General features: G+C 70.8%; 103 protein-coding genes, 1 tRNA gene and 3 pseudogenes. 68 read left to right on the forward strand and 39 right to left on the reverse strand.

What is annotated here, in order from left to right; translation table 11 throughout:
• Window positions 1-90: 90 nt before the first annotated feature.
• The 6 genes and pseudogenes from ACZ7P3_RS38605 to ACZ7P3_RS38630 form a co-directional block, all read left to right on the forward strand.
• Window positions 91-384, forward strand: a pseudogene (locus ACZ7P3_RS38605) (integrase core domain-containing protein); the annotation flags it as partial.
• 34 nt (window positions 385-418) lie between these two features.
• Window positions 419-568, forward strand: a pseudogene (locus ACZ7P3_RS38610) (DNA methylase); the annotation flags it as partial.
• On the forward strand, window positions 565-1,956 hold the full coding sequence (gene repSA / locus ACZ7P3_RS38615) for a replication initiator protein RepSA (protein WP_472089021.1): 1,392 nt from the start codon (window positions 565-567) through the stop codon (window positions 1,954-1,956). The pseudogene ACZ7P3_RS38610 and the gene repSA, both read left to right, overlap by 4 nt.
• An 11-nt stretch (window positions 1,957-1,967) precedes the next feature.
• Window positions 1,968-2,141, forward strand: coding sequence for a helix-turn-helix transcriptional regulator (locus tag ACZ7P3_RS38620; protein WP_472089174.1), 174 nt, complete (start codon window positions 1,968-1,970; stop codon window positions 2,139-2,141).
• A complete protein-coding gene (locus ACZ7P3_RS38625; RefSeq protein WP_472089023.1) occupies window positions 2,138-3,511 on the forward strand; it encodes a tyrosine-type recombinase/integrase in 1,374 nt (457 codons plus the stop codon). The genes ACZ7P3_RS38620 and ACZ7P3_RS38625 overlap by 4 nt, the downstream gene beginning before the upstream one ends.
• Before the next feature lie 197 nt (window positions 3,512-3,708).
• The gene (locus ACZ7P3_RS38630; RefSeq protein WP_472089025.1) at window positions 3,709-4,092 is read left to right on the forward strand and encodes a DUF6083 domain-containing protein; all 384 of its coding nucleotides are present in this window, start codon (window positions 3,709-3,711) and stop codon (window positions 4,090-4,092) included.
• Window positions 4,093-4,121: 29 nt separating this feature from the next.
• Here the strand turns inward: ACZ7P3_RS38630 and ACZ7P3_RS38635 are convergent, their stop codons facing one another.
• Window positions 4,122-4,577, reverse strand: a complete 456-nt coding sequence (locus ACZ7P3_RS38635; RefSeq protein WP_472089027.1) for a GNAT family N-acetyltransferase — start codon at window positions 4,575-4,577, stop codon at window positions 4,122-4,124.
• Window positions 4,578-4,932: 355 nt separating this feature from the next.
• Window positions 4,933-5,004, reverse strand: a tRNA-Arg gene (locus ACZ7P3_RS38640).
• 190 nt (window positions 5,005-5,194) lie between these two features.
• Here ACZ7P3_RS38640 and ACZ7P3_RS38645 point away from each other — a divergent pair.
• The 5 genes and pseudogenes from ACZ7P3_RS38645 to thrC form a co-directional block, all read left to right on the forward strand.
• Window positions 5,195-5,671, forward strand: a pseudogene (locus ACZ7P3_RS38645) (response regulator); the annotation flags it as partial.
• Window positions 5,672-6,410: 739 nt separating this feature from the next.
• Window positions 6,411-7,394, forward strand: coding sequence for an ArgS-related anticodon-binding protein NrtL (gene nrtL / locus ACZ7P3_RS38650; RefSeq protein WP_472089028.1), 984 nt, complete (start codon window positions 6,411-6,413; stop codon window positions 7,392-7,394).
• A gap of 63 nt (window positions 7,395-7,457) precedes the next feature.
• Window positions 7,458-8,849: a diaminopimelate decarboxylase gene (gene lysA, locus ACZ7P3_RS38655; protein WP_472089030.1), complete on the forward strand. Its 1,392-nt coding sequence runs from the start codon at window positions 7,458-7,460 to the stop codon at window positions 8,847-8,849.
• Window positions 8,850-8,995: 146 nt separating this feature from the next.
• A complete protein-coding gene (locus ACZ7P3_RS38660) occupies window positions 8,996-10,288 on the forward strand; it encodes a homoserine dehydrogenase (protein ID WP_472089031.1) in 1,293 nt (430 codons plus the stop codon).
• A gap of 6 nt (window positions 10,289-10,294) precedes the next feature.
• Window positions 10,295-11,353 carry a threonine synthase gene (gene thrC, locus ACZ7P3_RS38665; protein WP_472089033.1) on the forward strand — a complete coding sequence of 353 codons (1,059 nt, stop codon included), beginning with the start codon at window positions 10,295-10,297 and terminating at the stop codon, window positions 11,351-11,353.
• A 103-nt stretch (window positions 11,354-11,456) separates the two neighbouring features.
• Here the strand turns inward: thrC and ACZ7P3_RS38670 are convergent, their stop codons facing one another.
• Window positions 11,457-11,579 carry a hypothetical protein gene (locus ACZ7P3_RS38670; RefSeq protein WP_472089035.1) on the reverse strand — a complete coding sequence of 41 codons (123 nt, stop codon included), beginning with the start codon at window positions 11,577-11,579 and terminating at the stop codon, window positions 11,457-11,459.
• Window positions 11,580-11,821: 242 nt separating this feature from the next.
• On the opposite strand from ACZ7P3_RS38670, the gene thrB reads away from it, so the two are divergent.
• The 21 genes from thrB to ACZ7P3_RS38775 all read left to right on the forward strand — a co-directional run bounded on the left by thrB (window position 11,822) and on the right by ACZ7P3_RS38775 (window position 32,807).
• On the forward strand, window positions 11,822-12,739 hold the full coding sequence (thrB, locus tag ACZ7P3_RS38675) for a homoserine kinase (RefSeq protein ID WP_472089036.1): 918 nt from the start codon (window positions 11,822-11,824) through the stop codon (window positions 12,737-12,739).
• 406 nt (window positions 12,740-13,145) lie between these two features.
• A complete protein-coding gene (rho, locus tag ACZ7P3_RS38680) occupies window positions 13,146-15,191 on the forward strand; it encodes a transcription termination factor Rho (RefSeq protein ID WP_472089037.1) in 2,046 nt (681 codons plus the stop codon).
• A gap of 133 nt (window positions 15,192-15,324) precedes the next feature.
• The gene (locus ACZ7P3_RS38685) at window positions 15,325-15,519 is read left to right on the forward strand and encodes a hypothetical protein (RefSeq protein WP_472089038.1); all 195 of its coding nucleotides are present in this window, start codon (window positions 15,325-15,327) and stop codon (window positions 15,517-15,519) included.
• Between the two features lie 529 nt (window positions 15,520-16,048).
• Window positions 16,049-17,182 carry an LCP family protein gene (locus tag ACZ7P3_RS38690; protein ID WP_472089039.1) on the forward strand — a complete coding sequence of 378 codons (1,134 nt, stop codon included), beginning with the start codon at window positions 16,049-16,051 and terminating at the stop codon, window positions 17,180-17,182.
• Window positions 17,183-17,540: 358 nt separating this feature from the next.
• A complete protein-coding gene (rpmE, locus tag ACZ7P3_RS38695) occupies window positions 17,541-17,765 on the forward strand; it encodes a 50S ribosomal protein L31 (RefSeq protein ID WP_030944953.1) in 225 nt (74 codons plus the stop codon).
• A gap of 106 nt (window positions 17,766-17,871) precedes the next feature.
• On the forward strand, window positions 17,872-18,948 hold the full coding sequence (gene prfA / locus ACZ7P3_RS38700) for a peptide chain release factor 1 (protein ID WP_472089041.1): 1,077 nt from the start codon (window positions 17,872-17,874) through the stop codon (window positions 18,946-18,948).
• A gap of 32 nt (window positions 18,949-18,980) precedes the next feature.
• Complete coding sequence (gene prmC, locus ACZ7P3_RS38705; RefSeq protein WP_359071807.1) at window positions 18,981-19,826, forward strand: peptide chain release factor N(5)-glutamine methyltransferase; 846 nt, start codon at window positions 18,981-18,983, stop codon at window positions 19,824-19,826.
• Window positions 19,827-19,876: 50 nt separating this feature from the next.
• On the forward strand, window positions 19,877-20,524 hold the full coding sequence (locus ACZ7P3_RS38710) for an L-threonylcarbamoyladenylate synthase (protein ID WP_361113599.1): 648 nt from the start codon (window positions 19,877-19,879) through the stop codon (window positions 20,522-20,524).
• Window positions 20,521-21,198 (forward strand): arsenate reductase/protein-tyrosine-phosphatase family protein, encoded by a 678-nt coding sequence (locus ACZ7P3_RS38715; RefSeq protein ID WP_472089043.1) that lies wholly within the window; start codon window positions 20,521-20,523, stop codon window positions 21,196-21,198. Before ACZ7P3_RS38710 ends, ACZ7P3_RS38715 begins: the two co-directional genes overlap by 4 nt.
• Window positions 21,199-21,389: 191 nt before the next feature.
• Window positions 21,390-22,628, forward strand: coding sequence for a serine hydroxymethyltransferase (locus tag ACZ7P3_RS38720; RefSeq protein ID WP_472089044.1), 1,239 nt, complete (start codon window positions 21,390-21,392; stop codon window positions 22,626-22,628).
• 151 nt (window positions 22,629-22,779) lie between these two features.
• A complete protein-coding gene (locus ACZ7P3_RS38725; RefSeq protein WP_472089045.1) occupies window positions 22,780-24,108 on the forward strand; it encodes an MraY family glycosyltransferase in 1,329 nt (442 codons plus the stop codon).
• Between the two features lie 289 nt (window positions 24,109-24,397).
• Entirely contained in the window at window positions 24,398-24,844 is a 447-nt protein-coding gene (locus tag ACZ7P3_RS38730; RefSeq protein ID WP_472089047.1) for a hypothetical protein, read from the forward strand.
• 225 nt (window positions 24,845-25,069) lie between these two features.
• Window positions 25,070-25,900, forward strand: a complete 831-nt coding sequence (gene atpB, locus ACZ7P3_RS38735) for a F0F1 ATP synthase subunit A (RefSeq protein WP_472089048.1) — start codon at window positions 25,070-25,072, stop codon at window positions 25,898-25,900.
• Between the two features lie 76 nt (window positions 25,901-25,976).
• The gene (gene atpE, locus ACZ7P3_RS38740) at window positions 25,977-26,210 is read left to right on the forward strand and encodes an ATP synthase F0 subunit C (protein WP_472089050.1); all 234 of its coding nucleotides are present in this window, start codon (window positions 25,977-25,979) and stop codon (window positions 26,208-26,210) included.
• 42 nt (window positions 26,211-26,252) lie between these two features.
• Window positions 26,253-26,798 (forward strand): F0F1 ATP synthase subunit B, encoded by a 546-nt coding sequence (locus ACZ7P3_RS38745; RefSeq protein WP_472089051.1) that lies wholly within the window; start codon window positions 26,253-26,255, stop codon window positions 26,796-26,798.
• Window positions 26,795-27,610, forward strand: a complete 816-nt coding sequence (locus ACZ7P3_RS38750) for a F0F1 ATP synthase subunit delta (protein ID WP_472089052.1) — start codon at window positions 26,795-26,797, stop codon at window positions 27,608-27,610. The genes ACZ7P3_RS38745 and ACZ7P3_RS38750 overlap by 4 nt, the downstream gene beginning before the upstream one ends.
• Before the next feature lie 141 nt (window positions 27,611-27,751).
• Window positions 27,752-29,344 carry a F0F1 ATP synthase subunit alpha gene (atpA, locus tag ACZ7P3_RS38755; protein ID WP_472089054.1) on the forward strand — a complete coding sequence of 531 codons (1,593 nt, stop codon included), beginning with the start codon at window positions 27,752-27,754 and terminating at the stop codon, window positions 29,342-29,344.
• Between the two features lie 21 nt (window positions 29,345-29,365).
• On the forward strand, window positions 29,366-30,283 hold the full coding sequence (locus ACZ7P3_RS38760; protein WP_472089055.1) for a F0F1 ATP synthase subunit gamma: 918 nt from the start codon (window positions 29,366-29,368) through the stop codon (window positions 30,281-30,283).
• Entirely contained in the window at window positions 30,283-31,719 is a 1,437-nt protein-coding gene (gene atpD / locus ACZ7P3_RS38765; RefSeq protein WP_472089056.1) for a F0F1 ATP synthase subunit beta, read from the forward strand. Before ACZ7P3_RS38760 ends, atpD begins: the two co-directional genes overlap by 1 nt.
• A gap of 110 nt (window positions 31,720-31,829) precedes the next feature.
• Window positions 31,830-32,207 (forward strand): F0F1 ATP synthase subunit epsilon, encoded by a 378-nt coding sequence (locus tag ACZ7P3_RS38770; protein ID WP_472089057.1) that lies wholly within the window; start codon window positions 31,830-31,832, stop codon window positions 32,205-32,207.
• Between the two features lie 153 nt (window positions 32,208-32,360).
• Entirely contained in the window at window positions 32,361-32,807 is a 447-nt protein-coding gene (locus ACZ7P3_RS38775) for a DUF2550 domain-containing protein (RefSeq protein ID WP_472089059.1), read from the forward strand.
• Between the two features lie 88 nt (window positions 32,808-32,895).
• Here ACZ7P3_RS38775 and ACZ7P3_RS38780 read toward each other — a convergent pair whose 3' ends face one another.
• The 3 genes from ACZ7P3_RS38780 to ACZ7P3_RS38790 form a co-directional block, all read right to left on the reverse strand.
• Window positions 32,896-34,728 (reverse strand): glycosyl hydrolase family 18 protein, encoded by a 1,833-nt coding sequence (locus ACZ7P3_RS38780; protein ID WP_472089060.1) that lies wholly within the window; start codon window positions 34,726-34,728, stop codon window positions 32,896-32,898.
• A gap of 149 nt (window positions 34,729-34,877) precedes the next feature.
• The gene (locus tag ACZ7P3_RS38785) at window positions 34,878-35,528 is read right to left on the reverse strand and encodes a response regulator (RefSeq protein WP_472089062.1); all 651 of its coding nucleotides are present in this window, start codon (window positions 35,526-35,528) and stop codon (window positions 34,878-34,880) included.
• The gene (locus ACZ7P3_RS38790; protein WP_472089064.1) at window positions 35,525-36,697 is read right to left on the reverse strand and encodes a sensor histidine kinase; all 1,173 of its coding nucleotides are present in this window, start codon (window positions 36,695-36,697) and stop codon (window positions 35,525-35,527) included. The genes ACZ7P3_RS38785 and ACZ7P3_RS38790 overlap by 4 nt, the downstream gene beginning before the upstream one ends.
• Window positions 36,698-36,848: 151 nt before the next feature.
• Here ACZ7P3_RS38790 and ACZ7P3_RS38795 point away from each other — a divergent pair, with 151 nt between their 5' ends.
• Both ACZ7P3_RS38795 and ACZ7P3_RS38800 read left to right on the forward strand, forming a co-directional pair.
• A complete protein-coding gene (locus tag ACZ7P3_RS38795) occupies window positions 36,849-37,445 on the forward strand; it encodes a hypothetical protein (protein ID WP_472089066.1) in 597 nt (198 codons plus the stop codon).
• Window positions 37,442-37,945: a DinB family protein gene (locus ACZ7P3_RS38800; protein WP_472089068.1), complete on the forward strand. Its 504-nt coding sequence runs from the start codon at window positions 37,442-37,444 to the stop codon at window positions 37,943-37,945. The genes ACZ7P3_RS38795 and ACZ7P3_RS38800 overlap by 4 nt, the downstream gene beginning before the upstream one ends.
• Before the next feature lie 130 nt (window positions 37,946-38,075).
• On the opposite strand, the gene ACZ7P3_RS38805 is transcribed toward ACZ7P3_RS38800, so the two are convergent.
• Genes ACZ7P3_RS38805 through ACZ7P3_RS38815 form a run of 3 tightly spaced genes read right to left on the reverse strand, consistent with a single transcriptional unit; the run spans window position 38,076 to window position 40,207 of the window.
• Window positions 38,076-38,648, reverse strand: a complete 573-nt coding sequence (locus ACZ7P3_RS38805) for a cob(I)yrinic acid a,c-diamide adenosyltransferase (protein ID WP_472089070.1) — start codon at window positions 38,646-38,648, stop codon at window positions 38,076-38,078.
• Between the two features lie 13 nt (window positions 38,649-38,661).
• Window positions 38,662-39,411, reverse strand: coding sequence for an ABC transporter permease (locus ACZ7P3_RS38810; RefSeq protein ID WP_472089071.1), 750 nt, complete (start codon window positions 39,409-39,411; stop codon window positions 38,662-38,664).
• Window positions 39,412-39,421: 10 nt separating this feature from the next.
• Window positions 39,422-40,207 (reverse strand): ABC transporter ATP-binding protein, encoded by a 786-nt coding sequence (locus tag ACZ7P3_RS38815; RefSeq protein ID WP_472089073.1) that lies wholly within the window; start codon window positions 40,205-40,207, stop codon window positions 39,422-39,424.
• A gap of 79 nt (window positions 40,208-40,286) precedes the next feature.
• On the opposite strand from ACZ7P3_RS38815, the gene ACZ7P3_RS38820 reads away from it, so the two are divergent.
• From ACZ7P3_RS38820 to ACZ7P3_RS38835, 4 genes are all read left to right on the forward strand, one after another.
• Complete coding sequence (locus ACZ7P3_RS38820; protein WP_472089075.1) at window positions 40,287-40,928, forward strand: TetR/AcrR family transcriptional regulator; 642 nt, start codon at window positions 40,287-40,289, stop codon at window positions 40,926-40,928.
• Window positions 40,929-41,050: 122 nt separating this feature from the next.
• Entirely contained in the window at window positions 41,051-41,899 is an 849-nt protein-coding gene (locus ACZ7P3_RS38825; RefSeq protein WP_472089077.1) for a 3-hydroxyacyl-CoA dehydrogenase family protein, read from the forward strand.
• A 154-nt stretch (window positions 41,900-42,053) separates the two neighbouring features.
• Window positions 42,054-42,377 (forward strand): STAS domain-containing protein, encoded by a 324-nt coding sequence (locus ACZ7P3_RS38830; RefSeq protein ID WP_472089078.1) that lies wholly within the window; start codon window positions 42,054-42,056, stop codon window positions 42,375-42,377.
• A gap of 269 nt (window positions 42,378-42,646) precedes the next feature.
• The gene (locus tag ACZ7P3_RS38835; RefSeq protein ID WP_472089080.1) at window positions 42,647-45,118 is read left to right on the forward strand and encodes an ATP-binding protein; all 2,472 of its coding nucleotides are present in this window, start codon (window positions 42,647-42,649) and stop codon (window positions 45,116-45,118) included.
• A gap of 70 nt (window positions 45,119-45,188) precedes the next feature.
• Here the strand turns inward: ACZ7P3_RS38835 and nucS are convergent, their stop codons facing one another.
• Entirely contained in the window at window positions 45,189-45,860 is a 672-nt protein-coding gene (gene nucS / locus ACZ7P3_RS38840; protein ID WP_472089081.1) for an endonuclease NucS, read from the reverse strand.
• Window positions 45,861-46,159: 299 nt separating this feature from the next.
• Here nucS and ACZ7P3_RS38845 point away from each other — a divergent pair, with 299 nt between their 5' ends.
• Window positions 46,160-46,552 carry an SCO5389 family protein gene (locus ACZ7P3_RS38845; protein WP_472089083.1) on the forward strand — a complete coding sequence of 131 codons (393 nt, stop codon included), beginning with the start codon at window positions 46,160-46,162 and terminating at the stop codon, window positions 46,550-46,552.
• Between the two features lie 117 nt (window positions 46,553-46,669).
• Here the strand turns inward: ACZ7P3_RS38845 and ACZ7P3_RS38850 are convergent, their stop codons facing one another.
• Window positions 46,670-47,698, reverse strand: coding sequence for an LLM class flavin-dependent oxidoreductase (locus tag ACZ7P3_RS38850; protein WP_472089085.1), 1,029 nt, complete (start codon window positions 47,696-47,698; stop codon window positions 46,670-46,672).
• 222 nt (window positions 47,699-47,920) lie between these two features.
• Here ACZ7P3_RS38850 and ACZ7P3_RS38855 point away from each other — a divergent pair, with 222 nt between their 5' ends.
• A complete protein-coding gene (locus ACZ7P3_RS38855) occupies window positions 47,921-48,253 on the forward strand; it encodes an ATP/GTP-binding protein (RefSeq protein ID WP_472089086.1) in 333 nt (110 codons plus the stop codon).
• 1 nt (window position 48,254) lies between these two features.
• Here the strand turns inward: ACZ7P3_RS38855 and ACZ7P3_RS38860 are convergent, their stop codons facing one another.
• The 4 genes from ACZ7P3_RS38860 to ACZ7P3_RS38875 all read right to left on the reverse strand — a co-directional run bounded on the left by ACZ7P3_RS38860 (window position 48,255) and on the right by ACZ7P3_RS38875 (window position 52,287).
• Window positions 48,255-49,130: an ABC transporter permease gene (locus tag ACZ7P3_RS38860; protein WP_472089087.1), complete on the reverse strand. Its 876-nt coding sequence runs from the start codon at window positions 49,128-49,130 to the stop codon at window positions 48,255-48,257.
• A complete protein-coding gene (locus tag ACZ7P3_RS38865) occupies window positions 49,127-50,425 on the reverse strand; it encodes an ABC transporter ATP-binding protein (RefSeq protein ID WP_472089089.1) in 1,299 nt (432 codons plus the stop codon). The genes ACZ7P3_RS38860 and ACZ7P3_RS38865 overlap by 4 nt, the downstream gene beginning before the upstream one ends.
• 131 nt (window positions 50,426-50,556) lie before the next feature.
• Window positions 50,557-51,330, reverse strand: coding sequence for an ABC transporter permease (locus ACZ7P3_RS38870; protein WP_472089090.1), 774 nt, complete (start codon window positions 51,328-51,330; stop codon window positions 50,557-50,559).
• Between the two features lie 3 nt (window positions 51,331-51,333).
• Window positions 51,334-52,287, reverse strand: coding sequence for an ABC transporter ATP-binding protein (locus ACZ7P3_RS38875; RefSeq protein ID WP_472089091.1), 954 nt, complete (start codon window positions 52,285-52,287; stop codon window positions 51,334-51,336).
• A gap of 469 nt (window positions 52,288-52,756) precedes the next feature.
• Here ACZ7P3_RS38875 and ACZ7P3_RS38880 point away from each other — a divergent pair, with 469 nt between their 5' ends.
• Window positions 52,757-53,410 (forward strand): hypothetical protein, encoded by a 654-nt coding sequence (locus ACZ7P3_RS38880; protein WP_472089092.1) that lies wholly within the window; start codon window positions 52,757-52,759, stop codon window positions 53,408-53,410.
• A 67-nt stretch (window positions 53,411-53,477) separates the two neighbouring features.
• Here ACZ7P3_RS38880 and ACZ7P3_RS38885 read toward each other — a convergent pair whose 3' ends face one another.
• The 3 genes from ACZ7P3_RS38885 to mce form a co-directional block, all read right to left on the reverse strand.
• A complete protein-coding gene (locus ACZ7P3_RS38885; protein ID WP_472089094.1) occupies window positions 53,478-54,413 on the reverse strand; it encodes a cellulose-binding protein in 936 nt (311 codons plus the stop codon).
• A gap of 184 nt (window positions 54,414-54,597) precedes the next feature.
• The gene (gene scy, locus ACZ7P3_RS38890) at window positions 54,598-58,446 is read right to left on the reverse strand and encodes a polarized growth protein Scy (protein WP_472089095.1); all 3,849 of its coding nucleotides are present in this window, start codon (window positions 58,444-58,446) and stop codon (window positions 54,598-54,600) included.
• 210 nt (window positions 58,447-58,656) lie between these two features.
• Entirely contained in the window at window positions 58,657-59,097 is a 441-nt protein-coding gene (gene mce / locus ACZ7P3_RS38895; protein ID WP_472089096.1) for a methylmalonyl-CoA epimerase, read from the reverse strand.
• Window positions 59,098-59,245: 148 nt separating this feature from the next.
• Here mce and ACZ7P3_RS38900 point away from each other — a divergent pair, with 148 nt between their 5' ends.
• From ACZ7P3_RS38900 to ACZ7P3_RS38910, 3 genes are all read left to right on the forward strand, one after another.
• Complete coding sequence (locus ACZ7P3_RS38900; protein ID WP_472089098.1) at window positions 59,246-60,454, forward strand: acetyl-CoA C-acetyltransferase; 1,209 nt, start codon at window positions 59,246-59,248, stop codon at window positions 60,452-60,454.
• A 102-nt stretch (window positions 60,455-60,556) separates the two neighbouring features.
• A complete protein-coding gene (meaB, locus tag ACZ7P3_RS38905) occupies window positions 60,557-61,513 on the forward strand; it encodes a methylmalonyl Co-A mutase-associated GTPase MeaB (RefSeq protein ID WP_472089099.1) in 957 nt (318 codons plus the stop codon).
• Window positions 61,514-61,695: 182 nt separating this feature from the next.
• On the forward strand, window positions 61,696-62,961 hold the full coding sequence (locus ACZ7P3_RS38910; protein ID WP_472089101.1) for an MFS transporter: 1,266 nt from the start codon (window positions 61,696-61,698) through the stop codon (window positions 62,959-62,961).
• Here the strand turns inward: ACZ7P3_RS38910 and ACZ7P3_RS38915 are convergent.
• The 4 genes from ACZ7P3_RS38915 to ACZ7P3_RS38930 all read right to left on the reverse strand — a co-directional run bounded on the left by ACZ7P3_RS38915 (window position 62,931) and on the right by ACZ7P3_RS38930 (window position 65,587).
• Window positions 62,931-63,407, reverse strand: a complete 477-nt coding sequence (locus tag ACZ7P3_RS38915; RefSeq protein ID WP_472089102.1) for a MarR family winged helix-turn-helix transcriptional regulator — start codon at window positions 63,405-63,407, stop codon at window positions 62,931-62,933. The genes ACZ7P3_RS38910 and ACZ7P3_RS38915 overlap by 31 nt on opposite strands.
• A gap of 92 nt (window positions 63,408-63,499) precedes the next feature.
• On the reverse strand, window positions 63,500-64,306 hold the full coding sequence (locus tag ACZ7P3_RS38920; protein WP_472089104.1) for an AIM24 family protein: 807 nt from the start codon (window positions 64,304-64,306) through the stop codon (window positions 63,500-63,502).
• A complete protein-coding gene (locus tag ACZ7P3_RS38925; protein ID WP_472089106.1) occupies window positions 64,303-64,953 on the reverse strand; it encodes an AIM24 family protein in 651 nt (216 codons plus the stop codon). Before ACZ7P3_RS38925 ends, ACZ7P3_RS38920 begins: the two co-directional genes overlap by 4 nt.
• Window position 64,954: 1 nt before the next feature.
• Window positions 64,955-65,587: an AIM24 family protein gene (locus ACZ7P3_RS38930; protein WP_472089176.1), complete on the reverse strand. Its 633-nt coding sequence runs from the start codon at window positions 65,585-65,587 to the stop codon at window positions 64,955-64,957.
• 194 nt (window positions 65,588-65,781) lie between these two features.
• On the opposite strand from ACZ7P3_RS38930, the gene ACZ7P3_RS38935 reads away from it, so the two are divergent.
• The 4 genes from ACZ7P3_RS38935 to ACZ7P3_RS38950 all read left to right on the forward strand — a co-directional run bounded on the left by ACZ7P3_RS38935 (window position 65,782) and on the right by ACZ7P3_RS38950 (window position 68,058).
• A complete protein-coding gene (locus tag ACZ7P3_RS38935; protein WP_472089107.1) occupies window positions 65,782-66,132 on the forward strand; it encodes a DUF3817 domain-containing protein in 351 nt (116 codons plus the stop codon).
• Window positions 66,129-66,422, forward strand: a complete 294-nt coding sequence (locus ACZ7P3_RS38940; RefSeq protein WP_472089108.1) for an MTH1187 family thiamine-binding protein — start codon at window positions 66,129-66,131, stop codon at window positions 66,420-66,422. Before ACZ7P3_RS38935 ends, ACZ7P3_RS38940 begins: the two co-directional genes overlap by 4 nt.
• 177 nt (window positions 66,423-66,599) lie before the next feature.
• Window positions 66,600-67,352, forward strand: coding sequence for an SRPBCC family protein (locus ACZ7P3_RS38945; protein ID WP_472089110.1), 753 nt, complete (start codon window positions 66,600-66,602; stop codon window positions 67,350-67,352).
• A 28-nt stretch (window positions 67,353-67,380) separates the two neighbouring features.
• Window positions 67,381-68,058 (forward strand): TetR/AcrR family transcriptional regulator, encoded by a 678-nt coding sequence (locus ACZ7P3_RS38950; RefSeq protein WP_472089112.1) that lies wholly within the window; start codon window positions 67,381-67,383, stop codon window positions 68,056-68,058.
• Window positions 68,059-68,131: 73 nt separating this feature from the next.
• Here the strand turns inward: ACZ7P3_RS38950 and ACZ7P3_RS38955 are convergent, their stop codons facing one another.
• Window positions 68,132-69,112 (reverse strand): ArsR/SmtB family transcription factor, encoded by a 981-nt coding sequence (locus ACZ7P3_RS38955; protein WP_472089113.1) that lies wholly within the window; start codon window positions 69,110-69,112, stop codon window positions 68,132-68,134.
• Window positions 69,113-69,223: 111 nt separating this feature from the next.
• Here ACZ7P3_RS38955 and ACZ7P3_RS38960 point away from each other — a divergent pair, with 111 nt between their 5' ends.
• The 4 genes from ACZ7P3_RS38960 (at window position 69,224) to ACZ7P3_RS38975 (ending at window position 73,220) form a co-directional block, all read left to right on the forward strand.
• Entirely contained in the window at window positions 69,224-70,465 is a 1,242-nt protein-coding gene (locus ACZ7P3_RS38960) for an MFS transporter (RefSeq protein ID WP_472089115.1), read from the forward strand.
• A gap of 11 nt (window positions 70,466-70,476) precedes the next feature.
• Window positions 70,477-70,986 carry a MarR family winged helix-turn-helix transcriptional regulator gene (locus ACZ7P3_RS38965; RefSeq protein WP_472089117.1) on the forward strand — a complete coding sequence of 170 codons (510 nt, stop codon included), beginning with the start codon at window positions 70,477-70,479 and terminating at the stop codon, window positions 70,984-70,986.
• Between the two features lie 43 nt (window positions 70,987-71,029).
• Entirely contained in the window at window positions 71,030-71,368 is a 339-nt protein-coding gene (locus ACZ7P3_RS38970) for a DUF3817 domain-containing protein (RefSeq protein WP_472089119.1), read from the forward strand.
• 151 nt (window positions 71,369-71,519) lie between these two features.
• Window positions 71,520-73,220, forward strand: a complete 1,701-nt coding sequence (locus ACZ7P3_RS38975) for an acyl-CoA mutase large subunit family protein (RefSeq protein WP_472089121.1) — start codon at window positions 71,520-71,522, stop codon at window positions 73,218-73,220.
• Between the two features lie 92 nt (window positions 73,221-73,312).
• On the opposite strand, the gene ACZ7P3_RS38980 is transcribed toward ACZ7P3_RS38975, so the two are convergent.
• The gene (locus ACZ7P3_RS38980; protein WP_472089123.1) at window positions 73,313-73,936 is read right to left on the reverse strand and encodes a TetR/AcrR family transcriptional regulator; all 624 of its coding nucleotides are present in this window, start codon (window positions 73,934-73,936) and stop codon (window positions 73,313-73,315) included.
• A gap of 210 nt (window positions 73,937-74,146) precedes the next feature.
• On the opposite strand from ACZ7P3_RS38980, the gene ACZ7P3_RS38985 reads away from it, so the two are divergent.
• The 4 genes from ACZ7P3_RS38985 to ACZ7P3_RS39000 all read left to right on the forward strand — a co-directional run bounded on the left by ACZ7P3_RS38985 (window position 74,147) and on the right by ACZ7P3_RS39000 (window position 78,441).
• Window positions 74,147-75,124: a tetratricopeptide repeat protein gene (locus tag ACZ7P3_RS38985; RefSeq protein WP_472089124.1), complete on the forward strand. Its 978-nt coding sequence runs from the start codon at window positions 74,147-74,149 to the stop codon at window positions 75,122-75,124.
• A 621-nt stretch (window positions 75,125-75,745) separates the two neighbouring features.
• Complete coding sequence (locus ACZ7P3_RS38990) at window positions 75,746-76,393, forward strand: DUF6230 family protein (RefSeq protein ID WP_472089126.1); 648 nt, start codon at window positions 75,746-75,748, stop codon at window positions 76,391-76,393.
• A gap of 118 nt (window positions 76,394-76,511) precedes the next feature.
• Window positions 76,512-77,066: a DUF6114 domain-containing protein gene (locus ACZ7P3_RS38995; RefSeq protein ID WP_472089128.1), complete on the forward strand. Its 555-nt coding sequence runs from the start codon at window positions 76,512-76,514 to the stop codon at window positions 77,064-77,066.
• Window positions 77,056-78,441 (forward strand): hypothetical protein, encoded by a 1,386-nt coding sequence (locus tag ACZ7P3_RS39000; protein ID WP_472089130.1) that lies wholly within the window; start codon window positions 77,056-77,058, stop codon window positions 78,439-78,441. The genes ACZ7P3_RS38995 and ACZ7P3_RS39000 overlap by 11 nt, the downstream gene beginning before the upstream one ends.
• 97 nt (window positions 78,442-78,538) lie before the next feature.
• On the opposite strand, the gene pyk is transcribed toward ACZ7P3_RS39000, so the two are convergent.
• From pyk to pta, 3 genes are all read right to left on the reverse strand, one after another.
• Window positions 78,539-79,966 carry a pyruvate kinase gene (pyk, locus tag ACZ7P3_RS39005; protein ID WP_472089132.1) on the reverse strand — a complete coding sequence of 476 codons (1,428 nt, stop codon included), beginning with the start codon at window positions 79,964-79,966 and terminating at the stop codon, window positions 78,539-78,541.
• Between the two features lie 129 nt (window positions 79,967-80,095).
• Window positions 80,096-81,301 (reverse strand): acetate kinase, encoded by a 1,206-nt coding sequence (locus tag ACZ7P3_RS39010; protein WP_472089133.1) that lies wholly within the window; start codon window positions 81,299-81,301, stop codon window positions 80,096-80,098.
• Complete coding sequence (pta, locus tag ACZ7P3_RS39015) at window positions 81,298-83,388, reverse strand: phosphate acetyltransferase (RefSeq protein WP_472089135.1); 2,091 nt, start codon at window positions 83,386-83,388, stop codon at window positions 81,298-81,300. The genes ACZ7P3_RS39010 and pta overlap by 4 nt, the downstream gene beginning before the upstream one ends.
• Before the next feature lie 197 nt (window positions 83,389-83,585).
• On the opposite strand from pta, the gene ACZ7P3_RS39020 reads away from it, so the two are divergent.
• The gene (locus ACZ7P3_RS39020; RefSeq protein WP_472089136.1) at window positions 83,586-84,611 is read left to right on the forward strand and encodes an ATP-dependent 6-phosphofructokinase; all 1,026 of its coding nucleotides are present in this window, start codon (window positions 83,586-83,588) and stop codon (window positions 84,609-84,611) included.
• Here the strand turns inward: ACZ7P3_RS39020 and ACZ7P3_RS39025 are convergent.
• From ACZ7P3_RS39025 to ACZ7P3_RS39050, 6 genes are all read right to left on the reverse strand, one after another.
• The gene (locus tag ACZ7P3_RS39025) at window positions 84,608-85,324 is read right to left on the reverse strand and encodes a helix-turn-helix domain-containing protein (protein WP_472089137.1); all 717 of its coding nucleotides are present in this window, start codon (window positions 85,322-85,324) and stop codon (window positions 84,608-84,610) included. The two genes, ACZ7P3_RS39020 and ACZ7P3_RS39025, sit on opposite strands and share 4 nt — an antisense overlap.
• A gap of 128 nt (window positions 85,325-85,452) precedes the next feature.
• Window positions 85,453-86,280 carry a carbohydrate ABC transporter permease gene (locus ACZ7P3_RS39030; protein WP_472089138.1) on the reverse strand — a complete coding sequence of 276 codons (828 nt, stop codon included), beginning with the start codon at window positions 86,278-86,280 and terminating at the stop codon, window positions 85,453-85,455.
• Window positions 86,281-86,288: 8 nt separating this feature from the next.
• Window positions 86,289-87,152: a carbohydrate ABC transporter permease gene (locus ACZ7P3_RS39035; RefSeq protein WP_472089139.1), complete on the reverse strand. Its 864-nt coding sequence runs from the start codon at window positions 87,150-87,152 to the stop codon at window positions 86,289-86,291.
• Window positions 87,149-88,522, reverse strand: a complete 1,374-nt coding sequence (locus tag ACZ7P3_RS39040; protein WP_472089141.1) for an extracellular solute-binding protein — start codon at window positions 88,520-88,522, stop codon at window positions 87,149-87,151. The genes ACZ7P3_RS39035 and ACZ7P3_RS39040 overlap by 4 nt, the downstream gene beginning before the upstream one ends.
• A gap of 201 nt (window positions 88,523-88,723) precedes the next feature.
• The gene (locus tag ACZ7P3_RS39045; protein WP_472089143.1) at window positions 88,724-89,410 is read right to left on the reverse strand and encodes a response regulator; all 687 of its coding nucleotides are present in this window, start codon (window positions 89,408-89,410) and stop codon (window positions 88,724-88,726) included.
• A complete protein-coding gene (locus tag ACZ7P3_RS39050) occupies window positions 89,407-91,053 on the reverse strand; it encodes an ATP-binding protein (protein ID WP_472089145.1) in 1,647 nt (548 codons plus the stop codon). The genes ACZ7P3_RS39045 and ACZ7P3_RS39050 overlap by 4 nt, the downstream gene beginning before the upstream one ends.
• Before the next feature lie 121 nt (window positions 91,054-91,174).
• Here ACZ7P3_RS39050 and ACZ7P3_RS39055 point away from each other — a divergent pair, with 121 nt between their 5' ends.
• Window positions 91,175-92,572, forward strand: coding sequence for a cation:dicarboxylate symporter family transporter (locus ACZ7P3_RS39055; RefSeq protein ID WP_472089178.1), 1,398 nt, complete (start codon window positions 91,175-91,177; stop codon window positions 92,570-92,572).
• A 403-nt stretch (window positions 92,573-92,975) separates the two neighbouring features.
• On the opposite strand, the gene ACZ7P3_RS39060 is transcribed toward ACZ7P3_RS39055, so the two are convergent.
• Complete coding sequence (locus ACZ7P3_RS39060) at window positions 92,976-93,605, reverse strand: TetR/AcrR family transcriptional regulator (protein WP_472089147.1); 630 nt, start codon at window positions 93,603-93,605, stop codon at window positions 92,976-92,978.
• Window positions 93,606-93,734: 129 nt separating this feature from the next.
• Between ACZ7P3_RS39060 and ACZ7P3_RS39065 the strand changes: the two genes are divergently transcribed.
• The 6 genes from ACZ7P3_RS39065 (at window position 93,735) to ACZ7P3_RS39090 (ending at window position 101,989) form a co-directional block, all read left to right on the forward strand.
• Entirely contained in the window at window positions 93,735-95,408 is a 1,674-nt protein-coding gene (locus ACZ7P3_RS39065; protein ID WP_472089148.1) for an MFS transporter, read from the forward strand.
• Window positions 95,409-95,508: 100 nt separating this feature from the next.
• A complete protein-coding gene (locus tag ACZ7P3_RS39070) occupies window positions 95,509-96,273 on the forward strand; it encodes a DUF2127 domain-containing protein (protein WP_472089150.1) in 765 nt (254 codons plus the stop codon).
• A gap of 105 nt (window positions 96,274-96,378) precedes the next feature.
• A complete protein-coding gene (locus ACZ7P3_RS39075; RefSeq protein ID WP_472089151.1) occupies window positions 96,379-97,968 on the forward strand; it encodes an AAA family ATPase in 1,590 nt (529 codons plus the stop codon).
• 207 nt (window positions 97,969-98,175) lie between these two features.
• The gene (locus tag ACZ7P3_RS39080) at window positions 98,176-98,460 is read left to right on the forward strand and encodes a hypothetical protein (RefSeq protein WP_472089153.1); all 285 of its coding nucleotides are present in this window, start codon (window positions 98,176-98,178) and stop codon (window positions 98,458-98,460) included.
• A 402-nt stretch (window positions 98,461-98,862) separates the two neighbouring features.
• A complete protein-coding gene (locus tag ACZ7P3_RS39085) occupies window positions 98,863-99,501 on the forward strand; it encodes an effector-associated constant component EACC1 (RefSeq protein WP_472089155.1) in 639 nt (212 codons plus the stop codon).
• Window positions 99,488-101,989: a caspase, EACC1-associated type gene (locus ACZ7P3_RS39090; protein ID WP_472089157.1), complete on the forward strand. Its 2,502-nt coding sequence runs from the start codon at window positions 99,488-99,490 to the stop codon at window positions 101,987-101,989. The genes ACZ7P3_RS39085 and ACZ7P3_RS39090 overlap by 14 nt, the downstream gene beginning before the upstream one ends.
• Before the next feature lie 27 nt (window positions 101,990-102,016).
• Here the strand turns inward: ACZ7P3_RS39090 and ACZ7P3_RS39095 are convergent, their stop codons facing one another.
• On the reverse strand, window positions 102,017-102,910 hold the full coding sequence (locus ACZ7P3_RS39095; RefSeq protein ID WP_472089159.1) for an aldo/keto reductase: 894 nt from the start codon (window positions 102,908-102,910) through the stop codon (window positions 102,017-102,019).
• Between the two features lies 1 nt (window position 102,911).
• Complete coding sequence (locus tag ACZ7P3_RS39100) at window positions 102,912-103,937, reverse strand: NAD-dependent epimerase/dehydratase family protein (RefSeq protein ID WP_472089161.1); 1,026 nt, start codon at window positions 103,935-103,937, stop codon at window positions 102,912-102,914.
• A 45-nt stretch (window positions 103,938-103,982) separates the two neighbouring features.
• Here ACZ7P3_RS39100 and ACZ7P3_RS39105 point away from each other — a divergent pair, with 45 nt between their 5' ends.
• The 4 genes from ACZ7P3_RS39105 (at window position 103,983) to ACZ7P3_RS39120 (ending at window position 107,735) form a co-directional block, all read left to right on the forward strand.
• Window positions 103,983-104,504, forward strand: a complete 522-nt coding sequence (locus tag ACZ7P3_RS39105; RefSeq protein WP_472089163.1) for an Lrp/AsnC family transcriptional regulator — start codon at window positions 103,983-103,985, stop codon at window positions 104,502-104,504.
• A gap of 29 nt (window positions 104,505-104,533) precedes the next feature.
• A complete protein-coding gene (locus ACZ7P3_RS39110; protein WP_472089165.1) occupies window positions 104,534-104,962 on the forward strand; it encodes a MerR family transcriptional regulator in 429 nt (142 codons plus the stop codon).
• Window positions 104,959-105,291 (forward strand): thioredoxin, encoded by a 333-nt coding sequence (trxA, locus tag ACZ7P3_RS39115; RefSeq protein WP_472089167.1) that lies wholly within the window; start codon window positions 104,959-104,961, stop codon window positions 105,289-105,291. The genes ACZ7P3_RS39110 and trxA overlap by 4 nt, the downstream gene beginning before the upstream one ends.
• 203 nt (window positions 105,292-105,494) lie before the next feature.
• Window positions 105,495-107,735, forward strand: a complete 2,241-nt coding sequence (locus tag ACZ7P3_RS39120) for a HelD family protein (RefSeq protein WP_472089180.1) — start codon at window positions 105,495-105,497, stop codon at window positions 107,733-107,735.
• Here the strand turns inward: ACZ7P3_RS39120 and glgB are convergent.
• The 3 genes from glgB to ACZ7P3_RS39135 all read right to left on the reverse strand — a co-directional run.
• Window positions 107,710-110,082: a 1,4-alpha-glucan branching enzyme gene (gene glgB, locus ACZ7P3_RS39125; RefSeq protein ID WP_472089168.1), complete on the reverse strand. Its 2,373-nt coding sequence runs from the start codon at window positions 110,080-110,082 to the stop codon at window positions 107,710-107,712. The two genes, ACZ7P3_RS39120 and glgB, sit on opposite strands and share 26 nt — an antisense overlap.
• Window positions 110,079-111,482: a maltokinase N-terminal cap-like domain-containing protein gene (locus ACZ7P3_RS39130; RefSeq protein WP_472089170.1), complete on the reverse strand. Its 1,404-nt coding sequence runs from the start codon at window positions 111,480-111,482 to the stop codon at window positions 110,079-110,081. The genes glgB and ACZ7P3_RS39130 overlap by 4 nt, the downstream gene beginning before the upstream one ends.
• A gap of 87 nt (window positions 111,483-111,569) precedes the next feature.
• On the reverse strand, window positions 111,570-111,796 hold a 227-nt coding region (locus ACZ7P3_RS39135), incomplete at its 5' end, for an alpha-glucosidase C-terminal domain-containing protein (RefSeq protein WP_472089172.1).

Genomic DNA, 111,796 nt, shown 5'->3' on the forward strand with positions numbered 1-111,796 from the left:
AGACACTTGGTTGGAGGACCCCGGCCGAGGCATTCAACGAGCAGCTACTCTTGCTCCAACAAGCCAGTGTTGCAACGACCGGTTGAGTCCAGCCAATTTCGGTCCCGGAAGTTCGTTCGGGCGCTCGACCGCCACCGGATGGCCGGATCGATAGGGAGAGTCGGGGCGGCCGGCGACAACGCGGCCATGGAGTCCTTCTTCAGCCTGCTGCAGAAGAACGTCCTCGACCGCCGGAAGTGGGCCACCCGCGAGGAACTGCGGATCGCCATCGTGACCTGGATCGAGCGGACCTACCACCGACGCCGTCGGCAAGCGGCACTCGGCCGGCTGACCCCCGTCGAATACGAGACCGTCATGACCACACCGGCCCTCCAAGCCGCGTGACTGAACCTGTCACCCGAACCTGCACCAGACCCGCGGCGGCAAGGCCACCATCGCCGAGATGCAAGCCGCCATGGGCATCACCTGGACCCACGTCCACGAGGAGCTGACCGAGGCGATCCCGCCCGCCTACACCCGCTGGATCGGCACTGCCTTCCTGACTGCCCGTCAGGAGGTGCTCGCATGACCGACACCGCCACCCTGACCGCTCTCGATCCGACCACCCTCGGCGACCTGCTGCGGGTGGCCTCCGCCCCCGACTTCGACCGCTGGCAACATCAGATCCACCGCACCGGCGGCTGCGCCGACCCCATCCACCTGCGTGGCTGGACGACCCGCATCGACAAGACCACCGGCGAGACCCTCCACCGCTACACCAGTCATGGGGAACCGGGCGGCCGGCTGCGCATCGCCTGCGGCAACCGCCGCGCCTCCCGCTGCCCCTCCTGCGCCTACACCTACGCCGGCGACACCTACCACCTCATCCGCGCCGGGCTCGCCGGGGACGACCGCCGGGACATCCCCGTCGCCGTCCGGGATCACCCCCGCGTCTTTGCCACCCTCACCGCACCCTCGTTCGGCCCGGTCCACAACCGCCCCGACCACGGACACTGTGGCTGCGGCCGTCGCCACCGCGAGGACGATCCCGTCCTTGGCACCGCCCTTGATCCGGACGCTTACGACTACGCCGGTGCGGTGCTATTCAACAACCACGCCGGCGACTTATGGCAGCGCTTCACCAACCGGCTCCGCCGCGAGATCGCCAAGCGCGCCAGCCTCACCCAGCGCGAGCTCTCCGAAGCCTGCCGGGTCTCCTACGGCAAGGTCGCCGAGTTCCAGAAACGTGGCGCCATCCACTTCCACGCCGTGATCCGCCTCGACGGACCCGATGGAGCCGACTCGGCACCGCCCTCCTGGGCGAGCGTCGACCTGCTCACTGATGCCATCCGGGCCGCCGTCCGGCACTCGTACACCAGCCTCCGTGTTCCCGCGATCGGCGACCAACCCGCCCGCACGCTCCGCTGGGGCCGAGAACTCGACATCCGCCCCGTGAAGGCCTTCGGCGACGGCTCCGACCTCACCGAACAGGCCGTCGCCTCCTACGTCGCCAAGTACGCCACCAAAGCCGCCGAGAACACCGGCACCCTCGACCGCCGGATCGGTGAACTCGCCGAACTCGACCGCCACGGCGTTCCCGACCACGCTCGCCGCCTGATCACCGCGTGCTGGGACCTCGACGCGCTGTACCCGGGCCGACGGCTTTGGGCCTGGGCGCACATGCTCGGCTTCCGCGGCCACTTCTCGTCGAAGTCCCGCCGCTATTCCACCACTCTCGGTGCCCTCCGGCAGGTACGCGCCGACTACCGGGCTGCCCAGGAGCGCGAAGCCCTCGGCCTGGACGATCGCGAGCCGGACACCGTCCTCGTCCTGGCCGACTGGCAGTACGCCGGCCACGGCCATACCCCCGGCGAATCGGCCCTCGCCGCGACCATCGCCCGCGACCTCCAGCTCAACCGCGAAACCGCCCGCGAAGCCCTACAAGACCAACTCGTCCAGGAAGGAGCGCTGACGTGAAAGACGAGTTGATGACCGTGCTGGAGGTCTGTACCGAACTCAAGGGCATCTCACGTCGGACCTTCTACCGCTGGCAGGAGCTTGGTCAGGCGCCGCAGGCCTTCAAGTTGCCCAACGGCGAATGGCGCGTGTGGCGCAGTGACTTCAACGCATGGCTGAACGCCCGAGAGAGGGCCACGGCATGAGGTCTCTCGACGTGAAGGTCTGGGGCGTTCGAAAGAGGAACACCAAGAAGTCGTCCTATGACGTCAGATGGACCGTTGCCGGCAACGTGTTCTCCGATCAGTTTCGCACCAAGGGGCTTGCGGACCACTACCGCGCCAAGCTTCTCCGCGCTGCCCGGGACGGCGAAGAGTTCGACACGGTCACCGGGCTGCCCGACTCGATGATCGAAAAGGCCCCTTCGGCCACCTGGTACGCCTTCGCTCTGAAGTACCTCGCCATGAAGTGGCCGCACGCGGCGCCGAACACGCGCAACGGGATCAATGAGTCGCTGACCGCCGTAACCATGGCCCTTCTCGACGATCGTCCGGGGCGGCCGTCCGATGATCTGCTCAGGAAGGCACTGCGCAACTGGGCCTTTGTCCTGCCGGGTCCCGATGATCGCGAATTGCCGACCGAGATCGCGAACACACTGCATTGGGTCGTAAAGGCTTCGCGCCCTCTGTCCGACCTTGGCGACGCTGCTATCGGTCGGGCGGTCCTGGATTCGCTCAAGCTGAAGCTCGACGGGACGGCGGCGGCTGCGGAGACGGTTCGGCGTAAGCGTCGGACGCTCGTCAACGCGCTGCACTACGCGGTGGATCTTGGGGAGTTCAAGGAGAACCCGATCACCGCCATTCGCTGGAAGAAGCCGAAGGTGGCCGGCGAAGTGGATCCCCGCGTAGTCGCCAATCCGGAGCAGGCTCGGTCCCTGTTGACCGCGGTCTCGTACATCGGTGGATACGGCCGGGCGCGTGGTCGTCGACTCGTCGGCTTGTTCGCCTGCATGTACTACGGCGCCTTACGCCCTGCTGAGGCAGTCGGCCTCACCAAAGCAGACCTGAAGCTGCCGGAGACCGGCTGGGGGACGGCCCTGCTGAACCGCACGCGCCCCAGTGTCGGAAAGCAGTGGACGGACTCCGGCGAGACCCACGACGACCGCGGCCTGAAGAACCGGCCGGCCGAAGAGGTGCGGCTCGTGCCCATCCCGCCTCAGCTCGTCGCCATCCTTCGGCAGCACCTCGACACGTTCGGCAGTGCGGAGGACGGGCGACTGTTCACGAACGAACGTGGGGGAGTGGTCGGCTCTTCGACTTACTACCGCGTGTGGCAGGAGGCTCGGGCGCTGGCGCTCCCGCCGGCCGCGGTCGCCTCTCCGCTCGCCGCCCGGCCGTACGACCTCCGACACTCGGCCCTGTCGACCTGGCTTAACTCCGGGGTGGACCCGACCGAGGTTGCCGAACGCGCGGGCAACAGTGTTGAGGTCCTGTTGGGCCGCTATGCCAAATGCATCGATGGACGCCAGGAGATTGCCAACCGCAAGATCGAAGAGTTGTTGCGCGAATACGAGTGATCTCGCACGTGGGCCGTTAGCCCCCAGCCCGCTTCTTGGGCCGGGGGTTTCGTCGTGTCTCGGCCGTGTGCCTTCGGCCGTTGGTTGCTAGTTGCACCTGCCGGGTCGCGTCCCATTTCACGGATGGACGACTGTCGCAGGCGTCCCGTCCAGTTCGTGGTCTACGCATACGCCGTCGGGCTGCCGACCCTCACGATATGGGGGTTTTGGAAGAGGGACCGCGCAGGCTGGGAGGTAGGCAGTCGCGCTGCCTGTACTGCGGCCTGCCGGCGGATCGCATGGCGACGCTGGAGCAGGACTGGGTGTTGCTTGAGCCGGATATGACTCCGCTGGCCCATACGGTTCCGGCGGAGCATCGGTGGATCGAGCTCTCCGACGGTCGGGTAACCGTCTACGGGGTGTGTCCGCCGGATCCGTTTCAACGGTGCCGTATCGAGCACCGGCTGGCCTGCTCGGCGCAACCGCAGCAGGATCTCTGGCCGTGGTTGACGACGGTGCGAGCGGAGAACGGGCGGCGAGTGGAGCGGCAGGCTGACCCGGAGCCGCCAGAGCCCCCGGAGGAATGGCCGGATGCGGGGTAATGGTCGGTTACGGCAGACATGGAGCGAGCTCACCGAGCGGGGAAGGTCAGCCGCAGAACGATCTCGCCGTCGTCGATCTCCCCGGTGGGCTCGAACCCGAACTTCTGGTAGAAGGGCCACGGTTCGCCGTCGCCGGGATCGTAGCTGGTCAGCAGCTCGGTGGCGCCGTCCGCGCGAACCAGGGCGGCGATCTGGGTGAGTGTCTCTCGGCCGATCCCTCGCCTCTGGTGCCGCTTGTCGACGAGGAGGCGCCAGATGAAGTGTCGCCCTTTGTAAGGACCAGCCGGCGGCTTCCACGACAGCATCACGAAGCCGACTGGCTCGTCGCCGATGTACACGGCGCGGTACCAGGGATTGGCCCCCGGCTTCTTTGCCGCCTGCTTGAGCGACTTGGACACGGAGGCGACGAACTGCTTCTGGTTACGTCGGACGCGGAGAGCACGGACGGCATCCCGATTGTCGTCGGTGATCTCCCGCAGGTGCACGCCTGGGGACCTCATGCCACACCCCTTCCTGCACCCGGCTGCTGTGCCAACCGGACCGACGTGAAGAGCCGCCGTCGTGCGTCAGTCCGTTGCGTGCACGCACTATCAAGGACGTCAGGTTGAACGTCTTCGCAGCGTATTCGACACAGTGGATCTGGAGCGGGACTGGCACGCCGGGCTGTGTCCGTTCCGAGGCAGCTGATTTGACCTGGGCAGACGCTCCAAGATCCTGTCCACGAATAGTCCACAGACCGTGTCCTAGGGCCACTCAGGCCTGCATACGCCTGCACATACGCGAAGACCCCGTCCTCAGCGTTCTCGCTGGTGGCGGGGTCTTTGGGCACCTCATGTTGGGTGCCCCCGGCAGGATTCGAACCTGCGCACACGGCTCCGGAGGCCGTTGCTCTATCCCCTGAGCTACGGGGGCGTGTCGGGCGCTTGACTTCTTGTTTGCGGCGACGGGTAGAACCCTAGCAGGTCTTCCGGGGTGATCAGGAACGGGTTTCCCGGGGCATGGGGAGGGCGGGTCCTGCGGCGGGGAGAGGACGGGTCCCCCGGTGGGGGTGGAAGTGGGGAAAACCCGGACGCGGTGGCCGGGGCGGACCTACTCTCGACTTGTGCCAGGCGCATCGGGCCGGGTGCTTGTTGTGGACGACAACAAGGTCATCCGGCAGCTGATCAGGGTCAACCTCGAGCTGGAGGGTCTTGAGGTCGTGACCGCGGCCGATGGTGCCGAGTGTCTGGATGTGGTGCATCAGGTGCGGCCAGATGTCGTGACGCTCGACGTCGTCATGCCCCGCTTGGACGGGCTCCGCACCGCCGCCCGGCTGCGCGCCGATCCCCGCACTCACGACCTTCCCCTCGCCATCATCAGTGCCTGCACCCAGTACGAGGTGGAGACCGGCCTCGACGTCGGCGTCGACGCCTTCCTCGCCAAGCCTTTCGAACCCGCGGAACTCGTCCGGCTCGTCAAGCACCTGATCGAGCGCAGGCCGGAGGGAAGCAGGGGTGGGGAGGGAAAAGGGGACGGTGGTGAGGGGGACGGCGAAGGTGATGAGGAGGACGGCGATGGTGGTGAAGGCGGAGCCGGAGGCGTAGGCGTAGACGGGCGCGGAGGGGGTGGAGTGATCGACAGGGGCCCCGGGGCTGTGTCCGAGGTGGTCGGCCGGATTCCTCGACGGAGATCTGAGGCGGTCGACCGGATTCCCGGTGTGGTGGCCGAGGCCACCGAGGTGCCAGAGGTAACGGACGTAGCAGAGGTGGCCGCGAGGGCCGAAGCGGCCGAAGCGGCCGAAGTGGCAGAGATGACCGACGGCGTCTCCTTCGGCGGGTAGCCGAACCGGGTCGGTCGGCGCCATCAGCCGTCCCGCCCTCCACCTCCATTCCCCCGTTCAGCCGTCCAACTCCTTGTCCCCATAACCCTGTATCGCCGCATCCTCCGTACCGCCGCCCCCTCCGCACCGTCGTTCCCCCCCGTATCGCATCCCCCCGTACCGTCGTTCCCGGGCTGAGCCGCCCCCCGTCCGGGCCCCGCCCCTTCCCACCCGGCCCCGGCCCTCCTCACCCGGCCCCGGCCCTCCTCACCCGGCCCCGGCCCCTCCCGCCCGGCCCCAGCCCTCCTCACTCAGCCCCGCCCCTCCCACTGGCGGCCTCCCCCTCACTCCGCACCTCCGCCCCCCTTCCCTCTCCCACCCCCACCCCCGGTCTTCCCCCGGCAACTCCCGACCTCTCACCTCACCCGTACCTCCGCCCCCGCCTCTCGCACCTCTCCCACCCCGCCCCCAACACAAACCGCCTCGCATACCCACCCCCCTCCTCCCCTACGCTTGTCCCGTGACCCCCGTTGAGCTCTCGTGTGCCGTGCTGTGTGCGGTGCGGTGTGCTGTTGAGCAGGGGGAGCTGAGTGTGACCGTGCCGGAGCGGGTTGTGGTGAGTGAGCCGGGGGCCGGGGGGTGCGGGGACTACGCCACCAATGTCGCCCTGCAGCTCGCCGGGTCCGCCGGGCGGCCGCCCCGGCAGGTGGCGGAGATCCTGCGGCCGCATCTCGTCCGTGCCGAGGGGATCCGGGACGTCGTCGTCACCGGGCCCGGGTTCCTCAACATCAGCCTCGAGGAGCAGGGCGACCTCGTGGCCGGCCTGGTGCGGGACATCCGCGAGCGCGGTGCCGCGTACGGATGCGGTGACGCCCTCGCCGGGCAGGTCGTCGTGTTGCGCGTGCCCTACGAGGCACGCGCCGAGGTCGTCGCCGATGCCGTGGCGCGGATCGTCGCGACTCAGGGCGGGCGGGCCGAGGTCGAGCACGGTGAGCCCGTCAATCTGCGGCCCGTTCCGGCGCCGGAGGATCCCGCGCCGCTCGGGGCCGACGCCGCCCAGTGGGCCCTGCTGCACCCCGCGGCGCACGACAGGCCCCGGATCACCGCCGACCACCTCGTCCAGAGGGAGAGCAACCCGCTGTTCCGAGTGCGGTACGCGCATGCGCGGGTCCGGGCCCTGAGCCGTAACGCCGGGCGCCTCGGATTCGGTGCCGAGCCCGGACCCGTCGCCGTACCGGAAGGGGCGCGTGAGCTGCTCAACGCCCTCGCCGCCCACCCCCGTATCCTCTCCGCGGCCGCCACCCATCGCGCCCCGGACCGGCTTGCCCGGCATCTCGTCACCGTCGCCGATGCCGTCCTGCCGCTGCTGGCCTCCGTGCTTCCGCGCGGCGAGGAGAAACCCTCGGCCGCCCACCGTGCCCGGCTGGCACTCGCCGAAGCCGCCGGGACGGTGCTGGCCGGTGGCCTGTCCCTGCTCGGCATCGACGCACCCGAACATCTCTGAGGGCCGGAGAAGAGACGAAGACATGAGCCCCCGGAGAGAGACAGAGAGTCTGAGAGCAACGTCATGAGCCGTTCCGCGCATCCCGCCGGGCCCCGTCACGCCGATGTCCTTCCCGAGGGGCACTACTCCGCCCCGCCCGCCGACCTCAACACCCTCGACCCGAAGGTGTGGGCCCAGACCGTCGGCCGGGGCGACGACGGTGTCCTGACCGTCGGCGGGATTCCCGCGACCCGGCTCGCCGAGGAGTTCGGCACCCCGGCCTACATCGTCGACGAGGCCGACTTCCGCGCCCGGGCCCGCGCCTGGCGCACCGCCTTCGGGGCCGACGCCGATGTGTTCTACGCCGGCAAGGCCTTCCTGTCCCGCGCCGTCGTGCGGTGGCTGCACGAGGAGGGCCTCAACCTGGACGTGTGCTCGGGCGGGGAGCTGGCCACGGCCCTGTCCGCCGGCATGCCCGCCGAGCGCATCGCCTTCCACGGCAACAACAAGTCCGTCGGGGAGATCACCCGTGCCGTCGAGGCCGGTGTGGGGCGGATCGTCCTCGACTCCTTCCAGGAGATCGTGCGGGTCGCGCACATCGCGCAGTCCCTCGGCAAGCGGCAGAAGGTCCAGATCCGGATCACCGTCGGGGTCGAGGCGCACACGCACGAGTTCATTGCCACCGCCCATGAGGACCAGAAGTTCGGGATCCCGCTGGCCGGGGGACAGGCCGCCGAGGCCGTGCGGCGGGCCCTGCAGCTGGACGGGCTGGAGCTGATCGGGATCCACTCCCACATCGGGTCGCAGATCTTCGACATGTCGGGCTTCGAGGTCGCCGCCCACCGGGTCGTCGGGCTGCTCAAGGACATCAGGGACGAGCACGGGGTCGAGCTGCCCGAGATCGACCTCGGGGGCGGCCTCGGCATCGCCTACACCAGTGACGACGACCCCCGCGAGCCGCACGAGATCGCCAAGGCGCTCGGTGAGATCGTCAGCCGCGAGTGCGACGCCGCCAGGCTGCGGACGCCGCGGATCTCCGTCGAGCCGGGGCGCGCCATCGTCGGCCCCACCGCCTTCACGCTCTACGAGGTCGGCACCGTCAAGCCGCTCGACGGGCTGCGGACCTACGTCTCCGTCGACGGGGGCATGTCCGACAACATCCGGACGGCGCTCTACGACGCCGAGTACAGCGTCGCCCTCGTCTCCCGCGCCTCCGACGCCGAGCCCATGCTCGCCCGTGTCGTCGGCAAGCACTGCGAGAGCGGGGACATCGTGGTGAAGGACGCGTTCCTGCCGGCCGACCTGGCACCCGGTGACCTCATCGCCGTACCGGCCACCGGCGCCTACTGCCGGTCCATGGCCAGCAACTACAACCATGTGCTGCGCCCGCCCGTCGTCGCCGTGCGGGACGGCGAGGCGCGGGTCGTCGTCCGGCGCGAGACGGAGGAGGATCTCCTGCGTCTGGACGTCGGCTGACGCCGTAAACCGCGGGGCGGAAGATCTCCGGTCTTCCGGCCCCGTACAAATGAAATAGATGTCTCACGATCCGGACGAAGGGTAGAAACTCCCGTCCGGTGAGTGAGACTGGTCCAACCGTAGACGGTAAGAGGAAACGAGGTCGGATGATGCGTACGCGTCCGCTGAAGGTGGCGCTGCTGGGCTGTGGAGTGGTCGGCTCAGAGGTGGCGCGCATCATGACGACGCACGCCGACGACCTCGCCGCCAGGATCGGGGCCCCCGTGGAGCTCGCGGGCGTCGCGGTCCGGCGGCCCTCCAAGGTCCGGGACGGCATCGACCCCTCCCTGGTCACCACCGATGCCACCGCCCTCGTCAAGAGCGGAGACATCGACGTGGTGGTCGAGGTCATCGGGGGCATCGAGCCCGCCCGGACCCTCATCACCACCGCCTTCGAGCACGGCGCCTCCGTGGTCTCCGCCAACAAGGCGCTGCTCGCCCAGGACGGTGCCGCCCTGCACGCCGCCGCCGAGGAGCACGGCAAGGACCTCTACTACGAGGCCGCCGTCGCCGGCGCCATCCCGCTGATCCGGCCGCTGCGCGAGTCCCTCGCCGGCGACAAGGTCAACCGCGTCCTGGGCATCGTGAACGGCACCACCAACTTCATCCTCGACAAGATGGACAGCACGGGGGCGGGCTACCAGGAGGCCCTCGACGAGGCCACCGCCCTCGGGTACGCGGAGGCCGACCCGACCGCCGACGTCGAGGCCTTCGACGCGGCCGCCAAGGCCGCCATCCTCGCCGGCATCGCCTTCCACACGCGGGTGCGCCTGGACGACGTCTACCGCGAGGGCATGACCGAGGTCACCGCCGCCGACTTCCGCTCGGCCAAGGAGATGGGCTGCACCATCAAGCTGCTCGCCATCTGCGAGCGCTCCAAGGACGGCGCCTCGGTCACCGCGCGGGTGCATCCCGCCATGATTCCGCTGACCCACCCGCTCGCCTCCGTGCGCGGCGCGTACAACGCCGTCTTCGTGGAGTCGGACGCGGCCGGGCAGCTGATGTTCTACGGCCCCGGCGCCGGCGGTGCGCCCACGGCCTCCGCGGTCCTCGGCGACCTGGTCGCCGTCTGCCGCAACCGGCTCAACGGCGCAACGGGGCCCGGTGAGTCGGCGTACGCAGCCCTGCCCGTCTCGCCGATGGGCGAGGTCGTCACGCGCTACCACATCAGCCTTGACGTCGCGGACAAACCGGGTGTGCTCGCCCAGGTCGCGACCGTCTTCGCCGAGCACGGAGTGTCGATCGACACGGTTCGGCAGCAGGGCAAGGACGGCGAGGCCTCCCTCGTCGTCGTCACCCACCGGGCCTCCGACGCCTCCCTGTCCGGGACCGTCGAGGCGCTGCGCAAGCTCGACACCGTGCGGGGTGTCGCCAGCATCATGCGGGTTGAAGGAGAGTAACCAGCAATGACCCACCAGTGGCGCGGAATCATCGAGGAGTACCGGGACCGGCTGCCGGTTTCCGACACCACGCCGGTCGTGACGCTCCGTGAGGGTGGCACGCCCCTCGTGCCTGCACAGGTGCTCTCCGAGCGCACCGGCTGCGAGGTCCACCTCAAGGTCGAGGGCGCGAACCCGACCGGGTCCTTCAAGGACCGCGGCATGACCATGGCCATCACCAAGGCCAAGGAGGAGGGGGCGAAGGCCGTCATCTGCGCCTCCACCGGCAACACCTCCGCCTCGGCCGCCGCGTACGCGGTGCGTGCGGGCATGGTGTCGGCCGTCCTCGTCCCGCAGGGCAAGATCGCGCTCGGCAAGATGGGCCAGGCGCTCGTGCACGGCGCGAAGATCCTCCAGGTCGACGGCAACTTCGACGACTGCCTCACGCTCGCCCGCGCGCTGAGCGAGAACTACCCGGTGGCGCTGGTCAATTCGGTCAACCCGGTGCGTATCGAGGGCCAGAAGACGGCCGCCTTCGAGATCGTGGACATGCTCGGCGACGCCCCGGACATCCACGTCCTTCCGGTCGGCAACGCGGGCAACATCACGGCCTACTGGAAGGGGTACCGGGAGTACGCCGCCGACGGCATCGCCACCCGGACCCCCCGGATGTGGGGGTTCCAGGCCTCCGGCAGCGCCCCGATCGTGCGCGGCGAGGTGGTCAAGGACCCCTCGACCATCGCCACCGCGATCCGCATCGGCAACCCGGCCTCCTGGCAGTACGCGCTGGCGGCGCGGGACGAGTCCGGCGGCGCCATCGACGAGGTGACGGACCGTGAAATCCTGCGCGCCTACCGGCTGTTGGCCGCACAGGAGGGCGTCTTCGTGGAGCCCGCCTCCGCCGCCTCCGTGGCCGGTCTGCTGAAGGCGGCCGAGCAGGGCAAGGTCGACCCGGGGCAGCGCATCGTGTGCACCGTCACCGGCAACGGCCTGAAGGACCCCGACTGGGCCGTCGCCGGCGCCCCGCAGCCGGTCACCGTCCCGGTCGACGCGGCCACCGCGGCCGAGCGCCTCGGTCTGGCCTGAACCCCGGGGTTCAGGCCTGAGCCCCGAGGTTCCGGCTTGAGCCCTGAGCAGGCCGCTTGAGCCCTGAGCGGCCGGCCTGATCCTTCGGGTTCGGGCCGGACCCTCAAGGGCCCAGGCCGAGCCCGGCCCGGCCGAGCCCGGCCCGGCCGAGCCCGGCCCGGCCGAGCCCGGCCCGGCCGAGCCCGGCCCGGCCGAGCCCGGCCCGGCCCGGCCTGAGCAGAGGCAAACCCCGACGGGATGCACAGGGGGCATACGACACGCATCGTGCGCCTCCTGTGCGCCCTATGTCGCCACAGAACCTTCCTTCGATACGCTGTACTGAACCCGCCCACCGCATATGCCTCCGCGTGTGGCACGGCGCCGCGTCGTCTCCGCGGCCCGACGGGTCTTCGTACATCATCGAATGTCCATCGGATGTCCATCGAGTGTCATTCGACAGTCACGCAGCTCAAGGAGAGTCAACGAGCGATGGCCGGTCCAGCGTTCCGCGCCGCCGCCGTCCGGGTGCGCGTTCCCGCCACCAGCGCCAACCTCGGTCCGGGCTTCGACGCCCTGGGCCTCGCGCTGGGGCTCTACGACGACGTGGTCGTCCGGGTGGCCGACTCCGGGCTGCACATCGACATCGCGGGTGAGGGCGGCGAGACCCTGCCCCGGGACGAGAGTCATCTGCTCGTCCGGTCCCTGCGCACCGCCTTCGACCTGCTGGGCGGGCAGCCCCGCGGCCTGGAGATCGTCTGCGCCAACCGCATTCCGCACGGCCGCGGCCTGGGCTCCTCCTCGGCCGCGATCTGCGCCGGCATCGTCGCCGCCCGCGCGGTGACCATAGGCGGGGAGGCCAGGCTGGACGACGCCGCACTCCTTGAACTGGCCACCGAGATCGAGGGTCACCCGGACAATGTGGCGGCCTGTCTGCTGGGCGGCTTCACTCTCTCCTGGATGGAGGCCGGCGCCGCCCGGGCGATCAGGATGGAGCCGAACGATTCCATCGTTCCGGTGGTTTTCGTGCCCGGAAAGCCGGTCCTGACCGAGACCGCGCGCGGACTGCTCCCGCGCACCGTGCCGCACGTCGACGCGGCCGTCAACGCGGGCCGTGCAGCGCTGCTCGTCGAGGCCCTCACCCGGCGCCCCGAGCTGCTGCTGCCCGCCACCGAGGACCGTCTCCACCAGGAGTACCGCGCCCCGGCCATGCCGGAGAGCGCCGCACTGGTGGAGCGGCTGCGGGCCGACGGGATCCCGGCCGTCATCTCGGGCGCCGGGCCCACCGTCATGGCCCTGTCCGACGCCGGCACCGCCGACAAGGTGGAGGCCCTGGCCGGCGCCGACTGGGCCGCCAACCGGCTGAGTCTCGATGAGCAGGGAGCGAGTGTGCTGCCGCTTGCGAGCTGAGACACGGTTGCCGGATTTGGAGAGGGGGAATGTTTGTTGGATCCGGTAGTGTTAACCTCAAGTCTGCACCCGACCTCACCATGGCGAGGTGCTTCGTGTCCCCGTCCGGGACAGACCTTCTTCCGGGAGCCTCCCGAACCACTCCGTGTTCCATGTGCCGTACCTGGGCAGTACGTCGTATGCGGGCACTGAGCGGAACCACGGGCACGCTCCGGAATCGGTGCTACCACGCCACGTGACACCAGGTGCCACGGCGGCTCGCGGAAGCGCCATCACCAGAAATCTGTTCCGCCGCCTTTGGCGGACCACCGCCCCGGCACGGTTCACAGAGACAGGACCGTATCCGGACAGCACAACCGGTCGCCGAGCCAGACAGGCCGACGTCCGCTCCAGGGAAGGACCCTTCGTGAGCGACACCACCGATCTGATGGGCGCACGTGTCGAGGAGACCGCTGCAGCGCCCGCCACGGACGCCTCCGCGCCTGCCACCGGTGCCGGCTCCCGGCGGCGCCGCGGTACCGGCCTCGAGGGCATGGTGCTGGCCGAGCTGCAGCAGGTTGCCTCGGGCCTCGGCATCAGGGGTACCGCGCGGATGCGCAAGAGCCAGCTGATCGAGGTCATCAAGGAGGCCCAGGCCGGTGGGGGCGCCGCCCCCAAGGCAGAGGCCGCCACCGAGACCAAGCCCAAGCGCCGGGCCACCTCGAAGGCCCGTACGGGCGAGGCCGCCGCCGAGAAGACGGCGGAGAAGGCCGCGGAAGCCCCCGCCGAGAAGGCCGTGGCCCAGCAGCAGATCGAGATCCCCGGCCAGCCGGGTGGCGGCACCGTCCGCGCGAGCGAGGCCGAGCGTGCGGGAGACGACGCGCCGACCGAGCGCCGTCGCCGCCGCGCCACCGCCGAGGCGGGCGCCCCGGCCGCGAGCAGCGCCGAGACCGTCGCCGCCGAAGCCAAGAGCGAGTCCAAGGCCGAGACGTCCGCCCAGCAGCAGGGCGAGGCCCGCGGCGACGCCGGTGACGGCGAGGGCCGTGGCCGCCGCGACCGCCGTGAGCGTGGCCGCGACCGCGACCGTGACCGCCGGGGCAAGGGCGACGAGCAGCAGGGCGGCCAGGGCGGCCAGGGCGGCCAGGGCGGCCAGGGCGGCCAGCGCCAGCAGGGCCAGCAGCAGGGCGGCGGCCGTCAGGACCGTCAGGACCGCCAGCAGCAGCAGGACGACGACGACTTCGAGGGTGGCCGCCGTGGCCGTCGCGGCCGGTACCGCGACCGCCGTGGCCGTCGTGGCCGCGACGAGATCGCCGAGCCGCAGCTGGCCGAGGACGATGTCCTGATCCCCGTCGCGGGCATCCTGGACATCCTGGACAACTACGCCTTCATCCGGACCTCCGGCTACCTGCCGGGTCCGAACGACGTGTACGTCTCCCTCGCCCAGGTCCGCAAGAACGGTCTGCGCAAGGGCGACCACGTCACCGGTGCGGTCCGCCAGCCCAAGGAGGGCGAGCGCCGCGAGAAGTTCAACGCGCTGGTCCGCCTGGACTCCGTCAACGGCATGGCGCCCGAACACGGCCGCGGCCGACCGGAGTTCAACAAGCTGACCCCGCTCTACCCGCAGGACCGGCTCCGCCTGGAGACCGACCCGGGCGTGCTGACCACCCGCATCATCGACCTGGTGTCGCCGATCGGTAAGGGGCAGCGTGGTCTGATCGTGGCCCCGCCGAAGACCGGCAAGACCATGATCATGCAGGCGATCGCCAACGCGATCACCCACAACAACCCCGAGTGCCACCTGATGGTCGTCCTGGTCGACGAGCGTCCGGAAGAGGTCACCGACATGCAGCGGTCGGTCAAGGGCGAGGTCATCTCCTCGACCTTCGACCGTCCGGCCGAGGACCACACCACGGTCGCCGAGCTCGCCATCGAGCGCGCCAAGCGTCTGGTGGAGCTGGGCCACGACGTCGTCGTGCTGCTCGACTCGATCACGCGTCTGGGCCGTGCGTACAACCTGGCCGCGCCGGCCTCCGGCCGCATCCTGTCCGGTGGTGTCGACTCGACCGCCCTGTACCCGCCGAAGCGCTTCTTCGGTGCGGCCCGCAACATCGAGGACGGCGGCTCGCTGACCATCCTCGCCACCGCCCTGGTGGACACCGGGTCCCGCATGGACGAGGTGATCTTCGAGGAGTTCAAGGGCACCGGCAACATGGAGCTCAAGCTCGACCGGAAGCTCGCCGACAAGCGCATCTTCCCGGCGGTGGACGTGGACGCGTCCGGTACCCGTAAGGAAGAGATCCTGCTCGGCAGCGAGGAGCTGGCCGTCGTCTGGAAGCTGCGCCGGGTGCTGCACGCGCTCGACCAGCAGCAGGCGATCGAGCTGCTGCTCGACAAGATGAAGCAGACGAAGTCGAACGGCGAGTTCCTGATGCAGATTCAGAAGACGACGCCTGCTCCGGGCAACGGCGACTAGTAGTCCGAAACGGCCGGTCGGCCGACCGCCGACCGTCGACCGCGGCCTCGTCGTGGTCGCTCCGCCCCCGCGGCGGAGCCGCACATCGAATACAGTCCCGCGCCTCCGGGAGTTTGGGCCGCCCCCCGTCCATATGCGACGGGGGGCGGCCCTTTGTGCTGAGGGGCGGGAAATCGGCAACATCTGCGGCTGCGGCAACATCTGCGGCAAGGGCAAGGGCAAGGGCAAGGGCAAGGGCAAGGGCAAGGGCAAGGGCAAGGGCGAGGGCAAGGGCGAGGGCGAGGCCGGCCTCATCGCGCTCAACAGTGCCCGTACCAACGGCTCTTGACTCGCATGGCGGCACCTTCGGCTCGCGCGTCGCCCCGGTCGACACCGGGCGGAACCAGTACGACAACGAGCGCGACAATGATCACGACAGCCCGGACAGCAAGCCGTACGAGGAACCCGTACGAGGAACCCGTACGAGGAACCCCTACGACATGGTGCGCGGCCCGCAGTCCCGCAGTGGCCCGCAGTGGCCCGCAGTGGCCCGCAGGCCCTCGGCGTGTGCGTGTACGTGTGTGTGCGCTGGACGGCGCGCGAGCCGCCCGGCCGGCGAGATCTATGCCACATGTGTCTCGTTCGGTACCGGCTTCCAGCGGTACGACCTGTTCGGCTGAAATCGCAGGTGAGCGGCAGGATCGTCCCGGTTGGGCGGCTACGCACGGTGCTCATCGCCGCACACGGTGGCAACTCTGCGTTGTGCAACCCTGTGCCGAGTTTCTCCGTCTGACCCGACAGAGCGACGATGGTGCGGTGACAACTCCGCCCGACCCTGAAAGCAGGGGGTAAACGACCGGACGAGTTTGAGGAGTGACGTGTCCGCCCAGAGCACGCCGGAGCCCGGCATACCGGAGCCGACCACCATCGGCACCAGCAGCCGTGGCAAGGGCCGCCGCCGCAAGCCCCGCAGCAAGCGCCGACAGGCCCTGCTCGTCACGGCCTGGACGGCCGCGGGAGTGGTCGTCCTGGGGGGTACGGGCGTCGGATACGTCTACTTCAAGCTCAACGGCAACATCAAGAGCGTCGACATCAACCAGGCGCTCGGTGCCGACCGCCCGTCGAAGGTCGACAACGGCTCGCAGAACATCCTCGTCCTCGGCTCGGACTCGCGCTCCGGCAGCAACAAGAAGCTCGGCGGCGGCACCGACGACGGCAGTGCCCGCTCCGACACGGCGATGATCGTCCACGTCTACAAGGGCCACAAGAAGGCCAGCGTGGTCTCCGTCCCGCGGGACACCCTCATCGACCGCCCCGCCTGCACCGACACCAAGGGCAGCACATACCCGGCGGCGTCGGGCGTGATGTTCAACTCGGCCTACTCCACCGGCGGCGCCGCCTGTGCCGTGAAGACGGTCGAGTCCCTCACCGGCATCCGCATGGACCACTATCTGGAGGTCGACTTCGCCGGCTTCCAGAGGCTCATCGACGACCTCGGCGGGGTCGAGGTCACCACGACCAAGGCCATCGCCGACCCGCAGAGTCACCTCGACCTCAAGGCCGGCACCCACACCCTGGACGGGCAGCAGTCGCTCGGCCTGGTCCGCACCCGGCACGGCGTCGGCGACGGCTCCGACCTGGGCCGCATCCAGCTCCAGCAGGCCTTCATCAAGGCGCTGATCAACCAGGTCAAGGACGTCGGCGTGCTCAGCAACCCCAAGAAGCTGTACGACCTCGCCGACACCGCCACCAAGACCGTCACCACCGACTCCGACCTCGGCTCGGTCAACGCCCTCGCCGACTTCGCGAACGGCCTGAAGGGCATCAGCTCGTCCCACATGAAGATGGTGACGATGCCGGTGCAGTACGACCCCGCCAACCCCAACCGGGTCCTGCTGGAGAAGTCCAAGGCCCGGCTGATCTGGAACGCCCTGAAGAACGACCGCCCGATCCCGGCGTCGGCGACCAGGGGAACGGCCACCGGCGAAGCCAAGGGCGTGGTGACCGGCTGAGGGGAGCGGGGAAACGTGCGACCGGCCGCCGGAGAGGCGCCGGGAAACACATGACCGCCCGCCGCAGAGGCGCCGGGAAACACATGACCGCCCACCGCTGAGTGCGGGCAGCCACACGACCGGCCGCCGCAGAGGCGCGGGCAGCCGCCTGACCGGCCGTGAAGGGCCCGCGGCCGCCCACGGCGGCCTCGTGGCTCCGCCTTCGGCACACCGTTCCGACCGCCCGCAGGAATAGAACAGCCGCACCCCCGGTTTTGGGGGATGGCGCCAGTCCTGGCAGACTGGTACGTCGGCTCCGGTTCACGCTTCCGCATCCCGCGGCGGCGACCCGGCGCCCTCCCGAAATCTAGGAGACACCTTGAAGCGCGACATCCACCCCGAGTACGTCGAGACGCAGGTCAGCTGCACCTGTGGCGCGTCGTTCACCACCCGTAGCACCATCGCGTCCGGCACCATCCGGGCCGAGGTCTGCTCCGAGTGCCACCCGTTCTACACGGGCAAGCAGAAGATCCTCGACACCGGTGGCCGTGTGGCCCGCTTCGAGGCCCGCTTCGGCAAGGCTGCCGCCGGCTCCAAGAAGTAGCGAGCCCGATTTCGCCGGTCCACGGTCACGCCCTCACGGGGGTGTGCCCGGGACCGGCGTTTTTGGTCGCCCGCCAGCCGTTCACCCGCAGTACAGGAGCCGAAAGATGTTCGAGGCCGTCGAGGAACTCGTCGTAGAGCACTCCGACCTGGAGAAGAAGCTCGCCGATCCGTCGGTCCACGCCGACCAGGCGAACGCGCGCAAGCTGAACAAGCGCTACGCCGAGCTGACCCCGATCGTCGCCACGTACCGCTCCTGGAAGCAGTCCGGCGACGACATCGAGACCGCGCGCGAGTTCGCCGCCGACGACCCCGACTTCGCCGCCGAGGTCAAGGAATTCGAGAAGCAGCGCGAGGAGCTGACCGAGAAGCTGCGCCTCCTGCTGGTCCCGCGCGACCCGAGTGACGACAAGGACGTCATTCTGGAGATCAAGGCGGGCGCCGGCGGTGACGAGTCGGCGCTGTTCGCCGGTGACCTGCTGCGGATGTACCTGCGCTATGCGGAGCGGGTCGGCTGGAAGACCGAGATCATCGACGCCACCGAGTCGGAGCTGGGCGGCTACAAGGACGTCCAGGTCGCGGTGAAGACCAAGGGCGGCCAGGGTGCCACGGAGCCCGGCCAGGGTGTGTGGGCGCGGCTGAAGTACGAGGGCGGTGTGCACCGAGTCCAGCGGGTGCCGGCCACCGAGTCCCAGGGCCGTATCCACACCTCCGCCGCCGGTGTCCTCGTGACCCCCGAGGCCGAGGAGGTCGACGTCGAGATCAACCCGAACGACCTGCGCATCGACGTGTACCGGTCCTCCGGCCCCGGCGGCCAGTCGGTCAACACCACCGACTCCGCGGTGCGCATCACGCACCTTCCGACCGGAGTCGTCGCCTCCTGCCAGAACGAGAAGAGCCAGCTGCAGAACAAGGAGCAGGCTCTGCGTATCCTGCGCTCCAGGCTGCTCGCGGCGGCACAGGAGGAGGCCGAGCGGGAGGCCGCCGACGCCCGCCGCAGCCAGGTCCGCACCGTCGACCGCTCCGAGAAGATCCGCACCTACAACTTCCCGGAGAATCGCATCTCGGACCACCGCGTCGGCTTCAAGGCGTACAACCTGGACCAGGTCCTGGACGGCGACCTCGACGCGATGATCCAGGCCTGCGTCGACGCAGACTCTGCGGCGAAGCTGGCGGCCGCGTAAAAGGCACGTACGAGTTACCACGGAGGACTTGCGTGAACCTGCTGCTCGCGGAGGTGGCCCAGGCCACCCAGCGGCTGGCCGACGCCGGCGTGCCCTCGCCGCGCAACGACGCGGAGGAGCTCGCCGCGTTCGTGCACGGCGTGAAGCGGGGCGCGCTGCACTCCGTGAAGGACTCCGACTTCGACGCCCGCTACTGGGAGGTCATCGCCCGGCGCGAGCAGCGCGAGCCGCTGCAGCACATCACCGGGCGGGCCTACTTCCGGTATCTGGAGCTGCAGGTCGGGCCGGGCGTCTTCGTGCCCCGGCCCGAGACCGAGTCCGTGGTCGGCTGGGCCATAGACGCGGTGCGCGCCATGGACGTCGTCGAGCCGTGCATCGTCGATCTGTGCACCGGCTCCGGCGCCATCGCGCTGGCCCTCGCCCAGGAGGTCCCGCGCTCCCGGGTGCACGCCGTGGAGCTGTCCGAGGACGCCCTGGTGTGGACCCGTAAGAACGTGGCGGGGTCCAGGGTCGACCTGCGCCAGGGCGACGCCCTGACCGCCTTCCCCGACCTGGACGGCCAGGTCGACCTGGTCATCTCCAACCCGCCGTACATCCCGCTCACCGAGTGGGAGTACGTCGCCCCGGAGGCCCGTGACTATGACCCGGAGCTGGCGTTGTTCTCCGGCGAGGACGGCCTCGACCTGATCCGGGGCATCGAGCGCACCGCGCACCGCCTGCTGCGCCCCGGCGGCGTCGTGGTCATCGAGCACGCCGACACCCAGGGCGGCCAGGTGCCGTGGATCTTCACCGAGGAGCGGGGCTGGGCCGACGCGGCCGACCACCCCGACCTCAACAACCGCCCCCGGTTCGCGACCGCCCGCAAGGCGCTGCCGTGAGCACCCCGACGACCCACACCCCGCAGTACGTGTACGAGGAGGCCAGCTAGATGGCACGGCGATACGACACCAACGACGCGACCGACCGCGCGACGGGTCTGCGCGAGGCCGCGTCCGCCGTCCGCCGGGGCGAGCTGGTGGTGCTGCCGACCGACACGGTGTACGGCATCGGCGCCGACGCGTTCTCCTCGGAGGCCGTCGCCGATCTGCTCGCCGCCAAGGGCCGGGGCCGCAACATGCCCACTCCTGTCCTCATCGGCTCGCCGAACACGCTGCACGGCCTCGTCACGGACTTCTCCGAGCTGGCCTGGGAACTGGTCGACGCGTTCTGGCCGGGCGCCCTCACGCTGGTCGCCAGGCACCAGCCGTCCCTGCAGTGGGACCTGGGTGACACCCGTGGCACGGTTGCCGTGCGCATGCCATTGCACCCGGTCGCCATCGAGCTGCTCACCGAGGTCGGCCCCATGGCCGTGTCGTCGGCGAACCTCACCGGCCACCCGGCACCGGAGGACTGCGACGCCGCCCAGCAGATGCTCGGCGACTCCGTCTCCGTCTACCTCGACGGCGGCCCGACCCCCGGCATCGTGCCGTCGTCCATCGTGGACGTCTCCGGTCCGGTGCCGGTGCTGCTGCGCGAGGGCGCCATCTCCCCGGACGAGCTGCGGAAGGTCGTACCCGACCTCGAGGTGGCGAATTGACGGCCCCTGAGGCGGGGCGTGGAATAGGCATCGGGGAACGGGCGGCGGAGCAGACGACGACGTTCGGGTTTCCGCGCGACACGTTCCGCATCCTGCACGTCAGCACCGGCAACGTGTGCCGCTCACCCATCACCGAGCGGCTGACCCGGCATTTCGTGATGGAGCGGCTCGGTGCGCTCGGCGGCGGGCTGATCGTGGAGAGCGCGGGCACCTGGGGCCACGAGGGCGCGCCCATGGAGGCCAACGCGGAGACCGTGCTGGCCGAGTTCGGCGCGGACGCCTCCGGCTTCGTCGGCAGGGAACTGCTCGACGAGCACGTGATCATGGCCGACCTGGTGCTGACGGCCACGCGCGACCACCGGGCCCAGGTGATCTCGATGGGGCACTCGGCGGGGCTGCGGACGTTCACGCTGAAGGAGTTCACCCGTCTGGTCCGTGCGATAGATCCGGCCACCCTGCCGCCGCTGGAGGACGGTGTGGTCACGCGAGCGCGCGCGCTCGTCCGTGCGGCCGCGGCGCTGCGCGGATGGCTGCTGGCGCCCACCGCCGAGGCCGACGAGGTGTACGACCCCTACGGGGCACCGCTGCCGTTCTTCCGGTCGGTCGGCGACGAGATACACGAGGCGCTGGACCCGGTGGTCACGGCGCTCACCGGCGTACCCGCACGGGCCTGACCACCGCGCACCCCACCCGCCCCGGGCCTACATTGGACCTACGTCACCGCGGCGAGTGAGCCGACGGGGCGCGCCGGTGCCGTGCGGGCGAACGCGCGGAGGTCCGGAGGGCCGGACACGATCGCCCGCCCGGACCGGCCGAGGCGCCCCGGAGGGGATCCGCCGTCACACACGACCGCCCGGAGCCCGTCATGTCGGTCACACCCGTCCTAGAGACCGATGTCCTGCGGCGGCAGGACCCGGAGCTGGCCGAGATCCTGCAGGGGGAACTGGCGCGGCAGTCGACGACGCTGCAGCTGATCGCGGCCGAGAACTTCACCTCGCCGGCCGTCCTCGCCGTCCTCGGTTCGGCGCTCGCCAACAAGTACGCCGAGGGCTACCCCGGCGCCCGGCACCACGGCGGCTGTGAGCTGGTCGACGTCGCCGAACGGCTCGCGATCGAGCGGGCCAGGGCGCTCTTCGGAGCGGAACACGCCAACGTCCAGGCCCACTCGGGCTCGTCGGCCGTGCTGGCCGCCTACGCCGCGCTGCTGCGCCCCGGTGACACCGTCCTCGCCCTCGGGCTGCCGCACGGCGGTCACCTCACCCATGGCTCGCCCGCGAACTTCTCCGGCCGCTGGTTCGACTTCGTCGGGTACGGGGTCGACGCCGAGACCGGGCTCGTCGACCACGACCAGGTGCGCCACCTGGCCCGCAACCACCGGCCCAAGGCGATCGTGTGCGGTTCCATCGCCTACCCCCGCCATTTCGACTACGCCTTCTTCCGCGAGGTCGCCGACGAGGTCGGGGCCTATCTGATCGCCGACGCCGCGCATCCGATCGGCCTGGTGGCCGGGGGAGCGGCGCCCAGCCCGGTGCCGTACGCGGACGTGGTGTGCGCCACCACCCACAAGGTGCTGCGCGGTCCGCGCGGAGGGATGATCCTGTGCGGGAGCGAGCTGGCCGAGCGCGTGGACCGGGCGGTCTTCCCGTTCACCCAGGGCGGCGCCCAGATGCACACCATCGCCGCCAAGGCGGTCGCGTTCGGCGAGGCGGCAACGCCGGCGTTCGGCGCGTACGCCCATCAGGTGGTCGCCAATGCCCGGGTCCTCGCGGGTCATCTGGGAGCCGAGGGGCTCGCGGTCACCACCGGCGGCACGGACACCCACCTGATCACCGCGGACCCGGCCCCGCTCGGTGTGGACGGCCGCAGCGCGCGCGGCCGGCTCGCCGCCGCCGGGATCGTCCTGGACTGCTGTGTGCTGCCGCACGGCGACGGCCGCGGGCTGCGCCTGGGCACGGCAGCGGTGACCACCCAGGGCATGCGGGAGCCGGAGATGGTCAGGATCGCGGCCCTGCTGGCCTCCGTCCTGCGGGGCGCGACGGAACCGGCCGGGGCCAGGGAAGAGGTGCGCGAGCTGACCGGTAGATTTCCGCCGTATCCCGGCTGAGCGGGGGTAGGCGCACGTCCGTGGATCCGGGATCCGGCACCCGTGCACAGCCACCCGTGCAACCATCGTCGCTACCCGGAAGTCCTCACCCATATGCGTCCCTCGCTAGGGTGTGGGGCTGTGATGGCCAGCGAGACCTGTGGGGAAGCCCGTGCGTGAATACCTGCTGACGCTCTGCATCACGGCCGCGGTGACGTATCTGCTGACAGGGCCGGTACGTAAGTTCGCGATCGTGGCCGGAGCCATGCCGGAGATCCGGGCACGTGATGTGCACCGGGAACCCACTCCGCGCCTCGGCGGGATCGCGATGTTCTTCGGCCTGTGCGCCGGCCTGCTGGTCGCTGATCACCTCAACAACCTCAACGAGGTGTTCGCCAAGTCCAACGAGCCGCGGGCGCTGCTCTCCGGGGCCGCCCTGATCTGGCTGATCGGTGTCCTGGACGACAAGTTCGAGATCGACGCGCTGATCAAGCTGGGCGGTCAGATGATCGCCGCGGGCGTCATGGTCATGCAGGGTCTGACGATCCTGTGGCTGCCCATCCCGGGCGTCGGCAACGTGGCGCTGACCCAGTGGCAGGGCACGCTGCTGACGGTGGCGCTCGTCGTCATCACGATCAACGCGGTGAACTTCGTGGACGGCCTGGACGGTCTCGCGGCGGGCATGGTGTGCATCGCGGCGGGCGCGTTCTTCCTGTACGCGTACCGGATCTGGTACTCGTACGGCATCGAGGCCGCCGCCCCGGCCACGCTGTTCGCGGCGATCCTGATGGGCATGTGCCTGGGCTTCCTGCCGCACAACATGCACCCCGCGCGGATCTTCATGGGCGACTCGGGCTCGATGCTGATCGGCCTCGTCCTGGCGGCCGGCGCGATCTCGATCACGGGTCAGCTGGACCCGGACGCGCTGGCCCTGTTCACGGGCTCGGAGAAGGCGGCGGTGCACCAGACGGTGCCCGTGTACATCCCGCTGCTGCTGCCGCTGACGATCATCGCGGTGCCGGCCGCCGACCTGGTGCTGGCCATCGTGCGCCGCACCTGGCGCGGGCAGTCGCCGTTCGCCGCGGACCGCGGCCACCTGCACCACCGGCTCCTGGAGATCGGCCACTCGCACAGCCGGGCCGTGCTGATCATGTACTTCTGGTCGGCGCTGATCGGCTTCGGTGCCCTGGCGTACTCGGTGAACTCGGCGTCGATGTGGATCGGGCTCGGCGTGGTCTTCCTCAGCGCGATCGGCCTGGTCCTGCTGCTGCTCCCGCGCTTCACGCCCCGTGTGCCGGCCTGGGCGCAGCGGTTCGTGCCGCCGCGCTACCGCAGGCGCCGCCCGGCCGCCGACGAACTGCCGGCCGGGGCCGCCGCCGGGAGCGCTGCCTGCGCGCCCGGGACGGACGCGGAGCGGCCCCCGGTCACGGCCGGTATGACGGGCGTCAACGGGGCGACGGCCCTTGGCCCCCGTTCGCGTATCGGCAAGGCCACAAGGTAAGAATCTGACTAGAGCATTGCCAACTCGTGGGGGAGCAAAGTCCCCTAATACCAGACAAGTGGGCTCGGTTTTTGCACAGACGGGCACTGTCACTCTCATGTGTGACAGCAAGCACACTTAGCAGGTAAAGACCTCATCAAATAGTTTGTGATACGGTTCACGAGAACCCCGGATAGAGCCGACGGACCGTAGTGCGACGGTCCATTGGCGTGAGGTCTCGATCACTCAGCCCGGGACTACGCTCGTCCATGACGACACCCTGCCCCCCTGCGAAAGCGGAGTTGCCGCCATGCCGTCCAATGACGTCCGGATCCTGGCCCAGGCCGCCGTACCCACGGCTGTCGTCGGCGCGCTTGCCGCCGTCGTCAGCGGCGTGGTCGCGGGCGGCAAGGGGGCGATCGGGGCGCTCGTCGCGACGCTGATCGTGATCCTGTTCATGGGGCTGGGCCTCTACGTTCTGCAGCGCACCGCCAAATCGCTTCCGCACTTGTTCCAAGCCATGGGGCTGATGCTCTACACGGCGCAGATCCTGCTGCTGTTCGTGTTCGTGGCCGTGTTCAAGCACACCACGCTGTTCAACCCCAAGGCCTTCGCGCTCACGCTCGTCGCCGGCACCCTCGCCTGGATCGCCGCGCAGACGCGGGCGCACATGAAGTCCAAGATCCTCTACGTCGAACCCGATTCGACCGACTCCTCGCACGACGACAGGTCCCACAAGTCGGGGCACTCGTCGTGAGAGGTAGGGCCGGGATAAAGACACATGAGAGATCCTGCTATCGTCCGGTGCCAACTGCGGCATCGCGGGCGCGGGCATCCGAGCTGACGCCTGCTCAATCGCGAGGCGAGATGCCCCCCAGCCGCCCCACCATCCGTAACACCAGTCCCGTGCCGAACTGCGGCCTCACGCCGCGCCGACACCACGAGGTTGCCGTACCTATGCGCCACGCTGAAGGAGCCCGCGGTGAGTGCTGACCCGACGCAGACGCTCGCTTTCGACTCGAGCTGCCACCTGTTCGACGGGTGTGGCTTCGACAACGTCGCTCCGGGCCTGCACTCGTTCCTCTTCGAGCCGCTCTGGGGTAACGCAGACGGCAACGGCCTCTACTTCAACAAGCCGATGCTGCTGGCCCTGCTGGGCTCCATCATCGTGGTGGGCTTCTTCTGGGCCGCGTTCGCCAAGCCCAAGGTCGTCCCGGGCAAGCTCCAGATGATCGCCGAGGCGGGTTACGACTTCGTCCGTACCGGCATCGTCTACCAGACGCTCGGCAAGCGCGAGGGCGAGAAGTACGTCCCGCTGGCCGTGTCGCTGTTCTTCTTCATCTGGATGATGAACCTCTGGTCGATCATTCCGCTCGCCCAGTTCCCGGTGACGTCGATCATCGCGTACCCGATCGTGCTCGCCGTGATCGTCTACATCACCTGGGTCGCGCTGACGTTCAAGCGCCAGGGCTTCGTCGGCTTCTTCAAGAACGTCACCGGCTACGACAAGTCGCTGGGAGCGGTTCTGCCGCTGTCGATGACCATCGAGTTCTTCTCGAACCTGCTGGTCCGCCCGTTCACGCACGCGGTGCGACTCTTCGCGAACATGTTCGCCGGTCACACCCTGCTGGTGCTGTTCACGGTGGCCAGCTGGTACATGCTCAACGGCATCGGCATCGCGTACTCGGCCGTCTCGTTCGTCATGGTCATCGTCATGACGGCCTTCGAGCTCTTCATCCAGGCTGTTCAGGCGTACGTGTTCGTCCTCCTGACCTGCACCTTCATCCAGGGCGCGCTCGCCGAGCACCACTGAGCCCCGCTCCTCACCTCACCTACGGACCACCGGTGGCCAACCCCCACCGGTCACTGAAAGAGAAGGAAGAACCGGCATGTCCGCTCTCCAGTCCCTTGCCGCCGGCGTCGAAGGCAACATCGGCTCCATCGGGTACGGCCTCGCTGCGATCGGCCCGGGCGTCGGCGTCGGCATCATCTTCGGTAACGGCACCCAGGCCCTGGCCCGCCAGCCCGAGGCGGCCGGTCTGATCCGTGCCAACCAGATCCTCGGCTTCGCGTTCTGTGAGGCGCTGGCCCTGATCGGCCTCGTCATGCCGTTCGTCTACTAAGACGAACGTCAGCGACAGCCCCATTCGACGAAAGGCACTGAGATGACCCACGCATGGGTTCAGTTTGCGGCGGAGAAGGAGAACCCTCTCATTCCGCCGTGGCCGGAGCTCGTCATCGGCCTGATCGCCTTCGTCATCGTCTTCGGCTTCCTCGCGAAGAAGCTTCTTCCGACCATCAACAAGGTCCTGGAAGAGCGTCGCGAGGCCATCGAGGGCGGTATCGAGAAGGCCGAGGCCGCGCAGACCGAGGCCCAGAGCGTCCTTGAGCAGTACAAGGCCCAGCTCGCCGAAGCCCGGCACGAGGCCGCGCGCCTGCGCCAGGAGGCGCAGGAGCAGGGTGCCGAGCTCATCGCCGAGATGCGGGCCGAGGGCCAGCGTCAGCGCGAGGAGATCGTCACCGCCGGTCACACCCAGATCGTGGCCGACCGCAACGCCGCCGCTCAGGCACTGCGCCAGGACGTCGGCAGGCTCGCCACCGAACTGGCCGGCAAGCTCGTCGGCGAGTCCCTCGAGGACCACGCCCGCCAGAGCCGTGTGATCGACCGCTTCCTCGACGAGCTCGAGGAGAAGGCCGAGGCCACGCGATGAACGGAGCGAGCCGCGAGGCCCTGGCAGCCGCACGTGAGCGTCTCGACGCGCTGACGGACTCCACGTCCGTGGACGCCGCGCAGCTCGCGGACGAGCTGGCGGCCGTCACCGCGCTGCTCGACCGCGAGGCCGGCCTGCGCCGGGTTCTCACCGACCCGGCGCAGCCCGGAGAGGCCAAGGCGGAACTGGTCCAGCGCCTGATCGGTGGCCAGGTCAGCGGTACCGCCGCCGACCTGGTGTCCGGGATGGCCCGCGCCCGCTGGTCGCAGTCCCGCGACCTGGTCGACGCGCTGGAGGAGCTGGCGGACGTCGCCGACCTCACCGCCGCGGAGAAGACGGGCACGCTGGACGACGTGGAGGACGAGCTGTTCCGGTTCGGCCGGATCGTCTCCTCCAGCACCGAGCTGCGCGCCGCGCTCACCGACCGCGCCGCCGGCGCCCCGGCCAAGACCGAGCTGCTGCACCGGCTGCTCGGCGGGCGGGCCAAGCCGGCCACCGAGCGTCTGGTGACGCGCCTCGTCACCGCGCCGCGGGGACGTAGCCTGGAAGCGGGACTGGAGTCCCTGTCCAAGCTCGCCGCCGAGCGCCGTGACCGGGTCGTCGCCATCGTGACCTCGGCGGTGCCGCTGAGCGACACGCAGAAGCAGCGCCTCGGCGCGGCTCTCGCGACGCTCTACGGCCGCCGGATGCACCTCAACCTGGACGTGGACCCCGAGGTCCTCGGCGGGATCCGGGTGCAGGTCGGCGACGAAGTCATCAACGGTTCCCTCGCGGACCGGCTGGACGAGGCCGCTCGCCGCATGGCGAGCTGAGCAACGCTCGGTAATCGAAAAAAGCATTACGTACTTACGACGGCCCTGGTTGGGCCGTGCAGAGGATTCACCTCCTAATGGGGGGAGTCCCCATCCCCCCAAGTGAAACTTCGGGCCCAACAAGGAGAGCAGGGAACCCAGATGGCGGAGCTCACGATCCGGCCGGAGGAGATCCGGGACGCGCTGGAGAACTTCGTCCAGTCGTACAAGCCGGACGCGGCCTCGCGCGAGGAGGTCGGTACGGTCACCCTTGCCGGCGACGGCATCGCGAAGGTCGAGGGCCTGCCCTCGGCCATGGCCAACGAACTGCTGAAGTTCGAGGACGGCACCCTCGGCCTCGCGCTCAACCTGGAAGAGCGCGAGATCGGCGCCATCGTCCTCGGTGAGTTCAGCGGCATCGAGGAGGGTCAGCCGGTGCAGCGCACCGGTGAGGTGCTCTCCGTCGCGGTCGGCGAGGGCTACCTCGGCCGCGTCGTCGACCCGCTCGGCAACCCGATCGACGGCCTCGGCGAGATCGAGACGTCCGGCCGTCGTGCGCTGGAGCTGCAGGCCCCCACGGTCATGCAGCGCAAGTCGGTGCACGAGCCGATGGAGACGGGCTACAAGGCCGTCGACGCGATGACCCCGATCGGCCGCGGTCAGCGTCAGCTGATCATCGGTGACCGTCAGACCGGCAAGACCGCCCTGGCCGTCGACACGATCATCAACCAGCGTGACAACTGGCGCACCGGCGACCCGAAGAAGCAGGTCCGCTGCATCTACGTCGCCATCGGCCAGAAGGGCTCCACCATCGCCGGCGTGCGCCGCTCGCTGGAGGAGAACGGTGCCCTGGAGTACACGACCATCGTCGCCGCCCCGGCGTCCGACCCGGCCGGCTTCAAGTACCTGGCGCCGTACACCGGTTCGGCCATCGGCCAGCAGTGGATGTACGAGGGCAAGCACGTCCTGATCATCTTCGACGACCTGTCGAAGCAGGCCGACGCCTACCGCGCCGTGTCCCTGCTGCTGCGCCGCCCGCCGGGCCGTGAGGCCTACCCGGGTGACGTCTTCTACCTGCACTCCCGTCTGCTGGAGCGCTGCGCCAAGCTCTCCGACGACATGGGCGCCGGCTCGATGACCGGTCTGCCGATCGTCGAGACCAAGGCCAACGACGTCTCGGCGTTCATCCCGACCAACGTCATCTCCATCACCGACGGCCAGTGCTTCCTGGAGTCGGACCTGTTCAACGCCGGTCAGCGCCCCGCGCTGAACGTCGGTATCTCCGTCTCCCGAGTCGGTGGTTCCGCGCAGCACAAGGCGATGCGCCAGGTCTCCGGCCGCCTCCGTGTGGACCTCGCCCAGTTCCGTGAGCTGGAGGCGTTCGCCGCCTTCGGTTCCGACCTGGACGCGGCCTCCAAGGCGCAGCTGGAGCGCGGTTCGCGCATGGTCGAGCTGCTGAAGCAGAACCAGTACCAGCCGATGGCCACCGAGGACCAGGTCGTCTCCGTCTGGGCCGGCACCAACGGCCGCATGGACGACGTCCCGGTCGTCGACATCCGTCGCTTCGAGAAGGAACTGATCGACTTCCTGCACCGGAAGCACCAGGGCCTGATGACCTCCATCAAGGAGGGCGCCAAGATGTCGAACGACACCATCCAGGCGATCGACGATGCGGTGGCCGAGTTCAAGAAGCAGTTCGAGACCTCGGACGGCAAGCTGCTCGGCGAGGACACTCCTGCCGCTGCCGCCAAGTGACGTAAGGAAGGGACCTGACTCATGGGAGCTCAGCTCCGGGTCTACAAGCGTCGCATCCGATCCGTCAGCGCGACCAAGAAGATCACCAAGGCGATGGAGATGATCGCCGCCTCGCGCGTCGTCAAGGCGCAGCGCAAGGTGGCGGCCTCCACGCCGTACGCGACCGAGCTCACGCGCGCGGTCACGGCGGTCGGTACGGGTTCGAACACCAAGCACCCGCTCACCACGGAGGCGCAGAACCCGACCCGTGCCGCGGTCCTGCTCCTCACGAGCGACCGCGGTCTGGCCGGCGCCTTCAACTCCAACGCCATCAAGGCGGCGGAGCAGCTGACCGCGCGTCTGGAGGGCGAGGGCAAGCAGGTCGACACGTTCATCGTCGGCCGGCGTGGTGTCGCCCACTACAACTTCCGTGAGCGCAAGATCGCGGACTCGTGGACCGGCTTCACCGACGAGCCGTCGTACGCGGACGCCAAGAAGGTCGCGGCGCCCCTGATCGAGGCCATCGAGAAGGACACGGCCGACGGCGGTGTGGACGAACTCCACATCGTCTTCACCGAGTTCGTCTCGATGATGACGCAGACGGCGCTCGACGCCCGGCTGCTGCCGCTGCGCCTCGAAGAGGTCGCCAAGGAGGCCGCCCCCCAGGGGGAGATCCTCCCGCTGTACGACTTCGAGCCGTCGGCGGAGGACGTCCTCGACGCCCTGCTGCCGCGCTACGTGGAAAGCCGTATCTACAACGCGCTGCTCCAGTCGGCCGCTTCGAAGCACGCCGCCACGCGGCGCGCGATGAAGTCGGCCACCGACAACGCGGGCGAGCTGATCAACACGCTCTCCCGTCTTGCCAATGCGGCCCGCCAGGCCGAAATCACCCAGGAAATCAGCGAGATCGTCGGTGGCGCGAGCGCCCTGGCCGACGCGACCGCGGGGAGTGACCGATAATGACCACCACTGTTGAGACCGCGACGGCTACGGGCCGCGTCGCCCGGGTCATCGGCCCGGTCGTCGACGTGGAGTTCCCCGTCGACGCGATGCCGGACATCTACAACGCCCTTCACGTCGAGGTGGCCGACCCGGCCAACGCCGGCGAGAAGAAGACGCTGACCCTGGAGGTCGCCCAGCACCTGGGTGACGGCCTGGTCCGCACCATCTCCATGCAGCCCACCGACGGTCTGGTCCGCCAGGCCGCGGTCACCGACACCGGCGACTCCATCACGGTGCCCGTCGGCGACTTCACCAAGGGCAAGGTGTTCAACACCCTCGGTGAGGTGCTGAACGTCGACGAGCAGTACGACGGCGAGCGCTGGGGCATCCACCGCAAGGCCCCGAACTTCGACGAGCTCGAGTCGAAGACCGAGATGTTCGAGACCGGCGTCAAGGTCATCGACCTGCTGACCCCGTACGTCAAGGGCGGCAAGATCGGTCTGTTCGGCGGTGCCGGCGTCGGCAAGACGGTGCTCATCCAGGAGATGATCTACCGTGTCGCCAACAACCACGACGGTGTCTCCGTGTTCGCCGGTGTCGGCGAGCGCACTCGTGAGGGCAACGACCTCATCGAGGAAATGAGCGACTCGGGCGTCATCGACAAGACCGCGCTGGTCTTCGGTCAGATGGACGAGCCCCCGGGCACCCGTCTGCGCGTCGCGCTGGCCGGCCTCACCATGGCCGAGTACTTCCGTGACGTCCAGAAGCAGGACGTGCTGTTCTTCATCGACAACATCTTCCGCTTCACGCAGGCCGGTTCCGAGGTCTCCACGCTGCTCGGCCGCATGCCGTCCGCGGTGGGCTACCAGCCGAACCTGGCCGACGAGATGGGTCTCCTCCAGGAGCGCATCACCTCGACCCGTGGTCACTCGATCACCTCGATGCAGGCGATCTACGTCCCCGCGGACGACCTGACCGACCCGGCCCCGGCCACCACGTTCGCCCACCTCGACGCGACGACGGTTCTCTCCCGTCCGATCTCCGAGAAGGGCATCTACCCGGCCGTGGACCCGCTGGACTCCACGTCCCGGATCCTCGACCCGCGCTACATCGCCGCGGATCACTACAACGCGGCCATGCGCGTGAAGAACATCCTGCAGAAGTACAAGGACCTGCAGGACATCATCGCGATCCTCGGTATCGACGAGCTGGGCGAGGAGGACAAGCTCGTCGTCCACCGTGCCCGTCGCGTGGAGCGCTTCCTGTCCCAGAACACCCACGTCGCCAAGCAGTTCACCGGCGTGGACGGTTCGGACGTGCCGCTCGACGAGTCGATCGCCGCGTTCAACTCGATCTGCGACGGTGAGTACGACCACTTCCCCGAGCAGGCGTTCTTCATGTGCGGTGGCATCGAGGACCTCAAGGCCAACGCCAAGGAGCTGGGCGTCTCCTGAGCCCCGTGCTCGTGCGAGGGGGCGGGCGCGTCCCGTCCCCTCGCTCACGCCCTCTAGAATTGACCCCAACACCCGGCACTACCGCCGGGTGGTGACCCGAGGAGCCACTCTTGGCTGCTGAGCTGCACGTCGAGCTGGTCGCTGCCGACCGCCAGGTCTGGTCCGGCGAGGCCACCCTGGTCGTCGCGCGCACCACGTCCGGCGACATCGGCGTCATGCCCGGTCACCAGCCGCTGCTCGGTGTGCTGGAGTCGGGCCCGGTGACCATCCGTACGAGTGAAGGTGGAACGGTCGTCGCTGCGGTGCACGGCGGTTTCATCTCGTTCGCGGACAACAAGCTGTCCCTGCTGGCCGAGGTCGCCGAGCTGTCGGACGAGATCGATGTCCAGCGCGAGGAGCGTGAGCTCGAGCGCGCGAAGGCGGACGACGACGCGGAGGCCGAGCGCCGCGCGGATGTCCGTCTGCGGGCGGCGACCGCGGCGCGTTGATCCACCGCGCCGTGTGATGACGTCACTCAGCCGCGGCCGGCCCGGAGCAATCCGGTGCCGGTCGCGGCTGAGCCAGATGTGGACGTCTTTTCCGTTTCATTACCCAGTTTCGGATTCAATTCCATTGCCTAGGAGACGAGGAGGTCGGTGCCGATGGTCCTCGCTCTGACTGTGTGCGGGATCGTGGTCGCGCTCGTGGTGGTGGGACTGTTCCTGTTCGGCCTGCGCCGCAGACTCATCCAGCGTTCGGGCGGCACTTTCGACTGTTCCCTGCGCTGGGACGTGGCCGAGAAACCGGACGCCAACGGCAAGGGCTGGAGCTACGGCGTCGCCCGCTACAACGGCGACCGCATCGAGTGGTACCGGGTCTTCTCCTACGCCCCCCGCCCGCGCCGGGTCCTGGAGCGCTCGCAGATCGAGGTGGCCGGCCGCCGGCTGCCCGAGGGCGAGGAGGAACTGGCGCTGCTCTCCGACGCGGTGGTCCTCGCCTGCATCCACCGGGGCACGCGCCTCGAACTCGCGATGAGCGAGGACGCGCTGACCGGTTTCCTCGCGTGGCTGGAGGCTGCGCCACCCGGACAGCGAGTGAACGTGGCGTAGCCACATCCACTCGCTGCGTGGGGGTCCCCCGGGCGGAACCCGGGGGAGCGTCAACGTCGCCTAGGGGGCCGTCACTCTGCGAACGGCCTTACGACAGTCCGCTGTTGATGGCGCTCACCAGCTCGCCGTTTCCGGTGTCTCCGCTGAACTCCCAGAAGAACGCTCCGCCGAGCCCCTGGGTCCTGGCCCACGCCATCTTTCCGGCGATGGTGGCGGGGGTGTCGTACGACCACCAGTTGCTGCCGCAGTGGGCGTACGCCGTGCCCGCGACGGTGCCGGTGGCCGGGCAGGACGTCTTGAGCACCTTGTAGTCCTCGATGCCCTGCTCATAGGTGCCGGCCGCGGGGCCGGTGGCCGTGCCGCCCGGGGCGTCCTGGGTGACGCCGGTCCAGCCGCGGCCGTAGAAGCCGATGCCGATGAGCAGCTTGCTCGCGGGGACGCCGATCGCCTTGTACTTGGCCATCGCGTCGGCCGTGTCCCAGCCGGCCTTCGGGATGCCGGAGTACGAGGTGAGCGGGGAGTGCGGGGCGGTGGGGCCCTGCGCGTCCCAGGCACCGAAGAAGTCGTACGACATCACGTTGTACCAGTCGACGGACTGGGCGGCACCCGCGTAGTCGGCGGCCTCGATCTTGCCGCCGGCGGAGCCGTCGGCCGTCACGGCCGCGGTGACCAGGGCGGAGGAGCCGAACTTCGCCCGCAGTGCGGCCATCACGTTCTTGAAGGCCGCCGCCCCGCTGGTGTCGCAGGACAGACCGCAGGCGTTCGGGTACTCCCAGTCGATGTCGATGCCGTCGAAGACATCGGCCCAGCGCGGGTCCTTGACCAGGTTGTAGCAGGACTGGGCGAAGGCCGTCGGGTTGGCCGCCGCCTGCCCGAAGCCGCCGGACCAGGTCCAGCCGCCGAAGGACCACAGCACCTTGATGTTCGGGTACTTGGCCTTCAGCTCGCGCAGCTGGTTGAAGTTGCCGCGCAGCGGCTGGTCCCAGGTGTCGGCCACGCCGCTCACCGACTGGTCGGCGGTGAACGCCTTGTCGTAGTCGGCGTAGGAGTCGCCGATCGCGCACTGGCCGTTGGTCACGTTGCCGAAGGCGTAGTTGATGTGCGTGATCTTCGCGGCGGAGCCGGACGTCACCAGGTTCTTGACGTTGTAGTTGCGGCCGTAGATGCCCCACTCGGTGAAGTAGCCGAGCTTGACCTTGCCGCCGGTGGGCGGGGGAGTGGTGCCGCCGCCGGTGGTGTGCACGGCGACCGCGCCGCTGACCGGTCCGGTCTGGTCTGCGGTGTCCCGGGCCTGCACGGTGTAGGAGTAGTCGGTGCCGGCGCTGAGTCCGGTGTCCGTGTACGACGTCGCCGTCACAGTGGAGACGACCTTGCCGTCGCGCAGCACGTCGTAGTTCTTGACGCCCTTGTCGTCGGTGGCCGCGCTCCAGCTGAGCTTCACCGAGGTGTCGGTGACGGAGGAGGCGGCCGGGGTCCCGGGGGCGGAGGGAGCCGCGTCGCCGGGAACCGTGGTGCCGTCACAGCTGTCGCCGTTGAGCTTGCAGTTGGACGGGGAGCCGGAACCGGCGCCGTTGAAGCCGAAGGTGACGGAGGCACCGGGGGCCAGGGTGCCGTTGTAGGACTTGTTCTTGGCCGTCCAGTGGGTGCCGGAGCTGGTGACGTCGGCGTCCCAGGCGGAGGTGACGGACGTGCCGGAGGGGTAGTCCCACTCCACGGTCCAGGAGCTGATGGAGGTGGTACCGGTGTTCTTGACGGTCCACTGGGCGCCGAAGCCGGTGCCCCAGTCCTGGGTCTTGGCGTAGGTGGCGGTGGCCGACGAGGAGTCCGCCGCGGCCTGCGCGGGACTCGTGAGGCCGGCCAGGCCGGCCAGCGGGAGCAACAGGGTCGCGAACCCTGCCGCGGCTCTGTGTCTGAAGCGCATGCTGCGCCTCCCTCTTTTATGGGGTTGTCCCTTTGGGGGTGTCCGGGGCATGACTGAGCCTTCACGCCCACGGTGCCGCGAGAATAGAAAGGTCTGGACCACAGGTCAATAGGTCTGGACCACTCTGGGACCGCGTTCCCGGTGCCTCCTCAGATCCCCAACTCCTGTGCCAGCACGGCCGCTTGGACCCTGCTGCGTAGCTCCAGCTTGTTCAGGAGGCGGCTGACGTGCGTCTTCACGGTCCCCTCCGCCATCTCCAGCCGTCCGGCGATCTCGGCGTTGGAGAGCCCCTCGCCGATGCAGGACAGCACCTCGCGCTCGCGCCGGGTCAGCGGCTCCAGTACGGCCGGATCGGTGCCCGGCCGGCGCGCCGGACCGGCCGCGAACTCCGCGATCAGCCGCCGGGTGACGGCCGGCGCGACGATCCCCTCTCCGCGCGCCACCGTCCGCACCGCCTCCAGCAGGTCCCTCGCGTCCGTGTTCTTCAGCAGGAACCCGGACGCCCCCGCCCGCAGCGCCCCGAACACGTACTCGTCCAGATCGAAGGTGGTCAGCACGAGAACGTCCGCAAGGTGTTCCGCGACGATCTGCCGGGTCGCCGACACCCCGTCCAGGCGCGGCATCTGCACATCCATCAGCACGAGATCCGGCCGCAGCTCCCGGGCCAGCTCCACCGCCCGCTCGCCGTCCGCCGCCTCCCCGGCCACCTCGATGTCGGGCGCGCTGTTCAGGATCAGGACCAGGCCTGCGCGGACGGCGGACTGGTCCTCGGCGACGAGGACCCGTACGGCGGGGCTCATTCGGGGTCTCCTTCGGTGAGCGGAAGCATGGCGTGCACGGCCCAGCGGCCGTCGTCGGGTCCGGCCGTGAAGCTGCCGCCGAGCAGCGCGGTCCGCTCCCGCATCCCGGCCAGCCCGTGGCCGGAACCCGGCGCGCGCGGGCGGTCTCCGGGCCGGTAGGGGCTGGTCACCCGGACGTGCAGACTGTCGCTGCGCCGCTGGAGGGAGACATGGACGTGTCCCTCGGCCGCGTGCTTGAGGGCGTTGGTCAGCGACTCCTGCACGATCCGGTAGGCGGCCAGTTCGATCGGGGTGGGCACGTGGCCGTGGCCGGCGTCGAGACGGATGTCGAGGCCGTTGGTGCGAAAGCCCCCGATCAGGGCGTCCAGGCCGTCGAGGGTGGGGGCGGCGGCCGGTTCGCGGTCGCCGGCGCTGTCCCGCAGGATGCCGATCAGGCGGCGCATCTCGGACAGCCCCTCGACGCTGTTCTCGCGAATGACGGAAAGGGCGTCCCGAGAGGTCTGCGGATCGCCGATGGACAGCGCGGCGGTGGAGTGAATGGCGATCGCCGACAGATGATTGGCGACCAGATCGTGCAACTCCCTTGCCATCCGCGCCCGTTCGGCGGTGACCGCTTGTGCGCGGTCCATCTCGGCCAGCAGCGCGGTCTGTTCGGCGCGCAGCCGGGCCGCCTCGGCCTCGTCGCGGTGGTTGCGCACCACCCAGCCGGTCGCCGCCGGTGCGAGGGCGACCACACCGACGCCCACGCCGATCAGCAGGCCCTGCGGATCGCGCCAGAGCGCGGCGGGCACGACCCCGCCGAGGACCGTCAGCAGCGCGGTGAGCACGGGGATACGGCGGGCGGAGGCGGGGCTGCCGTACAGGACCGCGGCGTACATCAGGTCGGTGTACAGCACGACGGTGACGACGTTTCCCAGGGTCACCGTGTCCAGGACCAGCGCGGCCGTGCCGATCAGCAGTCCGGCCCGGGGCCGGATGCGGCGCAGTGGCTCGCACGCGGCGGTCACGGCCAGCGGCAGCAGCGGAGCCCAGGGCGCCTGCCACAGGGCGAGGCTGTCCGAGGCCACGCGCGGGTGGATCCCGAGCGCCCACAGCACCACCCCGCCGACCAGCCCGCCCAGGGCGATGCGCAGGTCGTCACGGTGGGGGCGGGGGAGTGCGCGGGCCATGACCCCATCCAACACGCCCGCCACAGCGCCCGCCTGCTTCCTGGGAAGGGTCCCCGACTGCACCTTTCGCTTACGGCGAGTTCGCCCGCGATGACGACGAAACCGGGCGGACCGGCGGCCAGCCTGGAGGGGTGACGGGAAGGAGTGAGCCGTGATCGTCGGATTGATCATCGCCTGTGAGGTGGCGTTCTGGGTGCTGCTGGCCGCCGGGCTGGCCTTCCGGTACGCGTTCCGGATGCCCCGCCTGGGACTGGCCCTGCTGCTGTGCGAGCCGCTGCTGGAGGTCGTGCTGTTCGCCGTGACCGCGGTCGACCTCAAGAACGGCGCGGATCCCGACGGGCGGCACGGCCTGGCCGCGGTCTACATCGGCTTCACCGTCGGTCTCGGTCACTCCACGATCAAGTGGGTCGACGCCCGGGTCGCCCACCGCTTCGCCGGCGGGCCGCCGCCGGTCGGGCCCCCGAAGTACGGCACGGCGCGCGCCGTCCACGAGTGGAGGACCGCGGGCCGCTGGGTCCTGGCCGCGGTCGTCGCCATGGCCCTGTTGCAGGGCGCGATCTGGTACGTCGGGGGCGACGCCGGCACCGGCCCGCTGCGGGCGTGGCAGCAGGGAATGGTGTGGGTGATCGGCATCAACGTGGTCATCGCCGCCAGTTACACGCTGTTCCCGAAGCGGGAGCCCCGGGGCGGGGCCGGTGGAAAACCGCTCGCCAGGGCCACGCGCACCGGGCGATCATTCCGGCGATGACACGCACCGATACGCCTCCCGCCCGGGACGAGCGCACCCAGCTGACCACCTTCCTCGACTACGTCCGCGCCACCGCGCGGGCCAAGTGCGAGGAGCTCCGCGACGAGGACGCCCGCAAGGCCCTCCTGCCCGGCTCGCCGCTGATGACCCTGAGCGGGCTGATCAGCCATCTGCGGTGGGTCGAGTACTACTGGTTCCGGGTCGTCTTCCTCGGCGAGGAGGACGAGGGCCCCTGGACCGAGGAGGACCCCGACCGCGAGATGCGCATCGCCGTCGACATCCCGCTGTCCCGGCTGCTCGACGAGTACGCCGAGCACTCCGCCCGCCACAACGAGCTGGTCGCCGCGCACGGCCTGGACACCAAGGCGCAGCGCAAGCGCGACGACGGCAGCGCGGTCGACCTGCGCTGGATCCTGCTGCACCTCATCGAGGAGACGGCCCGGCACAACGGCCACCTCGACATCCTGCGCGAGATGACCGACGGCCGCACCGGCGCCTAGCCGGAACCGGAGGGCGGGGGCTCGGCGCTCCCCGCCCTCCGCACCGGCGCTTTGCCGGAACCGGAGGACGGGGGCCCGGCGCTCCCCGCCCTCCGCACCGGCGCTTTGCCGGAACCGGAAGACGGGGGGCTCAGCGTTCCCCGCCCGGCACCCACAGCACGTCGCCCGTGCTCCCGTTCGCCGTCCTGGCCAGGATGAACAGCAGGTCGGAGAGGCGGTTCAGGTAGGTCGCGGTGAGCGGGTTCATGTGCTCGCCGTGCACCTCCAGGGCCGCCCAGGTGGAGCGCTCGGCCCGGCGGACCACCGTGCAGGCCTGGTGGAGCAGGGCCGCGCCGGGCGTGCCGCCGGGCAGGATGAAGGAGCGCAGCTTCTCCAGCCGCTCGTTGAAGCGGTCGCAGTCCGCCTCCAGCTTGTCGACGTAGAACTGCTCCACCCTGAGCGGCGGGAACTGCGGGTCCTGCACCACCGGCGTCGACAGGTCCGCGCCCACGTCGAACAGGTCGTTCTGGACGCGGGTGAGGACCGTGACGACCTCGTCGTCCAGTCCGCCCAGCGCGATGGCGGTGCCGATCACCGCATTGGCCTCGTTGGTGTCCGCGTACGCGGAGATCCTGAGGTCGGTCTTGGCGACCCGGCTCATGTCGCCGAGGGCGGTGGTGCCCTGGTCGCCGGTCCTGGTGTAGATGCGCGTCAGATTGACCATACGGCCAGCGTAGTTACGCCCCGGCCGTCCGGAACACGCGTGTGCCCACCGTCACGGCCAGGGCGGCGAAGCCCACGGCCACGAGCGAGCCGTACAGCATGTGCGCGCCGGCGTACCGGCCCACGTACGCGTCCCGCATCGCGTCCACCAGATAGCGGAACGGGACGAAGTGCGAGAGGACGTCCAGCCAGGCGGGCGCGAGGCTCATCGGGAGCATCAGGCCGGACAGCAGCATCGACGGCATCGACACCGCGTTGATCAGCGGTCCGAACTCCTGCGGGGTGCGGACCTTCATCGCCGTCGCGTACGACAGCGAGGCGAGCGAGAGGGTGAGCAGGGCGACGAACACGAACCCGATGAGGATGCCCGGCAGGGGCGCGCGCAGTCCCATCGCCACCGCCGCGAGCACCAGCAGCACCGCCTGGAACACGAAGACCGTGGCGTCCCGCAGCACCCGGCCGAGGAGGAGGGCGAGGCGGCTGACGGGGGTGACGCGCATCCGCTCCACCACCCCCTGGGCGTTCTCCATGATGACCGTGAAGCCCGCGAACACCGCTCCGAACAGGCCGAGTTGGAGCAACAGCCCGGGAACCAGGACCTGCCAGGAACTGCCCTGCGCACCCAGCGGCAGATGGGTCAGGAGCGGTCCGAACAAGAGGAGGTACAGAAGCGGCATCAGCACGCCGAAGAGCAGCGCGAAGCGGGAGCGCAGCGACTGGCGGAGGTAGCGGCCGTAGATGAGCGCGATGTCGTGAAGGAGCATGGGGCGGGTCCTATACGGCGACGGGGGCGGCGTCGGCCGGGGCGGGGCCGCGGCCGGTGATGGCGAGGAAGGTGTCCTGGAGGGTGGCGTCGATCGAGCCGCCGTGTTCCAGCTTGAGCGCGCCCGGGGTGCCGTCGGCCACGACCACGCCGTGGTCGACGATCACCAGCCGGTCGGCGAGGGCGTCGGCCTCGTCCAGGTAGTGGGTGGTCAGGAAGACGGTCGTGCCGTACTCGTCGCGCAGCCGGCGGACTAGATCCCACAGGTCGGCGCGGCTGCCCGGGTCCAGGCCGGTCGTCGGTTCGTCCAGGAACAGCACCTTCGGGCGGTGGGTGAGCGCCATCGCGATGTCCAGACGGCGGCGCTGGCCGCCGGAGAGGGCGGCCGTCTTCCGGTCGAGCAGTGCGGTCAGGCCCAGGTCCCGGGCCAGTTCCTCGGCCCGCCGGAATGCCGCGGACTTCGGCAGGCGGTACATCCGGCCCTGGGTGACCAGTTCCTCCCGGACGGTGATCTGCGGGTCCACCCCGCCGGACTGGGCCACGTAGCCCGAGGCCCGGCGCACGCCTGCCGGGTCGGTCGCCAGGTCGTGCCCGGCGACGGTGGCCGCGCCGCCGGTGGGCCTCAGCAGCGTGGTGAGCATGCGCAGGGTGGTCGTCTTGCCGGCGCCGTTGGGGCCGAGGAAGCCGAGGATCTCGCCCTCGCGGACGGTGAGGTCGATGCACCGTACGGCCTCCACGGGGCCTGATTTCGTCTGGAAGGTGCGGGCCAGTCCGGCCGCGCTGATGACTGCTGCCATGCCCACAGAAAAACAGAGATGCTGAAATTTTGCAACGACCCCAAGTTTTCAGCGGGCCCAGCAAAGTTAGGATGCGGGCATGGCTGAGGGGCTCAGGGAGCGGAAGAAGCGGCAGACCAGGCAGTACATCTCGGACGTCGCCACCGGGTTGTTCATCGAACGCGGATTCGATGCCGTGACCGTCGCGGAGATCGCCGAGGCCGCGAACGTCTCCGTCAACACCGTCTACAACTACTTCCCCGCCAAGGAGGACCTCTTCTTCGACCGCTCCGCGGGCATGGTCGACCGGCTCGCCCGCTGGGTGCGGGGCCGTCGCGACGGTGAGTCCGCGATCGGGGCGGTCCTGCGCGAGCTGCGCGAGGAGCTGGAGTCGGTCTCCCCGCGGGTCGGCCTGATCGCCGGATATGCGAGCTTCATGCGGGTTGTCGAGGAGGCCCCCGCGCTGCGCTCCCGGCTGTGGGCGATCGCACAGGAGGTGCAGGCCAACCTGGAGCTGACCCTGCGCGAGCAGACCGGCGCGGCGGACGACGACGATCTGCCACATCTGATGGCTGGTCAGATCGGCTGGGTGCACAGTACGGTCATGGCGGTCATCTCACGCGAGATGGTCAAGGGGCGCGAACCGCGCGAAGTGTCACGAGAGGTGCTCGTCCTCCTCGATGACATCGAGGACCTGTTGAGCGAAAAGGTCCTCAACTACGCCGTCCGTGGCGCCCCCTGACCCCTGCCGGTGTGATGTCCGTCAATTGAGACGTGACGCGCGTTACTTACCGGTCACACAGCGGCTCCGGAGCGCTATGGTCCGCCGAAGAGGCAGACGTCAACAGCGTTCAGGGAGTCGGAGTGGCAGGGAAGCTCGCCGTCATCGGGGCCGGTCTCATGGGATCCGGTATCGCCCAGGTCGCCGCACAGGCCGGCTGGGACGTCGTTCTGCGTGACGTCACCGACGAGGCACTCAAGCGGGGCACCGACGGCATCAAGGCTTCGTACGACAAGTTCGTGAGCAAGGGCAAGCTGGAGGCGCACGACGCCGAGGCCGCCCTCGGCCGTATCACCGCGACCACCGACCTGGACGCCGCCGCCGACGCCGACATCGTCGTCGAGGCCGTCTTCGAGAAGCTTGAGGTCAAGCACGAGATCTTCCGCACGCTCGACAAGATCGTGCGCGAGGACGCCGTGCTCGCCTCCAACACCTCCGCCATTCCGATCACCAAGATCGCGGCGGCCACCGAGCACCCCGAGCGGGTCGTGGGCGTGCACTTCTTCTCGCCGGTGCCGATGATGCAGCTCGTCGAGCTCGTCCGCGGCTACAAGACCAGCGACGAAGCCCTCGCCACCGCACGGCAGTTCGCCGAGTCCGTCGGCAAGACCTGCATCGTCGTCAACCGCGACGTGGCCGGCTTCGTCACGACCCGTCTCATCTCGGCCCTGGTGGTCGAGGCGACCAAGCTGTACGAGTCCGGTGTCGCCACGGCCGAGGACATCGACCTCGCCTGCAAGCTGGGCTTCGGCCACGCCATGGGCCCGCTGGCCACCGCGGACCTGACCGGCGTGGACATCCTGCTGCACGCCACCAGCAACATCTACACCGAGTCGCAGGACGAGAAGTTCGCCCCGCCGGAGCTGATGCGCCGGATGGTGGACGCCGGTGACATCGGACGCAAGAGCGGGCAGGGCTTCTACAAGCACTGATCCGTCGACAACCGCAAACGCCCCCGGAGTATCACTCCCGGGGGTGAATTCGGTATCGGTTCGCTTACAAACAGCAACCGTACTGCCACCCAGGCAGTCAGACGTTGCACAGCACCGTCATGGAGAACGCCACCGCACTCAACGGGGAGCGCATATGCACATCAGGGGCGACCACGCCGAGCTGGTCGTCGGGGGCCGCCTCGACGTCCGCAGCGCGGCGGACGCCCGTACGGCCCTGCACTCGGCGGTCGACCACGGAGTCGGCGACCTGGTGCTCGACCTGTCCGAACTGGACTCCTGGGACGCCACCGGACTCGGGGTGATCATGGGAGCCCACCGGCGGGCCGGCCGCTGCGGTCGCCGCCTGGTGCTGCGCGACGTCCCGCCGCAGATGCAGCGCCTCCTGGTGGCCACCCGGCTGCACCGCATCCTCGCCATCGAAGGCGGCATCGGGGCGGAGTCGGTGCCCCGCGTGTGACGGGGCGACCGGGGTGTGCAGCGGGCGACGGACGAGACCCGGACGCAGCCGCCGAACCGCACGTCGGGGGCAATCCTCACCGGACTGTGACGTCTCGGACCGCGCGGCACCCCGCCCTGTCGTAGATACTGTGCGAAGGTTTAGGGTTCGGTCGCCCGCTGCCACATCACCCTCGAGCGGGCCCGGACCAGAAGCGACAGCGCGGTGTGCAGCAGGCCGGGAGGGGCCGGTATCTAAGGGCACACGACGCTTTTGGGGGGCTTGAACCTATGGACCCGATCACTCCGGGACCCGAGGACCACGGCCAGGCTCCGAGCCGACGCCCGCCCCGGGAATCCCTCACCTCCGACTTCGGCCAGAGCACACCCGGGCCCGCCCGTACGGCGCGCCTCGTCTCCGGCGACTTCCTGCTGACCGTCAACCCCGTCGACGGCAGCGAGATAGAGCCCTGCCCGCCCTTCGAACGGCCGGGCCGCCCCCGCAAGCGCACCGCCGCCGAGCGCGCCGAGACCGAGCGCGCCGCCCGGCCGCCCGTACCGCCCGGCCCGGCGCAGCCCGCGCTCTCCCTCCTGGAACGCCAGGACGAGCGCGAACGCCTGGTCCGGCTGCTCGCCCGCGGCCGCTCCGTGCGGCTCACCGGCCCCGGCGGCTCCGGCCGCACCGCGCTCCTCGACCTCGTCGCCGAGGACTGCTTCGACCTCGCCCCCGACGGCGTGGTCCGGCTCACCGGCTTCCGCCGCACGGCCGCCGACCTCCTCCACGACCTCTTCCACGCCGTTTACGACGCCCCCCGGTACCGGCCGGACCGGGACCAGCTGCTCGAACTGGTCGGCGAGATCGGTGCCGTCGTGGTCGTGGACGACCTGGAGATCGGCGGCGCCGCCCTGGACGAGCTGCTCGCCGCCACCCCCGAGTGCGCCTTCCTGCTCGGCGCCACCCCGGACGTCCCCGCGCCCTCCGCCGACTGCGACGCCGAGGAGGTCTTCCTCACCGGCCTGGACCGCGCGTCCGGCGTGGAGATCCTGGAGCGGACCATCGGCCGTGTCCTCACCGAGGACGAGGCCAACTGGGCGGGCGACCTGTGGTTCGAGTCCGAGGGGCTGCCCCTGCGGTTCGTGCAGGCCGGCGCCCTGCTCCGGCAACGCGACGAGGTGCGGGCCAGCACCGGGGCGGTGGACGAGTACGGCGTCTTCGAGGACGTGCGCCCGCCCGTCGGGGAACCCTTGGACGCGGCCGCGGCCGCGGCGGAAAGCGTCCCGCTGCCCTCCCTCGGCGAGGCGGCCGCGCCCGCCCCGCTGCTGGCGTCCCGGCTCAGCGCCTGCGCCCGCGCGACCCTCCGCTTCGCGGTCGCCCTCGGCGGCGAGGTGCCGCACCAGGCGCATCTGCCCGCGCTGGTCGGCGACACCCACGCGGATGCCGCGCTCGGTGAACTCGCCGGCTGCGGACTGGTCTCCCCGGTCGGCTCCCGCTACCGCCTCGCGGCCGGAGTGCACGCCCAGCTGGAGGCCGCCGGCTACGGCTCCGACGCCGTCGCCCAGGCGCTCGCCGCGGCCGAGCACTACGCCTGGTGGGCCGGCCACCCCTCGGTCTCCCCCGAGCGGGTGTGCGCCGAGGCCGACGCGGTCCTCGCCGCGCTCGCGGTGGCGGTGACGGCCACGGCGCCCTCCGCCGAGGGCGAGGAGAGCTGTGCCGTACGGCTCGCGCGCACGGCCGCGCCCGCCCTCGCCGCAGCCCAGCACTGGAGTGGCTGGGAACGGGCGCTGCGCTCCGGCGCGGAGGCCTCCCGGCTGTCCGGAGAGGTCTCCGAACAAGCCTACTTCCACCATGAGTTGGGCATCCTCGCGCTGTGCGGCGGACAGCTCGACCGGGCCCGCGCCGAGCTGGAGGCGTCCGGCGGGCTGCGCGGGGCGCTCGCCGACAAGCGGGGCGCCGTCGCCGGGCGCCGTGCGCTGGCGCTGGTCGCCGACCTCGCGGGCGATGCGGCCGCACCGATGGTGGGCGAGGAGGTGCCGGACGCCCGCCACGAGGAGTCGGCACTGCCTCCCGGCGGCGTGCCCGTGCCCTATCCGCCGCTGTACGGCCCCGCCGACGACACCCTGGTCACCCATCGGCCCCCGGCCGCCAAGCCCCTGGGCGGCATCCGCCGGATGGCCCGCCGCAACATGGTCGCGGCCGGCTCCGGGGCCCTGCTGGCCGCGGTCCTCGGCACGGTCGTCACGCTCGGCATGACCTCCGACCAGAACGCGGGCAAGAACCCGGCCGGCACGGTCGACGTGCCGGCCGCGAGCCCGGGCGCGGACGACGGCATCCTGGGCGCTGACCCCAATCAGGACGACGGCGCGGGCACCGGCACCCGCCCGAGCACCGGCACGGCCACCGCCACACCCACGAACCCCGGCCCCGACGGCACCTACGGCACGTCGGACGATCCGACGCCGCCCGCCGGCACGCCGTCGTCCCGTCCGAGTGACACGAAGGGTTCGGGCAGCGGGAGCACGAGTCCCACGCCGTCGAGGTCGCAGACGACGAAGCCGGGCGGATCCCCGTCCCCGAGCAAGTCGACCCCGTCGGGCAGCCCGTCCCCGACCAAGTCGAGCCCGTCGGGCACCCCGAGCACCACGCCGACGCCCTCGGACACCACCCCGTCGACCACCGACACGGCCGGCGGCCCGGCGTCGAGCGGTTCGTCGAGCGCCTCGGGGAGCGCTTCGGGGAGCGGCAGCCCGGGGTCGGTGATCTGAGGCCGTCCGCGTACGGCAGGAGGGCGGGTCCGCTTCCGGACCCGCCCTCACGCTCGTGCCGGCACACTGCTCAGAACAGCCGAAGTTTGTCGTCCTCGATGCCGCGAAGGGCGTCGTAGTCCAGGATCTGGCAGTTGATGCCGCGGTCCGTGGCGAGGACCCGGGCCTGGGGCTTGATCTCCTGGGCGGCGAAGATGCCGCGGACCGGGGCGAGGTGCGGGTCGCGGTTGAGCAGTTCGAGATAGCGGGTCAGCTGCTCCACACCGTCGATCTCGCCGCGCCGCTTGATCTCGATGGCGACGGTCCCGCCCTCCGCGTCCCGGCAGAGGATGTCCACCGGGCCGATCGCCGTCATGTACTCGCGGCGGATCAGGGTGTAGCCGTCGCCGAGTGTCTCGATCCGGTCGGCGAGCAGTTCCTGGAGGTGTGCTTCCACGCCGTCCTTGATCAGACCGGGATCCACGCCGAGTTCGTGCGAGGAGTCATGGAGGATCTCCTCCATCGTGATGATCAGTTTCTCGCCCGCCTTGTTGACGACGGTCCACACGCCCTCGTCGTCGCCCGTGCCCTCCTTCAACGTGCAGGGCGGCGACATCCAGTTGAGGGGCTTGTAGGCCCGGTCGTCCGCGTGGATGGAGACGCTGCCGTCCGCCTTGACCAGGATCAGTCGGGGCGCCGAGGGCAGGTGGGCGGTGAGCCGGCCGGCGTAGTCGACCGAGCAGCGGGCAATGACGAGACGCATGGTCGGCAACGCTACTCGACACCCACGGGTGGACGCGATTCGCCCTCGTCCCGTCCGTCCCCGCCGGCCTCGGGCGTCCGTGGAGCCATCCCATTTATCCCTGGAAACTCTTGTTCATCCCTGGCCGATTGTGCGCCTAAAGGGACCGTTCCATATACGCATTCTGCTGGTGCGGTCACCGACGGTTGCCTACCGTAGGGAACGGGAGGTCGTGATGTGTGTACAGAGCGTGTTCGGTATCGCGAACTCCGCCATCTGTCCGGCAACCCCTGTTCATCGGGGGTGCGAGAGGAGAACCCATGTCGCTCGACGTCTCACCGGCCCTACTCGAACAGGCCGAGCGAGGCGAGGTCGACGAAGCAGCATTCGTCGACTGCGTCCGGACCTCCCTGCCCTATGCGTGGGAGATGATCAGCTCTCTGGTGGCCCAGCTGAAGGTGGACGGCGGACCCTTCGCCGACAACCAGACGCCCCCGCCGGACGAGCAGGCACGCGGTCAGCTGCTGCGAGCGCTCGCGAGTGACGCCATCCGCGGCGCGCTGCAGCGGCACTTCGGTGTGCGGCTGGCCTTCCAGAACTGCCACCGGGTGGCGGTGTTCCCCCAGGACGCCTCGGTGGACGAGACGCTGGCCCGCTTCACCTCGGCGCGCAACCAGTTGCTGAACCAGTCGCCGGAGCTTCGGGACTGCTGACGCGCGGCACGCATGCCGCCCGGGCAGCGAGCCGCTTGCTTGCCGCTCCACCCCGCGGGAGGTGCAATCAGTACTGGGGCGGCAAGCCCCCATGCGAACAGGGGAGTCGGCGGCCCGTCAGCGCAGCTGCGGCAGCACCTCGGCACCCAGGCGCCGCAGGTTCTCCTCCGTCGCCGCCAGGTCGCCCGAGCCCTCGACGAGCAGGGCGAAGCGGGAGATGCCGGTGCGCTCCGACGTGGCCGCGAGCCGGTCGGCGCACAGCCGTGGGGTGCCCACCGGGTGCAGCCCGCAGAGCAGTTCGGTGTAGGCGAGCGGGTCGCGCATCGTGCGGGCCCGGCCGTCGACGGTCACATGGGCCTCCAGGCCCTGTTTGAGCCAGCCCGGCATCGCCTTCAGCAGGGTCTCCGCCGCGTCGGTGCGCCGGTCCGCGATCTGGCAGACCCCGGCGGAGACATGGGCCGCGCCGGCGATCTCCTCGGGCGGCCGGCCCGCGGCCCGTGCGAACTGCCGCCACAGGGCGACCATCTCGGCCTTTTCCTCGTCCCCGACGTGCATGCCGAGCAGCATCGGCAGTCCGCGCTCCGCGGCCAGCCGCACGCTCGCCGGGGAGGTGCAGGCGACGACGACCTCCGGCCCCGGGGTCTCCGTCAGCGCTTCCGAGGGGCGGGGCACGACGGGCACCTCGCGGAAGGAGAACCGTTCACCCGCGGCCGAGACGGACGGTTCGCGCAGCCAGCGCACCAGCAGATCGAGTGATTCCGGGAACCCGTGCTCGTACGCGCCGATGCCGGCGCCGAACACCTCCAGGTCCACCCATGGCCCGCCGCGCCCGACGCCCAGCGTGAACCGCCCGCCGCTCGTCAGATGCAGCAGCGCGGCCTGCTCGCCGAGGGCGACCGGGTGCGCGGTGGGCAGTACGCTGACCGCCGTGCCGACCCGGATGCGCCGGGTACGGCCGAGCAGTAAGGCGGCCAGGGTGACCGCGGACGGACATGTGCCGTACGGCACGAAGTGGTGCTCGGCCAGCCACACCGTGTCCAGCCCGGCCTCCTCGGCGACCTCCGCCGAGCGGACCGCCCGGTACAGGGCTTCCCCGGGGCCCTGTCCCGGGAACTGGGCCGCCAGCACAAAACTTCCTACGCGCATCGCTTTTCCTGCTTCCTTGGCTCCTGACCCGGAGCTCCCCCACCCGCATAACCGTCTGACACGTGCCGAGGACACGGCCTGGCGGGGAGATTTGCGGATTGTCTGCAGAATGGGCCGCCCCGAGGGGGGACTTGTGCGGGTTGGTGCGCTCCGGGTACCCCTGCGCGTGCCGCGTACGCTGGATACGGCCCGTGCTTCCTGTATAGCCCCGAGAGGTGTCCCGTGTCCCCGCGCCGCAACCGACCGAACGCAGCCGGATCCTCCGGGCAGGGCCCCGAGGGCGACCGGACCGGCCGGTACGGCGGCTGGCAGTCCACCGAGAGCTGGCAGGGCGAGGAGTGGAGCGTGCGCCATGTCGCGGGGGCGAGCACCGAGGGCAAGACCTACCGCTGCCCCGGGTGCGACCAGCTGATCCCCGCCGGCGTCCCGCACGTGGTGGCCTGGCCGGAGCACGCGGGCGTCGACGACCGCCGCCACTGGCACAAGGCCTGCTGGAACGCGAAGGACCGCCGCACCACCCGGGTGCAGCGGTCCCGCAACGCGCCGAGGTTCTGAGTTACACGTCCCGGCTCTGCAGCAGCGCGTAGGCGCCGGCATACGCGGCCGCCGTCACGCCCAGAATGATCCACAGCGGGTCCCAGCCCGTCGGGCCGGACTGGCTCAGGGTGTTGTCGTAGAAGACGCCCATCTGGCTCGGGATCGAGTACTGGAACAGCGCCTTCTGCACCGACTCCAGCGACGAGCCGTTCATGAAGAGCGCGATCACCAGCGGGGCGAGCACCGCGCCGATCATGATCGTGATGGCGCCCGCCGAGTGCCGGATGATCGAGCCGACGAGCAGCGAGAGCAGCCCGAGCAGAGCGATGTAGAGGCTGATGCCGAGCGTGGCCTTCAGCCACTCCTGGGCGGACGGGGAGCCCGCGCCGTGGCCGTCGAGCATCGCCGTCTGCGCGATCGCCACGAACGACGAGGTGACCAGCGTCACTGCGAAGGCGAGGCCGAAGAAGACGATCGACTTGGCGGCCAGCACCCGGGCCCGGCTGGGGCACGCGGTCATCGTCGTACGGATCATGCCCGTGCCGTACTCGGACGCCGTGGTCAGCACGCCGAGCGTGATGATGCACATCATGCCGATCAGCAGGCCGAAGAAGCCGAGGGACAGCGGGCTGCCGTTGGACCCCTCGTCGGAGCTGTTGCGGACCGCCACGCCGGCCAGCAGGCCGATGCCGACCACGAGCACGGTGAAGACGCCGAGCGTCCAGATCGTCGAACGCACCGACTTGATCTTCGTCCACTCGGAGGTCAGCGCGTGTCCGAGGTGGGTGCGCACGACCGGGATCGGTGAGCTGTAGCCGGCGTACGGCCCGCCGGGCGCCGGGGCTGCGGGAGCGGCTGCGGGTGCCTGCGGCATCGGGGGCTGATGGGTGCTCATCGGGCGTCCTCGGGCTGGGTCGTGCCGGCGGCGGGGGCCGGGGGAGCGGGCTGGGACGGCTGGGCCGCCGGGGCTGCGGGAGCGGCCGCCGCAGCCTGCTCCTGGGGCGCCGGGGGCGCCTGGGGCGGCGTCTGGGGTGCCTGGGGGGCCTGCGGGGCGGGTGCGGCGTACGGGTTGGGCGCCCCCGCGCCGGGAGCGCCGTACGCGGCGCCGGGAGCACCGCCGTACGGCCCCGAGGCCGGCGCCGGCATCGTGAACGGCCGGCCGCCCGGCTGGGGCGGCGGCGGGGCGTACCAGCCCGGCTGGCCCTGGCCGGGGACCGGCATGGGCGGCTGGGCGCCCGGCGGCAGGGGCTGCTGGAGGCCCGCCTTCTGGTCGATGGTCGAGCGGTAGTCGACGGCGCCCTGCGTCATCCGCATGTACGCCTCCTCCAGCGAGGCCTGGTGTGGCGACAGCTCCCACAGCCGTACGTCCGCCTCGTGGGCGAGATCGCTGATGCGGGGCAGCGGCAGCCCGGTCACGCGCAGCGCGCCGTCCTGCTCGGGCAGCACATGGCCGCCCGCCTCGGTCAGTGCGGAGGTCAGCTTCTCGCGCAGCTGGGGCTCGGTGTCGGGGGTGCGCACGCGCGCGAAGTCGGCGGAGTTGGCCGAGATGAAGTCCGTCACGCTCATGTCGGCGAGCAGCTGGCCGCGCCCGATCACGATGAGGTGGTCGGCGGTCAGCGCCATCTCGCTCATCAGGTGCGAGGAGACGAAGACCGTACGGCCCTCGGCCGCGAGGGCCTTCATCAGGTTGCGGACCCAGAGGATGCCCTCGGGGTCGAGGCCGTTGACCGGCTCGTCGAAGAGCAGCACCTGGGGGTCGCCGAGCAGCGCGGCGGCGATGCCGAGGCGCTGGCCCATGCCGAGCGAGAAGCCCTTGGAGCGCTTTTTCGCCACTTCCTGGAGGCCGACGACGCCGAGCACCTCGTCCACCCGCCGGGCCGGGATGCCCGACAGCTGGGCCAGGCTCAGCAGGTGGTTGCGGGCGGCCCGGCCGCCGTGCACGGCCTTGGCGTCGAGCAGCGCGCCGACCTGACGGGGAGCGTTGGGCAGCTTGCGGTACGGGTAGCCGCCGATGGTCACCGTGCCGGACGTGGGGTTGTCCAGCCCGAGGATCATCCGCATGGTCGTCGACTTGCCCGAGCCGTTCGGCCCGAGGAAGCCGGTCACGGACCCCGGTCGTACCTGGAAGGAAAGGTTGTACACGGCGGTCTTGTCGCCGTAGCGCTTCGTCAGGCCTACAGCCTCGATCATGCTCCGCACCCATCGAAAGGTTCAGGACAGCGGGGCACACGCCCCCCGTAAGGGTTAGGAGGATATCCGGGCGCTGACGGTTCCGCCCAAAAGAAAGTAAAGCCCGGGCAATGCGAAGTCACGGCCGCGTCTCACTGTGCGTCCCGGCGCTTGAGCAGAAGGTATCCGCCGGCGACCGCGGCGACCACCCACAGCGCCATGATCCCGAGCCCGCCCCAGGGGCCGTAGGGCGTGTCGTCGCCGATCCGCGGCACCACCTGCATGATCCGGCTGCCGGCCTGGTCGGGCAGGAATCGGCCGATCTTCTTCGTGGCGTCCACGTTGCCGAGGATGTTGGAGATCAGGAAGAAGAACGGCATCAGGATGCCGAGCGACAGCATCGGCGAACGCAGCATCGTGGCGACGCCCATGGAGAACATCGCGATGAGGGCCATGTACAGCCCGCCGCCGATGACCGCGCGCAGCACCCCGGGCTCACCGATCCGGGTGCCGAGGGGGCCGAGCATCGCCTGGCCGAGGAAGAACGCGGCGAAGCCGGTGACCATGCCGACGGCCAGCGCGAGCGCGGTGGCCACGGCGATCTTGCTGAACAGGAAGGTGCCGCGCTGGGGCACCGCGGCCAGCGAGACGCGGATCATGCCGGTGCTGTACTCGTTCGACACGACGAGCACCCCGAACACGATCATGGCGAGCTGGCCGAGCGTCATGCCCGCGAAGCTGACGACGGTGGGGTCGAAGGAGATCCGCTCCCGCACGGACAGGGAGTCGTACTGACTCCTCGACAGTGCGGAGATGAGCATGCCGAGGGCGAGGGTGACCACCACGGCCAGCGACAGCGTCCACACCGTGGACGCAACAGACCGGATCTTGGTCCACTCGGACCGGATGACCTGCACGGCCGCCATGGTTCAGGCCCCCTTCCAGCCGGCGCCCCAGCCCTGCTGGACGGGAGCCGGCCCGGTGTGCGCGTGGTACTCCACCGACTGAGCCGTCAGCTGCATGAACGCCTCCTCCAGCGAGGCCTGCTGCGGGCTCAGCTCGTGCAGCACGATCCCGTGCCGCGCGGCCAGCTCCCCGATCCGCTCGGCCTTGCCGCCCTCCACCTCCAGCGCGCCGCTGCCCGCCTCGACCACGGTGATCCCGGCCTCGTGCAGCACGTCCGTCAGCCGCTCGCGCTGCGGAGAACGGATCCGTACATAACCGCGCGCATGCTCCCGGATGAAGCCGGCCATGGAGGTGTCGGCCAGCAGCCGCCCCTGCCCGATGACCACCAGGTGATCGGCGGTCAGCGCCATCTCGCTCATCAGATGGCTCGACACGAACACGGTCCGGCCCTGCGCGGCCAGAGATTTCATCAGGTTCCGGATCCAGTGGATGCCCTCGGGATCGAGGCCGTTGACCGGTTCGTCGAACATCAGGATCCGCGGGTCGCCGAGGAGCGCGGCGGCGATGCCGAGCCGCTGGCCCATGCCGTACGAGAACCCCTTGGCCTTCTTCTTCGCCACGGCGGTCAGCCCGACGGCGTCCAGCACCTCGGCCACCCGCCGGTCCGGGATCCCGTTGCTCTGCGCGAGGCACAGCAGATGGTTGTAGGCGGTGCGCCCCCCGTGCACGTCCTTCGCGTCCAGCAGCGCCCCGATGTACGTCAGCGGGTCCCGCAGCTGGTCGTAGTGCCTGCCGTCGATCCGGACATCGCCTGCGGTGGGCCGGTCGAGTCCGAGGATCATCCGCATGGTGGTGGACTTCCCGGCACCGTTGGGCCCGAGGAATCCGGTCACGATGCCGGGCCTGACGGAGAAGGTGAGGCCGTCGACCGCCGTCTTTTCGCCGTACCGCTTGGTCAGCCCCTCCAGCTCGATCATGCGGCCACGCTAAGACGGGCTCCGGGCGGCTGCCACTTGGGCGGCCGGGGCGGGGAACAACCGTGCTGACCCGGACCCGTCCGGGCGGCTGTGCTCCAGCCCTCGTGACCGGCTTGATCGGCCTGGGGCGGTGCCGGGGGCGCCGGAGAACCGAAATCGCCGGGGGCGCCGATGGTTGAGGACGACAGACCGCGCAAGGGACAGGGCGCGGTGGTGGCGGGGACGGCGGTCGTGGCGGCCGCGGCGGCCGCGGCGGCGGTCGGACTGGCGGTGGAGCTCCACCTGCTGGGGTGGACGTCCATCCCGGGCGGCTCCTGCGGCGGCCGCCTGGGGTGGACGTCCATCCCGGGCGGCTCCTGCAGCGGCCGGTACAGTCCCTGCCCGGACGGCACCACGCCCACCCTCCTGCTGGCGTTCCTGCTGACCTTCACCGGCCTCCCCGCCCTGACGGGCGCCATCGGGTGGGTTCGTGAGCCGGCGGCCCGGCAAGGTCCTCGGCAGCGGACGGGTGATCACCCTGGACAACGCCACCGGCAGGCAGCGCGGCAGCCTGGACCTGCCCCTCGAGAGCCCCGCCGACACGGTCATGGTGCTCTCGGCCGACCCCTTCACCCTCCTGCTGAAGGAGAGCGACACGCGCGGTGTCGCGGCCGTCCCGGTCTACCCCGACCACGGCGGCGACCCGGTGCAGACCCCCCTCAGCGGCGACGACGAGGACCTCACACGGCTGCCGAACACCTACGACACCTTCTTCACCGCGCGCCCCGCGCTGTGGGCGACCGTCAGCGGGGACACGCTCGTCGTCGCCACCACCGGGTCCGGCGCCTCCTCGCCCGCCCGCGTCTCGGGCTACGCGCTGCGCGACGGCCGCCGCCTCTTCCACGCCGACCCGGGCGACGTCTCCGCGCTGGCGCCCGCCGGCCGCGACCGGGTGGCCGTGCTCGGGAACAGCCGGCTGTGGACGCTCGACACGGCGAACGGGCACCGCATCGGCGAGCACGACGGGACGACGGTGCGCACGGACCGCTACGTGGCCGGCGGCCGGCTGCTGCGCGCCGGCGACACCTGGGTCGTCGTCAACGGCGACGGCACGGACGATCCGCCGGTGCTGGGCCTGCGGTAACGCACCCGCGCACACGGAAAGGGGCGGCGGGACCGAGTCCCGCCGCCCCCCTCGACCCGTCGGTCGACTACCGGGACTGCTGCGCCGGAACGCCCCGGGAGATCGGCTCGTCCTCGGCGGGGGAGCCGGCCGCGGCCACCGCGGCACCGGTCAGCGTGGCGAGCATCTCGCGGACGTTCGTCAGCTGGGCGTTGATGCTGTCGCGGCGGTTGGTGAGGGCCGCGAGCTCGCGCTCGGATTCCGAGCGGATGCGGTCGGCCTTGGCGTTGGCGTCGGCCACGATGTCCTCGGCCTGGCGCTGGGCCGTCTCCACCGTCTGGCGGGCACGGCGCTCGGCGTCCGTGCGCAGCTTCTCCGCCTCCAGGCGCAGCTGCTCGGCACGGTGCTCGATCTCGGCCAGACGCTTCTCGGCCTTCTGCTGACGCGAGGCCAGGTCGCGCTCGGACTGCTCGCGGCGCTTGGCCAGGTTCGTCTCGAAGTCCGCGGCGGCCTGCGCGGCCTTGGCGCGGGTCTCCTCGAAGAGGGCGTCCGCCTCCTCGCGCTTGGACTGCGCGTCCTTCTGGGCCTCGGCACGCAGCTGCGAGGCGTCACTCTTGGCCTTCTCGACGATCCGGACGCCCTCGTCCTCGGCCTTGGACTTGCGCTCCGCAGCGAACGATTCTGCGTCGTTGCGCACCTGCTGGGCCGCGGACTCGGCGAGCTCGCGGTGCTGCTCGGCCGCGCGCCTGGCCTCCTCGCGCAGATCCTTGGCCTCTTCCTCGGCGAGGCGCAGGATCTTCTCGACACGCGCACCGAGACCGGCGTACGACGGCTCGGCGTCGGTCACCTGGGCCTGGGCGTTCTGCGTCTCGAGGTGGAGCTCCTCAATGCGCTTTTCCAGAGCGGTGATGCGGGTGAGAGCGCTGTCACGGTCGGAGACGAGCTTGGAGATCCGTTCGTCCACCTGAGCGCGGTCGTACCCACGCCGCACAAGCTCGAAGCCGTAGGGGGAAGTGTCGCTCATGGGGTTCCTGTCGAATGAGACCGGTGAGGTGATAGGGGGAATCCTAGGGGCCGAAGCGGTGTGTCATCGAGCGGATACGTGTTTGATCTGGAGAATGACACCTCTTTTGAGTGGCTGACCGTCGGACGGCTTGCCAAATAGTGGGCCAAAGCCCCCCAGGAGACACGGAATCGGCCCTCCTACGCTAGCCGTCCGACGACTTGCCACCCGATCGGGGGGCGCCCACGATCGCGCTCGCCTTGACTCCGCCGTCCTTGCCGGACGTCGGGGCCTCGAAGGACTCCAACGCCTCCAGGACGTCCTGGACACGGGAGATCTCGGCGTTGATGTCCTCGCGCCGGCGCACCAGGATCTCCAGCTCGCGCTTGCCCTCCTCGACCGTGCGCCGGGCCTCGCGGATCGCCTCGGCCTTCAGCTCCTCGGCCTCCTTGACCAGCGTGGCCTTCTTCTGCTCGGCCTCCTTGAGCAGCCCCTCCGCCTTCTTGACGGCGGCGATACGCACCTTGCCCGCCTCGGAGCCGGCATCGGACACCAGGTCCTTGGCCTTCGCCTCCGCCTTGGCCAGCTGCTCCTCGGCGGCCTTGATGAGCGCGTCGCAGCGGTCGCCGGTGGACTTCATCGTCTCGGACGCCTCGCGCCGGGCCCGCTCGTGCAGCTCCTCGATCTCGGAGGTGATGCGGTCGCGCAGCTCCTCCGCGCGCTCCCTTATGGCGGTCGCGTCGCGGCGGGCGCCGACCAGCAGCTCGTCCGCGTCCGTACGGGCCTTCTCCACCAGCGAGTTGCCCTCGACGGTCGACTCGGAGACGATCCGCTCGGCCTCGCTGCGGGCCGCGCCCACCATCGTGTCGGCCTGCGACTCCGCGTCCGCGGTGGCCTTCAGCGCCTGCTGCTGTGCCTCGGTGAGCAGCTTGTCGGCCTCGGCCGCGGTCTCCGTGATGAGCGTGTCGACCTGCTCGGCCGCCTCCGAACGCCGCTTGTTGGCGTCCTTGCGGGCCTCGTCGAGCGTCTGCTCGGCCTCCTCGCGCGCGGAATTGACGAGCCGCTCGGCCTCCGCCTGCGCGTCCGCCCTGACCCGCTCGGCCTCGCCGCGCAGCCGCTCGGCGTGCTGCTGCGCGGAGCCGACCGTCTCGGCGGCCTCGGCGCGCAGCCGCTCGGCGTCGCCGGTGGCGTCCGCGATGAGCTGCTCGGCACCCGCCAGCGCCTCGGCACGGACCCGGTCGGCCTCGGCGACCGTCTCCGTCTGGAGCCGCTCGGCCTCGCTGCGCGCCTCGGTGATGAGGGTGTCCGCCTGGGTCGCCGCGTCCGAGCGGATGCGGTTGGCGTCCTCGCGGGCGTCCGCCCGGGTGCGGGCCGACGCCTGGTCGGCCTCGGCCAGCGCGTCCGACGCCTCGGTGCGGACCCGCTGGGCGTACTCGGCCGTGTCCGAGCGCAGCCGCTCGGACTCCGAGATCGCCTCGGCGACCGTACGCTCGGCGAGCGCCTTGGCGGCCTCGGCCTCCTCGTTCGACTCCCGCCGGATGCGCGAGGCGTCCTCGCTCGCCCGCTCCCGCTCGGCGTAGGCGTCGGCGCGGACCCGGTCCGCCTCCTCCTCGGCCTCCCGGCGGGTACGGTCCGCCGCGTGCTCGGCGGCCGAGCGCAGCCCGGTGATCTCCTCCTGCGCCTGCTCGTGCAGCCCGGCGACCGAGTCCCGTACCTGCTGGGCGTGCTGCTCGGCGGCGGACACCATCTCGGTGGCGCGCCGGTCGGCCTCCTCGACCAGCCGGACCGCCTCGGCCTGCGCGTCCTCCACCCGCTTGCGCGCCGAGGCCAGCAGCTCCTCGCTCTGCTCGCGGGCCCGCTCGCGCTCCTGGTCGGCCTCGGTCCGCGCGGCACCGAGCAGTTCCTCGGCCTCGCGGCGGCGCCGGGCCGCCTCCTCCTGTGCGGCGGCCAGCGTCTCGGACGCCTCGGCGCCCAGCCGCTCGGCGGCGGCCTGCGCCTCGGCGCGCACCCGGTCGGCGGTGTCCTGGGCCTCCGCCTTGAGCCGCTCGGCCTCGGCCGCGGCCTCCGAGCGCAGCCGGACGGCGAGGGCCTCGCCCTCGGCGCGCGAGGCGGACGCGTCGGCCGCGGCCTCCGTGCGCACCCGCTCGGCCTCGGCCTCGGCCTGCTGCTGGAGCGTGCGGATCCGCTCGGCGGACTCGGCCCGCAGCCGCTCGGACTCCTCGGTGGCCTCCCGGCGGATCCGGGCCGCCTCCTCGCGGGCGTCGGCGAGCGCCTGCTCGGCCGCCGCCAGCCGCTCCTGGGCCTCGGTCTGCAGCCGGGCCAGTTCCCCGGCGGCCTCGGCATGGCGCGCCTCGACCGCCCGTTCGGTCTCCTCACGCAGCTCACGCGCGGCCTGCTCGGCGTCCGACGTGATCGACTCGGCCTGCTCGGCGGCCTCGGCGCGGTGCCGCTCGGCCTCCTTGCGGGTGCGCTCCAGGGTCTCCTCGGCCTGCCGGCGCAGCGTGGTGGCCCGCTCGATGGCCTCGGTACGGACCTTCTCGCTGTCCGTCGTCGCGCTCTTGCGCAGCTCGTCGGCGTCCGCCTTGGCCTTGGCCAGCAGCTCCTCGGCGGACTTGGCCGCCTCCTCGATCTGCGCCACCGCCTCGCGGCGGGCCTCGGCACGGATCGACTCGCCCTCGGCGACCGCGTCGGAGCGCAGCTGCTCGGCCTCGCCGCGCAGCCGGCGGGCCTCCTCCTGCAGCTCGACCGTCTTGGCGCGGTACTCCTTGGTGTCGTCCTTCGCCGCGCCCTTGAGCTGCTCGGCGATGTCGTGCGCCTCGGCGCGCAGCCGGTCCGCCTCGGCCTCGGCCTCGGTGCGGATCCGCTCGGCCTCCTCGGCGGCGGCCTTGGTGGTGTTCTTCGCCTCCTGCGACGCCTTGTTCAGGACGTCCTCGGCGGTCTTGGCCGCCTTGGAGAGCTGGGTCGCGCTCTCCTCGGCGGTGACCGTGCGGGCCTTCTCCGAGGCCTCCGCGACGATCTTCTCGGCCTCGGCACGCGCGTCGGCGACCAGCTGCTCGGCCTCGGACTTGGTGTTCTCGGCCTCCTTGGTGGCCTCCTCGACCAGCCGGGCGACCTGCTCCTTGGCGGTGCGCGTACGGGTCTCGTTGGCGGCCTCGGCGCTCGACAGCGCCTTGGCGGCGGCCTGCTCGGCCTCGGTGACCAGCTTCTCGGCCTCGGACTGCGCCTTGCGCAGCGCCTCCTCGGCCTGCGCCATGCGCTCCTCGGCGCCCCGGCTCAGCTCGGCGGCCTGCCGGCGGGCGGCGTCCGACTCCGAGGCGGTGCTGGTGCGCAGCTGCTCGGCGTGGTCGGTGGCCTCCTGGGCCTGGGTGGAGGCGGCGTTCAGCAGCCGTTCGGCGTCGGTGCGGGCGCGGCGCAGGATCTGGTCGGCCTCCGCGCGGGCCGCCTCGGCGTCGCTCTGCAGCCGGTCCCGGGCCTCCCGGGTCAGCCGCTCGGCCTCCGCGCGGGCGGCGGCCATCGACTGCTCCGACTCGGCGCGGGACTCGTCCAGCAGCCTGCGCGCCTGGGACTCCGTGCGGGCACGCAGCTGCTCGGCCCACGCCACGTTCTCGTTGACGTGCGACTCGACGGTCTGCCGGCGCTCGGCCAGCTCCTGGTCCAGCTGCTGGCGGCGGGTGACCGCCTCCTGGTGCAGCTCGGCCTGGAGACGAGCGGCCTGCTCGGCGTGTTCCTGCAGGATGCGCTGGGTCTGCGCGCGGGCCTGGCTCAGCTCCCGCTCGGCGTCCTGGCGCAGCTGGTCGGCCTGAATCTGGGCATTGCGCAGCAACTGCTCGGCCTGATAGCCGATGTCACCGCCGTCGTAGGCGGGCCGGGTCATCAGGGTGCGGCGCGCCTCGTGCAGCTTGGCGCGCAGCACCTCGACCTGGTAGCCGAGGTCCTCGGCGTGCTGGATCGCCTTTTCCCGCTCGGTCTTCAGCCGCTTCATCTCGGCCTCGAACCGAGAGAGGTGGTCGACGTCAGCCGCCGGCTCTCGCTCCTGGCTCTCGTAGCCCCGCACTGCGCGGTCCCATCCGTCCCCTGGTCGCAAGCTTCTCCAACGAGCTCCGTCCATCCGCCGAACGGGGCCCCCGGGGAATGGTGTCAGATCAACGGTGGAGCACGGGCTGCTGCCCCGACGCTCGTCCCCCGAAACCCGGACCCCGGCATGCGGCCACCCGGCGTTGCGAGGGCGACCGCCCCCAACCCTACCGGCCCATATGTACGGGGGTCAGTGCTCGGGCGACTCAACAGGGGCCGAAGTGACCAGTTCTGTCAGCACGCCGTGGCAATCCTTGGGGTGCAGGAAGGTGATCCGCGACCCCATGGAGCCGATCCGTGGCTCCTCGTACAGAACGCGTACGCCCTTGTCGCGGATGTCTGCAGCGTCCCCGTCCACATCCGCCGTACCGAAAGCGATGTGGTGGACGCCCTCCCCGTTCTTCGCCATCCACTTGCCGACCGCCGAGTCCTCCCGGGTCGGCTCCAGCAGCTGGAGGTAGGAGGCGCCGCCGTCGGACGTCTCGTTGATCTTGAGCATGGCCTCGCGCACGCCCTGCTCCTCGTTGACCTCGGTGTGGAACACCTCGAAGCCGTACGTGGCCCGGTAGAACTCGATGGTGGCGTCCAGGTCGCGACAGGCGATCCCGATGTGGTCGATTCGCGTCAGCATGGATTCAGTGCAGCGCTCCTGAGATGGTTACGCAACGTGCGCGCGATCACACCGAAGGGCCGATGACGCGTGAAGTACCGGTCAGTACATTCGAAGTAAACCCTCGTTCACTCCTCGGCTGTGCAGGCCGGTAAGGGGATCGCAGCTCATGTCTTCTGGAACTTCCGGTTCGACCAGCTCGGTGATCGTCGCGGGCGCGCGCACGCCCATGGGACGGCTGCTGGGCTCGCTGAAGTCCTTCTCCGGAGCCGACCTCGGCGGCTTCGCGATCAAGGCCGCCCTCGACCGTGCGGGGATCGGCGGCGACCAGGTGCAGTACGTGATCATGGGCCAGGTGCTCCAGGCCGGGGCGGGGCAGATCCCGGCCCGCCAGGCCGCGGTCAAGGCCGGCATCCCGATGAGCGTCCCGGCGCTCACCATCAACAAGGTGTGCCTGTCCGGCCTGGACGCGATCGCGCTGGCGGACCAGCTGATCCGGGCCGGCGAGTTCGACATCGTCGTGGCCGGCGGCCAGGAGTCCATGACCAACGCCCCCCACCTGCTGCCGAAGTCCCGCGAGGGCTTCAAGTACGGCGCGGTGGAGATGCTCGACGCGATGGCCTACGACGGCCTGACCGACTCCTTCGAGGGCATCGCCATGGGCGAGTCGACGGAGAAGCACAACACGCGCCTCGGCATCCGGCGCCCCGAGCAGGACGAGATCGCCGCGCTGTCCCACCAGCGTGCCGCCGCCGCGCAGAAGAACGGCATCTTCGAGGCCGAGATCACCCCGGTCGAGATCCCGCAGCGCAAGGGCGAGCCCGTCGTCTTCAGCAAGGACGAGGGCATCCGCGGCGACACCACCGCGGAGTCGCTGGGCAGGCTGCGGCCGGCCTTCACCAAGGACGGCACGATCACGGCCGGCACCTCCTCGCAGATCTCGGACGGTGCGGCGGCCGTGGTCGTGATGAGCAAGGCCAAGGCCGAGGAGCTGGGCCTGGAGTGGCTCGCCGAGATCGGCGCGCACGGCAACGTGGCCGGCCCGGACAACTCCCTGCAGTCCCAGCCGTCCAACGCGATCCAGCACGCCCTGAAGAAGGAGGGCCTGGGGGTCGCCGACCTCGACCTCATCGAGATCAACGAGGCCTTCGCCGCGGTTGCCGTGCAGTCAATGAAGGACCTCGGGGTTTCCACGGAAAAGGTGAACGTCAACGGTGGCGCCATCGCCCTGGGTCACCCGATCGGCATGTCCGGCGCGCGTCTCGTGCTCCACCTGGCGCTGGAGCTCAAGCGCCGGGGCGGCGGGGTCGGCGCGGCCGCGCTGTGCGGTGGCGGCGGCCAGGGTGACGCGCTCATCGTGCGGGTACCGAAGGCCTGAGTCCCCGTGCGCCGGGGCCCCGCAAGCCTGGGCCCCGGCGCACCCGGATCCTCTGAAGCGCCCGAGTTCTCTGTACGTCGGTGAAGTGAACGGAGCTGTTTGATGCAGGACGTCTCCTCTCTGGTGGCCCAGGCCAGGGAAGGCCGGCCGAGGGCCGTGGCCCGGCTGATCTCCCTGGTGGAGGGGGCGTCCCCGCAGCTCAGGGAGGTCATGGCGGCGCTGGCCCCGCTGACCGGCAACGCCTATGTGGTCGGTCTGACCGGCTCGCCCGGCGTCGGCAAGTCCACCTCCACCTCCGCCCTCGTCACCGCCTACCGCAAGCAGGGCAGGCGGGTCGGCGTCCTGGCCGTCGACCCGTCGTCGCCGTTCTCCGGCGGCGCCCTGCTCGGCGACCGGGTCCGCATGTCGGACCACGCCTCCGACCCCGGCGTCTACATCCGCTCCATGGCCACGCGCGGCCACCTCGGCGGCCTGGCCTGGTCCGCGCCCCAGGCGATCCGCGTGCTGGACGCGGCCGGCTGCGACGTGATCCTGGTGGAGACCGTCGGCGTCGGACAGTCGGAGGTGGAGATCGCCTCCCAGGCCGACACCTCGGTGGTCCTGCTGGCCCCCGGCATGGGGGACGGCATCCAGGCGGCGAAGGCCGGCATCCTGGAGATCGGCGACGTGTACGTCGTCAACAAGGCGGACCGGGACGGTGCCGACGCCACGGCGCGCGAACTGAACCACATGCTGGGCCTCGGCGAGGCCCGCGGCCCCGGGGACTGGCGTCCGCCCATCGTCAAGACGGTCGCGGCCCGCGCCGAGGGCATCGACGAGGTCGTCGAAGCCCTGGAGAAGCACCGCGCATGGATGGAGGAGCACGGCGTCCTCGCCGAGCGCCGCCTGGCCCGCGCCTCCCGCGAGGTCGAGACCATCGCGGTCACGGCCCTGCGCGAACGCATCGGCGACCTGCACGGCGACCGCCACCTCGGCGCCCTCGCGGAACGCATCGTGGCGGGCGAACTGGACCCCTACCGCGCCGCGGACGAACTGGTGGCCGGCCTCACGGAGGGCTGAGTGCGGCCCGTCCGGCAAATGCGGTGGCCGACTCCGGCCGCTCGTTGCTAATTTGATCCGCATGTTCCTCTCCCTGGCATAGAGCGCACACCCGCGCCCGCGTACGCAGCCGACGCACGGACGTCGGCCGGCGCGGCGCTCCGGTGTCCCCTCTTCCTGCCTTCTTCCTGAGGAACCCCGCGATGTCCGCACCCACCTCGCCCTCCCCTGCCCTGCCCTCGCGGCCCTCGTACGCCGCCGTCCTGCGCGTCCCGTACGCACGCCGCACCTTCACCGCCGCGCTGACGGCACGCCTGTCCTACGGGACGGTGTCGCTCGCGATGCTGCTCTCCGTCACCCGGGCCACCGGGTCCTACGCCGTCTCCGGTGTCGTGATGTCCCTGTTCGGCACCGCGACGGTCGGCCTCATGCCCCTGCGGGCGTCCCTCATCGACCGGTACGGCCCGCGCCGCGCCCTGTTCCCGATGGCCACCGTCTACGGCGGCCTGCTGTGCGTCCTGGCCGCCCTGACCTGGGGTCCCGGTGCGCCGGCGGCGGCCATCGCCACGACCGCCGCCCTGGCCGGCGCCTGCGCGCCCCCGCTGGGCCCCACGATGCGCGCCCTGTGGTCCGAACTGGCCGCCGACCGGCACATGCTGCAGCGCGCCTACAGCCTGGACGGAGTCGCCGAGGAACTGCTGTACGTCTCCGGTCCGGCCCTGGTCGGCGTGCTCGTGGGCTTCGCGCCGCCCGCCTCGGGCATCCTGCTCAGCGCCCTGCTGATCGTCTCCGGCACGGGTGCGTTCGTCATGTCGCCGGCGATGACCGGCCCCCGGCCCGCACCCCGCAGGGAGCGGCTCGGGGGCGTCCGCGGCCTGCTGTCCCCGGTGGCCGTGGCCGCGGGGGTGGGTCTGGCCCTCAGCGGCATCGACCTGCTGGTGATGGCCTTCGCCGCCGAGCGGTCGCACGACACGGCTCCGGTGCCGTGGGTTCTGGGTGCGCTCTCGGTGGGCAGTGCGGTGGGCGGCCTGGTCAACGGGGCGGTCGACTGGCACCGGCCCGCCCGGGTGCGGCTGGCCGCCTTCGCGGCGGGCCTCGGCCTGGTGACCGCCGCCGCAGGACTCGCACCCGGCCTGTGGACGCTCACGGCGGCCATGGCCTGTGCGGGAGCCTTCATCGGCCCTGCACTGACGACGGCGTATCTGCTGGCCGAGGAGACGGCTCCGGAGGGCTCCCGCACCCAGGCCGGGGCCTGGGTGAACGCCGCGGTGAACGCGGGCAGTTCGGCGGGCGCACTCGCCACGGGGCTGATCATCGGCCGGCTGCCCCTGGAGGCGTGCTTCGCCCTCGCGGGAGGGACCGCGCTCGCAGGCGCCCTGCCGGCGGGCCGGCCCGCCGGCCGGCCGGCCCGCCGGCCGGCCGGGGCTCTCAGCGGGCCTCAGGGACGCCCCCGCTGCCCCCTCAGATGATCGGCGATCGGCTTGAGGGCCTTGTCCAGCTCGGTCAACGCCTCCGGGGAGAGCAGATCGATGAAGTGCCGTCGCACCGATGCCACATGGTGCGGTGCGACCTTCTTCATCGTCTCCAGCCCGTGATCGGTCAGCACCGCGTAGAGGCCTCGCCGGTCCGACTCGCAGTTCTCCCGGCGCACCAGATTGGCGTTCTCCATCCGCGTGATCTGGTGCGAGAGCCGGCTCTTGGACTGCAGGGTCGCCGAGGCCAGATCGCTCATCCGCATCCGGACGTCGTCCGACTCGGACAGATTTACGAGGATCTCGTAGTCGTTCATCGTCAGGCCGAACGGCTGCAGATCCTTTTCGAGCTGGTACGTCAACAGCCTGTTGACCTCCAGGTGGGTGCGCCAGGCGCACTGCTCCGCATCGGTCAGCCAGCGCGTGGCCGTCTCGGTCTCCATGAATGAAGTCTACCTAAGAAGTTGAATGACGAACTACTTCGGGTGGTGTGACAGTGCGCACGCGTTCGACGTCACACTCCGCAGACTACCGCTCACAGCCCGAAGCGACGCTGGAGGTCCCCCAGCTGTCCGGGAAGGCGCGGTGCCCCCGACGATTGCGGACCGTGTCCGCCCGGTGCCGCTGCGCCACCGCCGGGCACCCCCGGCTGAGCCGGAACGGCGCCCGCTGTTGGTTCGACCATGAGGGTCTCGCTGGACTGCAGCAGGACCGTCCCGGCGCCCACGAACTCGAACTGGTGCTCCTCGCCGGAAACCCCGCCGAGGCCTGTCATCGCACGTAGACCGCCCAGGACACCCGTCAGGTACCCGTGGTCGTAGTGATGACAGGGTGACGGGCAGTCGGCCCACCCGACCAGCGCCTGCGGGTCCACCCGGATCGGAGGTTCCAGGAACACCACCGGACCGTTAGATGCGGCCACAAACTTTCCGGTTCCGATAAGGGTCAGAAAACCCGGCACGATCGATTGCTTGAGCGCGAGACTTGGCTGAAAAGCGAGCAGATTGCCCGCGCGAATGGTCAAGTTCCCGTCGTCCAGGTCGTAGGAATTGACGTCGAAGGCCCGGTCGGCCAGCAGCATCTTGCCCGAGCCCGCCGCCACGACCCAGTCGCTCGCGTGCAGAGGCGAATGGAACGAGGTGCGGACAAGTCGGTCGAGTCGCCCGTGCCCGATGCCGTTGAACTCGATCGCCCCGTAGTAGGCGATCATCTTCCCCTTCTGCAGGAACCACTGCCCGCTCTTGAGCTCGACGCAGAACGTGTACTTGTTCACGTTGTCGTCGGCGGGGAGCGTCATCGGGTCGTGCACCACCGGGCCGCCGGGGGTTCCGTACGCGCTCACAACTTCTCCTCCGAGGCCTGGACGTACACCGTGCCGCTGCCGCTCAGCTCCAGCTGGAACGCCTCGCCCGAGCCGCGGCCCACCATGTCGCGCCAGCCGAGCGCGGTGGACAGCTTGTTGCGCACCTCGCCGTGGTGGGCGACGTACGCCTGCGGGTCCACATGGACCGGGCGCTGCGGGGTGATCGGGATCTCGAAGACGCCGCCGTGCGCCATCACGGCCACCGACCCGTGGCCCTGCAGGGTCGTGGTGAACAGTCCCTGCCCGGTGACCTGCCCCCGCACCAGGCCCATGACCCCGCCCTGCGAGCCCATGAACATCGTGCCCTGCCGGAGGGTGCCCTCGAAGGCGAGCAGCCGATCGGCCTCGACGTAGAGGGTGTCGCCGGAGAGGCTGATGACGTGCACATGGTGGCCGCCGTGCCCGAAGAAGACGGTGCCGCTGCCCTCGACGGTCATCAGCGGGGTCGCCTCGCCGGCCACCCGCCGCCCGAGCATGGACACCAGGCCGCCCTGGCCGCCCTGGACGTTGGGCGTGAAGGACACGTCCCCCCGGTGGGCGAGCATCGCCCCGCGCTGGCTGAACAGCCGCTGCCCGGGCAGCACGGTCGCCTCGACCATCTTGGAGTTGATCTCCCGGAAGCTCATCTCACAGGTCCCCCGCGATCGTGTTCCGCTCGCTCGGCTGCACATAGACCAGCCCGTCGCCCTCGAAGCGGATCTGGAAGGCCTCGCCGCCGCCCTCCCCGAAGAACGTGCGGAAGGTCACACCGGACTGGAAGGACTGCCGTACGTTCCCCTGGTGGGCGATGTACGCCCCCGGGTCGACGATCAGCGGGTACTGCGGGCTGACCCGGAGCACCACGGCCGGCCCGTCCGACATGACGGCGGCCTGCCCGTGCCCCTCGACCGTCGTGGTGAACAGTCCGTTGCCCTGCGAGGCGCCGCGCAGCCCCGTGAACGTCGTGCCCGTTCTCAGTCCCGCGTCGGTCGCGAGGAGGTTGCTCGACTCGACGTAGAGCTTGTCCCCCTGGAGCTGTACGAGATTGATCTCCGAGGCGCGGTCCGCGAACCAGCAGGTCCCCTGTCCTCTCACCTCCATCACCGTCATCTGCTCGCCGGTGAGCCGCCGGGTCACCATCCCGCGCAGGCCCTCGCCGCCGCCCGTCAGCTTCTTGAAGGCCATCTGTCCGTCGTACGCGACCATCGAGCCGTTCTTCGCCTTCACGGCGTCCCCGGTCATGTCGACGGCGAGGACCTTGCTCCCCTGGAGCCGGAACATCGCCACGCAAGCGAAAGTAGCGGTGACGCGGGTGGGCGGAACAGGGCCCGTGGGTGGAGAGCGACCCTGAGCGCACCCCTACGGGCGTCGTTTGCCACAATGGGCAAACGTTTGTGCTTCCGTTCACAAAGCGGATCACGCAGTGGATCACGAAGCGACCGCGCCCTCAGCGGCTCTCCCACCGAAGGTGACCTGTGGACCTCAAGACAGCCTCCGCCATCCGCCGACTCCGCCTGGTCTCCGTGCCGGAGGGCATCTCCTGGATCGTGCTCGCGGCCTGCACGATCATCAAGTACACGGTGGCCTCGGGATTCAACGCCGCTCCGGTGATGGGCCCGATCCACGGCGTGCTGTTCATCCTCTACGTGATCTTCTGGCTGGACGCCTGGAACCGCACGAAGTGGAGCAAGGGGACGGGCGCCCTCTACTTCGCCTACTCGATCATCCCCGGCGGCGGCTTCATCGCCGAACGGCGTCTGCGCCGCGAGGCCGAGGCCGCCGTCATCGCCGCCCGGGCGCGCAAGGAAGGTGTCGTGAACGCATGATCGTCGCCTTCTCCGTGACGCCCCTGGGGGTCGGCGAGGACGTGGGGGAGTATGTCGCCGACGCCGTCCGCGTGGTCCGCGACTCCGGCCTGCCGCACCGCACCGACGCCATGTTCACCTCCGTCGAGGGGGAGTGGGACGAGGTCATGGACGTCGTCAAGCGGGCGGTCGCCGCCGTCGAGGAGCGCGCCCCGCGCGTGTCCCTCGTCCTCAAGGCCGACATCCGGCCCGGCGTGACCGACGGGCTCACCTCGAAGGTGGAGACCGTCGAGCGGCACCTGGCGGGCTAGGACCGCTCCGGCGGACCGGGCCGGACAGGCCCCGGCACCGACGCCCGACCCCAACCCCGGCCCGCGTGGCCGGGGTTGTCTCGTACGTGCGTTTGAGCGGTCGCTCAAAAGGAGTGTATTTTCCCCTCACACGGTTTGAGCGGTCGCTCAAACGCTGCTTGGACGTGGGGGAACACCATGGGTCTCTACATAGAGACGCGTATCCGCGCCGACCTGGACGACCTCTGGGCCCGCACCCAGGACCCCGCCCACCGTCGGCGCTGGGACCTGCGGTGCAGGGAGATGGAGTACCTCCCGCGCGCGGAGAGCGGGCCGCAGCGCTTCCGGTACGCCGCGCGCGTCCTGCCGTTCCTCGGCGTTCTGGGCACCGGAGTCGCCGCGAGCGAGAAGGAACGCCCCGACGGCACCCGCACCTCCGCCCTGCGCTTCGCCTGCCCGCACCCGCTCTCGCCGCTCGCCGAGGGCAGCGGCTACTGGCGCTACGTGCCCGAGGCGCACGGCATCCGCTTCCTGGCCGGCTACGACTACCGCCCCCGCTGGGGCGCCTTCGGTGCGGTCGCCGACCGGCTGGTGTTCCGGCCGCTGACGGGCTGGGCGACCGCCTGGTCCTTCGACCGGCTGCGGCTGTGGCTGGAGCGGGGCATCACCCCCGAGCGGGCCCTGGCCAACTGGCTGACCGAGCTGGTGGTCCGCGCGCTGGTGCTCACCGCGTGCTGTGCCGGTCTGGGTCTGGAGCCCGTCGTCCGCGTCTTCGGCGAGTTCGCGGCCGCCGTGGCCTATCTGTGCCCGCTGCTGCTGATGGTCGCGATGTCGCTCGCCCTCCTCAAGGCGCCGCTCGCCTGCACCCCGGCCGCCCGCCGCTGTCTGCGCGCCCCGGTCACCCAGGTGTGCCCGCCGCGTGTCCTGCGCACCCTGGAGAAGCACGGATGACCGCGACGACGCCGGAGGAGGCGCGCGTATGAGCGCGGAGCGGGGGAAGGCCCAGGAGGCGCGGGGGACGGCCCAGGAGACCAAGACCAAGCTCCTGGAGGGCGCCCTGCGCACGCTCACCGAGCAGGGCATCGCCAAGACGTCGGCCCGTACGGTCGCCTCGGCGGCCGGGGTCAACCAGGCGCTCGTCTTCTACCACTTCGGATCGGTGGACGAACTGCTCGCGGCCGCCTGCGGCTACGGTGCCGAGCAGGCCGTGGCCAGGTACCGCACCCGGCTCGCCGCCGTCGGCTCCCTGTCCGAACTCCTCGCCGTCGGCCGCGAGATCCACGAGCAGGAACGGGCCGGCGGCCATGTGGCCCTGCTCGGCCAGCTGCTGGCCGGCGCGCAGACCCATGCCGCCCTGGGCCCGGCCGCCGCCGCCGGGCTCGACCTGTGGATCGCCGAGATCGAGCGGGTGCTGCGGCGGGTGCTCGCGGCGACACCCCTGGGGGAGAGCGCCGACCCGGCGGGCCTGGCACGCGCCGTCGCCGCCTCCTTCGTCGGTATCGAGCTGTACGAGGGCGTCGACGAGGCCGGCGCCCGCGCGGCCCTGGACGCCCTCGAACAGCTCGGCGCGCTGGTCGCGGCCCTGGAGGAACTGGGGCCGGTCGCCCAGCGCGCGGTCCGCCACCGGCTGCGCCGCACCGGCGGGGGTGCGCCGTAGGGGTGCGGGTCTTCGCCCGGGCGCCGGTCCGTCGCGGCCGGTCGCGCGGTTCCCCGCGGCCCCTTCGGGGCGCTCAGCCCCCCGACGCCATGGCCATTCCCAGCGGCGTCCGCTCGTACAGGACCTGGTGGCCGTAGCGCCGTGCGGTCAGCAGGCCCGCGTCCCGCAGGACCGTCAGGTGCGCCGACACCGACGAGGGGGCGAGCCGCAGGCGGTGGGCGAGGGCGGTGGTGGCCGCGGGCTCGTCCAGCGCGGCCAGTACGGCGGCGCGGTTGGGGCCGAGCAGCCGAACGAGGGTCTGCGGGGTCCGGTCCGCGGGCTCGGCCCAGAGCCCGGCGATGCCCCGGGCGGGGTAGACGACCGTGGGCTGCCACGGGGGCTCGAAGCCCGTGATCACATCGGGCCAGGAGAACACGCTCGGCATCAGCACCAGCCCCTGGCCGCCGAGGTCGCGCGCGTACTCGCCGTGCAGCGGCAGCGTCAGCGTCCGGCCGTTCCAGGACAGCCGCGCATCGAGCTCCGGCAGCAGCGTGCCGAGTCCCACCTCGGCCAGCCGGCGGGAGTGGAAGGCCACGTCCGCCTCCAGCAGCGTCCGCAGCCGGGGCCACTCCGGCTCGATCAGCACCCGCCAGGCCTCCTGCAGCGCGTCCGCCAGCTCCCGCACCATCCGCGCCGGATCCGCGAGCCATGCCCGGCCCTGCGCGGACTCGAGGGCGCCCGGGGTGCAGGCGAGCGAGCGGGCGGTGTCGGCCCGCGCCGCGTCCGGATCGGCCCCGCGCACGGCCGCGATCTCCTCCTCGAAGGTGGCCGCGGGACCGATCGGCGGCGGGCCGAGCCAGTCGGGGGAGTGGCCCCGCCGGGGCATCAGCAGCCACAGCGGTGCCGGATCCAGCCGGGCCGCGGCCGCACGCATCCGCCGCAGCCAGGGCACGTGATACCCGTGCCGGTCGGGCCGCTTCAGCGTGCGCACCGCCTCATGCGTCTCCCACAGCGGTGACACGGCGAACCGGCAGCGCAGAAAGTCGTCCTCTCCGAAGCGGAGACGCGAGGCCACGGCACCCCCTCGGCCGGACAGGGGCTCACCGAGCCCGGAACGTCGGCCGCAACATTCGGCCCGGGCCGAAACTCTACGACGCCGGTCCCGGGTGCGGGCACGCTGCGCGGCATGTCCGCATCGTCCGAGGCCGCGGGGACCACCCGCGCCGGATACGGCCGCGTCCTGGCCGTACCCGAGTTCCGGGCCGTCTTCGCCGCCCACATCCTGTCCATGCTCGGCGTGATCGTCAGTGAGATCGCGCTGTCCGTCCTCGTCTACGACCTGACCCGATCGCCCCTGATGAGCGCCCTCACGTTCGCGCTCGGCTTCCTGCCCTACGCCCTCGGCGGCACCCTGCTCGCCCCGGTCGCGGACCGCTTCCCGGCCCGGCGGGTCCTGGTCGGCTGCGACCTGGTGTGCGCCGGGTGCGTGGCGCTGATGGCGGCTCCGGGCGCGGCCATGGCCGCCCTGCTCGCGCTGCGCTGCTGTCTCGCCGCCGTCGCCCCGGTCTTCTCCGGCACCCGGACGGCGACCCTCGCGGACGTCCTGGGCGACGGCGAGCCGTTCGTGCTGGGCCGCTCCCTGCTGCGGATCGTCGCGCAGAGCGCCCTGCTCGTCGGGTACGGCCTCGGCGGCCTGCTCCTCACCGCCGTCAGCCCCCGTCACGCGCTGCTGATCACCGTCGCCACCTTCCTCGGCTCGGCCGCCCTGCTGCGCTTCGGCACCCGCCGCCGCCCCGCGCGCGCCCGGCGGCCGGGGGAGCCCCAGCCCGGCGCCCGCCGCCTCTTCGCCGACCGGCGCATCCGCGTACTGCTCCTCCTCTTCTGGGTGCCCGCGATGTTCTCCGTCGTCCCCGAGGCACTGGCCGCGCCCTACGCCGGCACGCTCGGCGTCGGAAGCACCGGCCTGGGGCTGCTGATGTGCGCGCTGCCCGTCGGCACGGTGGCCGGCGAGCTGTACGCCGGGGCTCGGCTCGGCCCCGCGACACGGGAGCGGATCGCGCTGCCGCTGCTCTGCCTGACCCTGGTGCCCTACCTCGGCTACGCGCTCCACCCCGGCCTGGGGTCCTCCCTGATGCTTCTGCTGCTGTCCGGGGCGGGATCGGCGTACACGCTGGGTCTGGACCAGTGGTTCGTGCGGGCGGTGCCCGAGGAACTGCGCGGGCGGGCCATGACCGTGCTCAGCGCGGGGCTGATGACGATCCAGGGCGTCGGCATGACGCTGGCGGGGGTCGCGGCCCAGGTCATGGGGGTGCGGGCGGCCGTCACGGGGGCCGGGGCGCTCGGCGTGCTGTGCTGCGGCGGGCTCGCGCTGGCCTGCCGGGTGACCGAAAGCCGAGACGGGGCTGACCGCGATATGACCGGCCGGTAGGGTCTGATGACGTGCCCAAGCCTCTCAGCCTTCCCTTCGACCCCATCGCCCGTGCCGACGAGCTCTGGAAACAGCGCTGGGGAAGCGTGCCCTCGATGGCCGCGATCACCTCGATCATGCGGGCGCAGCAGATCCTGCTGTCCGAGGTCGACGCGGTCGTCAAGCCGTACGGCCTGACCTTCGCGCGCTACGAGGCGCTGGTGCTGCTCACCTTCTCCAAGGCCGGCGAGCTGCCGATGTCCAAGATCGGCGAGCGGCTGATGGTGCACCCCACCTCCGTGACGAACACGGTGGACCGGCTGGTGAAGTCCGGGCTGGTGGCCAAGCGCCCCAACCCCAACGACGGCCGCGGCACCCTCGCCGTCATCACCGACAAGGGCCGCGAGGTGGTCGACTCGGCCACCCGCGACCTGATGGCGATGGACTTCGGGCTCGGCGTGTACGACGCCGAGGAGTGCGCGGAGATCTTCGCGATGCTCCGTCCGCTGCGGATCGCGGCGCACGACTTCGACGAGGACTGACCCGGGGCAAGATCTCCCGGAACGGACGGTTACGCTCGACCGCATGAAGAAGAGCGTGCTGACCCGCTACCGCGTTTTGGCCTATGTCACCGGTGTCCTGCTGGTCCTGCTGTGCCTGAGCATGATCGCGAAGTACGGGCTGGACGTCGACGGTGCCGCCGACGTCACCCGGGTCGTCGCCATCGCGCACGGCTGGCTGTATGTCGTCTACCTGGTCTTCGCCTTCGACCTGGGCTCCAAGGCGAAGTGGCCGGTCGGCAAGCAGCTGTGGGTGCTGCTGGCGGGGACGATCCCGACCGCCGCCTTCTTCGTCGAGCGGAAGATCAGCCGCGAGCTCGCGGGCCGGGTCGCCGACCCGGCCCCGGCCGTCGCCAAGGCGTAGTTCCACCGCGCTTCCACCGCGCTTCCACCGCGCTTCCACCGCGCTTCCACCGCGCTTCCACCGCGCTTCCACCGCGCTTCCACCGCCGTACGGCACCCGTACGGCGGTTGCCCATCGACATTTACTAGGACGTCCAAGTAAATTCAAGGGTATGGACGCTCACGCCATCGAGGAGGGCCGCCGCCGCTGGCAGGCCCGATACGACGCCGCGCGCAAGCGCGACGCAGACTTCACCACGCTCTCCGGCGATCCCGTGGAGCCGGTGTACGGGCCCCGGCCCGGGGACACGTACGAGGGATTCGAGCGGATCGGCTGGCCGGGCGAGTACCCCTACACGCGCGGGCTCCATCCGACCGGCTACCGCGGGCGCACCTGGACGATCCGGCAGTTCGCCGGGTTCGGGAACGCCGAGCAGACCAACGAGCGGTACAAGATGATCCTCGCCGCCGGCGGCGGGGGCCTGTCCGTGGCGTTCGACATGCCGACGCTCATGGGCCGCGACTCCGACGACCCGCGCTCGCTCGGCGAGGTCGGGCACTGCGGGGTGGCCATCGACTCCGCCGCCGACATGGAGGTCCTGTTCAAGGACATCCCGCTCGGGGACGTCACGACCTCCATGACCATCAGCGGGCCCGCCGTGCCCGTCTTCTGCATGTACCTGGTCGCCGCCGAGCGGCAGGGCGTGGACCCGGCGGTCCTCAACGGCACCCTGCAGACCGACATCTTCAAGGAGTACATCGCCCAGAAGGAGTGGCTCTTCCAGCCCGAGCCGCACCTGCGCCTCATCGGCGACCTCATGGAGCACTGTGCGGCCGGCATCCCCGCCTACAAGCCGCTGTCCGTCTCCGGCTACCACATCCGCGAGGCCGGGGCGACGGCCGCGCAGGAGCTGGCGTACACACTCGCGGACGGGTTCGGGTACGTCGAGCTGGGGCTGTCGCGCGGTCTGGACGTGGAGGTGTTCGCGCCCGGGCTGTCCTTCTTCTTCGACGCGCACGTCGACTTCTTCGAGGAGATCGCCAAGTTCCGGGCGGCCCGGCGCATCTGGGCCCGCTGGATGCGGGACGTGTACGGCGCGCAGAGCGAGAAGGCGCAGTGGCTGCGCTTCCACACGCAGACCGCGGGCGTCTCCCTGACCGCGCAGCAGCCGTACAACAACGTGGTGCGTACGGCCGTGGAGGCGCTCGCCGCCGTCCTCGGCGGCACCAACTCCCTGCACACCAACGCCCTGGACGAGACCCTCGCGCTGCCGAGCGAGCAGGCGGCGGAGATCGCGCTGCGCACGCAGCAGGTGCTCATGGAGGAGACCGGGGTCGGCAACGTGGCCGATCCGCTGGGCGGTTCCTGGTACGTCGAGCAGCTGACGGACCGGATCGAGGCGGACGCGGAGAAGATCTTCGAGCAGATCAAGGAGCGCGGGCTTCGGGCGTACCCCGACGGGCGGCACCCGATCGGGCCGGTCACCTCCGGGATCCTGCGCGGGATCGAGGACGGCTGGTTCACCGGGGAGATCGCGGAGTCCGCCTTCCGCTACCAGCGGTCGCTGGAGAAGGGCGAGAAGCGGGTCGTGGGCGTCAACGTCCACACCGGGTCCGTGACCGGGGACCTGGAGATCCTGCGGGTCAGCCACGAGGTCGAGCGGGAACAGGTGCGGGTGCTCGCCGAGCGCAAGGCCGGACGGGACGAGGGCGCCGTGCGTGCGGCGCTGGACGACATGCTCGCCGCGGCGCGCGACGGATCCAACATGATCGGCCCGATGCTCGACGCCGTCCGGGCGGAGGCCACCCTGGGCGAGATCTGCGGCGTGCTGCGGGACGAGTGGGGGGTGTACACGGAGCCGGCCGGCTTCTGAGCCCGGTGGACGCAGGGGGGCCGTGACCGACGAGTGGGTACCGGCCCCCCCGCCGGGGAGACGGACCCGGGTCCGCGTCCGGGTGGTGCGGCTCAGTCCTCCGCGGCGCCCCTGAGGCCCAGCAGCAGCACCCGCGTGAAGTCGTGCACCCACTGCTCGTCCGCGGGCTTGCCGCTCACCAGGGTGCGGTGGACGACCGCTCCCGCCACCATGTCGAAGATCAGGTCCACCGTGCGGGCGGCCTCCCCCCGGTCCGGTTCCGGCGGGAGTTCGCCGCGGTGCTGCGCCCGCGCGCGGCCCTCCAGGACCAGGCACATCTGCCGCTCCACGATCGACGCACGGATGCGCTCGCGCAGCGCGTCGTCGCGGGTCGACTCCGCCACCACCGCCATCAGACCGCTCTTGGCCTCCGGGCGCGCCAGGATCGCCGCGAACTGCAGCACCACGCCCTCGATGTCGGCGCCCAGACTGCCGCGGTCGGGCAGTTCCAGCTCGTCGAAGAGCTCGGCGACCGCGTCCACCACCAGCTCGTGCTTGCCGGCCCAGCGGCGGTAGAGCGTCGTCTTTGCAACCCCGGCCCGCGTCGCCACGTCTCCCAGGGTGAGCCTGGACCAGCCCAGTTCCACCAGCGCCTGGCGCGTGGCCGCCAGGATCGCGGCGTCCGCGGCTGCGCTGCGCGGGCGTCCGGTACGGCTGGCGGGGGTGCGGCTCTGCATCCCACGACCATAACCGGCCGTTCCCGTGGCGTCGTGAGAGAGATCACCGGGGTGTGGTGTCGCGGGAGCCCCGCATGGCATTACGCTACGGGTCGTAGCGAAATCTCGTGAGAGACGTACACGAGCGACTGCCACCGGCGTGGGGTGGGGACCCCGGCGCCATCCACACCGCTTTTTCCTTCATGCACGGGATCGGGGGAGGATAGACGCATGCAGCCACGGAACATGTCCATGAGCGGCGTCGTCGACCTCGCCGCGGTCAAGGCGGCCCAGGAGGCCAAGACCAAGGCCGAGCAGGTGCGCGCCGAAGCCGCCCGACAGGGCGGCGCGGGGGCCGTATCCCCGGCCGATCTCGTCATCGACGTCGATGAGGCGGGATTCGAGCGCGACGTCCTGCAGCGCTCCGCCGAAGTGCCCGTCGTCATCGACTTCTGGGCCGAGTGGTGTCAGCCCTGCAAGCAGCTGAGCCCGGTCCTGGAGCGACTGGCCGTCGAGTACGACGGCCGCTTCCTGCTCGCCAAGATCGACGTCGACGCCAACCAGATGTTGATGCAGCAGTTCGGGGTGCAGGGGATCCCGGCCGTCTTCGCGGTCGTCGCGGGGCAGGCGCTGCCGCTCTTCCAGGGGGCCGCCGGCGAACAGCAGATCCGCCAGACCCTGGACCAGCTGGTGCAGGTCGCCGAGGAGCGCTTCGGCCTGACCGGCCTGACCGTCGACCCGGACGCGCAGCCGGGCGGTGGCGGCGCGCAGCAGCCGGCGCCGGCCGCCGGACCGTACGACGCCCTGCTGGAGGCCGCCGTCCAGGCGCTGGACGCGGGAGACCTGGGCGGCGCCGTCCAGGCCTACCAGAACGTACTGAGCGACGACCCGGGCAACACGGAGGCCAAGCTCGGCCTCGCGCAGGCGGAGTTGCTCCAGCGGGTGCAGGGCATGGACCCGCAGCAGGTGCGCAAGGAGGCGGCCGAGAAGCCGGCCGACACCGCCGCGCAGATCGCCGCCGCCGACCTCGACCTGGTGGGCGGTCATGTCGAGGACGCCTTCGGGCGGCTCATCGAGACCGTGCGGCGCACGGCGGGTGACGACCGGGACGCGGTGCGGCGCCGGCTGCTGGAGCTGTTCGAGGTCGTGGGCCCCGAGGACCCGCGGGTGATCGGGGCGCGCCGGGCGCTGGCGCGGGCGTTGTTCTGACCAGTTACTAAACGCCACGGCTTGTGATGCCGGGGTGAAAGATTTGCCGACGAGACGTCATGGCGGCCGCGCTTTACCAAATCTTGGTAATCGCGGCTGCTGTTACTCGGAGTAAATCAGAGCCGTTGATCTGTCTGGTTTCGTCCAGGGATCAACGGCTTTGCTCTGCCCTTTGTTGCCACCGAGGGTGGCCCCCCGAGACCTCTGGGTCGTTGTTCGGTTATCCGGCCGTTACTAGCCAGTAACGAACCCCCTTGTGCCCAGGGCGAGAATGCACCACGATCGGCGACGCTCGGTCCATTCCCGTACCCCGACAGCCGGTCGGGTCACAGGAGACTCTGGGTCCCCACCGAGCAGAGCCGGCGGCAGTGGCGCCGTCTCTTGGGCAGGGGGGTCTTCGTCGTACGACGAAGCCTGTCCGGAAGGTTGTGCGTGATGCGTGTCAGGCGCGACCAGTGGTTGTCGCTCGGGGGTGATCGCCGGTGATTCGGGCGCGGTTCGCGCCTCCGAGTACGGGCGCTCTCCTTCCCGAGGACGTAGCACTTCTCCCATCCCTGCCCGGCTGAGCCGCCGACTGGGGCGAGTCCGGGCCAGGAGATGTACGTCCGAGAAGGAGGAAATATGGAGTCCCAGGTGCGTGGCGGGACCAGATGGAAGCGGTTCGCTGTGGTCATGGTGCCCAGCGTCGCCGCGACGGCCGCGATAGGTGTCGCCCTGGCCCAGGGCGCTCTCGCTGCTTCGTTCAGTGTTTCGGGCCAGCAGTTCAAGGTCACCGCCGACGAGCTGCACGGCTTTGGTTTCGCTCAGTACGGCGCGATCGACAACGGCTACACGCTCGACGGGAAGAAGACGGCTCACCCCGTCGCCGTCTCGTCGTTCAATGACGCCACGATCACCAACATGTGCCAGTCCGTGGTCACCCCGGACGTGCCGTTCTTCGGCTCGATCACCCTCCGCCTGGAGGCCGGTGGTGCGGGTCACGACGCGGTCCAGGCCCACAACATCTACATCGATGTTGACGACCTGCAGGCCGACGCGACCTTCAAGAACATCGACATCGGTGTGGCCGCCAAGGACGCCAGCAAGGGTCCGGGCATGAAGGGCAACGGCGAGCAGGCCAACCCGTACGGCTTCGCGCAGCAGGCCGACGAGGCCACGCTGACCGGGGTGCGGCAGACGGCGTGGGCGACCACCGCCGGCACCTTCAAGCTCAGCGGTCTGCACATGTCGCTGCACAAGGGCGACGGCAAGGGAATCGAGTGCTACTAGGCACTCGGTGATGGGCGGGGGAGCCGACGGCGCCCCCGCCCGTTCCACCTTCTGGCCGCGCCTTCACACGCGGCACACATCACCACCACAGCAACGCCGTACCAGGGAGCTGTTTTCCATGAGCGCCGAGACTTCTGCCGACCCCGGCCAGTTCACCCGCCGGAGGCTGCAGTTCCGCGCCTGGCGGGGCACCCGTCCGTTCTGGGCCGGTCTGTACGTCCTGCTCAGCGGTCTTCCGATCATGTACTTCCCGTACTTCCATCTCCAGCTCGGTCACCTGACGCTGGCCATGGCGACCACTGCCGGGGCGGGATCCCTGATCATCGGCGTGCTGCTCATCGTCCTGGGCGTCAGCCTCTGGTTCCAGAAGCACGTGCGGACCTTCGCGGGTGTGGCCGCGATCCTGCTGGCGCTGGTGTCCCTCCCCGTGTCCAACTTCGGCGGCTTCATCATGGGCTTCCTGCTCGCCCTCGTCGGCGGAGCGATGGCCGTGGCCTGGGTGCCGGGCGGGCCGCCCCAGCCGGAGCCGCCGGCCCATGCCGGACCGGGCGAGGGCGCTGCCCCCGAGGCCGCGCCGCTGCCCGAGCAGCGCGCGGACGGGGTGAACGCGACGAACGACCTGTCAGGAACGAGCCCGGCCAACGGGGCGAACGGGAGGCACAGTGCCGGCTGACGAGGTGGCCCACGGGACCGATGTGGACGGGTCCCGTGCGAGAATCGGGCCCCGCCACGCGGCACCCAGGAAGCCGCTGTTCACCAGGTTTCACATGCCGGCCGGCAAAGCGATCGCGTCCGTGGCGATGCCCACGGCGGTCCTGATGGGGATGGGGTTCACATCGAGCCTCGCCCTTGCCGACAACGGCGGCTCGTCGACGGCCAACAGCCAGAAGGCCGCGGAGTACAAGGACTGCGTCAAGGCGCTGGACGGCTCCAAGAACGACAAGAACGACAAGGATGACAAGGACGACTCGGCCTCGCCGTCGCCGTCCGCGAGCGAATCCACGGGCACGGCCACGCCGAGCCCCACGGCCTCCGCCGACGGGAAGGACGGCAAGGACGCCAAGGACACCACCGGCTCGGGCAAGACCTCTTCGTCGGATTCAGGTTCCGGTGACGAGGCCACGCCGAAGCCGACGCCGTCCTCGGGCTCCGGTTCGGGATCGGGCTCCGGCAGCGGCGACACCGCCGCACCGGCCCCCTCCGCGAGCCAGAGCAGCGGTGGCGGCCTGCTGGACACCATCGGCGACACCCTCGGTGGCATCGGCGACGTCCTCACCGGCGGAAAGAAGGACTCCGGCACGTCCGCGAGCCCGACGCCGTCGGCTTCCTCGTCGTCCCCGTCGTCGGGTACGTCGACCTCCGGCAAGTCCGGCTCCCCGGACACGACCGGGGTCTCCGACACCGTCAAGAAGGCCACGGACACCGTCAAGGACACGGCCGGCAAGGTCACGGACACCGTGAAGGACACCACCGACACGGTGTCCAAGACGGCCCAGGACGCCACCAAGGCGGTCAAGGACGCGGCCGGGTCGGCCACGCCCAGCCCGTCGGCGAGCTCCACGACGTCCGCGGACGACTGCCCGGCGGCCACCGACGACGAGAGCGGCGTCGACAACAAGGTGCCGGTGGCGGACGACCCCTGGTACCTGAACGCCAGCTCGCTGCTGCTGAAGGGCGCCGACTACCAGGGCGTCGTCGAGGTGAAGACGGCCGACGGCACCAAGAAGAAGGTGCTGAAGTACGTCATCTCGGACGGCACGGACATCGGTGACCTGCACCAGACCGTGAACGACAAGCTGTCGGGCAAGACCTACCACGTGCAGGCGGCCGCCGGCTCGACGTCCACGATCCGCAACGGTGACACCGTGATGTACACCGAGAGCATCTCGGGCAACCTGTTCGGCCTGATCCCGGTGACGTTCAGCCCGGACAGCCCGCCCCCGCTCAACATCCCGCTGATCTACTTCACCCATGTGAAGGTGGTCCAGGCAGCCCAGTTCGGCGGCACCCTGCACGTGCCCGGCATGCACGTGTACACCACCGACTGAGCGGCCGCACAAGCCCGTTCGGGAGCCGCACAGACTGAGGGCGCCCCCTGCTTCCAGGGGGCGCCCTCAGCGCCGTACAGAGCCCTTGCGGGGGTGGTCAGCCGGTCTGGCCGCCCAGGTGGTGCACCCGGACCATGTTGGTGGTGCCGGGGACGCCGGGGGGTGAGCCGGCCGTGATGATCACCGTGTCACCGGGGCTGAAGCGGCCCAGATTGGCCAGCTCCTGGTCGACCATGTCCACCATCTCGTCGGTGCTGTTGACGAACGGCACCACGTGCGGCTCCACGCCCCAGCTGAGGGTCAGCTGGTTGCGGGTGCCCTCGTCGGTGGTGAAGGCGAGGATCGGCTGGGACGCGCGGTAGCGGGACAGGCGCCGGGCGGTGTCGCCGGACTGGGTGAAGGCGATCAGGCCCCTGCCGCCGAGGAAGTCGGCGATCTCGCAGGCCGCACGCGCGACCGAACCACCCTGCGTCCGCGGCTTCTTGCCGGGGACGAGCGGCTGCAGGCCCTTGGAGAGCAGCTCCTGCTCGGCCGCGGTGACGATCTTCGACATCGTCTTGACGGTCTCGACCGGGTACGCGCCCACGCTCGACTCCGCCGACAGCATGACCGCGTCCGCGCCGTCCAGGATCGCGTTGGCCACGTCGGAGGCCTCGGCGCGGGTCGGCCGCGAGTTGGTGATCATCGACTCCATCATCTGGGTCGCCACGATCACCGGCTTGGCGTTGCGACGGCACAGCTCGATCAGCCGCTTCTGCACCATGGGGACCTTCTCGAGCGGGTACTCGACCGCGAGGTCACCGCGGGCCACCATGACGGCGTCGAACGCCGCGACGACGTCCTCCATGTTCTCGACCGCCTGCGGCTTCTCGACCTTGGCGATCACCGGGACCCGGCGGCCCTCCTCGTCCATCACGCGGTGGACGTCCTGCACGTCCTTGGCGTCCCGGACGAAGGACAGCGCGACCATGTCGCAGCCCATGCGGAGGGCGAAGCGGAGGTCCTCCACGTCCTTCTCGGACAGCGCCGGGACGTTGACCGCGGTGCCGGGCAGGTTGATGCCCTTGTGGTCGGAGACGACACCGCCCTCGATGACGATCGTCTTCACCCGCGGGCCGTCGACGTCCAGGACCTTCAGCTCGACGTTGCCGTCGTTGATCAGGACCTGGTCACCGCGCGAGACGTCGCCCGGCAGCCCCTTGTACGTCGTACCGCAGATCTGCTTGTCACCCGGAACGTCCTCGGTCGTGATGACGAACTCGTCACCGCGCTCCAGCTCGACCGGACCCTCGGCGAAGGTCTCCAGGCGGATCTTCGGGCCCTGCAGGTCGGCGAGGACACCGATGGCCCGGCCGGTCTCCTTCGACGCGGCCCGGACGCGGTCGTACCGCGCCTGGTGCTCGGCGTGGGTGCCGTGGCTGAAGTTGAACCGGGCCACATTCATGCCGGCCTCGATCATCGAGACGAGCATCTCGTGGGAGTCGACCGCGGGGCCGAGAGTACAGACGATTTTCGAACGGCGCATGGAGCGATCCTATCGGTTTGTTTCGCTGCGGAATATTCCGTCTGGCGGAAGATACAAATGGGCGGGCATGCGCTCAGGCGTGTTACTGCGGTGTATTGTTCGGCTCCCACGCGGCGGAGCCGCATATTGTCACTGCTTGACCAGTGCGTAGGTCTGTGCGGCGATCTCCAGTTCCTCGTCGGTCGGCACCACCGCGACCGCCACTCGCGCGGATTTCGGCGAGATCAGCCGCGGCTCACCACTGCGTACGGCGTTCAGCTCGCTGTCGACCGCAAGCCCGAGCCCCTCCAGGCCCGCGATCGCAGCCTCCCGCACCGGCGCCGCGTTCTCGCCGACCCCGGCCGTGAACGCGACCGCGTCCACCCGGCCGAGCACCGCGCAATAGGCGCCGATGTACTTCTTGAGCCGGTGAATGTAAATGTCGAAGGCGAGCCGGGCCTCTTCGTCGCCCTCGTCGATCCGGCGGCGGATCTCCCGCATGTCATTGTCCCCGCACAGGCCGAACAGACCGCTCCTCTTGTTGAGAAGAGTGTCGATCTCGTCCATGGACATTCCGCCAACACGTGCCAAATGGAAGATGACCGCCGGATCCAGGTCGCCGGAGCGCGTCCCCATCACGAGCCCCTCCAGCGGCGTCAGCCCCATGGAGGTGTCCACGCACCGGCCCTTCTCGACGGCCGACGCCGAGGCGCCGTTGCCGAGGTGCAGCACGATCACGTTCACCTCGGAGGGGTCCTTGCCCAGCAGCCGCGCGGTCTCGCGGGAGACGTACGCGTGCGAGGTGCCGTGGAAGCCGTAGCGGCGGATGCGGTGCCGGTCCGCGATCTTCGGATCGATCGCGTAGCGCGCCGCGGACTCCGGCATGGTCGTGTGGAACGCCGTGTCGAAGACGGCGACCTGGGGCAGGTCGGGGCGCAGCGCCTGCGCGGTGCGGATGCCGGTGAGATTGGCCGGGTTGTGCAGCGGTGCGACGGGGATCAGCCGCTCGATCTCGGCGAGCACCTCGTCGTCGATGACCGTGGGCTCGGTGAAGAACATGCCGCCGTGCACCACCCGGTGGCCGATCGCGGCCAGTTCCGGCGAGTCCAGGCCCAGGCCGTCCCGGGCCAGCTCCTCGGCGAGGGCCTTCAGCGCCGCGTCGTGGTCGGCGATCGGGCCGGTGTGCTCCCGGACGGCGCCCGTGGCGACACAGGTGTGCTTGAGCCGCGAGGTCTGCTCGCCGATGCGCTCGACCAGCCCCACCGCCAGCCGGCCGCTGTCCCGCATGTCCAGCAGCTGGTACTTCACCGACGAGGAGCCGGAGTTCAGGACGAGGACACGGGTGGGGGAGGTCACTGCTCGGACGCCTTCTCGTGGAGGTTCTGGGCCTGGATCGCCGTGATGGCGACGGTGGTCACGATGTCCTGGACGAGTGCGCCCCGGGACAGGTCGTTGACCGGCTTGCGCAGGCCCTGCAGGACCGGGCCGACGGCGATCGCGCCGGCCGAGCGCTGCACGGCCTTGTAGGTGTTGTTGCCGGTGTTGAGGTCGGGGAAGATCAGCACGCTGGCCTGTCCGGCGACCTCGGAGCCGGGGAGCTTGGTCGCGGCGACGGAGGGCTCCACGGCCGCGTCGTACTGGATCGGCCCCTCGATCTTCAGATCGGGCCGCCGTGAGCGGGCCAGCTCGGTCGCCTCGCGCACCTTGTCGACATCGGCGCCGGAGCCCGAGGTGCCGGTGGAGTACGACAGCATCGCGATCCGCGGCTCCACGCCGAACTGCGCGGCGGTGCCCGCCGACTGGACGGCGATGTCCGCCAGCTGCTGGGCGTTCGGGTCCGGGTTGACCGCGCAGTCGCCGTACACCAGCACCTTGTCGGCCAGGCACATGAAGAAGACGGAGGAGACGATCGAGGAGTCCGGCTTTGTCCTGATGATCTCGAAGGCGGGCCGGACGGTGGCCGCCGTGGAGTGCACCGAGCCCGACACCATGCCGTCGGCCAGGCCCTCCTGGACCATCAGGGTGCCGAAGTAGTTCACGTCGGAGACGACGTCGTAGGCCAGCTCCACCGTCACGCCCTTGTGGGCGCGCAGCCGGGCGTACTGCTCGGCGAAGGAGTCGCGCAGCTCGGAGGTGGCCGGGTCGATCAGCCGGCTGTCGCCGAGGTCGATGCCCAGGTCGGCGGCCTTCTTGCGGATCTGGTCGACCGGGCCCAGCAGGGTCAGGTCGCACACCCCGCGCCGCAGCAGCACCTCGGCCGCGTGCAGCACCCGCTCCTCGGTGCCCTCCGGGAGAACGACCCTCCGCTTGTCCGAGCGGGCCTGTTCGAGCAGCTTGTGCTCGAACATCATCGGGGTGACCCGGTCGCTGCTCGGCGCCGAGACCCGGCGGGCCAGGTCGGCGGTGTCGGTGTACCGCTCGAACAGGCCGAGCGCGGTCTCCGCCTTGCGCGGGGTGGCCGCCGTCATCTTCCCCTCCATGGCGAAGAGCTGCTCGGCGGTCGGGAAGCTGGTGCCGGAGACCGAGATCACCGGGGTGCCGGGGGCGAGGCGGGCGGCCAGCGTGAGGATCTCCTCGCGCGGTATCTCGTTCAGGGTCAGCAGCACGCCGGCTATCGGCGGGGTGCCGGCGCTGTGCGCGGCCAGCGAGCCGACGACCAGGTCGGCGCGGTCGCCCGGGGTCACGACCAGGCAGCCCGGGGTCAGGGCGCCCAGGAAGTTCGGCAGCATCGCCCCGCCGAAGACGAAGCCCAGCGCGTCCCGCGCGAGCCCGGAGTCGTCGCCGAGCAGCACCTTGGCGTCGAGGGCCTGGGCGATCTGGGCCACGGTCGGCGCCGACAGCGCGGGTTCGTCGGGCACCACGTACGTGGGCACCGGCAGCCGGTTGGCGAGCCGCTCGGCGATCTCGTCGCGGTCCTCGCGGGCCACCCGGTTGGCGAACATGGCCAGCACGTCGCAGCCCAGCCCGTCGTAGGCCCGGTAGGCGTTGCGCGTCTCGGCCAGCACGGACTCCGCCGGCTGCCTGCGGCCTCCCACCACCGGGATCACGGAGGCGCCGAACTCGTTGGCGAGACGGGCGTTCAGGGACAGCTCGTCCGGCAGCTGGGTGTCGGCGAAGTCGGTGCCGAGGACGAGGACGACGTCGTAGTCCCGGGCCACCAGGTGGAAGCGGTCGACCAGCGTGGAGACCAGCTCGTCCGTGCCCTGTTCGGCCTGGAGCGCGGACGCCTCGTGGTAGTCCATGCCGTACACGGTCGCCGGATCCTGGGAGAGGCGGTACCGCGCCCGCAGCAGCTCGAACAGGCGATCGGGGCTGTGGTGCACGAGTGGGCGGAACACGCCCACCCGGTCGACCTGCCGGGTCAGGAGTTCCATGACTCCCAGCTCGACGACCTGGCGGCCGTCGCCGCGGTCGATCCCGGTCACGTACACGCTGCGCGTCACGTGTGCACTCCGTTCCCTGTGGCTCGTCGGTGATGTCTCGTCTACGGCATAAAAATCGCCCACCAAGGTGAGCAGGACCCTCTTGACAATACCCCCGATGCCGGATAAGGCGCCCGTCAAGATTTCACCGCTCCGGCGGACGTGAAACAATCGGCACTGGCTCACCGGCACCGACAGCGAGCAGGAGACACAGCACGATGCGCATCGGAGTTCTCACCGCAGGCGGCGACTGCCCCGGCCTGAACGCCGTGATCCGGTCGGTCGTGCACCGGGCGGTGGCGCAGTACGGCGACGAGGTCATCGGCTTCGAGGACGGCTACCGGGGTCTGCTCGACCGCCACTACCGCTCCCTCGACCTGGACGGGGTCAGCGGCATCCTGGCCCGCGGCGGCACCATCCTCGGCTCCTCCCGCCTGGAGCGCGACCGGCTGCGCGAGGCCTGCGAGGGCGCCGCCGACATGGTCGAGGAGTTCGGCATCGACGCGCTGATCCCGATCGGCGGCGAGGGCACCCTGACCGCGGCCCGCATGCTCTCCGACGCCGGCCTGCCGGTCGTCGGCGTCCCCAAGACCATCGACAACGACATCTCCTCCACCGACCGCACCTTCGGCTTCGACACCGCGGTCGGCGTCGCCACCGAGGCCATGGACCGCCTGAAGACCACGGCCGAGTCCCACCAGCGGGTGATGGTCGTCGAGGTCATGGGCCGGCACGCCGGCTGGATCGCCCTGGAGTCCGGCATGTCCGCCGGCGCCCACGGCATCTGCCTGCCCGAGCGTCCCTTCGACCCCGCCGACCTGGTCAAGATGGTCGAGGAGCGCTTCTCCCGCGGCAAGAAGTTCGCCGTCATCTGCGTCGCCGAGGGCGCCCACCCCGCCGAGGGCACCATGGACTACGGCAAGGGCGAGATCGACCAGTACGGCCACGAGCGCTTCCAGGGCATCGGCACCGCGCTCGCCTACGAGCTGGAGCGGCGCCTCGGCAAGGAGGCCAAGCCGGTCATCCTCGGCCACGTCCAGCGCGGCGGCGTCCCGACCGCCTACGACCGCGTCCTCGCCACCCGCTTCGGCTGGCACGCCGTCGAGGCCGCACACCGCGGCGACTTCGGCAAGATGACCGCCCTGCGCGGCACCGACGTCCGCATGGTCCCGCTCGCCGAGGCGGTCACCGAGCTGAAGACGGTGCCGAAGGACCGCATGGACGAGGCGGAGTCGGTCTTCTAGCCCTTCCCGGTCTCGACCGCGGTCCAGAAGTTCTCGACGATCCGGTCCAGGAAGTCCCGGCCGGAGGCACTGGCGTTGCTGTTGCCGCCGCCCCAGCTGAGGGTGGCGGCCATGTGCCCCTGGTAGTCCTCGTGCAGCTCCTGCAGCACCGCCTCCAGGACAGCCCGGTCCACGGGCGCGACCTTCGCCACCGGGCGCACATAGGCCTGCCAGCGGGTGGTCACCGCGCTGTGCAGCAGCTCGGCCAGCTTCGTCTCGCGGCCCGTCACGGTCACGAAGTCGGGCAGGGACAGCTGGAGCACCTCCGCGAGCGCGGCCGACTGGCGTTCGTTGCCGCGCCACGCCCCGCTCTCCTCCATCCGCACATACCCGGCCAGGTCCAGGCCGACGGCACGGGCCACGTCCTCCGGTGCGATCCCCCGCGCGACCCGGTGCTCGCGCAGGGTCCGGGGCCTGCCGATCAGCTCACCCGGAGAGCACCACAGCACCCCGGCGAGGGCGGTGAGTTCGGCATTGCCCGGGGAGGCGATCCCGCGCTCCCAGGCGATCACCAGGTCGGGCGTGACGTATGACAGCCCGTACGAGGCCCTCATGCCGTAGGCGACATGTTCGGGACCCATGCCGAGGGCGGCGCGGAGCCTGCGGGCGGCCGGGGCGTTGAACGGGGGAGCCGAGGGGTTCGGCTGGGCTGGGGGTTGGCGCACCCCGCACAAGGTAGAGGTGCGCCGGGGCGGTGACTACGGGCCGTTTCGCCAGGATCACTAATTGTAGGAACGTACAGTTCCGGCCGTTCGGTACGTTCCGGCCGTTCGGTAGGTAACGGACGGATCACCACTGCCCGTCATCCCTTGACCGCGCCGCCCAGCGCGAAGCCGCCCCCCAGCCGCCGCGCCACCAGTACGTACAACAGGATCACCGGCGTCGAGTAGATCACGGAGAACGCGGCGAGCTGTCCGTACGCCACCATGCCCCGGTTGCCGAAGAACTCGTTGATGCTGACCGAGGCCGGCATCCGGTCCGGTGTGAGCAGCAGCATGAAGGGGACGAAGAAGTTCCCCCACATCATCACGAACGAGAAGACGGTGACGACGGCGAGGCCCGGCCCCATCAGCGGCAGCACGATCCGCACCAGGGACTGCAGCGACGACGCCCCGTCCGTCCAGGCCGCCTCCTCCAGCTCCTTCGGCACTCCGTCCATGAAGTTCTTCATCAGCCAGATGGCGAAGGGGAGCTGGGACGCGGCGAAGAAGAAGACCGTCCCCTGCAGGGTGTCGATCAGGTTCACCCGGACGAACAACGCGTACACGGGCACCATGATCGCGGTGATCGGCAGGCTCGTCGCGAACAGGATCGTCAGCAGGAACGGCCGGTTGAGCCGGGACCGGAACCGGGACAGGGGATAGGCGGCGAGGGCCGCGCAGACGACGGTCAGCGCGGTGGCTCCGCCGCACAGGATCAGGCTGTTGAGCAGCGGGGTGTAGACGATGTCCGGGGTGAGGACCGCGTCGAAGTTGCCGAGGGTGAGCCCGTCGGGCATCTTGACCTTCAGGTCGGCGTGCGGGTCCAGGGAGGACAGCACCACCCAGGCCAGGGGCAGCGCGAAAGCGAGCGCGACGGCGATCAGCCCGGCGTCGGCGGCGAGGCGGCGCGAGCGCTGTTGTCGGGGCATGGCCGGTCCTACACCTCCGTGCGCAGCAGACGCAGATAGACGACCGAGAACAGGGAGCCGACCAGCAGCAGGAGCAGGGCGACGGCGGTGCCGTACCCGATCATGCTGTTCTGGAAGGCCTGTTCGTACATGTACAGCGGCAGGGTCTGGCTCCTGTCACCCGGCCCGCCCCTGGTCATCACCCAGATCAGCCCGAACACGGAGAGCGTCTGCAGGGTGTTGAGCATGAGGTTGGTGCCGATGGACCGGCGGATCATCGGCAGGGTGATGTGCCACATCCGCCGCCATCCGCCCGCCCCGTCCACCTCGGCAGCCTCCGTGATCTCGCTCGGTATCTCGTCGAGGGCGGCGGAGTAGACGAGCATCGAGAACGCCGTACCGCGCCAGACGTTGGCGAAGGAGACGGCGAGGATGGGCAGGGTGAACAGCCAGTTCTGGCGCGGGAGATGAAGCCAGTCCAGGATGGCGTTCAGGGTCCCCTCGCGCCGGAAGAAGGCGTACAGCAGAAATCCCGCGACGACCTCCGGCAGCACCCAGGCGGTGATCACCACCCCGCCGGTGACGGTGCGCACGGGCTTGGAGGCGCGCTGCATCAGCGCCGCGAGCGCGAGTCCCAGGGTGTTCTGCCCGACGAGCGAGGACAGCACGGTGAACACCAGGGTCAGCTGGACCGCGTTGCGGAACGCGTCGTCCCGGAAGGCCCTGCGGAAGTTGGCGAAGCCTACGTAGGACGAGTGCGCCTGGCCGGTGAGCTGGAGGTCGGTGAAGGCGATGCAGACGCAGTAGACGATGGGGCCGGCGAGGAAGAGGAGCAGGAGGACGAGGGCGGGGGTGAGGGGGAGGGCGCGGGCGATCCGCCGGTGGAGCCTCACTTGCGGATCACTTGGCCGTCGGTGACGTCCTTGAGCGAGGCGTCGTAGCCGCTCGCCGCCTTCTCGACCGACTGATCACCGGTGGTCACCCCCTCCATGGCCTCCTGGACGGCGGTCGACACCTTCGGGTACGCGGGGTAGGCGGGCCGGTAGTGCGTGCTCGCGACCAGATCGGTGAAGAACCTGATGCCGGGCTGGGCGGTGGCGTACGCGGGGTCGGCCGCCACGTCCTTGCGCACGGCGATACCGGAGTTGGCGATGTACCACGCGCGGGCGTTGTCCTTCGTCTGCAGGGTCCTGATGAAGTCGAAGGCGAGGCCGGGACGGGCCGCCTTGGCCGGCACGGCCCAGGTCCAGCCGCCGGACATGCTCACCTTGCCCGGGGCCTGGCCGTGCTGGGTCGGCATGTAGGCGAGACCGAGCTGCCTGGACCAGTCCTTCCACTCGTGCCCGCTGCCCGGCAGCCAGGCCTGCGGGAGCCAGGAGCCGTCGAGGTCGATGCCGAGCTTGCCCTGGGGGAGCAGCTCGCCGTTGACGGTGGTGGCGAAGTTGGGGTCGAGGGCGTCGGAGACGTCCGGGCCGAGCTTCTCCTTGTACACGCTCTCGACGAAGCCCAGCGCGTCCTCGAAGCCCTGGCTCCCGGCGATCCACTTCTTGCTGCCGCTGTCGTACAGGGGGTCCGTCGTCCCGTCGCCGGTGCCGTACAGGAGCATTTCGAACCCCTGCATGGTGGCCCGCTCACCCGCGGGCTTGCCGGTGTAGACGTTGATCGGGGTGACGCCGGGGACCTTCTGCTTGATGGTCCGGGCGGCGGCGAGGACGTCGTCCCAGGTCCTGGGCTGCCAGTCGGCGGGCAGACCGGCCTTCTCGAAGACGCGCCTGTCGAACCACAGGCCCCGGGTGTCGGTACCGTCCGGGACGCCGTACGTCTTTCCGTCCGCGCCCTTCGCCGCGTCCTTGGCGGTGTCGATGAACTGCTGCCAGTCCGGCCACTTGGCCAGGTACGGGTCCAGGGGCTTCAAGTACCCGCTGGTGATGTCGGAGTTGACGAGGAACGTGTCCTCGTAGACCAGGTCCGGGGCGGTCCTCGGGGAGCGGAGCATCTGCTGGAGCTTGGTGTAGTACTCCGAGTCCGGGGCCTTGATGGGAACGAACTCCACCTTCTTGCCCGGGTACTTCTTCTCGAACTGCTTCTTGATGCCGGCCAGGTAGGTGTCCATCACCTTGACGGAGTTGTCGGTCGACTGCTTGTACGAGACCTTGAGGGTGTTCGGGCTGCTGCCGGAGCCGTTGCCGCAGCCGGTGAGGGCGGTGGCGGCAAGGGCGGCGGTGAGGAGGGTGGTGAGGGCGGCGGTGGGGCGCACGGGCATGACCTCCTGCGGGCGCACTGCGTGGTGGCGCGGGGATGGCTGCCGTGTGAACGTAAGAGCGGTGGTCTAGTCAGGTCAATGAGTCTGCGGCGGATTGAGCGCCGGAGGCCCTGTGGAGCGGCATCGGCGCGGGTGAACGCCGGCCGCCCCGAGGCGGGCGTCGGTGGCCGCGGGCCGCGCGCGCCCGGCGCGCGGCCCGTATCACTGTCCCTTCACCCAGCGGTACTGCAACTCCGGCCGGCCCACCGTCCCGTACTGCGGACTCCGGGCCGCCCGGCCGGCGTCCACCAGGTGTTCCAGATAGCGGCGAGCCGTGATGCGCGAGATGCCGACCGCCTCGGCGACGCCGGTCGCGGTGAGGCCGACCGGGCTGTCCCGCAGGGCCAGGGTGACCCGCTCCAGCGTCGGCGCGCTCAGCCCCTTCGGGAGCGCCGCGGGCCCCGGCGCGCGCAGGGAGGCCAGGGCCCGGTCCACCTCGTCCTGGCCGCTCGCCTCGCCCGCGGCCGCGTGGAACTCGGCGTACCGCACCAGGCGGTCCCGCAGCGTCGCGAACGTGAACGGCTTCAGGACGTACTGGACGACCCCCAGCGAGACCCCTTCGCGGACCACGGCCAGGTCCCGTGCCGACGTCACCGCTATCACGTCCGCGTGATGTCCCGCCGCCCGCAGGGAGCGCGCGAACTGCAGCCCGTGCACATCCGGCAGGTGCAGGTCCAGCAGCAGGAGATCCACGGCCGTACGGTCCAGGATCCGGCGGGCCTCCGCGCCCGTGTGCGCCTTGCCGACCGCCACGAATCCCGGTACCCGGCCGACATAGAGCACATGGGCGTCGGCGGCCACCGGATCGTCCTCCACCACCAGGACCCGGATGGGCTGCGTGTCCGTCATGCCTCGCCCCCCGGTGCCGGGGCGGGCCCGACCGCCGTGCGCAGCGGCAACCGCACCTCGAAGACCGCTCCGTCGGCCCCGTCCTCGTCGGACTCCGCCACCGTCAGGGTCCCGTGCAGCCGGGTGACCGCCTGCCGGACCAGGGCCAGGCCCAGGCCGCGCCCGCCGGGCCCGGCCGGCTTCGTCGAGAACCCCCGCTGGAACACCAGGTCCGCATGGGCCGGGTCGACCCCCGGCCCGGTGTCCGCCACCCGCAGCACCAGTTCGCGGCCCGACGCGTACGCCGTCACGGTGACCCGCGCTCCCGCGCTGCCCTGCGCCGCGTCCACCGCGTTGTCGATCAGATTGCCGAAGACCGTCACCAGGTCCCGCGCCGACAGCTCCGGCGGGAGCACGCCGTCGTCCAGCCGGCTCTCCGCCGACACCACCAGCTCCACGCCCCGCTCGTTGGCCTGCGCCGTCTTGCCCAGCAGCAGCGCGGCCAGCACCGGTTCGCTGACCGCCGCCACCACCCGGTCGGTCAGCGTCTGGGCCAGCTCCAGTTCCGCCGTCGCGAACTCCACCGCCTCCTCGGCCCGGCCCAGCTCGATCAGCGAGACCACCGTGTGCAGCCGGTTGGCGGCCTCGTGCGCCTGGGAGCGCAGGGCCTGGGTGAAACCCCGCTCCGAATCCAACTCGCCCATCAGGGACTGGAGTTCGGTGACGTCGCGGAGGGTGGCCACGGTGCCGCGGCGCTCGCCCCCCGACACCGGTGAGGTGTTCACCACCAGCACCCGGGACGCGGTCAGATGCACCTCGTCCACGCGTGGCTGCGAGGACAGCAGCGCCCCGGTCAGCGGGGCCGGCAGGCCGAGGTCAGCGACCGAGGCGCCGACCACGTCCTCCTCCTCGCCCACCCCCAGCAGCTCCCGGCCGCCGTCGTTGATCAGCGCCACCCTGTACCGGCCGTCCAGCATCAGCAGTCCCTCGCGGACCGCGTGCAGCGCGGCCTGGTGGTAGTCGTGCATCCGGCTCAGCTCGCTCGCGTTCATGCCGTGGGTGTGCCGGCGCAGCCGGGCGTTGATCACGTAGGTGCCGACCGCGCCCAGCAGCAGGGCTCCGCCCGCGACCGCGAACAGCGCCGTGACCTGGTCCTGGACCCGTTCGCTGATCGCCTCGACCTTGATCCCGGCGCTGACCAGGCCGATGATCCGGCCGTTGTCCGTCACCGGGGTGACCGCGCGGACCGAGGGGCCGAGCGTGCCGGTGTAGGTCTCGGTGAAGGTGTGGCCGTGCTGGGCGGGGCCGATGCGGCCGAGGAAGGGTTTGCCGATCTGCTTCTGGTCGGGGTGGGTCCAGCGGATGCCGTCCGGGTTCATGATCGTGACGAAGTCGACGTTCGTGTCCCGCATGACCTGCATCGCGTAGGGCTCCAGGTCCCTGGTCGGATCGGGTGTGCGGATGGCCGAGCGGACCGAGGGCGCGTCCGCGATCGAGCGGGCCACCGCCGTCACCTGGCGGACCGCGGCGTCCTCGGCCTGCCGCTGGTCGCTGACGTAGGTGAACAGCGCGTACCCGGCCACGACCACCGCTATCAGCACGGCCTGCATGGCGAAGAGCTGCCCGGCCAGGCTGCGGGGGCGGGCGAGGGACGGGAGGCGCATGCCAGCAGTGTGCCTCCCGGGCCGGGCATGAACTAAATGAACGGAAGGGTGACCGCCCTCACAGACCGGGAGATAGTCACGGCATCCCCCACAACGCCCGGACGTGAGCCGCACGCCGGTGATGCCGACGAAGACGTCAAGGAGGGCAGCCGTGGCCGCCAGTTCCCCCGATACGGCACCTGCCGCACCCCGTGTGAAACGGGACCGTACCCACTACCTGTACATCGCCGTGATCGTCGCGGTGGTGCTCGGTATCGCCGTGGGGCTCATCTGGCCCGATGCGGGCGTCGAGCTGAAGCCGCTGGGCACCGGCTTCGTGAACCTGATCAAGATGATGATCTCGCCGATCATCTTCTGCACGATCGTGCTCGGCATCGGCTCCGTGCGCAAGGCCGCCAAGGTCGGTGCGGTCGGCGGCATCGCCCTCGGCTACTTCCTCGTGATGTCGCTCGTCGCCCTCGCCATCGGGCTCGTCGTCGGCAATGTGCTGCACCCGGGCGACGGGCTGCACCTGACCGATGCGCTCAGGCAGACCGGACACGCGCAGGTGTCCAGCGACGCGCTGCCCCCCGTCGACTTCGTGCTGTCGATCATCCCGACCACGTTCGTGTCCGCCTTCACCGAGGGCCAGGTCCTGCAGACCCTGCTGGTCGCCCTGCTCGCCGGGTTCGCGCTCCAGGCGATGGGTCCGGCCGGGCAGCCGGTGCTGCGCGGCATCGAGCACATCCAGCGGCTGGTCTTCCGCATCCTGTCCATGGTCATGTGGGCGGCGCCGCTCGGTGCCTTCGGCGCGATCGCGGCCGTCACCGGCTCGGCGGGCCTGGACGCGCTGAAGAGCCTCGCGGTACTGATGCTCGGCTTCTACGTGACCTGTTTCCTGTTCGTCTTCGTCGTGCTCGGCGCGGTGCTGCGGATCGTCGCCGGACTGAACATCCTCTCGCTGTGCAAGTACCTCGCCCGCGAGTTCCTGCTGATCCTGTCCACCTCCTCCTCGGAGTCCGCGCTGCCGCGGCTCATCGCGAAGATGGAGCACCTGGGCGTCAGCAAGCCCGTCGTCGGCATCACCGTGCCGACCGGTTACTCCTTCAACCTCGACGGCACCATGATCTACATGACCATGGCCTCGCTCTACATCGCGGACGCCCTGGGCACGCCGATGTCCGTCGGCGAGCAGATCCCGCTGCTGCTCTTCCTGCTGCTGGCCTCCAAGGGCGCGGCGGGCGTCAGCGGTGCGGGTCTCGCCACGCTGGCCGGCGGTCTGCAGTCGCACAAGCCCGCGCTGGTCGACGGCGTCGGCCTGATCGTCGGCATCGACCGCTTCATGAGCGAGGCGCGTGCGCTGACGAACTTCGCGGGCAACGCCGTGGCCACCGTGCTGGTCGGCACCTGGACCAAGGAGATCGACAAGGCGCGGGTGCGGCAGGTCCTGGCCGGGGAGCTGCCGTTCGACGAGACGACACTGTTGGATGAGGGTGCCGCTTCCCCGGAGGCTCCGGAGAAGGAGTTGGCCAAGGCGTGAGCGCTCCGCTGGGCGGGCCGGTTCGGTGACCACCGGCCGGTTCGGTGACCGCGGGCCGGTTCGGTGACCGCGGGCCGGTTCGGTGACCACCGGCCGGTTCGGTGACCGCGGGCCGGTTCGGCAACTGCGAGACGGTTCGGTGACAACGGGCCGGTTCGGTGACCGCGGGCCGGTTCGGTGACCACCGGCCGGTTCGGCAACTGCGAGACGGTTCGGTGACCGCGATCCGGTTCGGTGACCACCGGCCGGTTCGGTGACCGTGAGCCGGTGGGGGCCGGTCGCGCGGTTCCCCGCGCCCCCTATGGGGCGCGAAGCGCCCCGATGCTCCGGACGTCCGGCCCCGCCTGAACCCGGGCCGGGCGTCCGGCACCACCGCCGGGCGGCCGAGTCTCCCCGCTTGTGCTCAGCCGCCCGGCTTCGCGCTCACCCTGGCCACCAGTTCGGTGGCCGCGGAGGCGGGTACGCCCGCCGCGGTCAGGACCGTGACCGTGGCCGAGCGGCCCGCCTCCGCCGCTGTCACCAGGCCGTCGTTCACCGCCTCCATCACCGCGAACAGCATCTGCTCGTGCACGTACGCGAGGGCCGGGGCGGGCAGCGGGGAGCTGAAGACGCCGTCGTCCAGGCCGCGTTGCAGCAGCCGTACCTTGTTCTCGCGCAGCGGCGCGAGCCGTTCGCGGATGCCCTGCACGGTGACCGTGCGCTGGGCGAGGGCGACCAGCAGCCGATAGCGGTCGGCGATCTCCCAGATCGCGAGCACCGACCGGGCCACCGCCTCCGCCGGGTCCGCGACCGCCTCGCGGGCGCCCGCGTCCGCGGCCGCGAGCGATGCCACCGCCCCGTCGACGAGCGTGCTGATCAGCGCCTCGCGGCTCGGGAAGTGCCCGTACACCGTCCGCCGTACGACCCCCGCGGCGCGCGCGATCTGGTCCATGGAGGCGTCGGGGTCGCGCAGCAGCTCGGCAAGGGCGACGTCGAGGATGCGGCGCCGGTTGGCGTCGGCGCGGCTGGTGTTACCCGTGGTCATGACCGTCATTCTGCACGCCTCCTCCTGTGCGCCCCTCGATTTGCACAGTACCGTGCAACGGCGTACATTGCACAGTGCTGTGCAATTGCACGGTGTTGTGCAAGAACTCGTCGCGCATTGAGGAAGGCGATCCCTGCCATGCGACTCGTCATGAACGAACCGGTCGAAAGGATGGACCGCCCCTACGCCCGGCGCTGGTGGGCGCTCCTCGTGCTCTGTCTGAGCCTGCTGGTCATCGTGATGGCCAACACCGCCCTCACGGTCGCGGCGCCCGACATGACCCGGGACCTCGGGCTCTCCAGCTCCGACCTGCAGTGGGTGATCGACGGCTACACCGTCCCCTACGCGGCCCTGATGCTGCTGCTCGGCGCGATCGGCGACAAGTACAGCCGGCGCGGGGCGCTCCTCCTGGGCCTCGTGGTCTTCGGGGCCGGGGCCGTCTCGGGCTACCTCGCCGACAGCGCCACGGCGGTCATCGCGGCCCGTGCCGTGATGGGCGTCGGCGCCGCGCTGATCATGCCCGCCACGCTCTCCCTGCTCGCCGCGACCTTCCCGCGCGCCGAGCGCGCCAAGGCCATCACCCTGTGGACCGCCACCGCGGGCCTCGCCATCGCCGCCGGACCGGTCGTCGCGGGCGCCCTGCTGCGCGACCACGGCTGGTCCTCGACCTTCCTGATCAACGTGCCCGTCGCGGCCGTCGCGATCGTCGCCGCCCTGGTCCTCGTACCGCCGTCCAAGGCCGGGCACCACGACCGCATCGACTACGTCGGCGGTCTGCTGTCCGTGGTGTGGACCGGCTCGCTGATCTACATGATCATCGAGGGTCCGCACTTCGGCTGGGGCGTCAAGGCCGTCTCCGCCGCCGTCGTCGCGGGCGCGGGCCTGGTCGCCTTCGTCGTCTGGGAGCTGCGCCACCCCCGTCCGATCCTGGACGTGCGCCGCTTCACCGACCGCCGGTTCGCGGGCTCCAACCTCGCCGTCGCCCTGTTCTTCCTGGCCGTCTTCGGCGCCTTCTACTACCTCACCCAGCACCTGCAGTTCGTCCTCGGCTACGACGCGCTGGAGACCGGCGTGCGCATGCTGCCGCTGGCCGGCGCGGTCTTCGTCGGCTCGGCCCTCACCGGCTGGCTCACCCCGCGCGTCGGCATGAAGCTCACCGTCACCGCGGGCATGGTCGGCGGCACCACCGCGCTCGCCCTGCTGACCCGCGTGGACGCGGCCTCGACGTACGCCGACTTCCTGGCCCCCCTGATCATCCTCGGCCTGGCCATCGGCCTCGCGCTCTCGCCCTGCACCGACGCGATCATGGGCGCCTTCCCCGAGTCCGAACTCGGCGTCGGCGGCGCCGTCAACGACACCTCGCTGGAGCTGGGCGGCTCGCTCGGCATCGCGATCCTCGGCTCGCTGCTCGCCACCTCCTACGGCAACCACCTCACCGACGCCACCGCGGGCAGCAAGCTCCCCGCGAGCGCCCTGGAGACGGCCCAGGACTCGGTCGGCGCCGGGTACGCGGTCGCGCAGGGCATCGGCGACAAGGCGCACCAGGCGGCCGCACGGGCCGCGCAGGCGGGCGACCCGCAGCAGGCCGCGCAGCTCAAGCAGCAGGCCGCCCAGCTCGCCTCCGGCGCCCGGCAGATGGCGGACGCGGTCGGCTCCGCCTTCTCCGACGCGGTCGCCCACACCAGCCTGGTCGGCGCGGTGATCCTGGGCATCGGCACGGTCCTGGTGGCCGTCCTGCTGCCGCGCCGCGAGGCGCCCGCACCGGAGGCGGCGACGGAGGAGAGGGAACTGGCCGACAGCGCCGCCGGCTGACCCCTTGCGGCCTCCTCCCGGCCTCATCCACTAGCGTGCCGTCCGGAACCGGAACGGCACGCTCGTGCGTGTTCCCGAACGAAGCATGGAGGCACGGGGGATGAAGATCGACTGGGACCGGCGGACCTGCGCGCGCAAGGGTCATGTGACCTACGCGCCGGACGATTCCCGGCTGCGGGAACGGCTGCACGCACAGACCGCGCTCGGGGACGCCTGGCGCTGCCTGCGCTGCGGCGACTTCGCGCTGGGTGAGCCGCACGGCGCGGGACCGGCGGCGGACGCCCCGCTGGTGCCGCGCGGGAAGGTGCTCAGGGACCTGTTCATCCTGCGCTTCCTGGCCGTCGAGCGGGCCGTGCGCGGCGTGTTCATCGTCCTGGTCGCGGTGGCGGTCTGGAAGTTCAGCAACAGCCAGGACGCGGTACGCCGCCTCTTCAACCAGAACCTGGACGTCTTCCGCCCCGTCTTCAAGCACTTCCACTACGACCTCGACCACTCGCCGGTCGTCGGCTCCATCCAGAAGGCGTTCGGCTACAAGCACTCCACGCTGATGCTGGTGGCGGCCCTGCTGCTGGCGTACGCGGTCATCGAACTGGTCGAGGCGGTCGGCCTCTGGTACGCCAAGCGCTGGGCGGAGTACCTGACGGTGATCGCCACCGCCGCCTTCCTGCCGCTGGAGATCTACGAACTCACCGAGAAGGTCAGCTACCTGAAGATCGCGACCCTGGTCCTCAACATCCTCGCGGTCCTCTACATCGCCGTCGCCAAGCGCCTGTTCGGCCTGCGCGGCGGCCGCAGGGCCTTCGAGGAGGAGCGGCACAGCGCCTCCCTGCTGGAGGTCGAGGAGTCGGCCGGGGTGACCGTCTAGCCCGCAGGCCGGGCCCGTGGTCTTCCCCCAATCCCTTTGACCCGCCCCCGCGTTCGCCCTCAGGCTTGAGCCGCGACGTGACCGGTCGAACGCAGGGAGGCGGACGTGGGGAAGGCGGACACGGGGGACGCGGACATGGGCGACGCGGGCACGGGGGACGCGGACACGGGGGAGCCCGGGGTGGGGGTGCCCGGGCTCGGGGAGCCGGGCGGAGTGGAGATCATGAGCTCGTCCGAGTACGAGCGCACGTACGGGGCGGGGCGGGACCCGTCTCCGCTCTCGATCGAGCAGATCAACGACCTGTTCCACCAGTTCCTCATGGCGGTCGCCCGGCCCAGGCGGACGGAGCGGGACTCCGGCCGCGACCTCACCGAGCGGCTGCGGGACCACCTGGGCTCGGCCCCCACGGACCGCCCGGTGGTGAAGGCCGCCTACCCGTCCTACGACCTGCCCAACGTCCACCTCGCCCTGGAGCGCTGGTTCGCCGCCGAGGGCCGCTCCTACGAGCTGGTCGGCATGCGGGGCGCCCAGCACCACGGCGAACTCACCCTCGGCGACATCCTCGAAGCCGCAGACCGCTACGACCGCTTCGTGATCGGCGCGGTCGACTACGCCCACCTGCCGGTCTCACCGGACGAGGAACTGGCCTGCGTCTCCTGCGGGTTCTACCTCGGCACGGACGGCGGGGAACGGTTCGCGGTGCTGCTGCGCGGCCCGGCCGACGAATACGGGCGCAACAAGGTGGAGATCGAGGTCCTGGCCCAGGAGAAGACGTTCGCGGACCGGCTGCTCGCCGAGATCGACGCCCTCGTGCGCGAGCACAACATCTTCCGCGGCCAGGTGCTCTCCTTCGAGGGCTCCGAGTTCGGGCACGGCCTCGGCCCGTTCCGCTTCCACCGGCGTCCCGGCATCACCCGGGAGGACATCGTCCTCCCGGCGGGCCTGCTGGAGCGGGTGGAACGCCAGGTGGTGGGCGTGGCCAGGCGCCGCGAACAGCTCCGCGCGGCCGGCCAGCACCTGCGCCGCGGCCTCCTCCTCTACGGCCCCCCGGGCACCGGCAAGACCCACACGATCCGCTATCTGCTCTCCCACCTCCCGGAGTTCACGGCGGTCATCCTCTCCGGCACCGGCATCGAGGCCATCGGCCCCGCCTGTGCGCTCGCCCGGATGCTCCAGCCCGCGCTCGTCGTCCTCGAGGACTGCGACCTGATCGCCGAGGCCCGGGAGCACGGCGGCGGCGAGCAGCCCCTGCTCTTCCAGGTGCTGAACGAGATGGACGGCCTGGGGGACGACGCCGACGTGGCTTTCCTGCTCACCACCAACCGCGCCGACCTCCTTGAACCGGCCCTGGCCCAGCGCCCCGGCCGGGTCGACCTGGCCGTCGAGATCCCCCTCCCCGACGCCGAGGGCCGCGCCCGCCTCCTCTCCCTCTACGCCGCCGGACTCGGCCTCGGCAAGGAGGTCGCCGACGAGGCGGTGACCCGCACGGAGGGCACGACGGCGTCCTTCACCAGGGAACTCGTCCGCCGCTCGGTCCTGATCGCGGCGGAACGCGAGTCCCCGCACACGGAGCCGGAGGACATCCGAGCCGCCCTGGACGAACTCCTCTCCGACCGCGACGCACTGACGCGACGGCTGCTCGGGGTGCGGGGGGACGGGGAGGATGTCGAGGACCGCGGGCGGCCCATGATTTGATCTTGGGAGACCAGTCCTTCACGACAGAAAACGGGGAACATGCGGAAGACGGCTGCAAGCGCGGTGGTGTTCGTTGCCACGGCGGCGCTTCTGGCGGGGTGCGGAAGTGGCGGAGACACGGACAGGCCCACGCGGGCCGGGGGCGGCAAGGCGCATGCGTCGAAGAGCGCCGCTCCGACGACCGGGGCGGACGGGGCCACCCACACAGTGACCCTGCAGGTGGCCGGTACCGGCACCACCCAGGTCATGTACAACGCGGGCAGCAGCAGTGGCTACGGGAACCAGAAGCTCCCCTGGACCAGGACGGAGAAGGTCGAACTCACCCAGGCCGAGCAGAAGGTGGGCTACCTGGTGTCGGTCGTCCCCGGCTCGGTCAAGGGCGCAGACGGGATGCTGAAGGCCGCCCCCTGCGCGATCAAGGTCGACGGCAAACGGGTGGCCGACAACAACGGGGGCAAGGACTCCAAGCCCTGCGAGTACAAGATCAGGTAGCTGCTGCCTCGCGGGCCGGACATGCTGTGCGGCTGCAGGGCAGGCATGCGCAGCAGCCGGCCTGCGACCCTCTCCGACCACCTCAGGAACGGTCCGGGCGCCGTCGGTCCGCACTGACCGCAGGAGCCGGGGGAAGGGCCTTCCCGTCGTACGACCACGGCTCATCGCAGCTCATCGGTGCTCGTCGGGGGCCTGCAGGGGCCGTGTCGTGGGACCCGCTGGGCGACCCCGCCGACCGCACCCCGGTCACCGGCCGTCGGTGCGGTGCTCCCTTCGTGCGGATACCGGGACACGGGCGTCGGGTCCGTCCTACTCTGGGAGCGATCGCGGGCGGTTGTGCGGGAAACGGCCGGAAGGGCCGTCCGGCAGCGCGGCGCGGGGAACATGAGGGGGGCCTCATACATGGAGCTACGTGTCAGGGTTGCGCGCGCCCATCTGCCGGGCGACGGCGCAGGCGGTCCGGGGAGCGACACCGAGGGCTGGACGGAGGCGTTCGCCGACTGGATCACCGAGGACCGCCGGCTGGCCCGGTCGGCCGGCACGAGCATGCGGCGGGAGCGCGTATCGCCCGGTGACGGGGGGATGTCGGCAGACCTGGTGGCCTGGATCGGCCTGGCGGTCGCCTCGGGCTCGTTCCTCACCGACCTGATCGCGCTGTTCGGCGACTTCCGCGCCGCACTGCCCCGGCGCGAGCGAACGGCCGCACGGCTGATCGTGGAGCACGGCGGGACCCGTGTGATCGTCGAGGACGGAACCCCGGAGGACGCCGCTCGCGTCGCGCGGGCACTGGGGGCCGCGCCCGCGGACGCCGACGAGGTACGGGCACTGGGCGCCGCGCCCGCGGTTGCCGACGAGCCGGTCCGTGTCTCCGAGGTTGCGTACGAGGAGACCCGTACGTCCGCGGATGCCGAGGGGGCGACCCGTACGCCCGGGGCCGCCGACGGGACACCCCGTACGTCCGTGGCGCCGAGAGCCGCCGGCACCGCACCGGACGCGACGAGAGAGTCCCTGGGGGAGGACGGCCGCCGTGGCGCTTCCTGACCCGAGGCGCAGTCGCGCCGTCCTCATCGGCGTGCACGACTTCCGGCAGCTCGATCCCCTGCCCGGCATCGAGGCCGGGGTCGCCAGACTGGCCAAGCTGCTGCGCGACCCCAAGGTCTGGGGCCTGCCCCGGCGCCATGTCACCGTGCTCGGCCCGCAGGCCTCCGCCAACGACATCCTCAAGGCGGTCCGCGACGCCGGTCAGGCGACGACCGACACCCTCCTCGTCTACTTCGCGGGGCACGGGCTGCGGGACCGCAGCAGCGAACAGCTGTACCTGGCGCTGGCCGACGCCGACGAGGACCACCTGGAGATCGGGACGCTGCCGTATCAGGCGTTACGTCGCGTGGTCGGCCAGGCGGGGTACCGCGCGCGCCGGCGCATCACACTGCTGGACTGCTGCTACAGCGGCCTCGCCATCAGCATGAGCGGCTCCGCGGCCGTCATGGACCGCCACAGTCTGGCGCGTCTGCTGGGCGAGCCGGAGAACGCGGAAGCCGGCAACGGCAACGGCAACGGCAACTTCAACGGCAGCGGCAGCGGCAACGGCAACTTCAACGGCAGCGGCGATGCCAACGCCAACGGCAATACCAACTCCAACACCAACACCAACTCCAACACCAACTCCAACACCAACGGCAGCGGCAGCGGCGACACCGACACCGACACCGACTTCGGCAGTTGTGTGCTGACCTCGGCGCCCCGGACGGAACGCTCGTTCACACCGCCCCACGGCTACCCGGACTTCACCGGCGAGCTGATCGACGTCCTGGAGCGCGGCATCCCCGAGGCGGGGCCGACGCTGAGCGTCTACAGCATCTGGCAGCAGGTCCGTCTGCGGCTCCAGCGACGGGGCCGTCCCCTGCCCCAGCAGTTCGGTCACAATGCCGCGGCCCGTGAACCATGGGTGCACAACCGCGCCCACGTCCCGCCGCGTCCCGAACCGTCCCGGCCCGCCGCCCCCGCCGCTGCCACTCCGCACATCTCTGTTCCGCCGGCCGAAGCGACGAAAGAGCGTCCCGGCCCGCCGCCGCCCGAGTCCCGGCCTCGTCGACCACCCGCACACCACACCCCTGAACCCCGGCCCGCCAAGAACAGCAAGACGGCACCGAGAACGCCACACACGGAAACGGCGGACCGCCCGCGCATGGTGGATCAGCCACAGACAGCGCATCGGCCGAAACGGGCGGACCGGCCGAAACCAGCGGTCCCGGCACTCCCGGTCGTGGACATCACCCCGAAGGACCCGGCCCCGCCCGGCGACGACGCGCCGCCCGCCGCCGGCCGGCCCAGGCTCCTCACCCGGCGGCGGGCGCTGTCCGTCGGTGCCGGACTGGTCCTGGCCGGCGGCGGTGGGGTCACCGCGGCCGTGCTGCTCAAGGACGACCCGCCGTCCCGCCCCTCGCACGCGGCCGGAGGCGGGGCCGCCACCCCGAAGGCTTCCACCCCGAAGGCTTCCACCAAGGCCGTTCGGCCGAGCACCTCCGCGCCGGTGTCGCCCACCCCGCAGCCCTTCAGCCCCTGGAAGGTCGACACCGGCGGCTGGACGTTCTCCTCACCCGCCGTCGTCGACGGCGTCGTCTACTTCGGCAACAACGCCAGCCTCGTCCTCGCGCTCGACGCCGCGACGGGCGACGAGAAGTGGCGGTACACCGCCGGTGACTCCGTGCTGTCCTCACCGGTGGTGGCGGACGGAGTCCTCTACATCGGCAGTCTCGACAACCACCTCCACGCCATAGACATCACAACCGGCAGGCGCAAGTGGGCGTTTCCCACCAAGGACGGCATCGAGGGCGATCCCGTGGTGGCCGACGGAACGGTGTTCGTGGGATGCCTGGACAAGAACGTCTACGCGATCGACACGGCGACCGGGCACAAGAAATGGTCCTTCCGGACCGGCAAAGCCGTGTGGTCCACTCCCGCCGTGGCCGAAGGAACCGTCTACGTCGGCAGCAACGACAAGAACCTCTACGCGCTCGACGCCGCCACCGGACGGCGCAAGTGGGTGTTCGCGACCGGCGACCTGATCGCCGTACGGCCCTGTGTGAAGGCCGGGGTGGTGTACTTCGCAAGCTCGGACAACCATCTGTACGCGCTGCACGCCGCCACGGGAACGGAGAAGTGGCGGTTCAACATCGGGGGTACGGCGGACTCGTCGCCCACGGTGTCGGACGGCGTGGTCTACATCGGCAGCGACGACTACAACCTCTACGCCGTGCACAGCGACTCGGGGAAGCGGAAGTGGTACTTCTCCACGCGGTTCATGGTGGCGTCCACGCCGGCCGTCTCGGACGGCATGGTGTTCTTCGGAAGCTACGACCAGAACATCTACGGGGTCGACGCGGCGAGCGGCGAGAAGAAGTGGTCGCACGCCACCGACGGGCAGATCAGCTCATCCCCGGCGGTGGCGGACGGCGCCCTCTACATAGGCGTCCACAGCGACAGCTTCTACGCCCTCAAGGCGTCCGACGGCACGGGCCCCGCATGAGCCCCGGTCCCGGCCGGGGCGCCGGTCTCATACGGTCCGCGCGGCCTCCGACAGCCGTCTCCTCTGCTCCTCGGTCAGCTCCAGTTCCGCCGCCCCGGCCGAATCCCTGATGGTCTCCGGGCGGCTCGCGCCGGGGATCGGGAGCACGGTGGGGGAGAGGGACAGCAGCCAGGCGAGGCACACCTGCTGGGAACTCACCCCGTGCTCCCGGGCCACCTCGTGGAACACGGCGTACCGCGTGTCCGCCGACCGTCCCGAGGGGCCGTCCAGCGAGCTGCGGGAGATGCCGCCGAGGGGGCTCCACGGCAGGAACGCCAGGCCGAGTCCGGCGCACAGACGCAGCTGCGGGTCGCTGTCGCGGGCCTCGGGGGAGTAGCGGTTCTGCACGGAGACCAGGCGGTCGCCGAGGACGGCGCGGGCCTGCCGTATCTGGTCCGTGTCCACGTTGGAGAGGCCGGCCAGCCGGATCGTGCCCTCGTCCAGCAGTTCGCGCAGCGCGCCGACGGACTCCTCGAAGGGCACGTCCGGGTCGGGCTTGTGCAGCTGGTACAGGCCGATCGCCTCGACGCCCAGCCGTCTGCGGGAGGCCTCGGCGGCCGCCTTGAGATGCCGGGGCGAGCCCGACACCGTCCAGCTGCCGTCGGCCGGCCGGCCCCGGCCGCCCTTGGTGGCCACCAGCACGCCGTCGGTGTCACCGCCGTAGGCGGCGAGCGCGCGGGCGAGGAGGAGTTCGTTGTGACCGGGGTCCTGCCCGGGCAGATGGTAGGAGTCGGCCGTGTCCAGCAGGGTCACGCCGGCGTCCAGGGCCGCGTGCACCGTGGCCAGGGCGCGTGCCTCGTCCGGCCGGCCCTCGATCGACAGCGGCATGGCCCCGAGCCCGATCGCGCTCACCTTCAGTCCGCCGAGGGTGCGGTAGCGCATGTCAGTCGTCCTTTCCGAATGTTCCGGGTGTTGCAGACGTTGCAGATGTTGCAGATGTTCCCGGAGTTTCGGCTGTTCCGGGAGTTCCGGGAGTTCCGGCTGTTCCGGCTGTTCCGGCTGCTCCGAGTGTCTCGGCGACGGCCTGCGGCAGCCACTGCCGTGCGTGGCCGAAGGTGAAACCGAGCTTCGTGGCACGGGAGTTGTCCATGCCGTAGCGGCGGCGGAAGGCGAAGGGGGAGACCTCGGCGGATCCCGTGGTCTCGAACACCGCCCTGCCCTCCGGGAGCCGGGCCGCCACCGCCGCGCACAGCTCGTCCAGCGTGAGCAGGCCGTGGGAGGCCGCGTTCACCGGGCCCGTGAAGTCCTCGCCCGCCGCCCAGAACAGGAAGTCCGCGATCTCCTCGACGTGGATGTACGTCGCCGGGTGCGGGACGGGCGGTACGGCTATGGGGGCACCGGTGCGGATGCGGTGGGCGTAGTGGTGGAGGCGTCCCGTGAAGTCGTCGTCGCCGCCCAGCACATGGGCCACCCGGACCGACACGAACGGGAGGCCGTCCGGGCCGGGCGCCGTGAACACCGCCTCCGCCTGCCGTTTGCCCTCGCCGTAGTGGGCGTCGAGGAACTCCGGTTCGTCCCAGGCGAGTTCCAGGTCCACGGCGACCGCGGCCGGGTCCACCGCGCTCTCGGGCACCGGCGCCGCCGAGTCCTCGTGCTCGTACACCTCCACCGTCGAGGTCATCACATAGCGGCGGGTGCGCCCCGCGAGGACGCGGCGGGCGACGGCCGCCTGGCGCGGGGTGTAGCAGACCTGGTCGAGGACGACGTCGAAGACGCGGGTGCCGATCGCCTCCGCCAGGGCCTGCTCGTCGTTCCGGTCGGCCACCAGGTGCACCGCGCCCTCGGGCGGGGCCGCCGAGCCCCGGTTCAGGACCGTGACCCGGTCACCGCTCGCCAGCAGCCGGGCGATCAGCCGTTTGCCGAAATAGCGGTTGCCGCCGATCACCAGTACCTCTCGTGCCTTTCGCATGATCATAATTCTCCGGGCGTCACATCCGTTCCTGAAGGGGGAGACATGGGAGATACGGTCACCGCACCGAAAGAACAACGGCATCTGCGGGCCGTCGCCGACGAAACACCAGTGGCCTTCGACGCGGTGGACCGGCAGATCCTGCAGCTGCTGCAGACCGACGGGCGGATCAAGCTCAGCGAGCTGGGGCGGCGGGTCAGCCTGAGCCCGGCGGCCGTCGCGGAGCGGGTGCGCCGGCTGGAGGCGGCGGGCGTGGTCGAGGGGTACGGCGCCCAGGTCGCACCCGCCCGGCTCGGCTACGGCATCCAGGCCTTCATCCGGGTGAACCCGCACGGCGGCTACACCCTCAAGCACCCGCGGACCCTGGAACTGCTCGACCGGCCGGAGATCAGCGAGGTGCACCACGTGGTCGGCGAGGACTGCTGGATCCTCAAGGTCGCCGTCGCCGACACCGGGCACCTGGAGGAGATCCTGGAGCAGACCTCGGCGCTGGGCCGTACGACGACCTCGATCGTGCTGTCCTCGCCGGTGCGCCGCAAGCCGCTGCTGCCGCCCGTCTTGCCTTGACGCCGACGTCAACGCGTACGGTCGAGGACATGCGAATCGGCGAGCTGGCCGCACGGGCCGGGACCACCACCCGCACCCTGCGCTACTACGAGGCACGGGGGCTGCTGCCCGCCCGGCGCGACGACAAGGGACACCGCACGTACGACGAGGGCGACGTCAGGCTGCTCCGGCAGATCCGGACGCTGCAGGACTTCGGGTTCGACCTGGAGGAGACGCGGCCGTTCGTGGAGTGCCTGCGGGCCGGGCACCCGGAGGGCGACTCCTGCCCGGCCTCCCTCGTCGTCTACCGGCGCAAGCTGGACGAGCTGGACGCGCTCGTCGGGCAGCTCCGGGCCGTGCGGGAGACCGTCGCGGGGCAGCTGGAGCGGGCGGAGCGGGCCCTGGACGAGCTGGCCGCCGAGGCGCAGGTTCCGGGGGGTCCGGAACCCGTGTGCGAGCTGGGAGGGCTGACACGGTGAGTGTGACGAGCGGACTGGCCGAGGTGACGGACGCGGATTTCGCGGCGGAGGTGATCGGCGCGGACCTTCCGGTCCTGGTGCAGTTCACGGCCGACTGGTGCGGTCCGTGCCGGCAGCTGGCGCCGGTGCTGAAGGACATCGCCTTCGAGGAGGGCGACCGGCTGAAGATCGTCCAGCTGGACGTGGACCGCAATCCGGAGACGACGGTCTCCTACGGCGTGCTGTCCACGCCGACCCTCATGGTCTTCCGGGACGGTGAGCCGGTGAAGTCGATGGTGGGCGCGCGTCCCAAGCGGCGGCTGCTGGAGGAGCTGTCCGACGTGCTGTAGGCGAGGCCGCCCGCAGTCGCGGAGCCGCCGGCGACTGCGGATCGCCCATCAAAAAATCCCCCGAGCAATTGCGCTCGGGGGATTTCTGTGCGTATATTCAATGGTTCGCAACTTGAATTCAGATGAGTTGCGGAGAAGTTCAGTAGGCACAGTATATCCGGGCGGGAGCGGAATTGTCAAACACCGAATTTCCGGACGATGAATTGCGCCACGAGCAGGAATTCATCGACGGACTGTACGCGCGCGTGGACGTGCTGCGCGGCGAGGCCGAGACCTCGGTCGGGGACGCGCTCGCCCAGAGTGACAAGCCCATGCAGGCACGACTGGAGCGGGACATCCTGGTCGGCGAGCGCTCGGGGCTGCTCGCCGCGCTGAACGCCGTGGACGGCTCGCTCTGCTTCGGCCGGATCGACCTCGCCGACGGCGCCGTCCACCACATCGGCCGGATCGGGCTGCGCCGGGACGACGCCCAGCGCACCCCGGTCCTCATCGACTGGCGGGCCGACGTCGCCCGCCCCTTCTACCTGGCCACCGGGCACACCCCGATGGGCCTGCGCCGCCGCCGGCACATCGCCACCCAGGGCCGCGCCGTCACCTCCCTGCACGACGAGATCCTCGACCTCGGCGACGCCACCCGCACCGGCCACGAGGACCACAACGGTGACGCCGTCCTGCTGGCCTCGCTGAATTCGGCGCGCACCGGCCGCATGAGCGACATCGTGCAGACCATCCAGGCCGACCAGGACCGCATCATCCGGGCGCCGCACCGCGGGGTGCTGGTCGTCGAGGGCGGCCCCGGCACCGGCAAGACCGCGGTGGCGCTGCACCGGGCCGCCTACCTCCTCTACGAGTACCGGGAGCTGCTGGCCCGGCGTGCCGTGCTCATCGTCGGACCCAACCCGGCCTTCCTCGGCTACATCGGCGAGGTGCTGCCCTCCCTGGGCGAGACCGGGGTGCTGCTGGCCACGGTCGGGGAACTGTTCCCCGGCGTGCGGGCCACCGCCGTCGACACCCCCGAGGCGGCCGCCGTGAAGGGCCGCGCCGGCATGGCCGAGGTGCTCGCCGCCGTCGTACGCGACCGGCAGGCCCTGCCCGACCCGGTCGTCGCGATCAAGCACGACCGCGAGGTGCTGATGCTCGACGACGGTCTGGCCGGCGTCGCGCGCGAGCGCACCCGGGCCGCCAAGCTGCCGCACAACGCGGCTCGCGAGTACTTCGAGGGCCACATCCTCAACACGCTCACCGACCTGTATGCCGAGCGGGTGGGCACCGACCCGTACGACGGCAGCAGCCTGCTGGACGCCTCCGACCTCACCCAGATCCGCGACGAACTCGCCGAGAACCCCGAAGTGTGGTCCGCCATCGACCAGTTGTGGCCCCGGATCACCCCGCGGCGGCTGGTCGCCGACTTCCTCGCCGAACCGGACGGCTACCTTCCCGAGGCGGACGCCGACGCGGTCCGCCGCCCGGTGACCCGGGCCTGGACCGTCGCGGACGTGCCCCTGCTGGACGAGGCGGCCGAACTCCTCGGCGAGGACGACCGGCTGGCGCGGGCCCGCGCCGAGCGCGAACGGGAGACCCAGGTCGCCTACGCGCAGGGCGTGCTGGACGTGTCGTACGCCTCCCGCACCTACGAGTTCGAGGACAAGGAGGACGGTGACCCGGACGGCTCCGAGGTGCTGTCCGCCCACGACATCATCGACGCCGAACGGTTCGCCGAGCGGCACGAGGAGGCCGACCACCGCAGCGCCGCCGAGCGGGCCGCGGCCGACCGGAGCTGGGCGTTCGGCCACATCATCGTGGACGAGGCGCAGGAGCTGTCGCCGATGGCCTGGCGGCTGCTGATGCGGCGCAGCCCGACCCGCTCGATGACCCTGGTCGGCGACCCGGCACAGACCGCCGAGGCGGCCGGCGTCGGCTCCTGGGCGGACATCCTCGCCCCGTACGTCGAGGACCGCTGGGAGCACAACCGGCTCGGCGTCAACTACCGCACCCCGTCCGAGATCATGGACCTGGCCGCGGCCGTGGTCCGCGCCGAGCACCCGGACTTCGAACCGCCGAGTTCGGTGCGCTCGACGGGGGTGCGGCCCTGGGTGCGGCAGGCGGCCGACGACCTGCCCGGCGCGGTCGCCGAGGCCGTCGCCGAACTCACCCCCGCCGAGGGCCGGCTCGCGGTCATCGCCCCGCGCGACCTGCACCGCCGGCTGGCGGCCCGGCTCGACGGGGTCACGGCCGGCGACGAGCCCGACCTGACCCGCACCGTCGTCCTCCTCGACCCCCGCCAGTCCAAGGGCCTGGAGTTCGACTCGGTGCTGGTGGTGGAGCCGGGCCGGTACGGCACGAGCGACCTGTACGTGGCCCTGACCCGGGCCACGCAGCGGCTGGGCGTGCTGTACACCGGCCCCCTGCCCGACGCGCTCAAGCAGGCCGCAGCCACACCGTAGCCAGCGGCGGCAGCGTCAGCCGGATGCTCGCGGGGCGGCCATGGGCCCCCTGCGGCTCCGGCTTGACCGGGTCGGGGTGGACGACGTCGCTGCCGCCGTAGCGGGCCGCGTCGGTGTTCAGCACCTCCAGCCAGGCCGGGACGTCCGCGGGGACGCCGATGCGGTAGTCGTGGCGGACCACCGGGGACAGGTGGGAGACGGCCAGCAGCGGATTGCCGCCGGCGTCCTGGCGCAGGAACGCGAAGACGTTGTCGTCCGCCGCGTCGCCCGTGATCCACTGGAAGCCCGCCGGGTCGGTGTCGCGCTGCCACAGGGCCGGAGTGCTGCGGTAGCCGGCGTTCAGGTCGCGGACCAGGTCCCGGACGCCGCGGTGGTCGGCCTCGGCGCCGTAGGACGGGTCGAGCAGCCACCAGTCCGGGCCGTGCGCCTCGGACCACTCGGCGCCCTGGGCGAACTCCTGCCCCATGAAGAGCAGTTGCTTGCCGGGGTGGGCCCACATGAAGCCGAGATAGGCGCGCAGGTCGGCCCGCTGCTGCCACCAGTCGCCCGGCATCTTCGAGACCAGGGCCCGTTTGCCGTGCACGACCTCGTCGTGGGAGATGGGCAGGACGTAGTTCTCGCTGTACGCGTACACCATCGAGAAGGTCATCTCGTGGTGGTGGTACCTGCGGTGGACCGGCTCGTGCCGGATGTACTCCAGCGAGTCGTGCATCCAGCCCATGTTCCACTTCAGGCCGAAGCCGAGACCGCCGAAGCCGCTGGGCCCCCTGTGGTGGGTGGGGCGCGTGACGCCGTCCCAGGCGGTGGACTCCTCGGCGATGGTCACCACTCCCGGGCAGCGCCGGTAGACGGTGGCGTTCATCTCCTGCAGGAAGGCCACCGCGTCCAGGTTCTCCCGGCCGCCGTGCTCGTTCGGCGACCACTGGCCCGGCTCGCGCGAGTAGTCGAGGTAGAGCATGGATGCGACGGCGTCCACGCGCAGTCCGTCGATGTGGAACTCCTCGCACCAGTACACGGCGTTGGCCACCAGGAAGTTGCGCACCTCACGGCGGCCGAAGTCGAACTCCAGGGTGCCCCAGTCGGGATGGGCGGCCCGCAGCGGATCGTGGTGCTCGTACAGCGGGCGCCCGTCGAACTCGGCCAGCGCCCAGTCGTCGCGCGGGAAGTGCGCGGGGACCCAGTCCATCAGCACGCCGATGCCGGCCCGGTGCAGCCGGTCCACCAGGTACTTGAAGTCGTCCGGGGTGCCGAGGCGCGCCGTCGGGGCGTAGAAGCCGGTGACCTGGTAGCCCCAGGAGCCGCCGAAGGGGTGCTCGGCGACCGGCATCAGCTCCACATGGGTGAAGCCCATCTCCCTTACGTACGCGGGGAGTTGATCGGCCAGTTGGCGGTACGTCAGGCCCGGCCGCCAGGACGCCAGGTGGACCTCGTAGACGGAACACGGCGCCTCGTGCACGGGAGTGTCGCCGCGGTGCGCCAGCCACTCGGCGTCGCCCCACTCGTGCCGCGAGGCGTGCACGATCGAGGAGGTGGCGGGCGGGACCTCCGTGCGGCGGGCCAGCGGATCGGCACGCAGGGTGCGCGAGCCGTCCGGGCGGGTGATCTCGAACTTGTACAGCTCGCCCTCGCCGATGCCCGGCACGAACAGCTCCCACACCCCCGAGGAGCCGAGCGAGCGCATCGGGTGTCCGGTCGCGTCCCAGAAGGTGAAGCTCCCCGCGACCCGCACGCCCCGCGCGTTCGGCGCCCACACCGCGAAGCGGGTGCCGGCCACACCCTGGTGGGTCAGGACATGCGCACCGAGCACCCGCCACAGCTGCTCGTGCCGGCCCTCACCGATCAGGTGCAGGTCCAGTTCGCCGAGCGTGGGCAGGAAGCGGTAGGCGTCCTCGCACTCGTGGACGGTGCCGTCGTAGGTCACCAGCAGCCGGTAGGCGGGGACCTCGGAGAGCGGGAGCAGGCCGGAGAAGAAGCCCTCGCCGTCGTCGTGCAGCTGAGCCCGCAGATCGCCCAGGACCACGCCGACCGCCTGCGCGTGCGGGCGCAGCACCCGGAAGGCGACCCCGCCGGGGACCGGGTGGGCGCCGAGCACGGAGTGCGGATCGTGATGGGTGCCCTCGCGCAGACGCGCACGGTCCGCGGCGGGCACCGCGGGGGAGGCGGCGACCCCCTGCCGCGGCACCTTCTCGGGCACCTTCGCCTTCCGGGGAACCTCCTGTGCCGGCACCTTCTCGGGCACCTTCGCCTTCCGGGGAACCTCCTGTGCCGGCACCTTCTCGGCGGCGGACTTCTTCTTGACCGGGGTGTCCTTCTTGGCCGCGGATTCCTTCTTGGCCTTGGGGGTCACGAACGAGCCTCCTGGTCGGGCAGGGAGAGGCGGTGCACCGCAGTCAGCGGTACCGGCAGCCAGTCGGGGCGGTGGCGGGCCTCGTAGACCACCTCGTAGACCGCCTTGTCGGTCTCATAGGCGCGCAGCAGCACAGGATCGGTACGCGGGTCGCGGCCGGAGACCTCGGCGTACCCGGAGCAGTAGGCGGCCCGGCAGCCGTGTGCCCACTCCGGCGCGGGCGGGCTCGCCGAACGGGCGGCGTAGTCGAAGGAGCGCAGCATCCCGGCGATGTCCCGCACCGCGGGCTGCGGCATCCGCCGCTCGGCCAGCGGCCGAGCCGGCTCGCCCTCGAAGTCGATCAGCGACCATGCGCCGGACGGCGAGCGCAGGCACTGCCCGAGGTGCAGATCGCCGTGGATGCGCTGGGCGGTCCAGGTACGGCCCTCGGCCGCCAGGCCCCCCAGCGCGGTGAAGGCGGAACGCAGCCCGCTCTCGTACGGCCGCAGCGCGGGCACCGCCTGCACGGCCGCCTCCAGCCGCTCGGTCATGCCGTCCACCAGCAGCCGCAACTGGGCCTGGCCCAGCGTCACCGTGGGCAGGGCCTGGGCGAGGACGGTGTGCACCTCGGCGGTGGCCCGGCCCAGCGCCCGGGCCTCGGCGACGAAGTCCTCCCCCTTGGCCAGCTCGCGCAGCGCCAGCTCCCAGCCGTCACTCGCACCGCTCACGAACGGCTGGAGCACGGCCAGGGTGTACGACTGCCCGTCCAGCTCGGCGCCGAGCCAGGCCGTCGGGGCGGGCACCCGGGCGCAGCCCTCGCGGGCCAGGGCGAGCGGTATCTCCAGATCGGGGTTGACGCCGGGCACGATGCGGCGCAACAGCTTCAGGATGAACGTATCGCCGTAGACCACCGAGGAGTTGGACTGCTCGGCCGTCATCAGCCGGGCCACCAGTCCGTCCCGGATCTCCTGGTCCTGGTCCCGTTCGAAACGGAGCCCGCCGATGCGTGCCCGGGTGCGCAGGGCCTCCAGGAGCACTTCGGCGGGCCGGGGGTCGTACAGGGCCTCGTACACCGTGCGTCCGGCGAGCGGCCCCTGGGTCACATGTCCGATCAGCGCGGGCGCCAGCCGGGGCGGCAGCACCTCGCGCACTCCTATCAGCAGCTGGTAGCAGTCCCCGGGATGCGCCGGCGCGCCCAGGACGGGTGGCTGGTGGACGAGCAGGAGCAGGTGGTACAGGCCCAGCCGGCCCTCGCAGGGCAGCAGTTCGGTGGCCGCCACCGGGGTGAACCCGGTGACCGGACGTCCCTTGCCCGCGAACCAGCGCTGCCTCGGCAGCCAGTCGCGCAACAGGGGTTCGAGCGAAGTGAGGAGGTGACCGGTCGTACGCGTGCTGTCGGAAGGGGTGACCGTATCCGCCATGGGCGTCACGTCCTTTCCCCGGATCGTCGGGGTGTTACTGATGCGTGCCCGGGGTGGGACGGCCAAAACCGCCCCACCGCCGGGGCTCTAGGCCACGTCCCGGCGCAGCCGGAACCAGTAGAAGCCGTGCCCCGCCAGGGTCAGCAGGTACGGCAGCTCGCCGATCGCGGGGAACCGCACCCCGCCGAACAGCTCGACCGGGTGCCGCCCGGTGAACCGCCGCAGATCGAGTTCCGTGGGCTGTGCGAAGCGGGAGAAGTTGTGCACGCACAGGACCAGGTCGTCCTCGTACTCGCGCAGGAAGGCGATGACGG

It is taken from the genome of Streptomyces sp. NPDC107581 (assembly GCF_055657175.1).

Bases quoted from the DNA above. Each gene is read 5' to 3' on its own strand.
- ACZ7P3_RS38975 (WP_472089121.1), top strand. From the start codon at position 71,520: ATGGACGCTCACGCCATCGAGGAGGGCCGCCGCCGCTGGCAGGCCCGA.
- ACZ7P3_RS38885 (WP_472089094.1), bottom strand. From the start codon at position 54,413: ATGAGCGACACTTCCCCCTACGGCTTCGAGCTTGTGCGGCGTGGGTAC.
- ACZ7P3_RS38915 (WP_472089102.1), bottom strand. From the start codon at position 63,407: ATGGAGACCGAGACGGCCACGCGCTGGCTGACCGATGCGGAGCAGTGC.
- ACZ7P3_RS38625 (WP_472089023.1), top strand. From the start codon at position 2,138: ATGAGGTCTCTCGACGTGAAGGTCTGGGGCGTTCGAAAGAGGAACACC.
- ACZ7P3_RS39110 (WP_472089165.1), top strand. From the start codon at position 104,534: ATGCGAATCGGCGAGCTGGCCGCACGGGCCGGGACCACCACCCGCACC.
- ACZ7P3_RS39095 (WP_472089159.1), bottom strand. From the start codon at position 102,910: ATGCGCTACCGCACCCTCGGCGGACTGAAGGTGAGCGCGATCGGGCTC.
- ACZ7P3_RS39085 (WP_472089155.1), top strand. From the start codon at position 98,863: ATGGAGCTACGTGTCAGGGTTGCGCGCGCCCATCTGCCGGGCGACGGC.
- ACZ7P3_RS39060 (WP_472089147.1), bottom strand. From the start codon at position 93,605: ATGACGGTCATGACCACGGGTAACACCAGCCGCGCCGACGCCAACCGG.
- thrB (WP_472089036.1), top strand. From the start codon at position 11,822: ATGGCCGGTCCAGCGTTCCGCGCCGCCGCCGTCCGGGTGCGCGTTCCC.
- ACZ7P3_RS39065 (WP_472089148.1), top strand. From the start codon at position 93,735: ATGCGACTCGTCATGAACGAACCGGTCGAAAGGATGGACCGCCCCTAC.
- nucS (WP_472089081.1), bottom strand. From the start codon at position 45,860: ATGCGTCTCGTCATTGCCCGCTGCTCGGTCGACTACGCCGGCCGGCTC.
- ACZ7P3_RS38845 (WP_472089083.1), top strand. From the start codon at position 46,160: ATGTCGCTCGACGTCTCACCGGCCCTACTCGAACAGGCCGAGCGAGGC.
- ACZ7P3_RS38800 (WP_472089068.1), top strand. From the start codon at position 37,442: ATGACACGCACCGATACGCCTCCCGCCCGGGACGAGCGCACCCAGCTG.
- ACZ7P3_RS38930 (WP_472089176.1), bottom strand. From the start codon at position 65,587: ATGTTCCGGCTCCAGGGGAGCAAGGTCCTCGCCGTCGACATGACCGGG.
- ACZ7P3_RS38960 (WP_472089115.1), top strand. From the start codon at position 69,224: ATGTCCGCATCGTCCGAGGCCGCGGGGACCACCCGCGCCGGATACGGC.
- ACZ7P3_RS38790 (WP_472089064.1), bottom strand. From the start codon at position 36,697: ATGGCCCGCGCACTCCCCCGCCCCCACCGTGACGACCTGCGCATCGCC.
- ACZ7P3_RS38875 (WP_472089091.1), bottom strand. From the start codon at position 52,287: ATGATCGAGCTGGAGGGGCTGACCAAGCGGTACGGCGAAAAGACGGCG.
- ACZ7P3_RS38750 (WP_472089052.1), top strand. From the start codon at position 26,795: ATGAACGGAGCGAGCCGCGAGGCCCTGGCAGCCGCACGTGAGCGTCTC.
- lysA (WP_472089030.1), top strand. From the start codon at position 7,458: ATGAGCCGTTCCGCGCATCCCGCCGGGCCCCGTCACGCCGATGTCCTT.
- ACZ7P3_RS39130 (WP_472089170.1), bottom strand. From the start codon at position 111,482: ATGGCGGATACGGTCACCCCTTCCGACAGCACGCGTACGACCGGTCAC.
- ACZ7P3_RS38760 (WP_472089055.1), top strand. From the start codon at position 29,366: ATGGGAGCTCAGCTCCGGGTCTACAAGCGTCGCATCCGATCCGTCAGC.
- ACZ7P3_RS38820 (WP_472089075.1), top strand. From the start codon at position 40,287: ATGGCTGAGGGGCTCAGGGAGCGGAAGAAGCGGCAGACCAGGCAGTAC.
- ACZ7P3_RS38940 (WP_472089108.1), top strand. From the start codon at position 66,129: ATGATCGTCGCCTTCTCCGTGACGCCCCTGGGGGTCGGCGAGGACGTG.
- ACZ7P3_RS38805 (WP_472089070.1), bottom strand. From the start codon at position 38,648: ATGGTCAATCTGACGCGCATCTACACCAGGACCGGCGACCAGGGCACC.
- ACZ7P3_RS38660 (WP_472089031.1), top strand. From the start codon at position 8,996: ATGATGCGTACGCGTCCGCTGAAGGTGGCGCTGCTGGGCTGTGGAGTG.
- ACZ7P3_RS38945 (WP_472089110.1), top strand. From the start codon at position 66,600: ATGGGTCTCTACATAGAGACGCGTATCCGCGCCGACCTGGACGACCTC.
- prfA (WP_472089041.1), top strand. From the start codon at position 17,872: ATGTTCGAGGCCGTCGAGGAACTCGTCGTAGAGCACTCCGACCTGGAG.
- ACZ7P3_RS38785 (WP_472089062.1), bottom strand. From the start codon at position 35,528: ATGAGCCCCGCCGTACGGGTCCTCGTCGCCGAGGACCAGTCCGCCGTC.
- ACZ7P3_RS38850 (WP_472089085.1), bottom strand. From the start codon at position 47,698: ATGCGCGTAGGAAGTTTTGTGCTGGCGGCCCAGTTCCCGGGACAGGGC.
- ACZ7P3_RS39020 (WP_472089136.1), top strand. From the start codon at position 83,586: ATGCGCATCGGAGTTCTCACCGCAGGCGGCGACTGCCCCGGCCTGAAC.
- ACZ7P3_RS39040 (WP_472089141.1), bottom strand. From the start codon at position 88,522: ATGCCCGTGCGCCCCACCGCCGCCCTCACCACCCTCCTCACCGCCGCC.
- ACZ7P3_RS38925 (WP_472089106.1), bottom strand. From the start codon at position 64,953: ATGAGCTTCCGGGAGATCAACTCCAAGATGGTCGAGGCGACCGTGCTG.
- pyk (WP_472089132.1), bottom strand. From the start codon at position 79,966: ATGCGCCGTTCGAAAATCGTCTGTACTCTCGGCCCCGCGGTCGACTCC.
- ACZ7P3_RS39105 (WP_472089163.1), top strand. From the start codon at position 103,983: ATGGGAGATACGGTCACCGCACCGAAAGAACAACGGCATCTGCGGGCC.
- ACZ7P3_RS38970 (WP_472089119.1), top strand. From the start codon at position 71,030: ATGAAGAAGAGCGTGCTGACCCGCTACCGCGTTTTGGCCTATGTCACC.
- ACZ7P3_RS38990 (WP_472089126.1), top strand. From the start codon at position 75,746: ATGGAGTCCCAGGTGCGTGGCGGGACCAGATGGAAGCGGTTCGCTGTG.
- ACZ7P3_RS38860 (WP_472089087.1), bottom strand. From the start codon at position 49,130: ATGAGCACCCATCAGCCCCCGATGCCGCAGGCACCCGCAGCCGCTCCC.
- ACZ7P3_RS38745 (WP_472089051.1), top strand. From the start codon at position 26,253: ATGACCCACGCATGGGTTCAGTTTGCGGCGGAGAAGGAGAACCCTCTC.
- ACZ7P3_RS39045 (WP_472089143.1), bottom strand. From the start codon at position 89,410: ATGACGGACACGCAGCCCATCCGGGTCCTGGTGGTGGAGGACGATCCG.
- ACZ7P3_RS38830 (WP_472089078.1), top strand. From the start codon at position 42,054: ATGCACATCAGGGGCGACCACGCCGAGCTGGTCGTCGGGGGCCGCCTC.
- ACZ7P3_RS38995 (WP_472089128.1), top strand. From the start codon at position 76,512: ATGAGCGCCGAGACTTCTGCCGACCCCGGCCAGTTCACCCGCCGGAGG.
- ACZ7P3_RS38685 (WP_472089038.1), top strand. From the start codon at position 15,325: ATGCGACGGGGGGCGGCCCTTTGTGCTGAGGGGCGGGAAATCGGCAAC.
- ACZ7P3_RS39050 (WP_472089145.1), bottom strand. From the start codon at position 91,053: ATGCGCCTCCCGTCCCTCGCCCGCCCCCGCAGCCTGGCCGGGCAGCTC.
- ACZ7P3_RS38870 (WP_472089090.1), bottom strand. From the start codon at position 51,330: ATGGCGGCCGTGCAGGTCATCCGGTCCGAGTGGACCAAGATCCGGTCT.
- ACZ7P3_RS39030 (WP_472089138.1), bottom strand. From the start codon at position 86,280: ATGCCCCGACAACAGCGCTCGCGCCGCCTCGCCGCCGACGCCGGGCTG.
- ACZ7P3_RS38630 (WP_472089025.1), top strand. From the start codon at position 3,709: ATGGGGGTTTTGGAAGAGGGACCGCGCAGGCTGGGAGGTAGGCAGTCG.
- ACZ7P3_RS38910 (WP_472089101.1), top strand. From the start codon at position 61,696: ATGTCCGCACCCACCTCGCCCTCCCCTGCCCTGCCCTCGCGGCCCTCG.
- meaB (WP_472089099.1), top strand. From the start codon at position 60,557: ATGCAGGACGTCTCCTCTCTGGTGGCCCAGGCCAGGGAAGGCCGGCCG.
- repSA (WP_472089021.1), top strand. From the start codon at position 565: ATGACCGACACCGCCACCCTGACCGCTCTCGATCCGACCACCCTCGGC.
- thrC (WP_472089033.1), top strand. From the start codon at position 10,295: ATGACCCACCAGTGGCGCGGAATCATCGAGGAGTACCGGGACCGGCTG.
- ACZ7P3_RS38775 (WP_472089059.1), top strand. From the start codon at position 32,361: ATGGTCCTCGCTCTGACTGTGTGCGGGATCGTGGTCGCGCTCGTGGTG.
- ACZ7P3_RS39100 (WP_472089161.1), bottom strand. From the start codon at position 103,937: ATGCGAAAGGCACGAGAGGTACTGGTGATCGGCGGCAACCGCTATTTC.
- ACZ7P3_RS38835 (WP_472089080.1), top strand. From the start codon at position 42,647: ATGGACCCGATCACTCCGGGACCCGAGGACCACGGCCAGGCTCCGAGC.
- ACZ7P3_RS39070 (WP_472089150.1), top strand. From the start codon at position 95,509: ATGAAGATCGACTGGGACCGGCGGACCTGCGCGCGCAAGGGTCATGTG.
- ACZ7P3_RS38950 (WP_472089112.1), top strand. From the start codon at position 67,381: ATGAGCGCGGAGCGGGGGAAGGCCCAGGAGGCGCGGGGGACGGCCCAG.
- ACZ7P3_RS38730 (WP_472089047.1), top strand. From the start codon at position 24,398: ATGCCGTCCAATGACGTCCGGATCCTGGCCCAGGCCGCCGTACCCACG.
- ACZ7P3_RS38780 (WP_472089060.1), bottom strand. From the start codon at position 34,728: ATGCGCTTCAGACACAGAGCCGCGGCAGGGTTCGCGACCCTGTTGCTC.
- atpE (WP_472089050.1), top strand. From the start codon at position 25,977: ATGTCCGCTCTCCAGTCCCTTGCCGCCGGCGTCGAAGGCAACATCGGC.
- mce (WP_472089096.1), bottom strand. From the start codon at position 59,097: ATGCTGACGCGAATCGACCACATCGGGATCGCCTGTCGCGACCTGGAC.
- atpD (WP_472089056.1), top strand. From the start codon at position 30,283: ATGACCACCACTGTTGAGACCGCGACGGCTACGGGCCGCGTCGCCCGG.
- ACZ7P3_RS38815 (WP_472089073.1), bottom strand. From the start codon at position 40,207: ATGGCAGCAGTCATCAGCGCGGCCGGACTGGCCCGCACCTTCCAGACG.
- ACZ7P3_RS38720 (WP_472089044.1), top strand. From the start codon at position 21,390: ATGTCGGTCACACCCGTCCTAGAGACCGATGTCCTGCGGCGGCAGGAC.
- ACZ7P3_RS38710 (WP_361113599.1), top strand. From the start codon at position 19,877: ATGGCACGGCGATACGACACCAACGACGCGACCGACCGCGCGACGGGT.
- atpA (WP_472089054.1), top strand. From the start codon at position 27,752: ATGGCGGAGCTCACGATCCGGCCGGAGGAGATCCGGGACGCGCTGGAG.
- ACZ7P3_RS39055 (WP_472089178.1), top strand. From the start codon at position 91,175: ATGCCGACGAAGACGTCAAGGAGGGCAGCCGTGGCCGCCAGTTCCCCC.
- ACZ7P3_RS38810 (WP_472089071.1), bottom strand. From the start codon at position 39,411: ATGCTCCTTCACGACATCGCGCTCATCTACGGCCGCTACCTCCGCCAG.
- ACZ7P3_RS38865 (WP_472089089.1), bottom strand. From the start codon at position 50,425: ATGATCGAGGCTGTAGGCCTGACGAAGCGCTACGGCGACAAGACCGCC.
- ACZ7P3_RS38620 (WP_472089174.1), top strand. From the start codon at position 1,968: ATGACCGTGCTGGAGGTCTGTACCGAACTCAAGGGCATCTCACGTCGG.
- ACZ7P3_RS38980 (WP_472089123.1), bottom strand. From the start codon at position 73,936: ATGCAGAGCCGCACCCCCGCCAGCCGTACCGGACGCCCGCGCAGCGCA.
- ACZ7P3_RS38900 (WP_472089098.1), top strand. From the start codon at position 59,246: ATGTCTTCTGGAACTTCCGGTTCGACCAGCTCGGTGATCGTCGCGGGC.
- ACZ7P3_RS38985 (WP_472089124.1), top strand. From the start codon at position 74,147: ATGCAGCCACGGAACATGTCCATGAGCGGCGTCGTCGACCTCGCCGCG.